Origin of the sequence: Arthrobacter sp. UYEF21 (assembly GCF_040546085.1) — a bacterium.
Classification (GTDB): Bacteria; Actinomycetota; Actinomycetes; order Actinomycetales; family Micrococcaceae; genus Arthrobacter.
Window position 1 is genome coordinate 57672 of sequence record NZ_JBEPNF010000009.1, and the last position, 85211, is coordinate 142882.

Consider the following 85211-nt stretch of genomic DNA (forward strand, 5'->3'; position numbering starts at 1 on the left):
CTCACCGCGGAGGGGACCAAGCAGTCAGCCATCCTGACGGCCGAAGGCCAGCGGCAGGCGTCGATCCTCGCGGCAGAGGGTGACGCCAAGGCAGCCATCCTCCGTGCGGACGGTGAGGCGCAGGCCATCCAAAAGGTCTTCGACGCGATCCACAAGGGAAATCCTGATCAGAAGTTGCTGGCGTACCAGTACCTGCAGACGCTTCCCAAGCTGGCCGAAGGATCTTCCAACAAGCTGTGGATCATTCCCAGCGAAGTCGGGGAAGCACTCAAGGGCATCGGCAACGCACTCGGCGGCACCAATCCTGATCCGCGGGCCGGCGGCAGGCTCTTTGATGAGGAACCCGCCAAGCAGCCCTGAGCCTGACTCAGCCAGTTTCAAGGAGGCCGTGCCCGCCATGCCAGGCGGCACGGCCTCCTGCCGTAAGGTACGTCACTGGTCCACCGCCGGCGTTTGGCGGCAGGGATCCGTATCGGTATAATTGAGTGTTTGTCCGGTCGGACCAGATCCGCTGGAACAAGAATGCTTCGCAATGCGTTGAATTTAATGATGCAGCACAGTGCACACAGTAGTTCGGTGCGGTTATGTCGCGCCGGCTGGCGTGGGGCCTTGCTCCGCGAACCGACCAGAGGGAGAAAACATGAGCGATCGCAGCCTGCGGGGTATGCGCCTTGGCGCGCAGAGCATGGAGACCGAGTCCGGCGTCGAGCCGGCTCCGCGTCAGCGTGTCGAATACCGGTGCGCGGACGGCGAACAGGTCTTCGTCACGTTCTCTTCAGAGGCTGAAATTCCTCCTGTGTGGGTCTCCAAGACCGGCAAGGAAGCGCTCCTGGTTGATGGCGAACGTCCAGACACAAGCAACGAAAAAGCTGTCCGTACCCACTGGGACATGCTCCTGGAGCGCCGTTCCCTCCCCGAGCTGGAACAGATTCTTGAGGACCGGCTGACCATCCTGCGCGAACGCCGCGGTGAACGGCGCAGCGCCTGACCCTTGGGGCCCCAGCCTCACTGCCAGCGGCGTACTGAACTGACCGCGGCGCAGTGAACGAATTGCAAAGGACCGGCCCGGTAACGTCATCCACGTTGCCGGGCCGGTCCTTTGTTAATTCCGCTAAGTTACGTGTGTAAGTCCCGTAGCTATGCTGATCCGCTGTGAGCGGCCAGCTGCTAGCCCTGTGCCGCTGCTTTTTTGCCCATGAGCTTGTTCCAGCGCGCCTGCAGGCCCCACCTGGTGACGTTGATCATGGCCTCAACCACAATGTTGCCGCTCATCTTGGAGGCGCCCAGCTCACGCTCAACGAACGTGATGGGGCGCTCCTCGATCCTGAGGCCCATCTTGGCAACACGCCACGCCAGGTCCACCTGGAAGCCATAGCCCACTGAATCGACTTGATCGAGATTGAGCTTTTCCAGGGTTGACCTCCGGAAGGCGCGGTAGCCGCCGGTGACATCCTTGATCTTCAGCCCCAGCATCAGCCGCGCGTACGTGCTGCCAACGCGTGAAATCGCCTGCCGGTACAGCGGCCAGTTGACCACGCTGCCACCCGGAACCCAGCGGGAACCCATGGCCAGGTCGGCACCCTGTTCAACTGCTTCCAACAGTTGGGGCAGCTGTTCGGGCTGGTGGGAGCCGTCGGCGTCCATTTCCACCAAGACGTCGTAACCGGCCTCCAGGCCCCACTTGAACCCAGCAATGTAAGCAGCTCCGAGGCCCTCCTTGCCCTTGCGGTGAAGGACATGGACCTGTGCATCAGCGGAAGCAATCTTGTCCGCCAGGTGTCCGGTGCCGTCGGGGCTGTTGTCGTCCACCACCAGAACGTCCGAGGCCGGTACGGCTGCCCGCAGGCGCTGGAGGGTCTTGGGCAGCGATTCCAGCTCGTTATAGGTCGGAATAATGGTGAGGACGCGCACAAGGGGCCTTTCCTGGACGGGAGCAGTCGGAGCGGCTGATAATCAGCAGAGTTGCTGGCTGGCAGGCGCAACTACCCATTATAGGGCGCTGGCCTGCGCTTCGGATCAGGAACGCAGGGCCGGACTGGAAAATAGCTCGTGGCCGTCCCGGACGGTCTGCAGGCAAACCGGGTCTGTGCCGGTGTCCAGCGCCGGGAGCAGGGGCGTGCGGGCACGCGGATCCGTACTCCAGGACTGCACCCTTCCGTCCGCCACCTGGACCATCAGTTCCTCAACGTCCCAGACGGCGAAACTGGCCGGTGCGCCGGGAACCAGTTGTCCGGCCATCGGGTTGTGATACTTGGCCGCACGCCAGCCAGCCCTGGTGTGGCCCAGGAACGCCGCACGCGCCGAGATCCGCTCGTCGTGGTTGTGGTGTTCCAGGCAGGCCCGCACACTCGACCAGGGCCGCAGCGGCGTCACCGGGCTGTCGCTGCCGAAGCAGATGGGAACGCCGGCTGAATAGAATGAGGCAAATGCGTTCATGGACCGGCTTCGGCCGCCCAGGCGCTGCTGGTACATCCCGCCGTCGTTCCCCCAGACGGCGTCGAAGCGGGGCTGGGCGCTGACTGTGACGGAGTACCGGGCCAGTCGCTGGACGGCGCTGGCATCTGTCACTTCCACATGCTCAAAACGGTGACCGGCAGCTCGGATCCGCTGCTCCCCTACCTCCGCAGCAGCGATTTCCAGCGCCGCCAGCGCGGCGTCCAGCCCGGCGTCGCCAATAACGTGGAAGCCACCCTGGACGCCCAGCAGTGAACAGGCGGCAAGGTGGGCACCTGCCTCCGCTGCCGTGAGATACAGGCTGCCCCGCTCTCCGGCCGCGTCGCTGTAGCCGGACCTCAGCGCCGCGGTGCGGGAGCCGAGGGAACCGTCAATGTTCAGGTCGCCGGCGAGGCCGCGCACTGGAACGCCGAGGCCGTCCAGCAGGTGCCGGGCATGCTCCTCCGAGGTGGCCAGTTCGCCCCAGTACGGCATCACTTCCGGCACGGCAGCCTCTCCGGGTGCGGTGTTCCAGGCAGCGGCAAGCCGAAGATCATGCACTCCCCCAATATGTGGGGCGGCCATCTCTGCCAGCGCCACGTAGCCGTTCTCGGCTGCTTCGGTGAGGGCCCGCTGCTGGAACCCGCGGAGGCTGGCGTCCGGGAGGCGCCGCGCCTCATGGTGGGCTGCCGTGTGCGCGGCACGCGATACCTGCGCCCCGGCGGCATAGCCGTCGAGGCCGGCAAGCCCGGCGTCGGTGGCAAGCGAGGAGGATACCAGGGCCGAATGCGCATCCACCCTGGAGAGAAACACGTGCCGGCCGCCGGCGGCACGCTCGAGTTCATCAGTTGCCGGCAGCGTGGGGTCGTCCCACGTGGACTCATCCCAGCCGTGACCGAGCACCGGGCCGCTACCTTGGGAAGCCGACACGGCATCAAGTAGTTGCCGGGCGGAACGGACCCCGCCAAGCTGCAGGGAATCCAGGGCAATGCCGGTTTCTGTCAGGTGGACATGGGAGTCGACAAAGCCCGGCGCCACGAGCGCGCCCCGGAGGTCGATGATCTCCATGGACGAGTCCGCAATGGATGACGCTGCCTGTTCGGAGCCCACCCAGGCAACGGTGTCGCCGTCCACCACCATGGCGGTGGCCAACGGATCCGCGGCCGAGTACACCGAGCCGTTACGGTACAGGACCACCTTGCGCTCGGGCGGGGCAGGCACGGTGTAACGATCAATGGTCATCGGGGTAAAGCTCCTGGGTAGGGGTGGACAGCACCGGCTGCCGGTACATCAAAGGACTGTTGTATCTATGGTCGTACATCAAGGACGGCTTCATCACAGCACAGACGAGTACGCCACTACACCGCGGCGGATCAGCGAGATGGCCTCCGAACATAGCCGTGCGAGACGTGGATCAAGGCCGGGAATCTTGGCCAGTTGGTCCAGGAGGTCAATAACCTGCTTGACCCAGCGGACAAAGTCGCCCGCCGCCAGGTCAGTGCCGTTCAGCACGTCCTGGAGGTGCCGTCCCTTTGCCCACTTGTACATGGGCCAGACGAGTCCCAGTTCGGGTTCCCCGGTCAGCGGCAGCTTGTTCTGCTCTTCGACGTCCTCCAGCGCGGACCACTCACGGACCACCAGATCCACGGACGTTTCCAGTGCGATGCTCGGCATTCGGGGGCGGAGCCCCCTGTCTTCGCGCTTGGCCTGATAGACGAGGACACTCGCCAGGGCTGCAACCTCGACGGCGTCAAGATCGCCGAACGCACCCAACCGGAGGGACTGTGAAATCAGCAGGTCCTTCTCGCCATAGATCCGGCGGAGGCGCTGGCCGTCGGGACTGATGGACAGGCGGCCATCGGCGCCGGCCTCCAGGTAGCCGTAGGCCGACAGGACGTCGCAGACACGGTCGAACGTCTTCGCAATCGTATTGGTCCGGCCTTGGATCTGGCGGACCAGTGCGTCCGTATCGCGGCGCAGCTTCCACCAGCGTTCTGACCAGCGTGCGTGGTCTTCACGCTCGCTGCACCCGTGGCAGGGGTGTGCCCGGAGTGCCCGGCGAAGCTCCGTGATCCGCTTCTCCTGGTTGGGCAGCACACTTCCCAGGCCGAAGTCAGTGGTGCGGCCTGGCGCGGGTGGACGGTTTTCCCGCAGGGCGTTCCGGGCCGACGAGGCGAGGTCGCGCCGTGACTTGGGGATTTTGGCGTTGAACGTCTTCGGAATCCGGATCCGCGTCACGGGTGCGATGGGACCTTCGAGGTCCTCGGCGCCGATCCGTCTAAGCTGGTTGTCAAGGGTGAGGACCGCAGGCCGTGGCTCCCGGCCGCTGTGGTCCGAACTGAGCACAACGGCCAGCCCGGGAGCCCGCCCTCCCGGAACGTCCACCACGTCACCGGGCATGAGCCGTGCAAGGGAGTCCTCGTTGAGGGACTTCCGGGCCCGCGATTTGGTCCGCGAGGTGACATTTTCGGCGTCGGACAGTTCACGGCGTAACCGCGCATACTCGGTGAAGTCGCCGAGATGGCAGGTCATGGATTTCGCGTAGCCTGCAAGGGACTCTTCCCGGCTGCGCACCTGCTTGGCGAGACCCACCACGGACCGGTCCGCCTGGAACTGTGCAAACGAGGATTCGAGGATTTCCCGCGCGCGGGCGCGGCCAAACTGTGCCAGCAGGTTGATGCTCATGTTGTATGTGGGCTGGAAGCTTGAATTCAGCGGATAAGTCCGGCGCGAGGCGAGGCCAGCCACCGCCGCAGGATCCGTCCCCGGCTGCCAGAGGACCACCGCATGGCCTTCGACGTCGATGCCCCGGCGGCCGGCGCGTCCGGTCAGTTGGGTGTACTCCCCTGCTGTGATGTCCACATGGGCTTCGCCATTGAACTTGTCCAGTTTTTCCAAAACCACGGACCGGGCGGGCATGTTGACGCCAAGGGCAAGGGTCTCGGTGGCGAAGACAGCCTTAACCAGTCCCTCGACGAAGAGTTTCTCCACCACTTCCTTGAACGTGGGCAGCATGCCGGCGTGGTGGGCGGCGAAACCCCGCAGCAGGCCCTCCCGCCACGTCCAGAAGCCCAGGATGTCCAGATCCTCAGGCGGGATGTCCTGCCCCGCTTCGTCGACGCGCTGGACAATGATGCGCTGCTCCTTCTCCGTGGTCAGCCAGAGCCCCGACGAGACGCACTGGGCCACGGCGGCGTCGCAGCCAGCACGGGAAAAGATAAAGGTGATGGCCGGCAGCAGGTCCTGGCGGTCCAGGCTGGCAACCACCTGGGGACGGCTGGCCTTCCGGACGGCACCGGGCAGTGGTCCCTGTGACGTGCGGACCTCTGCACGTTGCCGGTGCTGGCGGCGCTGGCTCCGACCGCCATGGCCGAACCGTCCACGGAAGCTCTCCTGGCCTTCGCTGCGGGCCATGGCAAGCAGGTCCGGGTTGACCTCGAACCGCCGCCCTGCGGAGTCATCGCGGGCGGCGGCATCCCGTTCTGGATCCGGCTCTTCCCGGACCGGCAGGGGTGCTCCGGTCTGGGCGTCCGCGGGCGGCGCAATTTCGTCAAAAGTAGTTTCGCCGGCGAACAGGTCCACAATTTCCCGGCCCACCATAACGTGCTGCCACAAGGGAACAGGCCGGTGCTCGGAAACGATGATGTCGGTGTCACCGCGAACGGTGTCCAGCCACGCACCGAACTCTTCTGCGTTCGAAACCGTGGCACTGAGCGAAACAACCTGGACTTCGCTTGGAAGGTGGATGATCACTTCCTCCCACACGGCGCCGCGGAAGCGGTCTGCGAGGTAGTGGACTTCGTCCATGACCACAAACCCGAGGTCGTCCAGTGTGGCGGATTCGGCGTAGAGCATGTTGCGGAGGACTTCGGTGGTCATGACCACGACCGGGGCGTCCCCATTGATGCTGGTGTCGCCCGTCAGGAGCCCAACGTTTTCCGCCCCGTATTTTTCGGCGAGTTCGGTGAACTTCTGGTTGCTTAGCGCCTTGATGGGCGTGGTGTAGAAAGCCTTAAGATGCCGCTCCAACGCAAGGTAAATGGCAAACTCCCCCACAATGGTCTTCCCAGCGCCGGTAGGGGCGGCCACCAGCACTCCCCTGCCTTCCTGAAGGGAACGGCAGGCGAGGCGCTGGAATTCGTCGAGTTCAAAATCGAGGGTGCGGACAAACCCGCCCAGGTAGGTGCGCCCCTCGGCTGTGCGTTCCGCGCTGGCCCGGTAACTTTCAGAGGGCGAGAGCGGCCCGGAGATAGAGGACATGCTTCAAGCCTAGTGCGCTGCGCGCTACAGGTTCTTCAGTTCACTGCCGGGAGTAGCGATGTCGGCTGTTGCGTCCGTCTCGGCAACTTGTTTCGCCACCCGTTTGTCCTTGCGCTTGTCGTTGAAGATACACAGTCCAATGGCGGCGAAAAACAGGATCAGCAGGGGTGCAGCCAGCAGGAACATGGACAGCGCGTCGGTCCCTGGTGCGGCCAGGGCGGCGAGGACGAATACCAGGAAGACGATGATCCGCCAGGCTTTGAAGATGGTCCGGCCCCGCACAATCCCGGCCAGGTTGATACCCACCAGGATCACGGGCACCAGGAAGGAAATACCCAGGGTCAGCAGCATCTGCGTTGCGAACGTGAGGTAGTCGGTAGCCGAGATGTTGTTGGCGCCGGTCTGGGGCGTGAACTGGAGCAGTGCCCTGACTACCGTAGGGAAAACCAGCCAGGCCACAAAAACGCCGGCCAGGAACAGGGGTACGGCGGCAGTCATAAAGCCGAGCGTGTAGCCCCGTTCCTTCCGGGTCAGCCCGGGGGTAATAAAAGCCCAAACCTGGTAGATCCACACCGGGCTGGAAATCACCAGCCCGATCTGGATGGCAATCTGGATCTTGAAAGCAAACGGATCCGCGATGGTCGCAAAGTTCAGGACAGCCGTCCGGCCGGTTTCATGGGCAATGGATATCAGCGGGGCCGAGAGGCTTCCGACGACGGGGTCGTAAAGGAACCAGCCTGCCACGGCGGCAAGCAGCACAGCAATTGCCGATTTGATCAGCCGGTTCTTGAGCTCCTTGAGATGGTCCCAAAGAGCCATCCGCCCCTCCGGGTTGGATTTACGGCCCCGCGTCAGTGCCACTGTAGGTTATGCGCGGTTAGACGGCGGAACGTCAGTGCCGTCCGTCGGCTCGCCGGGCTTGGGGTGCGGGTGATTGACGATCTTGCCTTCCACCGGCCCCGAGGCGTCGTCGGTGGATTCAGTCTTGCCGTCGTTCTTCATCTCCTTGACCTCGGATTTGATGATCCGCATGGACTGGCCCAGGCTGCGGGCCATGGCAGGGAGCTTGGGCGCAGCAAAAAGAAGCAGCGCAACGACGATGATTATGACAATTGGCCAGGGGCCATCAAAGAGTCTTCCCACGGGAATTCCTTTCCTCTTACAACATCCTACGTCTAACTGAGATCCAGATCGCGAAGCGACTGGGGCTGGCCCCGATGGTGCTTGCGCTGTACCCGCCTCTGGCGGCGGTCCTCCCGGCGGGATGACTTGGATGCGTCGTAATCATGTCGCATCTGTGCAGGCGAGGCAAAAATGGCGCCGCCCGGTTGGACCGGCGCGGCACTTTGTGGCTCGCCGGCCACGACCGGTGCCAGGTGACCGAATTTCGAACCGGCGTCGCCAAGATCCTTCAGTACCGCCCTGATCTGGCGGTACAAACGGATGCCCAGGAGGACATAAAGGAGCAGGGACAACGCAACGAGCGCTATCCAGATCAGGATCCATGACCACCAAGGCATGCTGACGAGTCTAGACGATATGAGGGAGTGGGGGGGGCTGGCCGTGGGCGGCCCTTGGTCCTCTTGGAGTCCATTCTCGCCCCGGCGGATCCGGACCGCGACTGGGCGCAGGTGGGCACAAGGCAGCGCGTGGAGTGAACTCGCGTCGCGACTATGAGTAACCGGAAACGGCCACGCTCGACCCGAGAGAAGCAATCCGCACCAGCCGAACCCCTCGTCCTGCGGTAACCAAACCCGTGCATATTAGTCTGACAAAACCACGTCGCCAACGACACGCTGACCACCCCCACCAGACGCCCCGGACCAAACAAGATGCGAACCACGGACCAACCTGCCCACGGCACTTATCAGAAAAGCGGCCCCCGGCTTTCAAGCCCGCGACCGCTTCCCACTCTCCTCTTGACAGAATCCACTACATGTTAGTCGCCGTAGCGGACCAGGGCCGCCTCGATCCAGGCCCGCGACGCGGCCGCAAGGTCCACGGGGTGCAGGATCCGTGCCGACCCGCCATGCTGTGCCACGAACATGGGCAGCCAGGTTGTGCTGCCAAACCGGATCTCGGCCACGAGTCCGCCGTCCGGCAGGGTTGCCACCCGTTCGGCATAGTAGTCGTCGGCCAGTCCCGCGCCCTTCCTGGTGAGCTGCACCAGGACGGTGGTGTCGTCGTCGTTGGGCGTGAACAGTTTGGCCGGGAACCCTTCTTCCGGCCGGACCTGCGTGGACGCCGGGTTTCCGTTCGGCGCAATCCCCTGGACCCTGTCCAGCCTGAAATTCCGCAGTCCCCGGGCGGAGTGGCAGTAGGCCTCGAAGTACCAGGTGTTGTCCAGCGAGTACAGACGGAGCGGGTCCACGTTCCGTTCGGAGACCTGGTCCCGCTGAGCGGATAAATACACCAGCCGCAGCTGTGAGCGGTCCCGGATGGCATCCCGGACCACGTGAAGGACGGCCGAATCCGCGGGTCCGACTTCCGGGCCGGCCAGCGAACCTGCCCGGAGACCCTCTTCACCGGCCGCCGCCATTAGTTTAAGGGTCACCGATTCCAGGGCGCCGCCCTCGGCGAGTTCCGGAAGCCCGTTCAGCGTCTCCAGACCGGTCAAGAGTGCGCAGGCCTCATCCACGGTGAACCGGACCGGCCTGGTGAGGTCCAAATCCTGGGTGATGTAGACATGGCCTTCCTCCCAGTGGATATCCAGCAGGTCGTCAGGATAGCCCCCGGGCAGGCCGGAACAGATGAGGATCCGGAGGTCACTCTCCAGCTCGGCGGGTGTGATCCCGAACCGTGCTGCGACGTCGTGGATGTGCAGGCCCTGGTTGTGGACCAGGAAAGGCACCAGCTGCAACATGCGCTTGAGCTGGTCCTCCGAAGTACGCTTGCGGACGGACGGGCCGCGCGGGGAGTCCGCAAACCGGTAGCCAGGAACCGGAACCGCGCAGAACGTGGCGGCGCTCTGCAGCCGGTGACGCACTGCCGCCACCAGTTCCTGGGGCTCACGGGCCACGGCGTCCGGTCCGTAGGAGGCGAGCTCCTCGGCCAGCACCTCGGTGTCCCGGAACTCCACGTGCAGCCGTTCGTCGGCGCCGTCGGGCATTTCCGCACTGAGGTTGGGCACCAGCGCGGCGCGCCGGCGCAGACCAAGGAGGCGCCCCCTCCGGACGTCCACGACGGCGGTCCGGAGCGGAAGTTCGGGGAGCCCGTCCAACTCTTCGCGGATGTTGAAATCCGCCGGCGGCGAGTACGATTCCTTGCCCAGCACGGTGACGCCGCCGGTGAACCGGGAAAGCCGGAAATGGCGTGGCGCCAGTCGTGAACGGTCGTAGCCGGTCAGGTACCACTGGCCAAACCGGCTTCCGAGGCCCCACGGTTCTACCGTCCGCTGCTCTTCCTTTCCCGTGGTGCCGGCGAGGTACCGGAAACTGACCGGGTGCCGGGCATGCATGGCCGCAACAACGTCGTCGAACGCCTGGCCGGCCGGTCTAATCCGCGGCTGCACGCCGAGCGGAAGTTCGACGTCGGACAGCGTTCCGGAGGCCTGGAGCTTTCGCAGGGCGTTGGCGGCGGCAGCCCCCAACGCGGCGCGCTCCCATAGCTGGGAAGCCAGGAGAAGGACTGTCCACTCCCCCGGGCTGAGCCGGACATCGGGCAGGCGGTTCGATTCCTTGCCGATGCGGTAGCGCGTGGTCGCCGGGTCATCTTCGCTCCAGCCGTGGTCCGTCACCGTTTCCACGTCGAAGCCGAACTGTCGGAGGTCGTTCTTGTCCCGCTCAAACATCCGGCCGAACGCGACGTCGTTGCCGGAGGTGTCGTGGTAGACCTTCGCCCGCAGCTCTGAGCGGCGCAGGCCATATTTGGTGTTCAGAAGGGCGATCAGGAGGTTCAAGAGGCGCTCAGTACGGGTGACGGACACTCTGGCTACGTTACTAAATTCCTTCGCGGAAAGCCGAAAGCGCGGCAGCAACCGGGAAACAGCTCCTGATTGTTACCGCGCTTTCCGGTCCCAGTGTTTTCCGGTCAGCGGACGCCGACGAGGTCCACCACAAAGATCAGTGCTTCGTTGGGGCCGATTGCCCCACCGGCACCGCGGGAGCCGTACGCCAGCTCAGAGGGAATCTCCAGGCGGCGGCGGCCGCCCACCTTCATGCCCAGCAGGCCCTGGTCCCAGCCCTGGATGACCTGGCCCACGCCGACACGGAAGTCCAGCGGCGCGCCGCGGCCCCAGGAAGCATCGAATTCTTCGCCGGTGGACCAGGCCACGCCGACGTAGTGTGTCGACACAGTGTCGCCCTTCTTTGCCTCGGTGCCGTCGCCCTCAATGAGGTCAGTGATGACCAGCTCGGTGGGGACATCGCCTTGCGGGAAGTCAATCTCCGGCTTCTGGCGGTCGAAATCGCGTTGACCAAATGACATGTTTCTCCTTCGTATGGTGGGTGGGTGATGTGTTGAAAGCTATTTGACGCCCAGGATGTCCACAACGAAGACAAGGTCACCCTTGGCTTCGCCCTGGCCGGCATCACCGTATGCGAGGTCCTTGGGAACGACAAGGAGGACGCGGGAGCCCACCGTTTTGCCTGCGAGTCCCTGGGTCCAGCCCTTAATGACGCCGGTCAATGGGAAGCTGGCGGGCTTGCCGCGGTCAAAGCTTGAATCGAACTTGGTGCCGCCCACGAGGTTGACGCCCACATAGTTGACGGTGAGCGTGTCAGTGGCCTTCACTTCCGCGCCCTTTCCCTTGATGAGGTCCTGCGCCACCAAGGCGGTTGGTGCCGCGGCACCCTCGACGTAGATCTCGGGGATGCCCTGGTCATTTTCCTTGACCGTCGGTAGTCCGGCGGGCGGGGTGACAGTTTCGCCCTCAGGCTTTTCGAGCGCCTGCGCCACGTCTTTCGCAGAAATCAGCTTGATCACCAGAAGCTGGGTTGGCTGGGCTGTGGCGCCCGCAGCGGCAGCCTTCCCGGGTACGGCAAGGGCCAGGGTTGAACCGAGTTTCGCCCCCACAAAAGCGTTGTAGATGACCGGGCTTCCGGTCTTGAGGTCCTCGCTGAGCTCGAGCGGCTCAGGTTCTCCCGGGAAGGTATCTTCCAGCGTGGAACCGTCGGTTCCGTTGACTGCGAGAATCGAAATGTTGGCGATCTGGTTTGCTTTTACCGGGGCGCCGTCACCTTCAGCGAGCACCTTGATGGTGGGTGCTGTGACCTCCAGCGGCTTGGTGAACTCAACACCCGGAGCTTTTTTGTCCCCATTTTCCGTCAGTTTCAGGGAGTCGAACTTGGCAGTGTCACCGGCCGACTGGCTGGTGGGTTCCGGTGCCGCGGGCGAACCGCCACAAGCGGTAAGCAGCAGCAGACCGGGGATAAGGATTGCTAGGAGTCGGCGCACGTAAGAGAACTTTCGTCGGGGCAAGGTGGACGCGATACCGGAACAGGTGCCCGGCACCGCTGCAGGGCCAAAGAATGGCCCTGCCAAGGATAGCCCCTGAACCTGAACGTCACCCCATAGAGTTCAAGAGGGCATCCACCCGGTCATCGATGCTGCGGAACGGATCCTTGCACAGGATGGTCTGGTGGGCGCGGTCGTTGAGCTTCAGGTGTACCCAGTCCACGGTGTAGTCCCTGCCCAGTTCCTGTGCCCGCCGGACAAAGTCGCCCCTGAGCTTCGCGCGGGTGGTCTGCGGCGGTGCATCCACGGCGTCCTTGATCACGGTGTCGTCAACCACGCGACGCACCGCGCCCCTGGCCTGCAGCAGGTAATAGAGGCCGCGGGTCCGTGAAATATCGTGGTAGGTCAGGTCAAGCTGGGCGATCCGGGGTGCATCCAGGCCAAGGCCGTGCCGCTCCCGGTAGTTGTCCATCAGCTTCTTCTTGATGGCCCAGTCAATTTCTGTGTCGATGGTGCTGGTATTACCGCTTCCGATTGCATCCAGCGTCCGCTCCCAGAGGTCCAGGATCAGCGGAACGTGGGGGTTGTGGGCGCCGTGCTCCTGCACAAAAGCTTTGACCTTGGTCAGGTATTCCTGCTGGATCTCCAACGCAGTGAGCTGGCGGCCGTTGGCGAGCCGGACCAGCGCACGGCCGCTGAGGTCGTGGGAGATCTCCCGGATGCTGCGGATGGGATTCTCCATCCGCATGTCCCGCATGATCACCCCGGCCTCAATCATGCGGAGAATGAGGTCCACTGAGCCCACCTTGAGCAGGGCCGTGGTTTCGGACATATTGGAGTCGCCCACAATGACGTGGAGCCGACGGAAGAATTCGGCGTCGGCGTGCGGTTCATCCCGGGTGTTGATAATGGGACGCGACCGGGTGGTGGCCGATGATACGCCTTCCCAGATGTGGTCTGCCCGCTGCGAAAATGCATATGTTGCCCCGTGCGGAGTCTTCAGGATCTTGCCCGCGCCGGCGATCAGCTGGCGCGTGACCAGGAACGGGATCAGAATCTCTGCGAGCCGGGAGAATTCGCCCCGGCGCGGGATGAGGTAGTTCTCGTGGCTGCCATAGGAGTTCCCGGCGGAATCGGTGTTGTTCTTGAACAGGTAGACGGTTCCGTTGAACCCCTCGGCGGCAAGCCGTGCCTGCGCCTCATCCACGAGGTCGTCGAGGATCAACTCGCCGGCGCGGTCGTGGGCGACCAGCTGGGCGAGGTCATCACATTCCGCGGTGGCGTACTCGGGGTGCGAGCCGACGTCGAGATACAGCCGTGAACCGTTAGTCAGGAACACGTTGGAGGACCGGCCCCAGCTGACCACTTTGCGGAACAGGTACCTCGCCACCTCCTCAGGCGCCAGCGGCCGCGAATCGGGGCTCGAATACGAGATTCCGAATTCGGTCTCAATACCGAAGATCCTCTTGTCCATCTCAGTCCTCCTCCGCAAGCAGCGCCGTGATGTCGGCGTCGTTCAATCGCCGGAAGGCCCGGCGGAAGCCCCTGGCGGTCTCCGACTGCCTGTCCAGGACGGCAACCTCAACGGCTTTGGCCGGAAGGGTCGCGCCCTCTTCGCCCTGCTCCGTTCCGCCCGCCAGGCTGCTGATGGCCAGCCGGACGGCTGCGGGAAACCGCAGCGAAGAACGCCAGCCCTCGGCGATGACGGATGAGACGCGCTCCGCCTGGCCACCCATCACGATGAAGCCGTGCTCGTCGGCGATCGACCCATCAAAAGTCAGCCGGTACAGGTGGTCCTGCTCCGGCGTCGGGCCTACCTCGGCGACCGCAAGTTCCACTTCAAATGGCTTCTGCTCGGCAGTGAAGACCGCGCCGAGGCTTTGCGCGTAGACGCTTGCCAGGCCCCGCGCGGTGACGTCCTCACGGTCGTAGGAGTAGCCCCGCACGTCCGCGTATCGGACCCCGGCCTGGCGCAGGCTCTCAAATTCGTTGTACTTGCCGACGGCGGCGAAGGCGATCTTGTCGTAGATCTCACCGACCTTATGCAGCGAAGGTGACGGATTTTCAGCGACGAGGGTGATTCCGTCCTGGCAGCTGATGACAACCACGGACCTGCCGCGGGCGATGCCCTTCCGTGCGAAGTCCGCACGGTCCTTCATCAGTTGTTCAGGCGAGACATAGAACTGCTGCGTCATGTCAGGCCTCCCGCCGCTCAGCAGACCGGGCCGCAATGATGCTTCCCGCCACAGCCGCCAGTTCCGGTTCCGGGATGCGCCTGGCGCCGTCCCGGTTCACCGTGTACACGACGGGCCAGAGCTGGCGGACCGGATCCGGACCGCCTGTTGCGGAGTCGTCGTCGGCGGCGTCATAGAGCGATTCGACGGCAACGGAGACCGCTTCGGCTTCCGTCAGGTTGGGCCGCCAGAGTTTTTTGAGCGCGCCACGGGCGAAAACAGAGCCAGAGCCGACGGTGTGGTGCTCGCGTTCCTCGTACCGGCCTCCTGTGACGTCGTAGGAGAAGAGGCGGCCCACTCCGGCAGTAGTGTCGAAACCGGCAAAGAGGGGCACTACTGCCAGGCCCTGCAGGGCCATGGGAAGATTGCCGCGGATCATGGCGCCCAGTCGGTTGGCCTTGCCGTCCAAGCTCAGGAGTGTGCCTTCGATCTTTTCGTAGTGCTCCAGTTCCACCTGAAAGAGCCGCGTCAGGTCGATGGCAATCCCGGCAGTGCCAGCGATTCCCAGCACCGAGTACCTGTCTGCCGGGAAGACCTTTTCGATATGCCTGCTCGCAATCATGTTGCCCATGGTGGCTCGCCGGTCACCGGCCATCAGCACACCTCCGCCGTAGCTCATCGCCACGATGGTGGTGGCATGCGGCACCTGCAGCGGAGTGGCTCCGGCTGTGGCCCCAGGCAGCGCGCGGTTGTACGGAAGCAGGTCCGGACGGTCCCGCTGCAGATGCTCGGTAAATGACGACGTCGCGTTGCCGGCTACCTGGTTGGCGGTTGATTCCTGCACTGGTGCACTCCTTGAACGTGGTCCTTCTACGGAACAGCTTCCGGCCGGCGCGGCGTCCGCCACTATCCGGCTGCGGCTACTGGCCGCCCTTTTGGACGAAGGCGCGGACGAACTCCTCAGCGTTGGACTCCAGGACGCCGTCAATTTCGTCCAGGAGGTCATCGACGCCCTGGGTGGCGGCCGATGCCTGGGCTTCGGGGGCGGCCGGGGGCGCCTCCGGGATGTCCTCTTCGACCTGGCTGTCGCGCGATTGTGGCTGCTGCTGTTCCTGGCCTGCCATGGTGATCTCTCCTTCGGGAAGCATCGGATCCGGGCGGATCTGCTGATACGCCCATATTGCCACGCTGAACGCCTGCTGGCGCGGTTTACGCCGGAGGCGGAGGGGTGTTGTGCCCAAGGAGTTCGGCGAGGAACGGTCCGGCCGTGCGGTGGCGGGCGAATAGCCCTCCCGTGAGGGCCCTGGTGCCGCGAAGGGGCTCCCTGGTGGGCACGCGCTGCAGCCGGCCGTATCCCGGGACATCGAAGATGACCGAGTCCCAGCTGGCCCCGACCACGTCTTTGCCGAAGCTGCTGATGCAGTGTCCGCGGAAGAACGCACGCGTGTCCGGCGGCGGTTCGGTCACCGCTGCGGCGATCGCCGAGTCCTCGACAATCCGATCCATGCGGTTCCTGGCAAGGAACCGGTAGTACAGCCCCTTTTCCGGCCTGATGTCGGCCCACTGCAGGTCCACAAGGCCCAGCCTTGCGTCATTCCAGGCGAGGTTGTCCCGGCTGCGATAGCCCTCCAAAAGGGAGAGTTTCGCCAGCCACTCCACGGAGGTGGCCGCGCTACTCCTGTCCGAATGGAGCTGGGTCAGGGTAGCGGCCCAGCGTTCCAGTACTTCGTGCGTATGGCCGTCCCCGTCCACAGCATCGGCAACCCCGGTGTCCTGCGCCAGCTTGGCCGCCGCCTCGTGGTACATCCACTGCAGATCCAGGGCCGTAACGCGGCGGCCGTCCAAAAGCCTGAGCCTGGCCGTCAGCGACGTGTCGTGGCTGACCGCCTGCAAGGCCGAAACGGGCTCGTGGACCTCCACTTTGGGCGCCAGGCCGGCCTCGATAAGGCTCAGGACCAGCGCAGTGGTGCCGAACTTAAGGTAGTTCGAGGACTGGCTGAGGTTGGCGTCCCCGATGATGACATGCAGGCGCCGGTATTTGTCGGCCGTGGCATGGGGCTCGTCCCGGGTATTGATGATCGGCCGGCGGATGGTGGTTTCCAAGCCCACTTCGGCTTCGAAGAAGTCGGCCCGCTGGCTGATCTGGTACCCCGGGGTGGAACTGTCCTGCCCTCTGCTCACCCGCCCTGCGCCGCACATAATCTGGCGTGTGACGAAGAAGGGCGTCAGTCCCCGCACAATGTCCCCGAAAGGCACTGAGCGCGGCATCAGGTAGTTCTCGTGGGAGCCATACGAGACGGACTTGTTGTCCGTATTGTTTTTATAGAGGTTGACCGGCGGCAGCTCTGGATCCGCAGCCAGGCGCCGCACCGCTGCCAGCGCAACGAGATCTCCAGCAGCATCCCAGATCACGGCATCACGGGGATTGGTCACCTCGGCGCTGGAGTATTCCGGGTGGGCGTGGTCCACGTAGAGGCGGGCACCGTTTCCCAGCACCATGTTCATCAGCAGGCTGCCGGCCCCGTCCTCGCCGTCCAGTTCCAGCTCCTCGCGGCCGTAGGCCAGCGCCACCGCTTCGGCGTCGAGTACCGGCGGTTGGTCGGTGAGCTGGCTGGGGTGGGCCGAAGCGCGTTCCAGGGTCCAGCCACGGGCGTCGTGTAGGGGCTCCTCATCCGTGTAGTCCCACCGGGTCTCTGCCCCGCCGGCCGCCCGTTGCCGTGTCACGTGGGCGTACGCCTGGACAACGCGGGCGGACATCATGGTGGCATTTGCCCCCGGTGCGGACGGCGCATGGATGCCGTACTCCGTTTCCGCCCCCATCACGCGCATGGCCCCGCCAGCAGGGAGCGAGTCCCCGGCGGCGCGTTCCGGGGCTGCCGTCATAGGTACTGTCCCGTGTTGGGCATCGTTTCGATGGACTTGCCGGGCTCCTGGCCGGCTTTGCCCTGCACAATGGTGCGGATGTAGGTGATCCGCTCGCCCTTCTTGCCGGAGATGCGTGCCCAGTCGTCCGGATTCGTGGTGTTCGGCATGTCCTCGTGCTCGCGGAATTCGTCCACCACAGCACGAAGCAGGTGCTCAATCCGGAGGCCCTTCTGGTGCAGGGTCAGGAGGTCTTTGATGGCGTACTTCTTGGCCCGGTCCACAACGTTCTGAACCACTGCGCCGGAGTTGAAGTCCTTGAAGTAGAGCATCTCGGTATCACCGTTGGCGTAGGTGACCTCCAGGTATTCGTTGGACTTCTCCGTGGAGTACATGGCTTCGACCGTGCGCTGGACCATGGCGTCCACGGTCGCCTGGACGTCGCCGCTGTGTTCCGCGAGATCGGACTCGTGGAACGGCAGGTCCGTGGTGATGTACTTGTTGAAAATGTCGGCCGCGGCCTCGGCATCCGGACGCTGGATCTTCACCTTTACGTCAAGCCGGCCAGGGCGGAGGATGGCGGGGTCAATCATGTCCTCACGGTTGGAGGCACCAATGACAATGACGTTGTCCAGCCGCTCCACGCCGTCGATCTCGCTCAGGAGCTGGGGCACAATGGTGGTCTCGACGTCGGAGGAGATCCCGGTGCCGCGGGTGCGGAACAGCGAATCCATCTCGTCAAAGAAAACCACTACCGGACTGCCGTCCGAAGCCTTCTCCCGGGCCCGCGAAAAGATCAGGCGGATGTGGCGCTCCGTCTCCCCCACGTACTTGTCCAGGAGTTCCGGGCCCTTGATGTTGAGGAAGTAACTTTTCAGGTCCGTATTGCCGGACCGCTCAGCCGCCCGCGCGGCCAGCGAGTTGGCAACAGCCTTGGCGATCAGGGTTTTGCCGCAGCCCGGCGGGCCGTAAAGCAGAATGCCCTTCGGGGCCTTCAACCCGTGTTCGCGGTACAGGTCCGGGTGGAGGAACGGCAGTTCAACGGCATCCCGGATCTGCTCGATCTGCGGGCCGAGGCCGCCGATGTCCTCGTATGTGATGTCAGGGACTTCTTCGAGGACGAGGTTCTCCACTTCGGAGCGGGGAACCTTCTCGAGGGCGTACCCGGTGCGCGAATCGATGGACAGGGCGTCCCCTACCCGGAGCTTTTCGGTAAGCAGGGCGCCGGAGAGCCGGATGACCCGCTCCTCATCCGCCCGGCCCACTACCAGCGCGCGGTCCGTTCCCAGCATTTCCTTGAGCGTTGCGAGCTCGCCGGCGCGCTCGTAACCGAGACCGGCAACGATCAGCAGTGCCTCGTTGAGCAGGACCTCCTGGCCGGCAGCCAGCTGGTTGATGTTGACCAGGGGGCTGATCCCCACCCGCATCTTCCGGCCGGCATTGAAAATATCGGCTGATTCCTCGGTGGCGGCCTGCCCGCTGCCAGCTGATGGCATACGCCGGGGATTGAGCTGCAGGATGGTACCGAAGCTGTACGGGGGCTGGCCTTCCTGGTCCAGGGCGTTTTTCAGGCGCAGGATTTCGACTTTCGCCGCTTCCAGCGTGCTGACCAGCTTCGCGTTATTCTGCGTAGCGGCGGCAAGCTGGCGGTCGATGTGCCTGAGTTTGTCCCGGAGGACGTTGACCTGCCGGTCTGCGACAGACAGTTCGTTGGCGGCAGCCTGCTCCGCCGGTGTACGTCCGGAGTCCTGATTCGGCGTCTCCATGATGCATCAGCCCTTCCTGCTCTTCTGCTTAAGACCTTAGCCCCAAGTTGGCAGGTACTGCTGGCGACTCCCGAAATGTGGACTAGTTCGTGATCTCCGGTGCGTCCTTGACGTTGGTCCCGGCGATGGCATCGCGGGCGGCCCTGCGGAGCTTCTTGTCGGAGACCAGCCGCTCGCCAACTGCGCCCGGCGTCCAGGCGTTGACATCTTCTTCATTGAAATCTGTCTTTGAGGGACGCCGCTTGACCGAAATTCCTGTGACGCCGTCGGCCAGCCGGCGGCTCACCAGGAGGAAGCCGGTGTGGGCCACCATGCGGTGGTCCGGGCGGACTGCCAGGCCCTCCAGGTGCCAGCCGCGGACCATGGACTCCCAGGCGTCGGGTTCGGTGAAGCGGCCGTCTGCCCGGATGGCCTCCGCGGTCCGGGAAAGCTGCGTAACGGTGGCGACGTAATTGATCCAGACACCACCGGGGGCAAGCACGGTGGCTACGGCGTCCAGGCACTCCCAGGGAGCCAGCATGTCCAGGACCACGCGGTCAACGGAGCCGGGAGCCTCGCTGCGGACCACTTCCTCCTGGAAGTCGCCCAACGAAATTTTCCAGGCGGGGTGGGGGCCACCAAAGATGGTCTCCACATTCCCACGGGCGATGTCCGCAAATTCTTCACGGCGTTCGAAGGAGTGCAGGTAGCCGTTGTCTCCCACTGCCCGGAGCAATGAGATGGACAAGGCACCGGAACCCACACCGGCTTCAACCACCCTGGCGCCCGGGAAGATGTCGGCCATGGTGACGATCTGGCCGGCGTCCTTGGGGTAGACCACTGCGGCGCCGCGGGGCATGGAAAGGACAAAGTCCGAGAGGAGCGGGCGCAGCGTCTGATACTGCTGGCCGACGTTGTTCACCACAACAGAGCCGTCCGCTTTGCCGATGATCCCATCATGGTTCAGGAAGCCGCGGTGGGTGTGGAAGGCGCCGCCGATTTCAAGCGTGACGGTGTTCATGCGGCCGCGTTCATCAGTCAGCTGGACCCGCTCCCCTTCGCGGAAAGGTCCGCGGCGGCGGGCAGCCCCCACCGGCTGGACACCGTTGGCGGCAACACCGGCTGTGGACGGTGCTGCGGTTGCGGCGGCAGATTCGCTGCTCATGAAAAGTTCCTCGTTCCTGTAAGACATGGGGCCACGCATCAATAGTCCGCCGGGTGCGTACAGGCACGGGCAACCATGCGGCGGCAGTGCACGGCCGGCACGTAACTCTACCGGCTTTGACCCTGCGGGTGCTTATTCGGCCGGACTGCCTTACCGGTGATGGCGGTCACTACCGCGTTTTGCGACAGGAGGCCGGTGACGGTGCCGTTGTGGTCCACCACGGCATACTCATGGCCTTCCAGCTGCGAAAGATACTGGATCAGTTCCTGTCCCTGCGACCATTCAGGTACGTAGGCGCCAGCCGCCAAAGCGTAGGACACCGCCGTCGCGGAGGTGGAATCCGCTGCAGACTCGGGAACTGCGGCGAGTGCGCGCCTGTCCACGACACCCTGCGGGCGTCCCTCCGGCCCGCACACCACGACTGCTGGCGATCCCTCCGATGCCAGGCGGCGGATGTCGGCAACGGTGGCGGTCGCGGGAAGTCCGACGGCGGGGGCCGCGAGGGCCGTTGCGCTCACCAGGTGCAGCCGGCCGCGCATGGTTCCCTGCTGGATGGCGGCGCTTGCCCCCATCCAGAGGAACCCGCCGACGAGGACGGTGATCATCAGGAGGCTGAAATCCGGAGTCACGCCGGCCAGCAGCGGCATCGCTATGAACCAGAGGCCGAGGGCCACCACGATGACGCGGCCGGCCCAGCCGGCCGCTACCGTGCCCTTGGCCTGGCTGCCGGTGGCCTTCCAGACGGCCGATTCAACAATGCGTCCGCCGTCCAGCGGAAGTCCGGGCAGGACGTTGAAGATGCCAATGACGAAGTTTGCCCACATAAAGATGTTGCTCAGGGTGTCCGCCACAACACCCATGCTGGCGCCGGACAGGACCAGCCAGGCGCCGCCGGCAAGGACCAGGTTCGCGGCCGGACCTGCCAGCGCCACGACCACGGACCGTGCCGGGGTGGCGGTGAAATTCTCAAACTGGGTGTGGCCGCCCCAGAGATTCAGCACGATCTTCTGGGTGGGCCAGCCGTAGACCTTGGCAGTGAGGGCGTGAGCCAACTCGTGGACCAGGACCGAAATGAGCAGCAGCAACGCGTAGGCGAACGCCACGTAGTAGGCGGTAATGCCGAATCCGGGATTGCGTTCCAACAGCACCGGTCCGTAGACGATGACGGTAAAGGTGGCAATCACAAACCAGGAGTACGCCAGGATGATGGGGATTCCGGCGATCCGGCCGAGCCGGATTCCTTCCCGGCGAGCCGGAGCGGGCGTTTCACTCAAGACGGGCTCCCGGACGTAGGCGCCAGCAACCCCGCCGAAATTGCCAGGCTTTCGGCCGCGATTGCTTCCAGCTCAGAAACCGTGCGGCCTGCAAGAGAGTCCCAAGTGGTGTGCCTGGGGTCTGCCGGCAGCGGGACGATGTGGGGAATTGCCACTGTGGCCACCCCGGATGCCAGCGCCGCAGCCACGCCCGGCGCCGAATCTTCCAGGGCGACACAGTGGTCGATGGTCAGTCCGGGATCTGCGTCCTGAAGCAGTTCCACCGCTTTGAGGTAGGCCTCCGGGTGGGGCTTGCCCCGGGCCACGGTATCACCGGTGACCATGAATTCGAAGTAGGGCTTGGGCAGGCTCGCCACGATTTCGCGGGCCAGCGGCCCCTCTGACATGGTGACCAGCGCACACCGCACGCCGGCGCTGTGCAGGTCATCGAGCAGTTCCCTGGCTCCGGGACGCCACGGGACGGAGCGCTGGACGCTCTGGATTACTTCCGCGGTCAGGGTGTCGATAATTTGCCTGGTCTCCAGCCGGACGCCGGCGTCCTGCAGGATTGCGGCTGAAAACGTCAGGGCCTGCCCTACGAGTTGGGTGGCCTGTTCGTGTGACCAGGTACCGCCATGGGCTTCCACCAGGGCGCGCTCTGCGGCAATCCAATACGGTTCCGTATCCACGATGGTGCCGTCCATATCCCAAAGAACAGCACGGAGCGGGGAAACAGGGGGTGAGGATCGCATGCGTTCAGTCTACGGTGCCAGCCTTAACGCCAGCCGTGGGGTACGCCCTTGGCGAATATCGCGGTGGGTGCGGCGTGCCGGGGGGCGACGCAGGCACACTTTTTGGCCGTGCATGGAATGCATCGTCCCGGTTCTTGGACGTAGGGTGAAGAAATGAATAGCTTCGACGGAGACACCACGGAACCTGGTGCCGCGCCTGAACAGGAGCAGTTCCTGCTGCCAGTGGCCGATGGGGAGCGCATCACTGTGATGCTGGCGGCATTTGAAGGCTGGAACGATGCCGGCGAAGCAGCCAGTGACTCGCTGCGCTATCTCAATAGGGTGTGGGGCGGCAAAAAAGTCGGGTCCATCGACGCCGACGAATACTACGATTTCCAGTTCACCCGCCCCACCGTCCGCCGGACCGCGTCCGGGGAACGCAAGATCAAGTGGCCCGCCACCCGGATCTACAAGGCAAGTGCGCCGGATTCGAATGTGGATGTCATCTTCGTCCAAGGTACGGAGCCGTCTTACAAATGGCGGGCCTACACCGCGGAACTGCTGGTCCATGCGGAAGCGCTGAAGGTGGATTATGTGGTTCTTGTGGGGGCGCTGCTGGCCGATGTGCCGCACAGCAGGCCGATTCCGGTGAGCACGTCCTCGGATGACGCCCCGCTTCGGGAACGACTCAATCTGGAACCGTCCCAGTACGAAGGTCCCGTGGGCATTGTTGGTGTGCTGTCCGAAGTAGCCCTGCTGGCCGGAATTCCCACGGTCTCGCTGTGGGCGGCGGTCCCCCACTACGTTGCCCAGTCCCCGTCACCCAAGGCCCAACTGGCCCTTCTGCACCGGGTGGAAGAGCTGCTCCAGCTACCGTTGGATACCCACGAGCTGGCGGAGGAGTCAGCTGCGTGGGAGCGCGGCGTGGACGAGTTGGCCACCGAAGATCCGGAAATCGCAGCGTATGTCCGCCAGCTTGAGGAAGCGAAGGACACCGCCGACCTCCCGGAAGCCAGCGGAGAGTCCATCGCGCGTGAGTTTGAGCGCTACCTGAAGCGGCGGGGCCGCGACAAACCCTGAGCCCTGTGCCGGCGTCCGCCCGCAGTTACATGGCGGGCGGACGGTCACTTCGCTAAAGTACGACGCCGAGCAGCGCCTCGACGGCTTCCCTCACCAGGGCTTCATCCCGTGGGCTGCCCGCTTCCGCGGCTGCGATCGACGTAGCGGCCCAGCGGTCGACAGCTTCCAGCGCTCCCGGCGCATTCAGGTCGGCGGCAAGCGCCGACCGCATTTCCCCGATCACGGCTGCCGCGGATCCGGCCGGCGCGACGGAGAGGGCGCGGCGCCAGGCCGCGAGCCTGTCCTTCGCGTCCGCGAAGCCCGCCGGCGTCCATGACCAGTCTGAACGGTAGTGGTGGGCCAGGATTGCCAGCCGGATGGCGGCTGGCTCCTCGCCGGCTGCCCGCAGCTTTGACACCAGGACCAGGTTGCCCTTGGATTTGCTCATTTTTTCACCGTCCAGGCCCACCATTCCGGCGTGGGCGTAGTGGTGTGCCAGCGGAACACCGGCCAGCGAATAGGCGTGGCCTGCCCCCATTTCGTGGTGGGGGAAGATGAGGTCTGAGCCGCCGCCCTGGACGGTGAAGGGTGCGGGAAGATACTGCTGGGCGATGACCGTGCACTCGATGTGCCACCCCGGCCTGCCCTGGCCCAGCTCGCCGCCGGGCCAGCTGGGTTCGCCGTCCCGGGCCACCCGCCAGAGGAGGGGATCCAGCGCCTGCCGTTTGCCGGCCCTGCCTGGGTCGCCGCCGCGTTCGGCAAAAAGTTCAAGCATCTCGGCTTCACCGAGGTGTGAGATCGAGCCCAGGGTCCAGGCATCAGGTGCGACGGTTTGCTTGCCGGCGGCTTCGACGTCGTAGTAGACATCGCCGTCGGGTTCTCCCGCCGCACCCGGCACACGGTAGGCCAGGCCCATTCGCACCAGGCGCTCAATGGCGGGAACAATCAGGTCCACCGATTCAACAGCGCCGATGTAGCGGTCCGGGGCCACGACGTTCAGGGCTTCCATGTCCGTCTGGAATAGTTCGATCTGGCTCGCTGCCAGGTCCTGCCAGTCCACACCGGTGGCTGTGGCGCGCTCCAGCAGGGGATCATCCACATCGGTCACGTTCTGGACGTAGGAGACCTTGTCGCCGGCGTCCCGCCAGGCCCTGTTCAAGAGGTCAAACGCCACGTAGCTGGCGGCGTGGCCCATGTGGGTGGCGTCATATGGAGTGATGCCGCAGACATACAGTGACTGCTCACCACCGGAAGGCAGGCCTACTTCGCGCCCCTGGGCGGTGTCGAAGAGACGGATGGCGGGCATGGCGCCGGGCACAACAGGTACAGGGCGGGAGGTCCAGGATTTCACAGCCCTAGCCTACTTCTAGGCGCTGATGACATTGAAACCGAGCAGGAGGTATAAGGCCAAGCCCAGGAGGATCCGGTACCAGACAAAGACCCGGTAGCTCCGCGTGGAGACGAATTTAAGGAACCACCCAATGATCATGTAGCCAACCGCAAAGGCGATGACTGTGGCCAGCGCAGTCTCCGGGAGTCCGTACGGGCCCGTGATGCCGTCCTTGCTGACCACTTTGTACAGCTGGTACAGCCCGCTGCCGAACACCGCCGGGATGGCCAGGAGGAACGAGTAGCGGGCGGCGGCTTCGCGTGTGTAGCCCATCAGGAGGCCTGCGGTGATGGTGCCGCCGGATCGGGAGACGCCGGGGATGAGAGCCAGGGCCTGGGCGAATCCGTACAGGATGCCGTGTTTGTACGTGAGCTGGGAAAGATCCCTTTCCTGCTTTCCGATAGCGTCCGCCACAGCCAGGATCAAGCCGAAAACGATCAGCATGGTAGCGACGATCCACAGGCTGCGGAGTACCGACTCAATCTGGTCCTGGAAGAGCAGGCCCAGCACGATGATCGGCAGGCTGCCGAGAATCACCAGCCAGCCCATGCGCGCATCGGGATCGTTCCGGGCAACCTTGCCCCCCAGCGAGCCCGCCCACGCTTTGATGATCCGGACAATGTCGCGCCAGAAGTACACCACCACTGCAGTTTCGGTACCGAGCTGGGTGATCGCCGTAAACGCCGCCCCTGGATCAGACGCGTTGGGTAGGAACTGTCCCACAATCCGCAGATGCGCGCTTGATGAAATCGGTAGAAATTCGGTCAGACCCTGTATCAGGCCCAGCAGGGCCGCTTCAAACCAGTTCACGCTAAGACACTACGTCATGCACCCTGTTGATTCCCCGTAAGCTTGCAGCTATGCAGCAGCGTTACGTCGGCAACAGTGGATTGCGAGTCTCCGCCCTCTCCCTCGGCACCATGTCCTGGGCCGGCGAAACCGATGAACAGGACGCCTCGGAGATGTTGCGCACATTCGTCGACGGCGGCGGAAAACTCATCGACACGGCTGCCTCCTACTCGGAAGGGCGTGCGGAGGCGATGATCGGGTCCCTGTTGGGTGACGTGGTCTCCCGCACCGAAGTCTGCATTTCCACTAAAGCGGGGACGTCGGCGTCGGACGGCCGGCGGACGGTGGACACGTCGCGAAACGCGATGCTGAGCAGCCTGGACGCCAGCCTGGCGAGGCTTGGAACTGATTATGTGGACGTCTGGTTTGCCCAGGCATGGGACGGCAACGTCCCCCTGGATGAAACGCTGTCTGCCCTCGAATTCGCGCTCCGCAGCGGCCGCGCCCGTTATGCGGGCATTGCTAATTTCAATGGCTGGCAGAGCGCAAAGGCCGCAGCAGTGGCCGGCTTTCAGCTCGTCGCTGCCCAGGCCGAGTACTCATTGCTCCAGCGGACACCTGAGGCGGAACTGATCCCGGCCGTTGAAGACGCCGGCCTGGGGCTGATGGCATGGGCACCCCTGGGCCGGGGCGTGCTGACAGGCAAATACCGCAGCAGTATCCCCGCTGATTCCCGCGCGGCGCGTCCTGGTTCCGCACCTTATGTGGAGCCGTATTTGGAGCAGCAGCCCTCGAGTGTTGTGGAAGCTGTGGCGATGGCAGCCAAGGGCCTGGGCCGGACGCCACTTGATGTGTCGCTGAGCTGGCTGCTGGCGCAGCATGGGGTGGCCACCGCCGTCGTCGGACCCCGCACGCCGCTCCAGGCAAAAGAGATCCTCGCTGCCCAGTTGACCCGCCTTCCCCCGGAGATTGCGCGGGCGCTCGAGGATGTGTCCCAGCCCGCCTAAGGCTGTGGAACGTGCTGGTGTCCGGTCGCGTCAGTCCTCGAGGATTTCGATGTCCTCGTCTTCGGTGATAGTGGCGTCATCGTCCTCGTCCTCTTCGTCGTCAAAGACCTGAAGGGGCGTGACCTCGCTGTAAGCCTCGTAGAGCGCGTCTTCATAAACCTCGAACGCATCTGAAACGGCAAAAAAAGCGGCTTCGACGGCGGGATCCCCATCGTCGCGCCGGTTGGATGCTGCTATAAGGTGTTCTTCCAAGGCGGTTGTCAAGGACTGAAGCGCGACACGCGGATCGATGCTCATGACTTCACGTTAGCCGGAAAAGGACGAAAATGGAGAGCAATGAAGGAACATTTTCTCACCAGCTCGGTCCAGCGCGAACGGGACTTTCTTAAGCAGTACGAGTACCTCGTACTGACGGTCAGCCCCGACGATTCACTGCCTGATGCCAGGCGCCGGCTCGTGGAGCATTCCGAGTACGGCAAGTGGGAGCTGGAGCGCAGCGTGCTGTATCTGGGCGGCGCCAGGCGCTTCTGGCTCCGCCGCCGGGTCATGCAGGTCCAGCGGACCGTATAAGGGTGCGTAGACCAGCGGACCGGCTAGGCCTCCAGCGGCCCCAGCCAGGCGTTCGCCACCGTGTTGTGCGCCGATTCATCATCTGACGGGTGGAACATGCCGGCCAGGACGTCCCGGTACAGGCGCTCGAGTTCAGAGCCTCGGAAGTAGCTTGAACCACCGCTGACCCTGATGGCCAGGTCCACTACGCGGCGTGAGGTCTCCGTGGCATTCACCTTCAGTCCGACCAGCTTGGGGAACCACTGGGACCCGTGGTCGGTGAGGGCATCGACGTCGTGGGTAACGGCCAGCAGCTGGGGGTAGAGGCTGTCCATGGCCATCGCGGCCTCGGCGACTTTCCAGCGGATGTCCGGATCCTGTGCGTAGCTTCTGCCGCCGTTCTTGAAGGAGGTCCGCCGTTTCACCGCCTCCACTCCAAGGGTGAGGGCACGCTCGCCGATTCCGGTGTATACGGCAGCGAGCAAGGACTCAAAGCAGGCGAAGATAGCGAAGATCAGCGGATCGGCGTTGGGCCCCACCGGCAGCTTTCGGAAAATCCGGTCCGGCCCTGCCTCGACGCCGTCAAGGACCGTGGTGTTGGACTGGCTGGCCCGCATGCCCAGGGTGTCCCAGTCGTCCAGGATGGTGTAACCCGCAGCGTCCCGCTGGATAAATCCGTGCACCAACTCGCCGTCGCCTGCCCGGGCGTGGGCGTCCTTGCCGAATATCCCCAGCCTGGTCCATGCCGGCGAAAGGCTGGTGAAGATCTTGGTACCGGTGAAGCTGTAACCGCCGCTTGGCAGCGGGACGGCCGCCGTCTTCGAATCAAAAAGGACCGAATCGTTTCCGGCTTCGGAATTGCCGAACGAGAAGATCTCGCCGCGGGCTGCTTCCTGCAGGACGAAGTCCAGTGATTCATCGCCCCGGGCGGCCAGGACCTGTGCGACGCCGGTCCAGACCAGGTGCATATTGACGGCCAGGGCGGTGGCGGGAGCAGCCGTTGCCAGCCTCCGCTGGCACTGAGCTGCCGCCTCGAGCCCAAGCCCCAGGCCGCCGTCGGACGTTGGAACAAAAAGCCTGAGGTAGCCCGCGGCGGTCAACTCTTCAAGGTCCTCAGCGAAAAACGAATTGTCCCGGTCGTAACGGGCAGCGCGGCTGCGGATGCCCTCGAGCAGCGGGTCAGGAAGGAGTTCTTCGGGTGTCATGTCCTGCACGGCTCAGTAGTTGGTGAGGAGAGTGTTGAGGACCCGGGCGCCGAACTTCAGGGAGTCCACGGGGACTCTTTCATCCACGCCGTGGAACATTCCGGTGAAATCAAGGTCCGCAGGCAACTGGAGGGGTGCGAAGCCGTAGCCGGTGATGCCCAGCCTGCTCAGGGATTTGTTGTCCGTGCCCCCGGAAAGAGTGTACGGCAGGACCTTCGCACCGGGATCCTCGGAATGCAGAGCATCGATCATGGAGTCCACCAGGTTCCCAGCGAACGGCACTTCCAGCGAAACGTCGTTGTGGACATAGCTCACATCAACGCCTGCACCCGCGAGTTCCCGCACGATTTCCAGGACGTGATCCTGCTGGCCGGGAAGAGTGCGGCAGTCCACCAGCGCCTCAGCCGATTCGGGGATGACGTTGTGCTTGTAGCCGCCTTTCAGCAGCGTGGGGTTAGTGGTGTTCTGCAGGGTAGCCCCAACAAAGCGGGCTACCGTGCCGAGCTGGTCAAGGAGGCGGTCCGGGTTGTCCGGATCGAATTCGACGCCGGTGAGTTCGGTCACGCCGTCCAGGAACTGCCGCGTTGTAGGAGTGAGCTCAATGGGCCACTTGTATTCACCGATCCGGGTCACCGCCGCCGCCAGGCGCGTCACCGCGTTGTCCGTGTTGATCTGGGAGCCGTGTCCTGCCCGGCCGTGGGCCACCAGACGAAGCCAGGAGATGCCCTTTTCCGCGGTCTGCAGGAGGTACGTGCGCTGGCCGCCGATGGTTGCCGAGAACCCGCCCACTTCTGAGATGGCTTCGGTGGCGCCCTCGAAAAGCTCCGGCCGCTTGTCAACGGCGTAACGGGCGCCGTACTCACCGCCGGCCTCCTCGTCGGCAAAAAAGGCGAACACGATATCGCGCTTGGGTTTCCGTCCCGACCTCGCCAAATCCCGCATGACGGAAAGGATCATGGCATCCATGTCCTTCATGTCCACTGCCCCGCGGCCCCAGATGAGTCCATCCTTCACTTCGGCACCGAAGGGATCCACGGACCATTGGTCACGCAGCGCCGGAACGACGTCCAGATGACCATGCACCACCAACGCGCTGGCAGAAGGGTCCTGGCCTGTCATGCGGGTAACGACGCTGGCCCGGCCGGGAGCAGATTCGAAGATCTCCGCAGCGAGGCCAACCTCCTCGATCAGCCCCGCCGTGTACTCAGCTGCTGCCCGCTCGCCCGGCCCGGAACCGTCACCGTAGTTCGAGGTGTCTATCCGGATAAGGTTCTGGCAGATCCGGACAACTTCGTCCTCGGCACGGATGTCAGACATGGAAACTCCTTGGGCAGGGGGCTGGCGGGAAAACCAGGGCGGTTTCGTGTGCCTTCAGCCTACCCATCCGCCCCGATTCGATGTTTACGGAAACTTCGTGTTAGAGTCTTTCTCGCTGCTTCGGACAAACGCGAAACGCTGAAAGGCGGAACCGTTGACCGAATTACCACCTGCGCGGGTGGCGGAATGGCAGACGCGCTAGCTTGAGGTGCTAGTCCTCGAAAGGGGGTGGGGGTTCAAGTCCCCCTCCGCGCACACATGGGAAAACCCCCGGAATCCTTGGATTTCGGGGGTTTTTTCTATATCTGCCCGCGGCGCCACAGACAAATTTTTGCCAGCCTATTGGGGAATAGCAGCCGGATGCTGTACGTTGCATACGCGACAGACGAACCAAAGAAAAGAGATACACCTAAGTGGCAACCGATTACGATGAACTTCGCTCCGACGTCAAGGAGTCGCAGGACAACTCACTCGAGGCACTGCAGTCCGCCAATGCACCGGACGCCCGCAGCGTCGTCCTCGAGCTCGATGAAGCCGATGGACTGGATGGCGCCGGCGTCCCCGGCGGCGAGTTCGTTGCCGAGGAACTGGTCGTTCAGGTTATCCCCCAGGCCGAGGACGAGTTTACGTGCTACTCCTGTTTCCTGGTCCGGCACCGCTCGCAGATTGCACGCCAGAAAGACGGCCACAGCTACTGCACGGACTGCGAAGGCTGATTCCAAGCACCGCAGAATTATCTGTTCCGGTTTCTTTACCCGCCGGCAGGAGATCAAGGCACGCCCACACACAGTAGGCGTGCCTTTCCTGTTTCGCGATGTTGAGCCAGTGAATGTTGAGTTAGGCAGGGTTGAGTCCTGCGGGGTTGGGCTTCGGATTCACGCCAGCCGGCTGCGCACGATCTCGCTGACCGCCTTGCCGTCGAAGCGCCCGGCAATCCGCGCCGTGACAGGTTTCATGACGGCACCCAACTGACGAAGGCCTGGTTCCACGCCTTCGGACCGCAGCCCGGCAATAGTTTCGTCAACGATCGCCTCGACTTCCGCAGCCGTGAGCGCACGGGGCAGGTACGCCTCAATGACTTCCGCCTCGGCGATCTCGGCGGCAGCCCGCTGAGCTTCGCCGGCGTCCGTGTAGATCTTTGCCGTCTCGCGCCGCTTGGCTGCCTCCTTCTGCAACAGCGAGGTCACCTGGGCATCATCGAGCTCAATAGGCGTTTTCCCCGACTTTTCCCGGGTTTCGATTTCGCCCAGGACATTGCGCACCGTTATCAGGGCGGTCTTATTCCGCTCCTTCATATGTGCCACAACGTCAGCGTGCAGACGTTCCTTCAAACTGCTCACAGTGTTCCTCGATTCGTTCAGCGCCGGCGGGAGGCAGGACAATGATGAACCGTCCCTCTAGTACCGTAGAGGCCTATGGCTGACAATAACTACTCCCTGTCCGGCGGGGAATGAATTTGCTTTCCGAGCAACTGTGGCAGCGGGCCATGGACGCCTTCAGCATGGCAGCCGTCCCCCACGTGACGCTTGTCGAACTGGCGGTGGTCTTCTTGATGGCAACCGCACTGTCCATCCCCCGGGCCACGTGGCAGTACTTTGGGCTCCTCGCCACCGCAACCCATGAACTCGGCCACGCCTTTGCCGCACTCATGAGCGGCCAACGCCTCAGCGGAATCACGCTCCGGCTGGACCATTCCGGCACCACCACCAGTTACAGCCGGGGACGGCTCGCTGCCGTGTGGTCGGGATTCTGGGGTTATCCGGTTCCAGCCCTGACGGGAGCCGCCCTGGTCACCGCCGGGTTTGGTGGCTGGGGTCCGGCAGCCCTTGCTACCGGCACGCTCATCCTCATAGCTTCGCTGCTCTTTATGCGGAACTTCGCCGGTGTCCTTATCACCGGCGGTGCGATCACCGGCGGCGTATTGCTCGTCCTTTTTGTCCCCAGCGGCCTCACCGGCCACGTGGCGATCAGCCTGGGTGTGGCCCTGTTGGTCGCAGCAGTCAGGGACCTTGCCAAACTCACCAACGTCCACCTGCGGCGCCGGGACCGGCTGGCCAGTTCCGATGCCTACATTCTGTACCGCTCAACGTCAGTTCCGTCGGGCATCTGGATTGCGCTGTTTCTCGCCATTGTTGCCGGCTGCTGGCTGGTCGCGTGGCAACCCATCTCTTCAATCCTCGACGCAGTCGCCTAGGCTTGTCCGCATGAGCCAGGAATCAGCGGGCCGTCGGCCTGCCATCAACACACCGAGCATCAACAGCCCGGATCGCTCCGACCACAGCAACGCCCACAGCACCAAGGGCGCCTATGTGACAGGCGGCGCTGAGTTCATCCGGGACACCAACTACATCGAGGACCGGATCACCCGGGACGGCCGCCCGGGCGACAACGGCGAGCCGGGGTGGCCCGTGGAGGCCGGCCGCTACCGGCTAATCGCGGCGCGGGCCTGCCCTTGGGCAAACCGGACCGTGATTGTTCGCAGGCTCCTGGGGCTCGAGGACGCGATCTCCCTCGGCCAGCCGGGGCCCACTCACGATGTCCGGTCGTGGACTTTTGACCTGGATGAGGGCGGCGTTGATCCGGTCCTGGGCATTGAGCGGCTCCAGAGCGCCTACTTCCGGCGGTTCCCGGATTATCCCCGCGGCATCACAGTACCGGCCATCGTGGAGGTGGCCAGCGGCGCGGTAGTGACCAACAACTTCCCCCAGATCACGCTGGACTTTGGCACGGAATGGGCTCAGTTCCACCGGCCGGGGGCCCCGGATCTGTATCCGGAACACCTCCGAACGGAAATTGACGCCGTCAACAAGCGCGTCTTCACCGAGGTCAACAACGGCGTCTACCGCTGCGGGTTTGCAGGCTCCCAGGCCGCGTACAACACCGCTTACACGCGGCTGTGGACGGCCTTGGACTGGCTCGAGGAACGCCTCACCGGCCAGCGGTACCTCGTAGGTGAGACCATTACCGAGGCCGATGTCCGGCTGTTCACCACCCTCGCCCGCTTCGACGCCGTCTATCACGCCCATTTCAAATGCAACCGGCAGAAACTCAGCGAGATGCCCGCTCTCTGGGGCTACGCACGGGACCTTTTCCAAACTCCAGGATTTGGCGACACTATCGATTTTGTCCAAATCAAGCAGCACTATTACATCGTCCATGAGGACATCAACCCCACCCGGATTGTACCGCAGGGTCCGGACCTGTCCGGGTGGCTGGAGCCCCACGGGAGGGAATCGCTTGGTGGCAGGCCGTTTGGTGATGGCACACCCCCGGGACCTGTGCGGGCCGGCGAAGAAGTCACTCCGGGCCACGGCGCAATGGCCGCATCGGAAAGCGCTTTTTGACAGGCTATGAGTCAGTCCTGGATCTGTTCGAAGACTTCCTGGCAGACGATCCGGCGTACAGCGCGCAGGTGGCAGCCTACCGGCACGGTGTGAAAGTAGTGGACCTGCACGGCGGCTCCCACATGACGGCCGAATCCATCACGGGCGCGTACTCGGTATCCAAGGGGGCCCGCGGCCCTGGTCATCGCCCTGCTCGTCCAGGAGGGCCTGCTGGACCTTGACCGGACGGGGGCGCACTATTGGCCCAAATTCGCTGTCCACGGCTAGGACCGGCTCCTCGTCCGCGAAGCGTTGTCCCACCAGGGCGGCCCGATAGGTATTGAGGGCAGATTCGCCTACGACGAATTCACCACACCCGAAGCAGACACACGGTTGGCCAAGGCCCGGCCGTTGTGGCGTTCCGGCAGCTGCTTCGGGTACCACCCCTCACCATCAGAATTGTCATGGCGGAACTCTGCCGGCGGGTCACGGGAACCACCCTGCAGAGCCTCTTTGACCATCGTGTGCGCACGGCTTACGGTGACGACTTCTTCCTGGGCCTGCCGGCGGAGCAGTAGTCCCATTACCGGGACGTTCTGTCCAACGTCGACTCCGGGCAACCGTGGCTGGATCCGCTGAGGAGAGGGGCTCAACGCGAACGCCGCGGTGGGTTCCGTCATGGAACTGCCCAACCACCGGTCCGTGCGGGCTGCGGGCATGAGCGCCGGCGGTGGCCTCGGCCGCCTTGTCGTAGCGGACGGCGGCACCTAACGTAAGCGGATGGGTGATACTCACACGCAGCCGGAGCCCCCTCGCGCGAAGGCGGCCCGAATGCTGAGAAGTGCCGTGGCCGATGTCTCCGCGGCCTTCACGCTCCAGCGCCTGCTGCTGGCGGCGAAAGCGGCCCTTGCTGCGGGACTGGCGTTCGCCGTCGCGCCCCTTATGCCAGGTTCTGCTGCAGACTATCCGTACTACGCGCCACTGGGCGCCTTGGTGGCGATGTACCGCAACGTTGCGGGATCGGTCCGGCAGGGACTCCAGACGCTGGTGGGCCTCGCCTTGGGCATTGGCCTCGCCTTTGTGCTCGTCAGTATCAGTGATCCCTCGCCGATCGCCGTCGCGATATTCATGGGGATAGGGGTCCTGCTTGGCGGACTCCCCCGGATCGGTTCCGGCAGTGACTGGATTCCGACGGCGGCGCTGCTGGTCCTGCTGGTGGGCGGAAGTAACCCGGACGACTTTTCTTTTGGCTACCTGCTCCAGATGGGAGCCGGCGTCGCAGTCGGTATCGCCGTCAACTTCCTGGTCTTCCCGCCCCTTCACTTCGAGGCGGCAGCAACAAGCCTGAGCGAACTCCGCCTGGCACTGGGCAGGCAGTTGACCGATATGGGAGCAGCCCTGACGGAAACGTGGCCTCCCGAGCATGAGGACTGGTCCAGCCGCTCGAATGAGCTGTCAGAAGCCGCTCGGACCGTCCGCCACCTCGTCCAGGAAGCCGACGCAAGCCGGCGGGCCAATCCGCGCAGGCGGTTCCATCCGCGGGATGTGGATCTTGACTACCGCAACCTGCGCGAGCTTGAGCGGGTGACCTTCCACATCCAGGATATGACCGAAGTGCTCTCCGACGTCATCTGGGCCGATGACGCACCGTACACGGTTCCGTTCCAGGACAGCGCGCCGCTGGCCGCCGCCCTGAACGCTGCCGGGGAGCTGCTGGCCTCGTTCCATGGGGAGAACGAGGCCGAGCAGCGGCGGCTGTTCGCGGCGGCGAAGTCAGCCGTGGACGCCTGTATGGCCGGGGAACATCGGGACCGTGCCGATGCTGCCGTGACGGCGTCCGAGTCCATCGTCCTGAGCCTCCACCGCATCCTCCGGGCCGTCCGCCCGGCGTCCTAGAGTGGTGCCACAGAGCCACTGAAGTGCTTGCGGCCGGAGCTGGGATTCCATGCGACGTACTCCGACCGCTGCCAGCCTCCCCCCGGCGCCTGGTCAGTAGTGATCTCCAATGCAACCCGGCCCGGCAGGAACACCGGTGCCTCGAACGTCACGGCCCAGGTGAAGGTTTCGCCCTTCACGGGCCCCACGTCCGCGAGTGCCCTGGACGCGAGGTACATCCCGTGGGAGATGGAGCGACGCATCCCCAGTGCTTTGGCCGACAGGACACTCAGGTGGATTGGGTTGAAGTCACCGGACACGGCGGCGTACGCGCGTCCCGTGTCGACCCCCAGGTTCCAGACCGCCGTCGGGTCCGGCGGCGTGAAGTGGGGCTGTCCGGTGTTGGGTGATGGTTTGTCTATGCCCGGAAGGAACACGCCCTTGGCGAGATACGTGGACCGGCCTATCCAGCGGATGTCCGGTGTCCCCGCGCCACGGATCTCGGCGACGACGTCCAGTTGGGTCCCCGCCCGGTGCCCGCGGAGGTTCTCCACCCGGGCCTCAATGTCGAGGAACTCCGTGAACAATACCGGGAAACGTTGCTCAACATAGTTGTTCAGGTGGATCATGCCCAACAGCGGCAACGGAAAATCGTCACGGTTCATGACGCTCATGGCAAGGGGGAAGGCGAGCGCGTGGAGATATCCGGCGGGGAGGGTGTCCCTGGCCGTCAGGCCGATCAGGTGCTGGTAGGCGGTGAGATTGCCAACGTCGGCCCCGACGCTGCGCACTTCGTGCCCGGTGGCCGGCAGGGTTGAGCCATGGTGGGTCCCCAACACCCGGCGTCGCGCCGCCTGTGCGGCGGCATTGACGTAAAGCTTTGAGAGCGAGGGCATTTCGCCCAGGATGACCGGTTGCGCGGCACTCATGCTCCCACCAGGTTCTGTCCGCAGACGCGCAGGATGTCCCCGTTGATACCGCCCGCGGCATCGCTGGCGAGGAAAGCGATGGCCTCGGCCACGTCGGACGGCAGGCCGCCTTGCTGCAGCGCGTTCAGCCGCCGGCCCACTTCCCGGACGGCAAAGGGGATCCGCGCCGTCATGTCAGTTTCAATGAAGCCGGGCGCCACCGCGTTGACTGTCCCGCCCCGGACGGCCATCAGGGGAGCCGTGGCACGGACCATCCCCATAACCCCGCCCTTGGAGGCGGCGTAATTCGTTTGGCCCCGGTTGCCCGCAATTCCGCTGGTGGAAGCGACCGAGACGATCTTGGGTGAATCGCGGAAGTGGTCCGAGGCGAGCAGGGCGTCGTTGATCCTGAGCTGTGCGGCAATGTTGATGTTGAGCACCGAGTTCCAGCGCGCGTGGTCCATGTTGGCCAGGAGCTTGTCCCTGGTGATGCCGGCGTTGTGAATCACGATATCCAGGTGCCCATGCCGCCGTACCGCGTGCTCAAGGATGCGCTGGCCTGCATCCTCGCGGCTGATGTCCAGTTGCAGGGCCGTCCCGTGAACGTCGTTGGCCACTGCGGCCAGGAGGTCCCCTGCCGCCGGGATGTCAACAAGCACCAGCGTGGCCCCGTCCCGGTGGAGGGTCCGGGCAATGGCCGCGCCGATGCCTCGGGCGGCGCCGGTGACCACGGCAACCTTGCCCGCCAGCGGCTTCTCGGCATTATCAGGCAGTGCGCCCTCCGCTGTGCTGACCGTCAGGAACTGGCCGTCAACGAATGCCGACCGGCCAGAGAGGAAGAAGCGCAGCGCCGCCAGGGCACTCGGACCTGTGGTCCCGACAGCTTCGGCCAGGAGGATGCCGTTTGCCGTCGCGCCCGCCCGGAGCTCCTTGGCCAGGGACCGCACGAAGCCGTCCACACCTTGCCGTGCCGCCGCCACGGCTGGACTGCCCGCTTCTGCCGCTGGCCGGGAGATGGTGACGAACCGGGCGCTCGGGCCGAGATCCCGCAGCGAGGACGCCGCGGAGAGCACAGGCTTTTCAAGGTCATCCGGGGTTGTCAGGCCGTCCAGCACCACAATGATGGCTCCGAGCTTTTCGCGGGGTACAGCGTGCCGGCGCACATCAAGGTTCCACGAAAGCAGTGTGGCGGCCAGTTCGTCCGCGCCGGCCGTACTTCCCTGCACCAGGACGGGGCCGCTGACCAGGGCCTGGCCCGGCGTGTAGCGACGCAACACCGCCGGCTGTGGAAGGCCCAGCCGCTTGGCGAGGTCCTTGCCCGGGCCCTGGCTGACCAGGCGGGTGTATGTGTCTGTCATCCGGTGCTCCTACGCTGCTTCGAGAATGGCGACGACGCCCTGGCCGCCGGCAGCGCAAATGGAAATGAGGCCGCGTGCTGGCCTGCCGTCCACTGCGCCCTTGGCCTGTAGCATCTTGGCGAGCGAGGCGACGATGCGCCCGCCGGTGGCAGCGAACGGATGGCCCGCTGCCAGGGACGAGCCGTTGACGTTCAGCCTGGTGCGGTCGACGCTGCCGAAGGCGCCGTCGAGTCCCAGTCGGGTGCGGCCGAATTCCTCGTCTTCCCATGCAGCCAACGTGCTGAGGACAGTCCCGGCGAAAGCTTCATGGATCTCAAAGAAGTCGAAGTCGTCAAGCGTCAGACCGTTGCGGGCCAGGAGCCGTGGCACTGCGAACGCGGGAGCCATCAGCAATCCGTCCTTGCCGTGGACGAAGTCCACAGCAGCGGCTTCACCATCCACCACAGTTGCCAGCATGGGCAGGTCATGTGCTTCGGCCCAGTCCGCCGATGCCAGCAAGACCGTGGCCGCCCCATCGGTCAGCGGGGTGGAGTTTCCCGCGGTCATGGTGGCTTCGGCGCCGAGGTTTTTGCCAAAGACGGGTTTGAGGGTTGCAAGCTTCTCCAGTGTGGTGTCCGGCCTCAGGTTCGAGTCCTTGGCGAGCCCCCGGTACGGGGTCAGGAGGTCGTCGAAGAAGCCTGCATCGTAAGCTGCGGCCAGGTTGCGGTGGCTGTTGAACGCCAACTCATCCTGAGCCTCACGCGAAACGTTCCATTGCGCAGTTGTGAGCGCCTGGTGCTCCCCCATGGACAGGCCGGTCCGTGGTTCACCGGTACTAGGCGCGTCAGGGGCAAGATCCTTGGGCCGCAGCCGGCTGAGAACCTGGAGCCTTTGCGGAAGGGTCTTGGCGCGATTGAGGTCCAGGAGCACCTCGCGCAGGCCTTCACTGACAGCTATGGGGGCATCCGATGCAGAGTCCACACCGCCGGCGATCGCGGAATCGATCTGGCCCAGCTTGATCTTGTTGGCCAGGCCAAGGACCGCTTCCAGGCCGGTGGCGCACGCCTGCTGGAGGTCGTAGGCGGGAGTCTCCGCCGATAACGCTGAACCCAGCACTGCCTCGCGGGTCAGGTTGAAGTCCCGTGAGTGCTTCAGCACGGCTCCCGCGGCCACCTCTCCGATCCGCTCATCCTGGAGGCCGAACCTGGCAATCAGTCCGTCCAGCGCAGCAGTCAGCATGTCCTGGTTGGACGACTTGGTGTAGGCCCCACCGGAACGGGCAAATGGGATCCTGTTGCCGCCGACGATCACGGCCTGGCGCACCGGGCGCAGTGCGTTAGTCACGGCGGATCCGGCGAATTCCTGGGGTCCGGTTGCGGACTGTCCGTTGACGGACATGGGTGTCTCCTCTGATCTGCGACAGTTACCGATACCCAGCGTACCTGATACGCTGGGTATCGTGAACAACATCCCCCCAGAACGCCCGAGGCCGGCCACCGGCGGAAATGCCGACGGCCGCTCCGCCCGCTGGCAGACCCACCGGGAGGAACGCCGCTGGGAGCTCATCAAGTCCGCGCGGCGTGCGGTCCACGCCTTGGGGAGTGACGCGTCCATGGAGGAGATTGCAGCGGCCGCGGGCACGTCCAAGTCAGTTTTTTACCGCTACTTCGGTGATAAGGCCGGCCTGCAGCACGCTGTCGGGGAAGTTGTCCTCAGCCAGATGCAACGTAAGATCCGCGAAGCGGCCCAGAGTGCGCAGACCCCGAGGGAGGGCCTGTTCGCCATGATCTCTGCCTACCTCCAGATGGCGGAGACCAGCCCCAACGTCTACAGCTTCGTCACCCGCTACACTCCGGTGGACGTGGAGACCAGCCAAGGGCCAGCGGCGATTTCAGGGGCATTGGGCCACTTTTTTGATTCCATCGCCGAGATGATCGCGGCTCCGATGCGGACACACCTGGGCAACGGACGGTTAGCAGTGCTCGGCTACTGGCCCACAGCTGCCATCGGACTGGTCCGGAATGCCGGTGAGCAGTGGCTCAGCACTCCCGATTCCGCGGCCAAGCCGGACCAGGAAGCAATGGCCCAACAAATTACAGCCTGGCTCTGCGTGGGAATCGCCCCAGAGCTCTCCGAAACACTTGTCAGAACCAACGAAGGACATTGACATGACCGAAGTAGTGGACCGACCGGGCGGCCAGAACGCCGCTGTCACCAAATCAGGCGCAACCAAACAAAGCGCAACCACTGCAGGCGCAATGTACCCGGCCACCTCGCGGCGGGACACGCTGCCCGCCGTCGACGTGGCTGCCCTCGGCGAGCAGCTCCTCGGCAAGTGGGCTGACTCCCGCAGGCACGCGCGCGCCCTGTCGGCCGATCCGGCCCTGCATAAGACCGAGGGCCTGACGCATACGGAGCACCGCACCCGGACGTTCGGCCAGCTGAAGTACCTCGTGGATCACAACGCCGTACACCGGGCCTTCCCGGCGGCACTCGGTGGCGCCGACGACCATGGCGGCAACGTGGCCGGGTTCGAGGAACTGGTCACCGCAGACCCGTCCCTGCAAATCAAGGCCGGCGTCCAGTGGGGCCTCTTCGGCTCAGCGGTGATGCACCTCGGCACGGAGGAGCACCATGCCAAGTGGTTGCCGAGCATCATGAGCCTGGAGATCCCCGGCTGCTTCGCCATGACCGAGACCGGCCATGGCTCTGACGTTGCAAGCATTTCCACCACCGCGACGTTCGACGTCAAGACCCAGGAGTTTGTCATCCACACGCCGTTCCGGGCAGCGTGGAAGGACTACATCGGCAACGCAGCCACGGACGGCCTGGGCGCCGTGGTTTTCGCGCAGCTCGTGACCAAGGGCGTCAGCCACGGCGTGCATGCGTTCTACGTTGACCTCCGGGATCCCCGGACCAAGGAGTTGCTGCCCGGCATCGGCGGCGAGGACGACGGCGTTAAGGGTGGCCTTAACGGGATCGACAACGGCCGGCTGCACTTCGATCACGTACGCATTCCCCGGACCAATCTCCTCAACCGCTATGGCGATGTTGCCCCCGATGCCACCTACACCTCCTCGATCGCCAGCCCCGGCCGCCGCTTCTTCACCATGCTGGGGACCCTCGTCCAGGGCCGCGTGTCACTGGATGGAGCGGCCGTTGCAGCGTCAAAGATCGCCCTGGCCGCCGCCATCCGCTACGCCACCGAACGACGCCAGTTCAATGCGTCCTCCCACACGGACGAAGAAGTCCTCCTCGACTACCAGCGGCACCAGCTCCGCCTCTTCACGCGGCTGGCCACCACGTACGCTGCGGGCTTCGCCCACGAGCAGCTGCTCCAGAAGTTCGACGACGTCTTCTCGGGCGCCCACGACACCGACGAAGACCGGCAGGACCTTGAGACACTCGCGGCAGCACTGAAGCCGCTCAGCACCTGGCATGCCCTGGATACCCTGCAGGAATGCCGCGAGGCCTGCGGTGGCGCCGGCTTCCTGATCGAAAACCGCTTCGCCTCCCTGCGTGCAGACCTGGATGTCTACGTCACGTTCGAAGGCGATAACACCGTACTGCTCCAGCTCGTGGCCAAGCGGCTCCTGGCCGACTACGCCAAAGAGTTCAGGAACGTCGATTTCGGGGTGCTGGCCCGTTACGTGGTGACCCAGGCAACAGGCGTGGCGATCCACCGCACCGGCCTGCGGCAGGTGGCCCAGTTTGTGGCCGACACAGGCTCCGTCCAAAAGGCAGCTATTGCGCTCCGCGACGAGGAGGGCCAGCGCGCCCTCCTTACCGACCGCGTCCAGACCATGGTGGCGGACGTCGGGGCAGCTTTGAAGGGCGCCAACAGGCTTCCCTTCGAAAAAGGCGCCGCCCTGTTCAACCAGCACCAGAACGAGCTGATCGACGCTGCCCAGGCGCACGCGGAACTCCTGCAGTGGGAGGCGTTCACGGAGGCTCTGGGTGAGGTCACCGACCGCGGTACGAAAGTGGTGTTGACCTGGCTCCGCGACCTCTTCGGCCTGTCGCTGATTGAAAAGAACCTCGCCTGGTACCTCATGAATGGCCGGCTCTCCATGCAGAGGGCGCGTACCGTGGGTGACTACATCGACCGGCTCCTGGTCAAGATCCGGCCCCACGCCCTGGACCTCGTTGACGCCTTCGGGTACGGCGATGAGCATGTGCGGGCCGCGATCGCCACCGGCGCCGAAAAGACGCGGCAGGACGAAGCCCGTGCCTACGTCAGGGCACAGCGGGCCAGAGGCAACGCTCCGGTCGACGAAAAGGTGCTGCTGGCGCACGCGGCTGCCGCCGCACAAACCCGTCACGCCTAGCCGCCGGCCCCGCGGACACCGCAGTTTGTGTCCAGATATCACGGCTTTTCGGGTGCGGAAGTCGCGGTATCTGGACAAAAACTCGGGGAAATAACGACGACGGCGCCGCTCCCCTGATGTGGGGAGCGGCGCCGTCGTGCGTTGCTGAATGTTTAGTCACTGACCGACGTGGCGTCAGGAAAGCACCGAGCGGTAGACCTCAAGGGTGGTCTCCGTAATGGACTCCCAGGAGAAATGCTCCTCCGCACGGCGGCGGCCCGCCTGCCCCATGGCACGCGCCCGCTCAGGATCGGACACAACCTCAGTCAGGGCCGCGGCAAACTCGGTCACGAACTTCTCCGGGTCCAGCGGAGTTCCCGTCCCGTCGGTGACCTGCTCGAGATCAACCAACAGGCCAGTCTCACCGTGCCTGACCACCTCCGGAATACCACCGGTGGCACTGGCCACAACGGCCGCGCCGCAGGCCATGGCTTCGAGGTTCACGATGCCGAGCGGCTCATAGATCGACGGGCACGCGAAAGCGGTTGCGTGGCTCAGGACCTGGACAAGTTCATGGCGCGGAAGCATTCGCTCGATGAGGATGACGCCGGTACGCTGGCGCTGCAGCTCCTCGATGAGGCGGGCCGTTTCGGCGGCGAGTTCAGGAGTGTCCGCGGCGCCCAGGCACAGGACAACCTGGACATCGGCTGGCAGCTTGGCGGCCGCGCGAAGCAGGTACGGAACGCCCTTCTGGCGCGTGTTCCGGCCCACGAAGACCACGCTTGGTTTCTGGGGGTCGATGCCGAGCGCCCGCACTGCATCTTCGCCTTCATCGCGCTGCCACAGTTGAACATCGATGCCGTTGTGGACCACCCTGACCTTGGCAGGGTCAACATCGGGGTAGCTGCGCAAAATGTCCTGGCGCATACCTTCCGAGACTGCGATGATGGCCGCGGCTGCTTCATAGGAAGTCTTTTCCACCCAGGAGGAGAGCGCGTAGCCGCCGCCGAGCTGCTCGGCTTTCCAGGGCCGCAGGGGTTCCAGGCTGTGCGCGCTGAGAACGTGCGGGATGCCGTGCAGCAGTGACGCCAGATGCCCCGCCATGTTCGCGTACCAGGTATGGGAGTGAACAAGATCGGCCCCCTCGATGTCAGGCACGATCCGCAGATCAACCCCCAGGGTCTGGACGGCCGCGTTGGCCGAACCCAGGTCCTCGGGCACGGCATAGGAAGTCACCCCGGCACCGTGGTAGCCAGCGTCGCGGGGCGCCCCAAAAGCACGGACCTGCAGGTCAACATGCTTACTCAGCACCCTGCTCAACTCGGCTACGTGGACTCCGGCGCCACCATAAATCTCCGGCGGGAATTCTTTAGTCACAATATCTATTCGCACGTTACCCAAGGTAGTCGTTCCGCAGCATCTGTTCTAGTGTGAAGGAGTCCGGGCAAGCCGGACTGTTTGGGGAGTTACGAAGGCGTACAGGAGCGACCAATATGCCGTTAAACAAAAAAGTCCTGGCCATTGTCCTTGCAGGCGGCGAGGGGAACCGGCTCATGCCATTGACGGCAGACCGGGCCAAACCAGCCGTGCCTTTCGCGGGCGGCTACCGCCTGATCGATTTTGCGTTGTCCAACCTGGTGAATTCACGGTATTTGCAGATCGTGGTGCTCACGCAATACAAATCCCACAGCCTCGACCGCCACATATCCGAAACGTGGCGGATGTCCAACCATCTGGGTAACTATGTAGCGTCCGTCCCCGCCCAGCAGCGTGTCGGCAAGAGCTGGTTCCTGGGCAGCGCAAACGCCATTTACCAGTCCCTGAACCTGATCCACGACGCCAACCCCGACATTGTCGTCGTTGTTGGCGCGGACCATGTCTACCGCATGGACTTCGCCCAGATGGTGGAGCAGCACGTGCTCAGTGGAGCGAAAGCCACCGTAGCTGCAGTGCGCCAGCCCCTGAACATGGCCGACCAGTTCGGTGTGATCGAAGTGGACAAGGCGGATCCGCAGAAGATTTCCGCGTTTGTGGAGAAGCCCGCCTCCACCCCCGGCCTTGCTGCAGACCCCACCCAGTTCCTGGCCTCCATGGGCAACTACGTCTTCAACGCCGACGCCCTGGTGGAGGCACTGCACGTTGACGCGGAACGGCTGGACACCAAACACGACATGGGCGGGGACATCATCCCGTACTTCGTCAGCCAGGGCGAGGCCGGCGTCTACGACTTCACCCTTAACGACATCCCCGGCTCCACCGACCGCGACCGCACGTACTGGCGTGACGTCGGCACCATCGATTCGTTCTACGACGCACACATGGACCTCATCTCGCCCGTGCCGATCTTCAATCTGTACAACTCTGAGTGGCCCATCTACACGCGGCAGAGTGTCTCGCCGCCCGCCAAGTTCGTCCGCGGCGAGGGCGGCACCGTCGGCTCGGCGCTGGATTCGATCGTTGCGAGCGGAACTGTGATCTCAGGGGGCATCGTTGAAGGCTCCGTGCTGTCCAACGACGTCTTTGTCGACAGGTCCAGCCGCGTGCTCGACTCCGTGCTGATGGACAAGGTGAACATAGGTGCGGGAGCCGTTGTCAAGCGGGCCATCATTGACAAGAACGTGAAGGTCCCGGCCGGCGCGGCGATCGGGCTCGATCACGACCTTGACCGGGCCCGCGGCTTCAAGGTTACGGACTCAGGCATCACGGTCCTGTCCAAGGGGCAGGTCGTTCCCGAACCGGACGAGGCTGAGCGGGCCCTGTCGGCTAACAACCTGGTCATGGTGCCGGAAGCCGTGCGGGCCGCCACGGAATCGTGGCCCGAGTTGAGGGAGTCGATGGACAGGGTCGTTGAAGTCCACGCCGCCGCCGTCGGCGTCACAGTACCGGACTCACAGTCCAGCAAAGCGTAGTGTCCGGCGGGAGCCCGGTGCCGTCGGCCCGGGCCCCCCGCAGGCTGTAAAATTGGGTCAATGAGCTCTCCAGATCCATTAGCCGGACTGACCCCTGAGGAAATCCAGGCCTGCCTCAAGGTCCTGAACACCATCCACGTCTACGACGAGGAACACCCGGACTATGTTTCGGTGCGCCGGGCCACGGGAAAAATGTTCAAAGCCGTGAAGCGCCACCGCCGCGTCACGAAGCGTGATTTAATCTCAGAAGCTGACCGGGCCGTCATTGCCCAGACTGCCACCGCGGCGCCGGACCGCATTGACGACGAAACGCGCGGCAACAAGCTGGCGACGTCTGCCACCGGCGAGATTGCCGGACACCTCATCCGGTCGCGGCCCTGCTACATCTGCAAGCGCCACTACACACAGGTGGATTCCTTTTACCACCAGCTCTGCCCCGAGTGCGCCACGTTCAGCCACAGCAAGCGGGACGCGCGAACGGACCTCACGGGCCGGCGGGCGCTGCTTACCGGCGGCAGGGCAAAGATCGGCATGTACATCGCCCTCCGCTTGCTCCGGGACGGCGCCCACACCACCATCACCACGCGGTTTCCCAAGGACGCTGCGCGCCGTTTTGCGGCCATGGAAGACAGCGGCGAGTGGCTGCACCGGCTCCGGATTGTGGGCATCGACCTGCGTGACCCCTCGCAGGTGATGGCCCTGACGGATTCCCTCAATGCGGCGGGCCCGCTGGACATCATCATCAACAACGCCGCCCAGACCGTGCGCCGGTCCGGGAACGCCTACAAGCCGTTGGTGGATGCGGAGGACGAAGCGCTGCCGGCCGAACTTGAACCCGCCAACGGTGGGCCCGAGCTGCTGACCTTCGGCCATGCCCACGACAAACATCCCCTCGCCCTGACCAGCACCGTGACAGAACACCCCGTGCTGGCAGGAGACGCGATTACCTCCCTGGCGCTCTCCACAGGTTCCGCCTCGTTGGAGCGCATCGCCTCTGGCACTGCGATCGACGCCGGCGGGCTTGTTCCGGATCTTGCCACCATCAACAGCTGGACCCAGGTAGTGGATGAGGTGGAGCCCCTGGAGATGCTGGAGGTCCAGCTTTGCAACGTGACGGCTCCCTTCCTCCTGGTCAGCCGGCTCCGGGATGCCATGAAGCGTTCCACGGCCCGCAGGAAGTACATCGTCAACGTCTCCGCCATGGAAGGCCAGTTCTCCCGGGCCTACAAGGGACCCGGGCACCCTCACACCAACATGGCCAAGGCCGCCCTAAACATGATGACCCGGACCAGCGCGCAGGAAATGCTGGACGCCGACGGCATTTTGATGACGGCCGTGGACACCGGCTGGATCACCGATGAGCGCCCGCACTTCACCAAGGTCCGCCTGATGGAAGAGGGCTTCCACGCTCCGCTGGACCTGGTGGACGGTGCCGCGAGGGTCTACGACCCGATCGTGACGGGCGAGAACGGCGAAGACCAGTTTGGGGTATTCCTGAAGGATTACAAGCCCAGCCCCTGGTAGGCAGAAGGGCACTGTCCTGACAGGGCACCCACAGCGTAGGCTCGGCGTCATGAGCAGCGAATCAGTTACCGAAGTACACAATCTGGAGCACCACGTGTGCTGGGACCTTCTCCGGACAGTCTCCGTAGGCAGGCTGGCTATCCTCGTGGACGGGCATCCGGACATCTTCCCCATCAACTACACCGTGGACGGCGGAACAATCGTCTTCCGCACCGGCCAAGGGACCAAGCTGGCCGGCGCCTCGGGAGGTTCCCCTGTGGCAGTGGAAGCCGACGGCGTAGATGCCGTCAGCGGCCTTGCCTGGAGCGTGGTGCTCAAGGGGCCCGCGACAGCTATCAAGGGCACCGAGGCCGTCCTGGACACCGCCGCCCTGTACCTGTTCCCATGGCAGGCCGGAAAGAAGGACACCTTCATCCGCGTCAGCCCTGACACCCTGACTGGACGCCGGTTCAAGGTCACCGCTCCGATGACGTGGTGGACCCAGCTCAGTGGGGCCGCCAAGGCCTCCCCCGAGTAACCCTGGCGGCCGCTCAGCCTAGGCCAGGCGGCTGATTTCCACGCTCACGCTTAAGGCCGAACCTCCGCCGCCGGACAGGATGCCCTTCAGCGGCGGCACGTCGCGGTAGTCACGGCCCCTGGCCACTGTGACGTGGAAGTCGCCGGCGGGTTTGTGGTTAGTGGGATCCCAGCTTCGCCAGTCCCCATCCCAGAACTCCAGCCACGCGTGTGACTGGCCTGCGACGGTCTCGCCGATGTCCGCCGTCGACCGCGGGTGCAGGTACCCCGAAACGTACCGGGCGGGGATCCCGCAACTGCGCAGCGCACCGATGGCCAGGTGGGCAAGGTCCTGGCAGACGCCTTGCCGCTGGCCCCAGGCTTCTTCGGCGTTGGTGGTAACCGCTGTGGAGCCGGACATGTACGTCATTTCGCCGCGCATCCACTCAAAGATGGCCATGGCAGCCGCATGCGGGTTCTTGCCCGCGACCACGCCGGGAATGATTCCCAGCACTTCCGCGCCCGGGCCGCTGAGCTGCGACTGCGGCAGCCAGTCGCTGAAAGTATTCAGCGTCTCCTCCGAGGACAGCACGTCCCAGCCCACGATGTCGGCATCGGAGGGGATTTTTTCGGCCCGGTGCACTTCAACCGTGATGTTCGAGACAACTTCGAGGTGCTCATGCGGCATCTGCATATCGAAAGCAGTCACGCGGGTGCCCCAGTAATCCCGGTAGTTGCTCACGGCCGCCTGCGACGGCGAGACCTTCAGGATCGATTCGAGGACCACCTGCTGGGGATCCGTCAGAGGCGTCATACGGGCCTCGTTGTAAGAGAGCGTGACGCGGCCGTTGTATTTGTAGGTGGTCGTGTGCACGATGCTTAGCCGGGTCATGAAACTTCTCCCACCCAGGCCAGTTCGTCTGCCTGATTGAAGTATTTACGGGAAATGGCGTCGGAAGCCTGGGCGACGGCCTTCTGCACGCGTTCCATATGTTCGGGCAGCTCTGACATGAGATCGTCCGTCCGATGGAACTCCAGGAAGGTGCGGGCCTGGCCCACGATGCGGCGGGCATCGTTGATGAATCCGACGCGCTGCGCGGACGGGTCCAGCTTGGCGAGGCACTCGTCGGCGTCCCTCAGGGCGTAGACGATGGACCGTGGAAACAGCCGGTCCAGCAAGAGGAACTCGGCGGCGTGCTGGTCCCCGAAGGCCGCTCGGCGGGTCCGTAGGAACGACTCATAGGCGCCGGCACAGCGCAGCATGTTGACCCAGGACATGCCTGCGGACAGGACATCCCGGGTGGAAAGCATCCGCGCCGTCATGTCCGCGCGCTCCAGGGAACGGCCCAGCACCAGGAACAGCCAGCTCTCGTCGTGGCTTACGGTGGTGTCGGCCAGGCCGCTGACCATGGCCGTCCGCTCCAGGGTCCAGTTGCAGAACCGGTAAGTCCCCACTACGTCCTTCCGGTGCTGGCTCAGCCCGTAGTACGTGGTGTTGAGGCTTTCCCACAAGCCCGAGGACACGGTCTCGCGGGCACGGCGGGCGTTTTCGCGTGCAGCGCCCAGCGATCCGGCGATGGACGTGGCGCTGGTCTTGTCGTAGGCCAGGGCGTGCAGGAGTTCGGGCAAGCCAAAATCCTCGCTCTGCGGCCGGGCGCCCATCACGGCGAGCAGTTCCTGGGCAACGCGGCGGCGTTCGTCCATGGGGAGGTGGTTGAGGCGCTCCAGGTGCACGTCCAGGATGCGTGCCGTACCGTCGGCCCGCTCAACATAGCGTCCGATCCAAAAAAGGGACTCAGCAATACGGCTAAGCATTCGCGGTGACCTCCTGCACGTCTGAAATCAGTGGGGATGAACCCATGGGTGATTGCGCCGGTTCCAAAGCCCGGCTCACTGCTGCTGCTCCGGCTGGCGGTCGCGCCAGTTGCTTTCCACTGGCCAGACCGATACCCGCTCGCGGAGGGAAATCGTCGGCCGCGGAACCGTCTCCACGGGCACCTGGGGCGAACCAGCCAGCACCCAGGTGTCCTTTGAGCCGCCGCCCTGGCTGGAATTCACAATCAGGGAGCCTTCCTTGAGTGCAACCCTGGTGAGCCCGCCGGGCAGCACCCAGACGTCGTCGCCGTCGTTCACTGCGAAGGGGCGAAGGTCCACGTGCCGGGGGCCGAACTTGTCCCCGCCCAGGGTGGGGACGGTGGAAAGCTGCAGGACCGGCTGGGCAATCCAGCCGCGTGGATCGGCGATGACCCGCTGGCGCAGGGCTTCCAGTTCGTCCTTGGAGGCATCCGGCCCGATCACCAGGCCTTTGCCGCCGGAACCGTCCACGGGCTTCACCACCAGTTCAGCGATGTTGTCCAGGACGTACTCCCTGGCTTCCTTTTCCTCGAGGCGGAAAGTGTCCACGTTCGCGATGACGGGCTCCTCGCTGAGGTAGTAGCGGATGAGGTCCGGAACGTAGCTGTAGACAAGCTTGTCATCGGCCACGCCGTTGCCCACGGCGTTGGCGATGGTCACCCCGCCGGCGCGTGCAGCATTGACCAGGCCGGGGCAGCCGAGCATGGAGTCTGAGCGGAACTGCAGCGGGTCCAGGAATTCGTCGTCGATGCGTTTGTAGATCACGTCCACGCGCTGCTCCCCGGCCGTGGTGCGCATGTAGACGCGGTTGCCGCGGCAGATGAGGTCACGGCCCTCCACGAGTTCTACGCCCATCAGCCCCGCCAGGAGGGTGTGTTCAAAGTAGGCGCTGTTGAAGACGCCGGGCGTCAGGACAACTACCGTGGGATCGTCGACGCCGGCGGGCGCTGTTTTGCGCAGCGCCGACAGCAGCCGTCGCGGGTACTCTTCCACCGGCCGGATAAGCTGCTGGCCGAACGCTTCAGGCAGGCCTTTGGCCATGGCACGACGGTTCTCCAGCACGTAGCTGACCCCGGACGGCACCCGAACATTGTCCTCCAGGACGCGGAACGTCCCCGCCGCGTCGCGGACCACGTCGATCCCGGAAATGTGGACCCGGACCCCACCGGCGGGGTCAAAGCCCTGCACCTGGCGGTGGAAGTGTGCGCTGGTGGTGACGAGCTGGCGCGGGATCACGCCATCGGCCACCACGTTCATTTTGTCGTAGACGTCGTTGAGGAAGGCTTCAAGGGCGCGGACGCGCTGCGCCACACCCTTTTCCAGCACGGTCCACTCATCCGCGGGAATAACCCGCGGCACGATATCGAGGGGGAAGGGCCGCTCCTCCCCCGCAAAGTCAAAGGTCACTCCGCGGTCCAGGAACGTCCGCGCCATCGAGTCCGCCCGTGCACTGACATCGGCGAGGGACAGCTTGCGGAGCGCGTCCGCCACCTCCGCATACGAGTCGCGGGCTTCCTGGCCTGGGGCGAACATCTCGTCGTAAGCGCCGGTTCGCCCGGCGGCCACGGAGTAATCCTGGAATAGGTCTGACATGTCCTTTAGCCAACCATCTTTTTGTTTCGAAATCATTACCGCCATCCATTGTGGCGTGTTGCGGCACATGCGCCGGTTCGTGGAATTCGCGCGCCATCCGGCAAGGTAGGTGAGTGGCAGAGAAGACTAATCCCGGGAACTCCGGAACCGGATGGAATGGTGGCCGCGGCCTTAGACCCCGCCGCCGCTGGCTGCCGGGTGATGTGGACAGGCTCCTTCCCGGCCTCCTGACGGCTGCGATCGCCCTGGGCGGTGCCTTCGCCGTGCATGCCGCAGTGCCAGCCCTTCCGGCGATGACAGTTGCCGTGGCCCTGGGTTTGCTCGCCGCGAACCTGCCCGGGACGGCAGTCTGGATCGCGGGGCGGGCAAGGCCGGGCCTGGACTTCGCGGGCAAGCACCTGATGCGGGGCGGAATCATCCTGCTGGGCCTCAAAGTGAGCATCATGGACATCCTGGGCCTGGGCTGGCTGGCCATGGTCCTGATCACCGCTGTGGTCCTGCTGAGCTTCGGCGGCACCTACCTGCTGGTCCGGCTGTTCCGGTTGCCTCGCGAGACCGCATTGCTGGTGGCCACCGGCTTTTCCATCTGCGGCGCGTCAGCGATCGGCGCCATGGCTGCAGTACGCCGCATCCGGCATGCAGACACCGTCCTTCCAGTCGCGCTGGTGACACTCTGCGGCACGCTGGCGATCGGACTGCTGCCGCTACTGATGCATCCCCTGCAGCTGAGCCCGGTGACATTCGGAGCCTGGACCGGGGCCTCAGTCCACGATGTCGGCCAGGTGGTGGCCACAGCGCAGACCGCAGGCACGGCGGCACTGGGGATCGCCGTCATCGTCAAACTCACGCGCGTGCTGCTGCTGGCACCGGTGGTGGCAGTGGCAGGCGTGCACCACCGCGCCAGCGTGTCCCCGCAGAAGCAGCAGCAGTCGCTGCCTCCCGTGATCCCCTTGTTCGTGATCGGGTTCGTGGCCATGGTGGCGCTCCGGTCCACGGGCTGGCTGGCCACGGGTTGGCTCGAGGCAGGCGCCGGGCTCCAGGACGTGTTGCTGGGCGCGGCGCTGTTCGGGCTCGGTTCGGCCGTGCGGATCCGTACCCTCCTGCACACCGGAGCCCGGGCGCTGCTGGCCGCGCTCGCGGCGTGGCTCCTGATCGCCCTGCTGGGCTTGGGAGCGGCTTTGGTAATCACTGCCTGACCGCCAGCCCTCGCCCCGGGGCGTCAGCCGCTATCCGCAAGAGGCTCCCGTGATTAGATAGCTGAGTGTCACATGAGAATCTGCAGCGCAGCGAGGCCGCCCAACGTTCAGCGCTGATCACCACGCACAGCTACGACGTTTCCCTGGACGTGAGGCAGGCCGCGGATCCGGCCGTCGCGGGGTACCCCAGCCGCAGCGTCATCAATTTCTCCGCAGCGGAGCCCGGCCAGGGCCTGACAGCGTCCACCTTCCTGGATTTCATCTCCGGCGAGGTCCACAGCGTGCTCCTCAACGGCGAGGAGTTGCCGGTGGTGGACGTTCTGGACGGGTCCCGCATCCGGCTCGACAACCTGCAGGCCGAGAACCAGGTCACCGTTACCGGCACCGCCCTGTACAGCCGGTCGGGCGAAGGCATGCACCGCTTCGTCGATCCCGCCGACGGGCAGTGCTACCTCTATACGCAGTACGAGCCGGCCGATGCGCGGCGCGTGTTCGCCAATTTCGAGCAGCCGGACCTTAAAGCCGTATTCACGTTCCATGTGATGGCACCGGCGGGCTGGGAAGTCGCCTCCAACGGGGCCGAGGCCGCCCGCACCCAACTGGCCGGCGATCCGGACACCAGCCGCTGGGACTTCGCCCCTACCAAACCGATGTCCACCTACATCACCACCGTCCTCGCCGGCCCCTACGTCAAAGCCCAGGACCACTGGAGCGCAACGCTCGACGACGGTACGCAGCTGGAGCTGCCGCTGGCACTGTATTGCCGGGCTTCCATGGCGGATTCCTTCGATCCCGCGGTCCTTTTTGGCCTCACCAAGAGCGGCCTGGATTTCTTCAACAGGCTCTTTGGCTTCCCTTACCCCTGGGGCAAGTACGACCAGGCCTTTGTGCCGGAATACAACCTGGGCGCAATGGAAAACCCGGGACTTGTCACCTTCACCGAAAGCTACGTCTTCACGTCGCGGGCCACCGACGCCCAATACCAGGCGCGCGCGAACACCCTGATGCATGAGATGGCGCACATGTGGTTCGGGGACCTGGTCACCATGCAGTGGTGGGACGACCTGTGGCTCAAGGAATCCTTTGCCGACTACATGGGTACCCTGGGCGTTGACCGGGCCACGGCATGGGAGACAGCCTGGGTGAGCTTCGCGAACAAACGCAAGGCCTGGGCCTATGTCCAGGACCAGCTGCCCACCACCCACCCGATCGTTGCGGACATTCCCGACCTCGAGGCCGCCAAGCAGAACTTCGACGGCATCACCTATGCCAAGGGCGCCTCCGCGCTCAAGCAGCTGGTGACCTACGTGGGGTTTGACGCGTTCATCGACGGTGCCAGGCAGTATTTCCGCGACCACGCGTACGGAAACACCACTCTGGCAGATCTGCTGGCCGCCCTGGGCGCGTCTTCCGGCCGGGACCTGACCGGCTGGGCAACGCAGTGGCTGCAGACCTCCGGCATCTCCACGCTGTCCTGGGAAATAACGGCCGACGACGGCGTCCTGGGCTCGGTGACAATCGTCCAGGATGCGCTGGACCCGGTTACCAGACGGGAGGAGCTGCGGCCGCACCGGCTCCGGGTGGGCCTGTACAACACGGACGACGCCGGCGCCCTGGTCCGGACCGGCAGCATCGAAACTGACGTAGTGGGCCGCAGAACCGAGGTGCCTGGGCTCGCCGGCCAGCCCCGGCCTGAGCTGCTGCTGCTCAACGACGAGGATCTGACCTATGCGAAGGTCCGGCTCGACCCGGCATCGGAAGCCACGGTGCGGGCATCTTTGGACCGGCTTACCGACCCCATGGCACGTGCCCTGTGCTGGACGGCGTTGTGGAACTCTGCCCGTGACGGGGAAAGCCCGGCCACCCGCTACGTTGACGCGGTGACCGCTTTCGGTCCGTCCGAGACCGGGATCGGCGTGCTGCTGAACATCCTCCAGAACGCGTCCACCGCCGTCGAACGCTACACCGCGCCAACCAGACGCGGGGCGGCACGCAGCGCCTTCCTGGCCGCGGCCGACGCCCAGCTTGGCAAAGCCGATCCAGGCTCCGACCACCAGCTGGCATGGGCGCGGACGGTGGCGGCCGTCAGCCAGCATGACGCCGCCCTCATGACGCGGCTCAGGCGACTCCTGGACGGCCCTGTGGCGGTCAACGGCCTGGAGGTGGACGCGGAGCTGCGCTGGAACATCTGGCACGCTCTGGCGGCCAATGGACAGGCCACCGTGGCCGAGCTGGGCGCCGAGTTGGCGCGGGACACCACCGCCTCTGGCCAGGCTGGCCACGCAACGGCGCTCGCAGCCCGTCCGGATCCCGACGTCAAAGCGGCCACCTGGCAGGATGCCGTTCACGGAACGAAGCTGTCCAACCAACTCCTCAGCGCCACCATCGCCGGGTTCACCACCGCTCCCGCCGCACTGCTGGACCCTTATGTGGAACCGTATTTCGAGTGCCTGCGCGACGTGTGGGCCAACCGCAGCATCGAGATCGCCAGCCGGATCGTGCGGGGTCTTTACCCGCCGGCGCCGGACCTGCCGGAAGATGGCACCCTGCCGGCGGAACAAGCGGTGGTACGCCGCACCGACGCCTGGCTGGATGCAAACGCCGATGCTCCCGGCGGCCTGCGCAGGATCATCGTGGAGCAGCGCAGCCATCTGCTGCGGGCGCTCACCGCACAACTGAAGTAGTTCGCCGGAAGCCGCCCCGTCAGGGGACGCGGTGCAGCCATTCCTCAGTGCCGAACTTGGCAGCCACCCGGTCGCGGGCGGCGGCCAGTTCGGCGCCGGTCAGTTCCGACGGAGTGGCCGCGTAGCGTTCCGTGAATACTTCCGTCATGGCAGCAATAATCTCCGTGCGGGCGAGCCCCGTCTGGCGCCGGAGCGGATCCACGCGCTTCTTGGCACTGCGTGTGCCCTTGTCCGAGAGCTTTTCCTTGCCGATGCGCAGGACTTCGACCATCTTGTCAGCGTCCATGTCGTAGCTCATGGTGACGTGGTGCAGCATGCCGCCGTTGGCCAGGCGCTTCTGCGCGGCCCCGCCGATCTTGCCCTGGTCCGTGGCGATGTCGTTCAAGGGCACATAAAAGGCTGTGATGCCGAGCTTCTCCAGCGCGGCCATCACCCAGGCATCCAGGAAGGCATAGGAGTCCGCGAAGCTGATTCCGTCCACAAGAGTCTGCGGCACATAAAGCGAGTAGGTGATGCAGTTGCCGGCCTCCATAAACATCGCTCCCCCGCCGCTGATCCGGCGGACCACGCTGATGCCGTGCCGGGCCACGCCGTCAGGGTGCAGTTCGTTGCGGACCGACTGGAAGCTGCCGATGACCACCGACGGTTCCTCCCAGTCCCAGAACCGCAGCGTGGGGTTGCGGCGGCCAGCGCCCACCTCTTCGGTGAGGACCTCATCCAGGGCAACATTGAGGTGGGTGGGCAGCACCCTGGGCGCGATGATGCTCCAGTGATGGTCCGACCAGGACGTCGCCTGCGCCAGGGCACGGCGGACGGTGACCGCAACTGCGTCGGCGGTAAAGCCGAACAGGACGGCCCCGGGCGGCAGGGAGTCGCTGACCGCCGCGGACAGCTCGGCCGCCGTCGTCGTCTCCGCCAGTCCGTTGAGGGCCCGGTTGATCTCAGGAAGCGCCTCGTCCGGCTCCAGGAAGAAGTCGCCGCTCACGGACACCTCCGCCAGGAAGCCGTCCACGACGGCGAGGTCCACCACCACCAGTTTGCCGCCGGGTACCTTGTACTCGCCGTGGCGGCGGCCGGAGCGGTCTTCAGCTGGTTCTGGTGTGAGCGTCATGCACACTATCCTGCCCCACACCGCACGTGGTTACGCAACGCCAGGAACGCGAAAAGCCCGCACCGTTGCCGGTGCGGGCTTTCCAAAGAAGCTTGGGCTGAAGTGAATTACTTCTTGCCGCCGAAGCCCTTGAAGCGAGCGTTGAAGCGCTCGACGCGGCCTGCAGAGTCCATGATGCGCTGCTTGCCCGTGTAGAACGGGTGGGACTCGGAGGAGATTTCGACGTCGATAACCGGGTAGGTGTTTCCGTCTTCCCACTCGATGGTCTTCTTGGAAGACACGGTGGACTTGGTCAGGAACTTGACGCCGGAAGCCAGGTCGTTGAAAACAACAGCTTCGTACTTCGGGTGTGTATCAGACTTCATAATGGGACCTTTGTTCGCACAACTGGATTTTGCCAGCTGCCAGGTATGAATGGGATGGCGGCCGCTGCAGAAACCGCAGGACAGCCAGCTGTTAATAATAGCGGATCAACGTGAACCCTGCGAACCGCGCGGCCGCAGCTCCCAGAAAGCCACAGCCGAGGCGGCAGCGACGTTGAGAGAGTCCACACCGGCGCGCATGGGGATCTTGACCGCTAGGTCGACGGCGGTGAGCGTTTCTGCGCTCATGCCGGCGCCTTCGGTGCCGAGCACCAAGGCTAGGCGGTCTGGATTGCGGGCGGCGACGAGGTCGACGTCGACCGCGTCCTGCGTCAGTTCCAACGCGGCCACGGTGAAGCCGTGCTCCTTGAGGATCGCAAGGTCCTGAGGCCAGGACTCCAGCCTCGCCCACGGAACCTGGAAGACGGTGCCCATGCTCACCCGGACGCTGCGCCGGTACAACGGATCACCGCAGCGGGGTGAAATCAGGACGGCATCGATGTCCAGGGCCGCGGCGGAGCGAAAAATAGCGCCAACGTTGGTGTGGTCCACGATGTCCTCGAGGACGGCGACCCGGCGTGCGTCCGCCAGGAGTTCGCGAAGGGGTACGGGCTCTGGCCGCTGCATTGCGGCCATTGCCCCGCGGTGCAGGTGGAAGCCGGTGATTTCTTCGAGAAGCGCGGCGCTGCCAATGAACGCAGGCACGTCCGGGTGGGCGCTCAGGACGTCCTGCAGGTCAGCCAGCCATTTCTTCGCCAGGAAAAAGGACCTCGGCCGGTGGCCCGCGGCCAGCGCACGGCGCAGGACCCGGGAGGATTCGGCGATGTACATGCCTTCAGCCGGTTCGCGGAGCTTGCGCAGATGCACGTCTGTCAGCTGCGTGTAGTCGGAAACGCGGGGATCCCCGGCCGATTCAAGATAGTGGATTGTCACCGGAAGATTATTTCAGCAGATTGGCGATCATAAAGCCCAGCGCCACCAGGCCAAGAGAGAAGATCACTCCGCGAAGGACCGGCGGGGACAGCCTGCGGCCAATCTTCGAACCGATGACGCCGCCAATGAGGGAGCTGAGAGCGATGATGGCCACCACCGCCCAGTTGATGCGGCCGAAGGCGAACAACAGATATGACGCAGCCGCCACGATGTTCACACCCAGGACCAGGATGTTCTTCATGGCATTGGCGTTCTGGATGGTCCCCGTCATGAAGACGCCCAGGATGCCCACCAGCAGGATGCCCTGGGCTGCCACGAAGTAGCCGCCGTACACGCCGGCCAGGTACACCAGCACGATCAACAACAGGCCGTGCCCCTTGTCCTTGAGGGCGTGCTCGGGGTTTTCCTCCCGGGCCCGCACCCACTGTTGGAGCCGGGGCTGGAAGACCACCATCAGCAGCGCCAGCACAATCAGGACCGGAGCGGCGTAGTAGAAGACTTTTTCCGGCAGGTTCAGCAGCAGCCAGGCGCCGCTGATGCCGCCGAGCAGCGAGGCAGGCAGAAGCCTGAGGAGCTGTTGGCCCCGGCCCTTGAGTTCCTTCCGGTATCCCCACGCACCGGCGGCGTTGCCTGCCACCAGCCCCATGGCATTACTGATGGAAGCTGTTACCGGGGCGATGCCGAGGGCGATGAGGACGGGAAACGTGACCAGGGTGCCGGAGCCTACGACGGCATTGATGGTGCCGGCCCACAGGCCGGCAAAAAACACAAGGATGCTGCTGAGAAGCTCCACCGCGACGGGACCGCGTTAGCGGCGTGCGGCGGCGGTGTACCTGCCCGCGCTGGAAGTCACATCGAGCGCAAGGCCGAACGTCTCGCTGAGGTTCCCCGCGGTCAGCACCTCGGCGAGGGGGCCGGCCGCAACCACATTGGCCTCCCGAAGCAGCATGGCATGGGTGAAGCCCGGCGGAACTTCTTCAAGGTGGTGGGTGACCAGGACAATGGCCGGCGCCGTCTCGTCGCGGGCAAGCTCGCTGAGGCGGTGCACCAGGTCTTCGCGTCCGCCCAGATCCAGGCCGGCGCCCGGCTCGTCCAGCAGGAGGAGTTCGGGATCCGTCATCAGGGCACGGGCAATCTGGACGCGTTTACGCTCCCCCTCGGACAGGGACGCGAACTTACGGTTTAGCAGTGGCCCCATGCCCCAGTCATTGAGCAGCCTGAAGGCGCGGCGCTCGTCGGCCCGCTCATAGCCCTCACGCCAACGGCCCGTCACACCATAAGCGGCCGTGACCACAACGTTCAGGACGGTCTCAGCCTCGGGGATGTGGTTGGCCAGGGCCGCGGAGGACAGCCCGATACGGGGACGGAGTTCAAACACATCCACCGCGCCGAGCAGTTCGTCCAGGATGCTGGCTCTGCCGCTGGAGGGGTGCAGCCGGGCAGCGGCGATCTGCAGGAGCGTGGTCTTGCCGGCGCCGTTGGGGCCAAGAATGACCCAACGCTCACCTTCCCTGACCTGCCAGTCCACCTTGTTCAGGAGCTTCTTTGCCCCACGGACAACGCTGACGGCGGCCAATTCAAGAACTTCACTCATAGGAGTAGACACTAGGACAAAACGGGGGCCGACTGATAACTGATACCCCCACCGCGGCGGACGCCCGGACCGCCGCACTGCCACTGATTCCATGTCACGCCACGAATTCGGGCGCCCGCTCCGCGCTGGCTATTATTGCAGCCATGACTCCGAACGTGACTGCGGTCAGCTACGGCCCGAAACTGACTGACTCCGAGCTCGGGCGCCTGCGCACCCTTTTGGCTGGCAACGGCGCCACAGTCGGGTCGGAAGCGCGGGGCGGAGACAGCAGGTTCGAGGTCCACACTATGGGGCTGGCCCTGGCCGACGGCACAACCGCCGGTATCGCCGCCCTCCGCCGGGCGGTAGCAGACGCGGCCCAGGACGGGCTGGACACCGCTATCGTTCCAGCGGGGCTGCGCGAGGCTCAGCGGAAGTTCCTGATCATGGACGTGGACTCAACGCTGATCCAGCAGGAAGTTATCGAGCTCCTGGCGGCATACGCCGGCAAACGAGAGGAAGTTGCTGCGGTCACCGAAGCCGCCATGCGGGGGGAACTGGATTTCGCGCAGAGCCTCCACGCGCGGGTGGCGGTACTCGCAGGCCTGCCGGCCGCCGTCGTCGAATCCGTCCGGGCCGAAGTGATGCTCAGCGAGGGTGCTGCCGAACTGGTGGCAGCGTTCAAGGCTGCAGGCCACGTGGTGGCGGTGGTCTCCGGCGGATTCAACCAGATCCTGCGTCCGATCGCCGAGGACCTGGGCCTGGACTACTGGATCGCCAACGAGCTTGAAATCGTCGACGGCGCCCTCACCGGCAAGGTGCTCGGTGCTGTGATCGACCGGGCCGCGAAGGAAAAGTACCTGCGCGCTTGGGCTGCCGCCGAGGGAATTGCGATGGAACACACCATCGCGGTGGGCGACGGCGCCAACGATCTCGATATGCTCGGTGCCGCCGGGATCGGGGTGGCGTTCAACGCCAAACCGGCGGTGCGGGCCGTGGCGGATTCCGCCATCAACATGCCCTACCTCGACGCAGTGAGGCACATCGCCGGCGTCTGATTCCTTTAAAGCGAGACGGGCCCAAGCCCGACGCCTTCCCTGACCGGGCTTGCGGGGTAAGGGTGCGGGCGCCCGGGCAGTTCGCGGCAGTGTTCGCCAAGGAACACTGCCGCGACATGCCATCTGGCGGGGGCCTGAGTTAGTTGGCGCCCTTGCCGAAGTAGTCGGCGCCGCCGGCGTACTCCGTGTGGCCGGATTCGACGTCCGCGGTGGCCATGCCTGCCACCACCGCAGCGAACTCCTCCACGGAGTAGAGCTTGCCGGCCTCGGCGCGGCGGGCTTCGATGGCTCCGGGGCTGGAGCGGTCCAGCAGGGTGGCGGTTACGGTGCCCTCGATCATGTCACCCGAAACGACCACCAGCGAGATGCCCTTTTCCGCCAGGTTGGGCAGGAGTTCACGCAGCGCGTCCTCGCCGGCACGCTTGCTGCGGGCGACGGGCTCGTAGTCCGGCATGGTGGGCACAGTGTTGATGAAGTGGGCCTGGTGGCTGGTCACGAAGACCACGCGCGAGCCTTCCTTCATCAGCGGCACGGCAGCGTTGAGCATGTTGACCTGGGCGTCGCGGTTGAGCTTCAGCGCGTAGTCGTCCTCCATGCCGGATTCCATGCCGCCGGACGCGTTAAGCACCAGCACGTCCAGTGAACCGAAGTTCTCCATTGCCGCACTGGCCAGCGCCTGCACGCCTTCCAGGGTGGTCAGGTCAGCCCCGACCGCCGTGGCGCGGCCGCCGGCAGCCTCAATTCCCGCGACCACTTTGTTGGCGCGCGGCGCCTTCTGGCGGTAGTTGACCACCACGGCGGCGCCCTCGCCGGCCAGGATCTTGGCCACTTCGGCACCGATCCCCCGCGAGGATCCGGTCACGATGGCAGTCTTGTTGTCCAGCAGTCCCACACGGGCTCCTTTGTTTGATATGTCTAAATCGCTTGGGGTCTGCAGTCCATCATGCCAGCGCGGGCCCCGCGTCCGCTTGTGCGACCCCCACAAATAAGAGGAGTCCGGCTAGTTTGGCGCAGGCCTGCTAGTGGCCCATGCCCAGGCCGCCGTCCACCGGGATGACAGCACCGGAAATGTAGGCTGCCTCGTCGCTGGCAATCCACCGGACCACGTTCGCTACTTCCGAGGCCTCGGCAAAACGGCCGGCCGGGATACCGGCAAGGTAGTCCTTCTGGGTTGCTTCGGGAAGCTCGGCTGTCATATCAGTGTTGATGAAGCCAGGCGCCACAACGTTGGCCGTGATTCCGCGGGAACCCAATTCCCGGGTCAGGGAGCGGGCCACACCCACCAAGCCGGCCTTTGACGCGGAGTAGTTGATCTGCCCCGGGGCGCCGTACAGCCCGGACACTGAGGAGATCAGGACTACGCGGCCCTTCCGCAGGCGGATCATGCCCCTGGACGCACGCTTGATGACGCGGAATGCGCCGGTCAGATTGGTATCGATCACGGAGGTGAAGTCGTCCTCGCTCATGCGCAGCAGGAGTGTGTCTTTGGTAATCCCGGCGTTCGCCACCAGGACTTCCACCGGACCGTGGGCTGCCTCGACCTCGGTAAAGGCCGCATCGACTGATGCTTCGTCTGTGACGTCAGCCTTCACGCCAAGGATCCCGGCCGGCAGCTGAGACTCGCTCCGGTACGTTACGGCCACCTTGTCGCCATTGGCCAGGAACGCCTCGGCGATGGCAAGGCCAATGCCACGGTTGCCTCCGGTGATCAGGACGCTGCGGGCGGTGGCGGCTGCTTCAGACATAAGACGCTCCGGAATTCTGCGGCAGGAGGCACCGCGGTAGAGACGGGTGGGGGATTTTTACTGCCTCCGATCTTAGCCTCCGTTTGGGTGCGTCTGCCGTTGGTGGGAGAATAGGGGCAAGCCTTTGGAGCGTGATCAATCAGCCGTGACCCGTAAAAACAATGCTGGACATTCCGTGCCCGGCGACCCCCAGCGGTTCTCCGGCGATACCGGTGTCCACAGCATTACTGACGCCGGAACAGCCCACTCCGAGGACATGCACCGGCGCATGATGAAATACGCGCTGGCCATGGGTATCCGCATGGTCTGCCTCATCCTCATCTTTGTGGTGGACGGCTGGTTCAAGCTGGTGATGGTTGCCGGCGCGGTATTCCTCCCCTGGATAGCCGTGGTCATAGCCAACGGCAGCGACAAAGCGGAGGTCCACAGCGACTCGCTCCTCGACTACGCGCCGCTTGCCGAGCTGGAAGGCACTGCCTGGCAGCCGGAGCAGAACGACGCCAACCCGTCCGCAGTGCTGCAGGGCGAACTGGTAGATGGCGAACTGACGGATGACGACGACGATCCCACGCACGGACAGGAACGGCGGGCTTCATGAACATTTTCGACCTGGCCGCAGGCACCCCCGGCCCCTCGCCGGCCACAGCTGCCCCCTGCTCCCGGAAGGCCTGCCGCTCCGAGGCGTCATGGCAGCTGTTGTGGAACAACCCCAAGATCCATACGCCGGAGCGCCGAAAAATCTGGCTGGCCTGCGCGGAGCACCGTGAGTGGCTGGAGGACTACCTGCAGACCCGCGGGCTCTGGAAGGAAACCGTTGTCCTGCCTTCGGGGCACGAATCAGGCCAGACGCCGGTGGGGCAGGACGGCTGAATGTACCGCTTCCTCTTTTCCAGCAAATGGCTGGGTTACCTGCTGCTGGCCGCCATTTTCGCCGCCGCCTGTGTGTTCCTGGGCCGGTGGCAGATGGACCGCCGCGCCGACACCCTTGCCGAGATCAACCGCGTCCTTACCAACTATTCCGCCACTCCCATCTCCTTCGACCAGGCCAGGGAAGAATTCTCGGGGCTGGACCCCGCCAAGGAATGGACGCAGGTGGAGCTCAAAGGCACCTACGACGTTGATGGCCAGCGGATTGTCCGGAACCGTCCGCTGAACGGGCAGCCGGGGTACGAGGTGGTTGTTCCGTTTAAGCTCGTGTCCGGCGAGGCGGTGGTGGTGGACCGGGGATGGCTGCCGATCGGCAACAAGAATCCGGGGAGTCCTGACTCCATCCCGGCGCCGCCGTCCGGTTCCGTGACAGCCATCGTCAGGCTTAGGCATGGCGAGCCCCAACTGGACCGCGGCGCGCCCGACGGCCAGCTCGCCTCCATCGACCTGCCCACGTATGCAGACCAGTTGGGGTACCCGGTCCTTACCGGGGCCTACGGCCAACTGGCCTCCGAATCCCCTGCCCCGGCCGACGCGCCGTTCCCATTCCCGAAGCCGGCCACGGAGGAGGGCACGCACCTCTCCTATTCGCTGCAGTGGTTCGCGTTCGGTGTCCTCATGTTTGTGGGCTTCGGCTATGCCGCCCGGCAGCAGGCCCGCAACGCCGCTATCGACGCCGAAGGCGAGAATAACAGTGAAGCCGGGCCGCGGGACTCAGGCAGCCCCGTGCACTCCGCCGCCGCGGCAGCCCGCCGGCGTGCCCCGGTTGCCCGCAAACGCAAGCGGGCCACCTCCGAAGAAGAGGAAGACGCCCTCCTGGATGCGCAAGGGTACTGAAGCTTGCCCTGCCCCGTCGGTTCCGTTAACTTTGCTGCGTGCTGGATGGTATTGGATGACTAAGAAGGGCGCCGCATGATCGAGATCCTGAACCCCGCCGAAGTGGCCCGGGCCAAAGCGGCCGGCGCACTGGTCGCTGACATCCTGCAGTCGCTGAAGAGCCGCAGCACGGTGGGCACGAACCTTCTGGACATTGACCTGTGGGCAAAGGCCATGATCGTCGAGGCGGGCGCGCTTTCCTGTTATGTCGATTACGCGCCGTCCTTTGGGCGCGGGCCATTCGGACACTACATCTGCACGGGCGTCAACGACGCCGTGCTCCATGGACTGCCACGCAACTACTCGCTTGCCGACGGCGACTTGCTGACCCTCGACCTCGCCGTCTCCAGGCAGGGAATCGCCGCAGACTCTGCCATCAGCTTCATCGTGGGTGATTCAAAGCCGCCGGAGAGCGTCGCGATGATCAGCGCGACCGAGCGCGCCTTGAGCGCAGGGATAGCTGCTGCCGGACCCGGGGCCCGCATCGGCGATATCTCCCATGCCATCGGCTTGGTCCTCACCGAGGCGGGCTACCCGATCAATACCCAGTTCGGCGGTCATGGCATCGGATCGACGATGCACCAGGACCCGCACGTTCCAAACACCGGACGGCCGGGCCGCGGCTACCAACTGCGTCCCGGGCTGCTGCTCGCACTGGAGCCGTGGGTCATGGCCGACACCGCCGAGCTCGTCACAGACGCGGACGGGTGGACGCTCCGAAGTGCAACAGGCTGCCGGACAGCACACAGTGAGCACACCATCGCCATCACCAACGACGGAGCCGAAATCCTCACTTTGCCCGGCGTTATGGCCTAAGCGAGGGTAATGAGGTCCAGGTAGTCTTCGTTCCAGTGGTCTTCGACGCCGTCAGGCAGCAGGACAACGCGCTCAGGATTGAGGGCTTCCACTGCACCTTCGTCGTGGCTGACCAGGACGACGGCGCCGCTGTAGTTGCGCAGGGCACCGAGGATTTCGGCGCGGCTGGCTGGGTCCAGGTTGTTGGTGGGCTCGTCGAGGAGGAGCACGTTGGCGCTGGACGCCACGATGGTGGCCAAGGCCAGGCGGGTCTTCTCGCCGCCGGAGAGGACGCCGGCGGGCTTGTCGACGTCGTCGCCGGAGAACAGGAACGAACCGAGGATGCCGCGGACCTCGGCGTCCTTCATGTCCGGGGCGGAGGAGCGCATGTTCTCCAGCACGGTCCGGCTCACGTCCAGGGTGTCGTGTTCCTGGGCGTAATAGCCAATCTTGAGACCGTGGCCGGGAACAACTTCTCCGGTGTCCGGTTTGTCCACGCCGGCCAGCATCCGTAGGAGGGTGGTCTTGCCGGCGCCGTTGAGGCCCAGGATGACCACCTTGGAGCCGCGGTCGATCGCGAGGTCAACGTCGGTGAAGATTTCAAGCGAACCATAGGACTTGCTGAGGCCCTCGGCCGTGAGCGGGGTCCTGCCGCAGGGCGACGGGTCCGGGAACCGCAGGGCGGCCACGCGGTCGTTCTCGCGGACCGCTTCCAGTCCGCTGAGCAGGCGCTCGGCCCGCTTGGCCATGTTCTGCGCGGCAACAGCCTTGGTGGCCTTGGCACGCATCTTGTTGGCCTGGTCGAAGAGGACCTGGGCCTTCTTTTCGGCGTTGGCGCGTTCACGCTTGCGGGCGCGCTCGTCCGTTTCGCGCTGCGTCAGGTAGCGCTTCCAGTCCATGTTGTAGAAGTCGATCTGGGCGCGGTTGGCGTCCAGCAGGAAGACTTTGTTAACGGTGGCCTCTAGCAGTTCCGTGTCGTGGCTGATCACGATCAGGCCGCCCTGGTGGTTCTTGAGGAATTCGCGCAGCCACGCGATGGAGTCGGCATCAAGGTGGTTGGTGGGCTCATCGAGCAGCATCGTCTCGGCGTCGGAGTAAAGGATCCGGGCCAGTTCTACGCGGCGGCGCTGGCCACCGGAGAGGGTCTTCAGCGGCTGGTTGAGGATACGGTCCGGCAGGGCCAAGTTGGAACAGATCGCCGCAGCCTCGGCCTCCGCCGCGTAGCCACCGGCGGCCAGGAACTCGGACTCCAGCCGGTCGTAGCGGTTCATGGCCTTGCGCTGGATGTCCGCGTCGTCGCTGGCCATCTCATCGTGCGCCTTCCGGAGCTTTCCGACAGCGACGTCAAGGCCCCTGGCTGCCAGGATGCGGTCGCGGGCGAGCTGTTCCATGTCCGGAGTGCGGGGATCCTGCGGGAGGTAGCCGATCTCGCCGGTGCGGGTGACCTTGCCCGCTGCCGGCAGGCCTTCGCCGGCGAGGACCCGCGTCAGGGTCGTCTTGCCTGCACCGTTGCGGCCCACGAGGCCGATCTTGTCGCCCTTGTCAATGCGGAAGCTCACCTGGTCCATGAGGAGCCGGGCGCCGGCGCGCAGTTCAAGATCCTGGACAGTAATCACAGCAGGTAAGGCCTTTCACAACAGGGAAGCGCCGCAGCTCAACGGATGGTGTCTGGTAGCAGCCGGGCAGAATGGCCGGACAGAACGGCCTTTCCAAGTCTACCGGCCACAACTACACACCGTAACCGCGGCCCTCACGGCCGCCCTTTGTGCCGAGCCGTCAGCCAGCAGCCGTCCGCTTAGTACATCCCCTACAAAATAGGGCCCGACGGCGGCCGGTAACGTCAGGATCATCCCCATGCTTTGTTTGGACAACACCCGATAGGACTCCCCATGAGCCAGACTGACACTGCCGCCACCGGCCCCGTTTCATCCCCCGCCCGCAGCCGCTGGAACGCTACCGACCTCGGCCTGATCGCCGTGTTTGCCGCCCTGGTTGCCGCCTCCGCGCTGGTCCCCGGCATCGCCGCGAACGTGTTTGGCGTGCCTATTACTTTCCAGACCCTCGCGGTGATGCTCACCGGACTGATGCTGGGTCCCACACGGGGATTCGCCGCTGTCGGCCTTTACACGCTGCTGGGACTGGCAGGACTGCCAATCTTCAGCCAGGGCCGCAGTGGCCTGGGTATCCTGGCCGGGCCGTCTGCCGGCTACATCATCGCTTTCCCCCTCGCCGCGGCACTGGTGGGCTGGCTGGCCACGGTGGTTATCCGGCGCACATCACGGGCCCGGGCGCTGTGGTTTTTCCTGGCAGCTACAGTCACCAGCATCTCCCTGGTGCATACGCTGGGCGTCCTGGGTATGGCGGTGAACACTAAGGCCACACTGGGCGAGGCTTTCCTGGCCGACCTGGTCTTCTACCCCGGCGACATCATTAAGAACACCCTCGCCGCCGTAATCGCCGTTGCCCTGCACCGGGCTTTCCCCGACCTCCTGGTGCGCCGGGTCGCGCGGATCAACGCCTAACACAGCCATGGCAACCATTTCCTTCCGGCACGCCTCAGTCGCTGTGACCGTCGACAGCCGCCCGGAACCCAAAACCCTGCTGGCCGACGTCACGCTGGAGCTTACTGAACGGCGCATCGGTGTGATCGGTGCCAACGGGTCCGGCAAATCAACCCTGTTGCGGCTGCTCAACGGCCTGGTCCTGCCAACGTCGGGCACGGTGACGGTGGACGGTGCCGACACCGTCCGGGCGGTCCGGGCTGTCCGCAGACAGGTGGGGTTCGTCTTCACGGATCCGCTGTCCCAGCTGGTCATGCCCACGGGGCGGGAGGATGTTGAACTGTCGCTCCGGCGGTCCGTCCGCAACGGGACGGAACGCCGGAGCCTCGCAGAGGCCGCCCTGGACCGGTTCGGGCTCCTGGGCCTCGCGGACCAGAGCATCTACGAGCTCTCCGGCGGCGAACGCCAGCTCATGGCGCTGGCTGCTGTATTGGCCGTGAATCCGACGGTTTTGGTACTGGATGAACCGTCCACCCTGCTGGACCTGCGGAACCGTGAGCTCCTGCGCCGCACTCTGTCCGGCCTCGAACAGCAGATCATCATGTCCACCCACGATCTCGAACTCTCCCTGGAAATGGACCGTGTACTGGTGGTTGAGGCCGGGCGTGTGGTGTTCGATGGTGGCCCGGCGGCTGCGGTGAGTACTTACCGGGCGTTGTGCGCTTCCGGGCTGGCCGCGACGTGAGGGGGCACGGCTTCCTGCTGGCCAACTACGTACCGGGCAATTCAGTCATCCACCGCGCGCCGCTATCCCTGAAATTCCTTCTGGTGGTGGGCTGCAGTCTGGCATCGTTCCTGATCGTGGACTGGCTCGTGTCCGCCGCCGTGCTCGCGGTGATGTGCGGGCTGTACCTGCTGACCGGGGCTGGCCCGCGCCGGCTCTTGGCTGCAATCCGCCCGCTGCTGGCTGTCCTGTTGGTGATCGGCCTGTTTCAGTGGTGGCAGCTTGGCGGACCAACGGCGGCCCGGATTGTCCTGAACATCCTGGTGTGCGTGGTGGCTGCCTCCCTGTTAACGGCCACCACCCCCATGCAGCGGTTGCTGGATGGTGTGGTGTCGCTTGCCATGCCGTTCCGCCGTTTCGGTGCCGATCCCGAGCGTTTCGCCCTGACCATCGGCGTGATGCTGCGGAGCATCCCGTACATCGCCGGGACATTCGCGGACGTCCGGGATTCTGCCCGGGCACGCGGGCTGGAACGGAATCCGCGGGCGCTGGTGCTGCCCGTTTTTATCACCACTGTGGCCTTTGCGCGCCAAACCGGCGAGGCGCTGGCGGCCCGCGGACTCGGTGACGCCGACGAGTGAAGGCCTGACCGGCAGCAGGTGCTGGCGGGCCTTAGCTGCTGATAACTTCGTAGCGCAGCAGCGCGGCGGTCCCCATGCCCCCGGCGATGCTGATCATGGCCAGAGCCAGGGCGCCGTGCTTCCTGGCGCGCCGTGCCTGGGCCAGCAGCCGGGTCACCAACACTGCTCCCGAGGCTCCGTACGCGTGGCCCAGCGCCAACGCCCCGCCGTCGAGGTTCACCCGCTCCGGATCGATGTGCAGCTGGTCCAGGCAGGCGAGGGTCTGTGACGCGAAGGCTTCGTTGAATTCCACCAGGTCCACGCCGCCGGCCGGGATTCCGCTGGCCGCCAGCATCCGCTCGGCGGCAACCGCCGCGCCGATGCCCAGCAACTCCGGGTCCACCCCTGCCGTCTCCGTGGCCAGCACCACCAGGCCGTCGGCCGCACCGAGCTCGCGGGCGCGTGCCAGGGAAGTGATCAGGACGGCGGAGGCGGCGTCCGCGTCGAAGCATGAGTTCCCGGCGGTGACAGTCCCGCCGTCCACAAAGGCAGCCGGGAAACGGGCCAGCACTGACGCGTTGAGTCCCCGCCGCGGTCCGTCATCCGCGCTGACCGTTCCGGTGGAGGTCTCCAGCGCGGTGATCTCGCCAGTAAAGTGGCCCGCCACGGCCGCGGCCAGGGCGCGCTGGTGGCTGCGCAGCGACAGGGCATCCTGCCGCTGCCGGTTGATTGCGAAGCGGGCGGCCACATTCTCGGCAGCCACCCCCATGTCCGGGTCGCCATAACTGTGTGGCACAAACTGGGCCCGGGCAAAAAAGTCGGCCTCGCCGTCGTCGTTCAGGTACGCCCGCAGCGGAGCGGTGCTGATGCTTTCCACCCCCCCGGCGAGATAGACCTGGTTCCCCCCGGCCGCCACCATCCTGGCGGCGATGACGATCGCGTCCAGGCCCGAGCCGCACTGCCGGTCCACGGTCAGGCCGGGAACGCTGACTGGAAGCCCCGCCTCCAGCAGGGCCAGCCTGGCCACGTTGCCGCCGCCGCCCACGGCATTTCCGATCACCACGTCGGACACTGCTTCCGGGGACACCTGGCTGTCGCTGAGCAGTTGCTGCAGGACGGGCGCCAGGAGTTGGTGCGCCCGCAGGCCTTTGAGTGGCCCGTTGGCGCGGCAGACCGCGGTGCGCCGCGCCGCGACGATCACCGGTTGCCGGTCGGCAGGCAGGAGCATCGGGCCCACGGTTGCAGAGTTCACGGTTTCAGCGGCCAACGTTTAGAGTCCAAGGCGACGAACGCGCTGGTCATCCCCGTTGATCCAGTCAAGGAGCATGTTCCGGCTGACCTTGCCGCGGTCCGTGGTGGGCAGTTCGGTCAGGGAAAAGTACTGCACGGGGCGTTTGTCGCGCGCCAAGATGTTTTCGAGGCCGGCCCTCAGCTGCGTTGCGCTGATTCCGCCTTGGGCCGGAACCACGCCCGCCACCACGCGCTGGCCCCGGATATCGTCCGGCATCCCGGCTGCCACAGCCGCCGCAACACCGGGAACGGACGCCAGCGCCAGCTCCACCTCGTGCGGATAGACGTTCTTCCCCGAGGTGAGGATCATGTCCGCACGACGGCCCAGGATGTGCAGCTCGCCGCCGTCAAGATACCCCTGGTCCCCCACGGTGAACCAGCCGTCGAATGACCGCAGGGCCTGGCCGTCATCGCCCCAAAGGTAGCCGTTACTCACTATGCCGCTGCGCACGCAGATGTTCCCCGGGGCCCCGTCCGGCAGCGTGGAACCGACGTCGTCGAGGATCCTGACTTCAACCCCCGGGAATGCACGGCCGATTCCGGTGCCGCCGGCGTCAAGCTCCCCGGCGGGCAGCCCGGCACCGGAGACAAAACTCAGTTCGGACGCGCCGTAGTACTCATAGATCGTTGCGTTTGGCGCCCACCTGCGGGCGGCTTTGAGCGTCCTGGCATCAAGTTTTGAACCCGCGCAGATGATGGAACCCACGCCGGAAGCGTCCACACCACCGGTGAGCCCGCGCTCGCTCAGCAGCCGCAGCATGGTGGGCACCAGAACCAGCCGGGTGACGCCGTCGTGCGTAATTGCGGCGTGGGCGCCACCGACGTCGAAGCTCTCCAGCGTCTGGAACTGCGAGCCGGCGTAAAGGCACTCCGCCAGAGCGTAGAGGTTAAGGCTGGCTGCCAGGGGGCCGGGCGCCAGCGTCACGTCGTCCTGCCGGAGGCCAAAGAATGCAATGGACGCCTCGAAGGACTTCCGCCACGACTGCCTCGAACGGGTGAACGCCTTGGGCACGGAGGTGGTGCCGGAGGTGAGGCCGATCAGGAAGGTCGATTCCGGCGGGCCGTCAGCCAAAGCATCCGATGCCGCTATCCCGCCCGGCTGTACTGCGCCGTCCAGCCGCTCCCTGAGTTCCTGCAGCAGTTTCTCCGGCCATGCAGGGTCCAGGACGGCGCATTGCCGCTCCCCGGCCACGGCCGCGGCGAACCGGACAGCAAACTCGACGGAGTTGGGCTCGGCCAGGACCGTAACCGCTGCCGCAGCGGGAACAGCGGCCGTGGCGGCGTCGCGAAGCTCGGCCCAGCCCACCCGCCGCCCCGCAACCACGACGGCAGTGTCATGGGGGCGTTCGTCAGCCCAGCGCTGGATTTTGTCGAGAAAAGGCATCTTCCCAACTTTACCGGCCGGGCGCCGTTCGGCAGCGCCGGCAAGAGCTATTGTGACTGCATGAGCTTCAATGACAACGTCCAACTGGATCCCTCCCAGGTGCAGGACCGTCGCGGCATGGGCCGCGGCGCCAAAGTGGGCGGCGGTATCGGGGGCGGGCTTATCCTGCTCATTGCGGCCCTGTTCGGCATTAACCCTGCCCTTTTGGACGGTCTCACCGGCGGGGCCGGCACGCCCGACCAAAACCATGGCACGGCACCGGCCTGCCAAACGGGTGCAGACGCCGACGCCCGCCTGGACTGCAGGATCACCGGCACGGTCAACAGCCTTAACGCGTTCTGGCCGGCCTACCTGCAGGACTACGGCGTGCAGTACCCGCAACCTAAGACCGTCATCTTCGATTCCGGCGTCAATACCGCTTGCGGCACCGCCTCCAGCGCCGTAGGCCCGTTCTATTGCCCCAATGACACCACGGCCTACTTCGATCCCGGTTTCTTCCAGGACCTGGTGGTCAGGTTCGGCTCGTCCGGCGGTCCCCTGGCCCAGGAATATGTGGTGGCCCACGAATTCGGGCACCACATCCAGAGAGTGCTGGGATACCTGGACCGCGGCCAGCAAGACCCGCAGGGACCGGAATCAGGCGCAGTCCGCGTGGAGCTCCAGGCCGACTGCTACGCCGGTCTTTGGGTCCGGCATGCAGCAACCCAGGCAGGTCCGGATGGGCAACCGTTCCTGGAACCGCTCACCCAGCAGGACCTGAACGACGCTCTCTCTGCCGCTTCCGCGGTAGGCGATGACCGGATCCAGGAAGCGGCCACCGGCCGCGTCTCACCCGAGGCCTGGACGCACGGTTCCAGCGAGCAAAGGCAGAAGTGGTTCTATACGGGCTACCAGAGCGGCGACATCAACCAGTGCGACACCTTCTCGGCTGCCAACCTCTGACTTAGGGTGGGTGGGGAGTACGACGACGGCCGGTCACCTTCGCGAAAAAGGTGACCGGCCGTCGTCGTACTCCTCAGCAGGGGCCTCCGCCGCCGCAGGCCGCATGGCCGAGCGGAGCGAGGTTAGGGAGGTGGTGGGGACGGACTCAGATGTTGAAGCCGAGGGCCCGCATCTGGTCCTTGCCGTCGTCGGTGATGCGTTCCGGACCCCACGGCGGCATCCAGACCCAGTTCAGGCGCCAGTCATCCACAACGCCGTCCAGGGCTTTCCCTACCTGCTCCTCGATCACGTCGGTGAGCGGGCAGGCGGCGGTGGTGAGGGTCATGTCGATCAGCAGCGCGCCGTCGTCGTCGGAGTACTTCAGGCCGTACAGCAGCCCGAGGTCCACGATGTTCACACCGAGTTCCGGGTCGATGACGTCCTTGAGAGCCTCTTCGACATCTTCGAGACCCGTCTGGGCCGCATTGATTTCGGTCATGGCAAGTCCTAACTAGGCCTTTGCTGCAGCGATGGTGGCTGCGCCGACGCCCGTGGCGTAGCGGTCGTAGCCTTCTTCTTCGAGGCGGTCGGCCAGTTCCGGGCCGCCCTCTTCGACAACCTGGCCGTCAACGAATACGTGGACGAAGTCAGGCTTAATGTAACGCAGGATGCGGGTGTAGTGCGTGATGAGCAGCGTGCCCATGTTGCCCGCTTCGTGTGCACGGTTGACGCCTTCGGAGACAACCTTGAGGGCGTCAACGTCGAGGCCGGAGTCGGTCTCGTCAAGGATCGCGAACTTCGGCTTGAAGAGCTCCAGCTGGAGGATCTCCACGCGCTTCTTCTCGCCGCCGGAGAAGCCTTCGTTGACGTTGCGCTGGGCGAAGTCGGCGTCGATGCGCAACTGGGCCATGGCGTCCTTGACTTCCTTGGTCCAGGTGCGCAGCTTGGGTGCTTCGCCGTCAATGGCGGTTTTTGCGGTGCGCAGGAAGTTGGTCATGCTGACACCGGGGACCTCCACGGGGTACTGCATGGCCAGGAAAACGCCGGCGCGGGCGCGCTGGTCGACGCTCATCGCGAGGACGTCTTCGCCGTCGAGGGTGATGGTGCCGCTCGTGACGTTGTAGCGCGGGTGGCCGGCGATGGTGGACGCCAAGGTGGACTTGCCGGAACCGTTGGGGCCCATGATGGCGTGGGTCTGGCCGGTCTTGATGGTCAGGCTGACGCCCTTTAGGATCTCCTTGGTGCCCTGCTCCGTGTCAATGCTGACGTGCAGGTCCTTGATCTCAAGAGTAGACATAAATCTTGTTCTCCTCTGCACCGGGCCCTTCGGCGGCGGTGCGGTTTTTGTCTGGAAGTTTGGTTCTGTTGCGTGGTATTGCCGCTGGCGGCTGATCTGTCCGGCTGATGCTGCTAGCTGAAGTTCGGGGCTGCCGCTCCGTTGAGGACGTTGGTGAAGTCCACGTAGACCTCATCTCCGTGGATCTCGACGGCGAACACCGGGACGGGATCGTAGGCGGGCAGCTGGAGCGGCTCACCGCTGCGCAGGTCGAACTGGGAGCCGTGGCCCCAGCATTCGATCATGCACCCCTCCACTTCGCCCTCGGACAAGGAAATGTCTGCGTGCGAGCAGGTGTCCCCGATGGCGTGGATTTCTCCCATGGAATCCTTGACGATGGCGACAGGGAAGTCGTCGATCAGGATCCGCAGCGCCTGCTTGAGCTGGATTTCATCCGTCTTACAGACAAGTTCGCCCTTTGGCTGGTCAGTCATCAGTCTGTCCGCGCCCTCTAGTTGTTCGTCACAGCGAGTTCGCGCTCAACAGCCTCGGTCAGCCGCTCTTCGAGGGCCGGCACCTTGATCTGCTGGATGATCTCGTGCAGGAAGCCACGGACCACCAGGCGGCGGGCAACATCCTCGGGGATGCCGCGGGCCATCAGGTAGAACAGGTGCTGGTCGTCCAGCCGGCCGGTGGCACTGGCGTGGCCGGCACCCTTGATCAGGCCGGTTTCGATTTCCAGGTTCGGAACCGAGTCGGCGCGGGCGCCGTCCGTGAGCAACAGGTTGCGGTTGGCTTCGTAGCTGTCGGTGCCCTCGGCTTCCTTGCGGATCAGCACGTCACCCACCCACACAGCGTGGGCATTGCGCCCCTGCAACGCGCCCTTGTACAGCACGTTGGAGGTGCAGTTGGCCACTGCGTGGTCAACGAACAGACGTTGCTCAAGGTGCTGGCCGGCGTCGGCAAAGTACAGGCCGAACATTTCCGCTTCGCCGCCGGGAGCCGTGAACCGTGCCGAGGGCGTGACGCGGACCAGGTCGCCGCCAAGGCTGACAACCACATGCTTGAGCTTGGCGTCGCGGCCGATCTTTGCCTGCTGCGAGGAGGCGTGCACGGCGTCGTCGTTCCATTCTTGGAGCGACACCACGGTCAGGTCGGCGCCGTCTTCTACAACGATTTCGATGTTCTCGGACACCACGGCCGAGCCCTTGTGGGCCAGGACCACAATGGACTTGGAGAACTTCTGGGCCACGATCACCAGGTGCTGGGCCGCTGCTGCCGTGCTGGTGCCTTCGACCAGGACGGTGATCTCGGTGTCGGCTTCAAATTCGGCCGGGATGGTGAGGACCGTGGCTTCCGCGAAGTTCTCCCAGGCGTTGGCGGACACGCGGTCCTCCGGGATGCCTGCTGAGCCGATACGCTTGTCGTCCCGGCCTACGGTCTCCACCGTGACCCGGTCAGGGCCGGTGACCGTGACAGTTGGAGCGGCACCTGCCAGAACCTCGCTGTGCAGCCCGCGAAGGCGCTTGAGCGGGGTGAACCGCCAGTCCTCTTCGAGCCCGGTCAACGGTTTGAAGTCCGCCAGGTTGTAGGACGTCAGCCGGCCGGCGCGTGAGCTGTCCGGGATACCGACGCCGCCGCCGTGGGAGTGGCGTTTGACCGCTTCGCCGGCCAGTGGGGCCTTGGACGTGGCCGCATTGATCGGAGAAAGGCTTTCGCCTTCCTCCGTGAAACCGTTAATAAACGGCTGGGCCGAGGGCGCGCCGATGCGGGCCTTTTCAGTAGTGATTTCAGTCATCGTTATCCGACGGACCCTTCCATCTGCAGTTCAATCAGGCGGTTTAGCTCAAGTGCGTACTCCATCGGGAGTTCGCGGGCGATGGGCTCGATGAAGCCACGGACGATCATCGCCATGGCCTCGTCTTCGCGCATGCCGCGGGACATCAGGTAGAAGAGCTGCTCTTCGCTGACCCGGGAAACAGTTGCTTCATGGCCCATCACCACGTCATCCTCACGGATGTCGATGTACGGGTAGGTGTCCGAACGGCTGATGGTGTCAACCAGCAGCGCGTCGCAACGGACCGTGTTGGCCGAGTGCTTGGCACCTTCACGGACCTGGACCAGGCCGCGGTAGGCAGCACGCCCGCCGCCGCGGGCCACGGACTTGGAAATGATGGAGCTCTTGGTGTTCGGCGCGATGTGCACCATCTTCGAGCCGGTGTCCTGGTGCTGGCCGGCGCCGGCGAAGGCGATGGACAGGGTCTCGCCCTTGGCGTGCTCGCCCACGAGGTAGACAGCCGGGTACTTCATGGTGACCTTGGAGCCGATGTTGCCGTCAACCCATTCCATGGTGGCGCCCTCTTCGCAGATGGCACGCTTGGTCACCAGGTTGTACACGTTGGTGGACCAGTTCTGGATGGTGGTGTAGCGGACGCGGGCGCCCTTCTTGACGATGATTTCCACCACGGCGGAGTGCAGCGAGTCCGAGGTGTAGATCGGCGCCGTGCATCCTTCGATGTAGTGGACGTAGGAGTCCTCGTCGGCGATGATCAGGGTCCGCTCGAACTGGCCCATGTTCTCCGTGTTGATCCGGAAGTAGGCCTGCAGCGGGATGTCCACGTGGACGCCCTTGGGGACGTACACAAAGGAACCACCGGACCAGACGGCCGTGTTCAGCGAGGCGAACTTGTTGTCGCCCACGGGAATGATGGTGCCGAAGTACTCCTGGAAGATCTCCGGGTGTTCGCGCAGCGCGGTGTCGGTGTCCAGGAAGATGACGCCCTGGGCTTCGAGGTCCTCGCGGATCTGGTGGTACACCACCTCGGACTCGTACTGGGCGGCAACACCGGAGACAAGGCGGCTGCGCTCAGCTTCCGGGATGCCCAGCTTCTCGTAGGTGTTCCGGATGTCCTCGGGGAGGTCTTCCCAGGTGGCGGCCTGCTTCTCGGTGGACCGCACGAAGTACTTGATGTTGTCGAAGTCGATGCCGGAGAGGTCTGCACCCCACGTGGGCATGGGCTTGCGGTCGAAGTACTTCAGGCCCTTGAGCCGAAGGTCGAGCATCCACTCCGGCTCGTTCTTCTTGGCCGAAATGTCACGGACGACCTCGTCATTGATGCCACGGCGGGCGTTGGCGCCGACGTCGTTCTTGTCGGACCAGCCGTACTCGTACGTGCCGATGCCGTGGAGCTCGGGATTCTTTTCCAGAATCTCCGAGATCACAGTGTCTTCGGCTACCGCTTTCTCTGATAGTTGGTCCGTCATCACGGCCTTTCTTGCTGCTGGTTGGTTACTTCATCCAGGCTGGCGGGGGCTGCATGCGGGACCTGAGGTCCCCCGGCAGCCAGCCGGCCTGTGGGAATGTGGGTTGTGCAGACGTGCCCACCGCGCGCCAGCGTGGACAGGCGGCGCACGTCCACGCCTACCAGCCGGGAGAAGACGTCGGTCTCCACGTCGCAGAAAACAGGAAAGTGGGCAGCGAGCTGCTGGATGGGGCAGTGTCCCTGGCAGAGCTGGACGCTGGACAGTGCCGCCGGCAGGGGGGCCTTTGCCTCGATCGAAGCGGCCGAAGAGACAAACCCGTCCCGGCTCAGGGCCTCGGACAGCGCACGCGCCCGGGCAGTGATGTCCGTGCCGGCCTGTTCGATCTCAGGTGCGTAGCGGCGTTCCATATCGGCGAAACGCTCGACGGCGAACGCGCGGACCGCCTCGTCGCCCGCCAGCTCCTGGAGCTGCTTGAGCGCCAGGGTGGCGATGTCGAGGTAATCGTTGCCAAGCGTGGACTGGCCCTGCGAGCTCAGGACGTACCGGCGGGCCGGGCGTCCCGCGCCAGCACCGGCCCTGGCGATGCGCTTGACCTCAATGACACCGCTGCGGTCAAGGTGGTCCAGGTGCCTCCGGACGGCGGCAGGCGTAAACCCCAGCAGGTCGCCGAGTTCCGCCGCGCTGATGGGGCCATGCTCCAGAACGGCACCCAGAACACGGTCCCGGGTACGCTCGTCAGGATCCGCCGCCGGCACAGCGGCAACGTGGCCGCGGTCTGGGGTGGTACGCGGCGCTCCGTGCCCGGCAAAGGGCACAGCAGTAGCGTTCGTCATGGAATACACAACACAATCATGTCGTAATTTAGTCCCCCGTGCCAGTAAGGTGAGGCTGACCTGCGGCGGCCTCCGAAGCACGGGACGAAGTACTACATCCCGTAGAATGCTGGGGTGCGATCCCCCGAATCCCCGGTTCTGTCCATCAGCGGGTTAATTAAGGATGTTGGTCCGCTGGCCAGCCTGGATGGAAAGATGCTCCGGGTGGTGAGCGGTGTCTCCCTCATCGCCGAACGCGGCCAGGTGACCGCCCTCCTCGGGGCCAATGGCGCCGGGAAAACCACCACCATCGAGTGTGCCCAGGGCCTGCAAACACGCAGTGGGGGAACCATCTCGCTGCTGGGGCAGGATCCCGGCCGATCGGGGGCTGACCTGCGCTCCCGCGTTGGCGTGATGCTTCAGGATGGCGGGCTCCCGCCGTCGGCCAGGCCTATTCCGCTCCTGCGCCACATCGCAGGGATGTACGCACGGCCCCGGTCCGTGGACGATCTCGTCCAGCGGCTCGGCATCGGTGCCTTCGCCAGGACGTCGGTGCGGCGGCTTTCCGGGGGCCAGAAGCAGCGGCTGGCCCTGGCCGCGGCCCTCATTGGCAATCCGGAGGTCCTCTTCCTGGACGAACCCAGCGCAGGACTTGACCCGCAGTCGCGGCAGCTGGTGTTTGAGCTCATCGCTGAGCTGCGGGACGGTGGCATGGGAATCATCCTGACCACGCACCTCATGGATGACGCGCAGCGGCTGGCCGACTACGTCTACATTATCGATGCCGGGCGCAACGTCGCCGAGGGTACCGTGGCACAGCTCCTGCAGCGCGACCCCGCCGTCGAATCGGGCGAACATATCCGGACTCTCTTCTTCGAAACTGAGGCGGGGCTCAACCTCGACGGCGTGTTTCCCGCCGCCATCTCGGTCCGCGAGACACGGGCCGGCAGCTACGTGGCCACCGGTCCGCTTACGCCGCGGGACCTGGCTGCACTCGCCTCGTGGTGGGCCGCCCACGGTGTCATGCCCACCTCACTCAGCCTCGAAGCGCGCAGCCTCGAAGACGTCTTCCTGGATATTTCGGGAAAGGAGATCCGATGACAGCCCCGTCAAACGCCGCCCTACGCCAGGCTCCGGCCACCCTCCTCCGCCGCATCCTGCTGCAGGGCAAGTACGAAGCGGTCGCCATGCTCAGGAACGGCGAGCAACTGATCCTTGCTGTGGTGCTGCCGCTGCTCGCCCTGGTAGGCCTGACTGTCACACCGCTGCTGGACGGACTCGGCGGGAGCCGAATAAATATCGCGGTTCCCGGCATCCTTGCGCTGTGCGCCCTGTCCACGGCGTTCACCGGCCAGGGCATAGCCACCGGGTTCGACCGCCGTTACGGAGTCCTTCGCTTCCTGTCCACCACGCCGCTTGGCCGCCCGGGGCTTATTGCCGGCAAGGTCCTGGCCGTGCTGACTGTGCTCGCGCTGCAGGTGGTGGTGGTGACAGTGGTGGCACTGTTTCTTGGCTGGGGTCCGCCGGCCGCCGGCTGGCTGCCCGGCCTCGCCTTGCTGGTTCTGGGCGCTGCGGCGTTCACGGCGCTCGGGCTGCTGGTCGCCGGCACCGTCCGGCCTGAGGCCACCCTGGCCATCACCAACCTGTTGTGGATTCTGCTTGGTGCTTTGGGCGGCATCGTTATTCCCCCTGACCGGCTGCCTGCCGTCGTGCAGTCGGTTGTGCACTACCTGCCCTCCGGCGCGCTGGGCGAGGCCTTGCGCCAGGCCTTCTTGGTCGGCACTGTTAATTTCGGTGCCGCCCTTATCCTGCTGATCTGGACAATCCTTGCCGGAGCAGCAGCCATCCGTTGGTTCAAGTGGAATTGAGATACCCGTGAGCACGGCTTCACGCCTCCCCCAGTTTGCAGGCCGCCTGGCGTCGCGGCTGCCCCGTACCGTTGATGCCCGCGTGCGGCGCCTTGCTGTTGCGTCGCTCGTTGGCCAGATCCTGCTGGTGGTCACCGGCGGCGCAGTCAGGCTGACCGCGTCCGGCCTGGGCTGCCCCACATGGCCGCGGTGCACGGACACGTCCCTGGTCAACACCGCGGAGATGGGGATCCACGGGTTCATTGAGTTCGGCAACCGGCTCCTGACTTTCGCCCTCGCCGCGGTTGCAGTCCTCATGCTGGTGTACTTGTGGAACCTACGCAAGGAACGCCGGGACCTGTTCCTGCTGGCGCTGGGCCTGTTGGCCAGCATCCCGGCACAGGCAGTGATCGGCGGCATCACCGTGCTGACCAACCTTAATCCGTGGGTGGTGGGACTGCACTTCCTGGTGTCCATGGCTTTGGTGGTCATTGCAACGCTGCTCGTTAACCGGGCCTACGGCCGGACCGGACGTTTTGCCACCAACGCGCTCCCCGCCTTGCCGGGCGTACTGCGTCCGGTGACCTCCGCCGTCGCGATTTTCTCCGCAGTGGCCGTCATCCTCGGCGTAGTGGTGACCGGCGCGGGTCCCCATGCCGGTGATGCCGATGCACCGCGCAACGGCCTGGACTGGGACCTCTTCTCCCATATCCATGCTGTGCCGGCATACCTGGTCACGGCAGGAACCCTGTTCGCGCTGGTACTGGTGTTTGCTCGACCCATACCGGGCCCTTACCGGACAGCAACGCTCCTGGTAATGGCCGTCACGCTCCTGCAGGCTGTCATCGGATTCACGCAGTACTACAATGGGATCCCTTCCCTGCTGGTCGGCGCCCACATGCTTGGCGCGGCACTGTTGATGAGCACCGCAACGAACGCCGCCGACGTCGCCCATTCCAGCCCGACCAAGTAGCCCGCAGCGCGCCCCAAGCGCGCCAAGCGCGCCAAGTCAGAGTGCCACGGTTCCGAGGGACCGTGGCACTTCCCCCTTAAAACGCTCTCACACTCAATGCAGGACATCGACGGCCCCTCTCTCACTCCCTGCAGGTTTTGGCCAAACGCCCTCTCACTCCCGCAGACAAAAGGACAGACCCTCCCTCACCTGAGGTGAGGGAGGGTCTGTCAATTTCCTGCACTAAGTGCGGGAGGGTTGGAAGATGCATGCATTAAGTGAGAGAGCGTCCCGGTGGGAGGGGGGGCGTCCGGTCGGTTAGCCGATGATGGCGGAGCCGATGAACGGATCCACGGCCAAGGCGATGAACAGCAGTGTCAGGTAGCTGATGGAGCCGTGGAAGACTTTCATGGCCCTCTTGTCCGAGATGTCTTCGCGCTGCGCCCGGCTGTACAGGGCATGCGACACGTAGAGGAACCACGCCCCGGCAAGGACAGCCGTCACCGTGTAGACCCAACCTGCACCGCCGGCCGGAATCATCAGCAGCGAGCAGGCCACCATGGCCCACGCATAGAGGACCACCTGGACGGAAACCACCTTGGCGCCGGCAATCGCGCCGAGCATTGGCACGTTGGCGTTGCGGTAATCCTCGCCGTAGCGCATGGACAGCGGCCAGTAGTGCGGCGGCGTCCAGAGGAAAATCACCATGAACAGGATGATGGCCGGCCACTCGACGGTGTTGGTCACGGCGGCCCAGCCGATCACCACGGGGAAGCAGCCCGCAGCCCCGCCCCACACAATGTTTTGGGCAGTGCGGCGCTTGAGGATGATCGTGTAGATGATCACGTAGAAGAAGATTGCGGCGAACCCGAGCCACGCGGCCAGCGGATTGGCGCCGAACCAGAGAATCACGATGGCCGCCACGCCAAGGAGCCAGGAGAAAATCAGCGCCTCACGCGGGGTCACCTCACCGGTGACCAGCGGCCGGTTCTCAGTGCGGTGCATCAGTTTGTCGATGTCGCGGTCAAAGTAGCAGTTGAATGCCCCTGCGCTGCCGGCGGCAAAGGCGCCCCCCACCAGGGTGGCGAGGATCAGCCCGATCGACGGAAAACCCCGTTCGGCGTAAATCATGGTGGGCAACGTGCTGACGAGCAACAGCTCAATGACGCGCGGTTTGGTGAGGGCCAAATACGCCTTGGCCTTACGGGCCAGCATGGCTCCCCCCCGTGCGCGGGAAGCATTAAGCGGCGTATCGGTTGTGCTCACGGTGGCAGTCACCCGTTCTGGTTGGCAGTTCTGTCTGACGGTGCAGCTGGATCATGTGGCCGTTTGCCCGGGCGGCCCGCCAATAGTGATCAGAAGAAGGTCCCGGCAATGTCTGGAGTCCGCCGCAACCCCCGAGGGTCACGGCTACCCGGCGTCGGCCTCCAAATATCATACCGTGCGCTTTTGTAACAGATGCCCCGGCATTAGGCCCAGATGATTGCTCGCAGGACGATTCGAGCAGATTAACTCAACCGCACGGAACACTCATTCACATAACGCGAAATTGCGTCCAAAAGGTGAGATTTTCGCCGATCCGACGTTGGAACCGAGCTAAGCTGTCACCAGATCAGCACGTAGAGGGCACGCAGTGGAAAACGCCTTCCAGGCGGCCTGCGTCTGAGCGATAGATCAAACGTTTCGATGGTGAACGGCTGGTACGCACCGCAGCGGGCACCTCAGCGTGTCCCGCACCGGATCCGGTGTACCACCCACCATCAGCACAGAGAGGGGCCCGGTTTTCGTGCCACATTTGGAAGAGCAAGAACTGTCATGGACCGATTTGGACCAGCGCGCGGTGAATACAGCCCGTGTCCTGGCTGCGGATGCTGTGGAGAAGGTCGGCAACGGCCACCCTGGCACGGCCATGAGCCTTGCCCCGGCCGCGTACCTTCTTTTCCAGAAGCTGATGCGCCATGACCCCCGCGATCCGGACTGGCTGGGACGTGACCGTTTCATCCTGTCACCCGGCCACTCCTCGCTGACCCTGTACATCCAGCTGTTCCTGTCCGGCTACGGGCTGGAACTGAAGGACCTTGAGGCGCTCCGCACCTGGGATTCCCTCACGCCGGGACACCCGGAGTACAAGCACACCGCCGGCGTTGAGATCACCACCGGCCCGCTGGGCCAGGGGCTCGCTTCCTCGGTCGGGTTCGCTTACTCCCAGCGCCGGATGCGCGGCCTCTTCGACGCCGACGCTGCCGAGGGCTCCAGCCCCTTTGACCACACGATCTGGGTCATTGCTTCCGACGGCGACATGCAGGAGGGCGTCACGTCCGAGGCTTCCTCGCTGGCCGGGCACCAGGAACTGGGCAACCTCGTAGTGATCTACGACGAGAACCACATCTCCATCGAGGACGACACAGACATCTCCTTCACCGAGGATGTCCTCAAGCGCTACGAGGCGTACGGCTGGCACACCCAGCGCGTTGACTGGACTAAGACCGGCGAATACGTCGAAGACGTCCAGGAGCTCTACTCCGCCCTGCTCGCCGCGAAGGCCGAGACCTCCAAGCCGTCCATCATCTCGCTGCGCACTATCATCGGGTACCCGGCGCCGAAGAAGCAGAACACCGGCAAGATCCACGGATCCGCCCTCGGCGCTGACGAAGTCGCAGGCCTCAAGGAGGTCCTGGGCTTCGACCCGGCCAAGTCCTTCGAGGTGGACCAGGAGGTCCTGGCCCACGCCCGCTCCGTGGTTGACCGCGGCGCTGCCGCCCGCAAGGAGTGGGAAGAGTCCTTCAACTCCTGGCAGGCAGCCAACCCCGAAGGCGCAGCACTCCTGCAGCGCATCGAGGCCCGCGAACTGCCCGCCGGCCTCGACGCCGCCCTCCCGGTCTTCGAAGCGGGCAAGGACGTCTCCACCCGCGCGGCTTCCGGTAAAGTGCTCAACGCACTCGGACCGGTTATGCCGGAACTCTGGGGCGGCTCGGCTGACCTTGCCGAGTCCAACAACACCACGATCGAAGGCTCGCCGTCGTTCGTGCCCGCGTCCAAGCAGACCAATGCCTGGTCCGGCAACCCGTACGGCCGCGTCCTGCACTTCGGCATCCGCGAGCACGCCGCGGCCGCGATCGTGAACGGCATTTCGCTGCACGGCAATACGCGCGCATTCTCCGGAACCTTCCTGATCTTCAGCGACTACCAGCGCCCGGCCATCCGCCTCTCAGCCCTGATGGGTGTCCCGTCCATCTACGTCTGGTCGCATGACTCCATCGGCCTGGGCGAGGACGGCCCCACCCACCAGCCGGTGGAACAGCTCTCCACCCTGCGCGCCATCGTGGGCCTCGACGTAGTCCGCCCCGGCGACGCAAACGAGGTAGGCATCGCGTGGAAGACCATGCTGGAGAACCACGAAAACCCGGCCGGTATCGTCCTGACCCGCCAGAACATCCCCACCTATGCCCGTGGTGAAGGCGCGGCCGACGGCGACACGTTCGGTTCCGTTGCCGGCGTCGCCAACGGCGGCTACGTCCTCGCCGAAGCTTCCAAGGACGGCGCGACCGTTCCGGCGGACGTGATCCTGATCGGCACAGGGTCCGAGGTCCAGTTGGCCGTCCAGGCCCGCGAAGCCCTCCAGGCCGAGGGCATTGCCGCCCGCGTGGTCTCCATGCCGTGCGTTGAGTGGTTCAACAAGCAGGACGCGGCCTACCGCGATTCCGTGCTTCCCGCCGCCGTCAAGGCCCGCGTCTCGGTCGAAGCCGGCCTGGCACTGGGCTGGAAGGAATTCGTCGGCGACGCCGGCCGCTCCATCAGCCTCGAACACTACGGCGCTTCCGCCGACTACAAGCGCCTTTTCAAGGAGTTCGGCATCACCGCGGAGGCTGTTGCCGCCGCTGCCAAGGACTCCCTCGCCGGCCTGCAGGCCTAACCCAAATTTTAGGAGATAACACCATGACTACCCCCACACAGCAGCTCTCCGACGCCGGAGTATCCATCTGGCTCGATGACCTCTCCCGCAGCCGCCTCGAGACCGGCACGCTCCGCAAGCTGATCGAGGAGAAGAACGTTGTTGGTGTCACCACCAACCCGTCCATCTTCCATGCCGCCATCACCGCCGGCACGGACTACGACGCCACCATCGCGGCACAGGCAGCCGCCGGCGCCAGCGTCGAGGAGACAATCTTCGAAATCACCACCACCGACGTCGCTGACGCCTGCGACCTGTTCGTCCCCGTGGCAGCAGTGTCCAAGGGCGTTGACGGCCGCGTGTCCATTGAAGTTGACCCGCGCCTCGCCTGGGACACGGCCGGCACCATCGCCGAAGCCAAGCACCTGTACAAGAAGGTCAACAAGGACAACGTCCACATCAAGATCCCGGCAACCCTCGAGGGCCTCGAAGCGATCACCGCTACCCTCGCCGAAGGCATCAGCGTCAACGTGACCCTGATCTTCTCGCTGGAGCGCTACCGCGCCGTTATCAACGCTTTCCAGTCGGGCCTCGAGCAGGCCAAGGAAAACGGGCACGACCTCGCCAAGATCCACTCGGTCGCCTCGTTCTTCGTCTCCCGCGTGGACTCCGAAATCGACAAGCGCCTCGACGCCCTCGGCACCGATGAAGCCAAGGCCCTCAAGGGCAGGGCCGGCGTGGCCAACGCCCGCCTGGCCTACCAGGTCTACGAAGAGCTCTTCGCCACCGAGCGCTGGGCGGTCCTGGCCGAAGCGGGCGCACTCCCCCAGCGTCCGCTCTGGGCCTCCACCGGCGTCAAGGACCCGGCCTACCCGGACACCCTCTACGTCACCGAGCTCGTCGCCCCGGGGGTAGTCAACACCATGCCGGAGAAGACCCTCGACGCCACGTTTGACCACGGCGTCGTTACCGGTGACACGATCTCGGGCACCTACGCCGAGGCCAACGCGGTGCTTGACGCACTGGACGACCTGGGCATCTCCTACAACGAGGTTGTAGCCCTCCTCGAATCCGAAGGCCTCGACAAGTTCGTGGCCAGCTGGAAGGAACTGCTGGCCGACGTCGAAGGCGCCCTCGCCTCTGCACGGAAGGCTTCCTAACCCACTATGAGCACTCTCAGCTACGACGCCACCGGTGCCGCGCAGCAGGCACTCGAGCAGCACCTGCCCACCCTCGTTGCGGATCGCATCGCCACCCGGATCTTCGCCAAGGACCACACCCTGTGGGGTCCCGACGCCGAGGCCGAGTCTGCTGTCCGCCTCGGCTGGGTCGAGGCGGCCACCGTCTCGCAGGCCCTCGTGGGCGGCATCCTGGAGCTCCGTGATGCCCTGAAGGCGGACGGCGTGACCCGCATCGTGCTTTGCGGCATGGGCGGATCCTCGCTGGCTCCCGAGGTCATCACCGGCACCGCTGGCGTCGAGCTGACCGTACTGGACAGCACGGACCCCGACCAGGTCCGTGCTGCCCTCGCCGACCGGCTGGCCGAGACCGCGATTGTGGTTTCTTCCAAGTCCGGATCCACCTTGGAGACCGACTCCCAGCGCCGGATCTTCGAGCACGCCTTCACCGAAGCCGGCATCGATGCGAAGAGCCGCATCATCATCGTCACCGATCCCGGCTCCCCGCTGGACAAGGCATCCCGCGAGGCCGGCTACCGCGCCGTCTTCAATGCGGACCCGAATGTCGGCGGCCGGTACTCGGCCCTCACCGCCTTCGGCCTGGTTCCTTCTGGCCTGGCCGGCGTCGACATCCAGGCCTTCCTGGATGAGGCCGAGGAAGCCGCCGAGATCCTTAATGACGACGCCCCGGAAAACATCGGCCTGGCCCTCGGGACGGCCCTGGGCGGAACCAATCCGCTGCGGAACAAGATTGTCATTGCCGAGGACGGCTCCGGCATTGTGGGCTTCGCCGACTGGGCCGAACAGCTCATCGCCGAATCCACCGGAAAGCTCGGCACCGGCGTCCTGCCGGTAGTAGCCGGACCCGCCTCGCCCGAGGTCACCTCCGGTGCCGGCGACGTCCTGGTGGTGCGGCTGGTAGCCGCCGACGCCGACGTCGAGCTCGGTGAAAATGAGGTGGCCATCGCTGGCGGCCTCGCCACCCAGATGATGGTGTGGGAGTTCGCCACGGCCGTAGCGGGGCGCCTGCTGGGGATCAACCCGTTCGACCAGCCTGACGTGGAAGCGGCGAAGGTGGCCGCCCGCGGCCTGCTGGATGCACAGCCCGAACCCACGCGGGCTGCCTTTGCAGATGGTGCCATCGAGGTCCGCGGTGGTGACTGGCTCCGTGGTGCCGCCACTGCGGAGGAGGCCGTTGGCGCCCTGCTGGGAACGCTCGACGACGACAGCTACCTCAGTGTCCAGGCCTACTTTGACCGGCTGGCCTTCGCAGACCTGGAAGGCATCCGCGACCAGCTCGCCGGTGCCAGCGGCCGCCCGGTCACGTTCGGCTGGGGCCCGCGCTTCCTGCACTCGACCGGGCAGTTCCACAAGGGTGGCCCCGCCATCGGCGTTTTCCTGCAGGTTACCGCCGCTCCCGCCGAAGACCTGGCCATCCCGGACCGTCCCTTCACGTTCGGGGAACTGATTTCCGCCCAGGCAGCAGGCGACGCCCAGGTCCTGGCCGGTCATGGCCGCCCGGTCCTGCGCCTGCACCTCACAGACCGCGCCGCCGGCGTCGAACAGCTGCAGGGCATCATTGCAGCGCTTGGCGCCCGGTCAGCATCCCTCTCCGACAGCTAAGGCTCAACCGCAACCATGCCAGAAACTGAAAACGGCAGGAATTCCACGACGCGTTCCGGTAGGTCGGGGCGTAACCCGCTCAGGGATCCGCGGGACCGTCGGTTGTCCCGGATCGCCGGTCCGTCGTCGTTGGTGCTTTTCGGGGTGACTGGGGATCTTGCCCGTAAGAAGCTCATGCCGGCCGTGTATGACCTCGCGAACCGGGGTCT

Annotated in this window: 80 protein-coding genes, 1 tRNA gene and 1 pseudogene (1 of these 82 only partly in view); 34 read left to right on the plus strand and 48 right to left on the minus strand. The window is 64.9% G+C overall.

Annotated elements, in window-relative coordinates; genetic code table 11:
- A protein-coding gene (locus tag ABIB27_RS11015; protein WP_354216297.1) for an SPFH domain-containing protein crosses the window boundary here: on the plus strand, positions 1-360 show its 3' end. Its footprint begins 582 nt before the window's first position; only the last 360 of its 942 coding nucleotides appear in the window; its start codon lies off the left edge, out of view; it ends in the stop codon at positions 358-360.
- A gap of 280 nt (positions 361-640) precedes the next feature.
- Entirely contained in the window at positions 641-988 is a 348-nt protein-coding gene (locus ABIB27_RS11020) for an RNA polymerase-binding protein RbpA (protein WP_354216298.1), read from the plus strand.
- Between the two features lie 179 nt (positions 989-1167).
- Here the strand turns inward: ABIB27_RS11020 and ABIB27_RS11025 are convergent, their stop codons facing one another.
- From ABIB27_RS11025 to ABIB27_RS11110, 18 genes are all read right to left on the minus strand, one after another.
- Positions 1168-1911: a polyprenol monophosphomannose synthase gene (locus ABIB27_RS11025; protein ID WP_354216299.1), complete on the minus strand. Its 744-nt coding sequence runs from the start codon at positions 1909-1911 to the stop codon at positions 1168-1170.
- A 105-nt stretch (positions 1912-2016) separates the two neighbouring features.
- Positions 2017-3675: an amidohydrolase gene (locus ABIB27_RS11030; RefSeq protein WP_354216300.1), complete on the minus strand. Its 1659-nt coding sequence runs from the start codon at positions 3673-3675 to the stop codon at positions 2017-2019.
- Between the two features lie 93 nt (positions 3676-3768).
- Positions 3769-6693 (minus strand): DEAD/DEAH box helicase, encoded by a 2925-nt coding sequence (locus ABIB27_RS11035; RefSeq protein ID WP_354216301.1) that lies wholly within the window; start codon positions 6691-6693, stop codon positions 3769-3771.
- A gap of 24 nt (positions 6694-6717) precedes the next feature.
- Positions 6718-7512, minus strand: coding sequence for a twin-arginine translocase subunit TatC (gene tatC, locus ABIB27_RS11040; RefSeq protein ID WP_354216302.1), 795 nt, complete (start codon positions 7510-7512; stop codon positions 6718-6720).
- 48 nt (positions 7513-7560) lie between these two features.
- Positions 7561-7836: a Sec-independent protein translocase subunit TatA gene (gene tatA, locus ABIB27_RS11045; protein ID WP_354216303.1), complete on the minus strand. Its 276-nt coding sequence runs from the start codon at positions 7834-7836 to the stop codon at positions 7561-7563.
- A gap of 32 nt (positions 7837-7868) precedes the next feature.
- Positions 7869-8213 carry a hypothetical protein gene (locus ABIB27_RS11050; protein WP_354216304.1) on the minus strand — a complete coding sequence of 115 codons (345 nt, stop codon included), beginning with the start codon at positions 8211-8213 and terminating at the stop codon, positions 7869-7871.
- A 419-nt stretch (positions 8214-8632) separates the two neighbouring features.
- The gene (locus ABIB27_RS11055) at positions 8633-10618 is read right to left on the minus strand and encodes a helix-turn-helix transcriptional regulator (RefSeq protein ID WP_354253885.1); all 1986 of its coding nucleotides are present in this window, start codon (positions 10616-10618) and stop codon (positions 8633-8635) included.
- A gap of 104 nt (positions 10619-10722) precedes the next feature.
- The gene (locus tag ABIB27_RS11060; protein ID WP_354216306.1) at positions 10723-11118 is read right to left on the minus strand and encodes an FKBP-type peptidyl-prolyl cis-trans isomerase; all 396 of its coding nucleotides are present in this window, start codon (positions 11116-11118) and stop codon (positions 10723-10725) included.
- Positions 11119-11157: 39 nt separating this feature from the next.
- The gene (locus ABIB27_RS11065; RefSeq protein ID WP_354216307.1) at positions 11158-12087 is read right to left on the minus strand and encodes an FKBP-type peptidyl-prolyl cis-trans isomerase; all 930 of its coding nucleotides are present in this window, start codon (positions 12085-12087) and stop codon (positions 11158-11160) included.
- 109 nt (positions 12088-12196) lie between these two features.
- Positions 12197-13561, minus strand: coding sequence for a Pup--protein ligase (pafA, locus tag ABIB27_RS11070; protein ID WP_354216308.1), 1365 nt, complete (start codon positions 13559-13561; stop codon positions 12197-12199).
- Between the two features lies 1 nt (position 13562).
- The gene (gene prcA, locus ABIB27_RS11075) at positions 13563-14282 is read right to left on the minus strand and encodes a proteasome subunit alpha (protein ID WP_354216309.1); all 720 of its coding nucleotides are present in this window, start codon (positions 14280-14282) and stop codon (positions 13563-13565) included.
- A gap of 1 nt (position 14283) precedes the next feature.
- The gene (gene prcB, locus ABIB27_RS11080) at positions 14284-15105 is read right to left on the minus strand and encodes a proteasome subunit beta (protein WP_354216310.1); all 822 of its coding nucleotides are present in this window, start codon (positions 15103-15105) and stop codon (positions 14284-14286) included.
- Positions 15106-15181: 76 nt separating this feature from the next.
- On the minus strand, positions 15182-15385 hold the full coding sequence (locus tag ABIB27_RS11085) for a ubiquitin-like protein Pup (RefSeq protein WP_354216371.1): 204 nt from the start codon (positions 15383-15385) through the stop codon (positions 15182-15184).
- 85 nt (positions 15386-15470) lie between these two features.
- Positions 15471-17144 carry a depupylase/deamidase Dop gene (gene dop, locus ABIB27_RS11090; RefSeq protein ID WP_354216311.1) on the minus strand — a complete coding sequence of 558 codons (1674 nt, stop codon included), beginning with the start codon at positions 17142-17144 and terminating at the stop codon, positions 15471-15473.
- Complete coding sequence (gene arc, locus ABIB27_RS11095; RefSeq protein WP_354216312.1) at positions 17141-18889, minus strand: proteasome ATPase; 1749 nt, start codon at positions 18887-18889, stop codon at positions 17141-17143. Before arc ends, dop begins: the two co-directional genes overlap by 4 nt.
- A gap of 82 nt (positions 18890-18971) precedes the next feature.
- Positions 18972-20033 (minus strand): tRNA (adenine-N1)-methyltransferase, encoded by a 1062-nt coding sequence (locus tag ABIB27_RS11100; protein ID WP_354216313.1) that lies wholly within the window; start codon positions 20031-20033, stop codon positions 18972-18974.
- 107 nt (positions 20034-20140) lie between these two features.
- Positions 20141-21307, minus strand: a complete 1167-nt coding sequence (locus tag ABIB27_RS11105; RefSeq protein WP_354216314.1) for a site-2 protease family protein — start codon at positions 21305-21307, stop codon at positions 20141-20143.
- The gene (locus ABIB27_RS11110) at positions 21304-21990 is read right to left on the minus strand and encodes an HAD family hydrolase (RefSeq protein ID WP_354216372.1); all 687 of its coding nucleotides are present in this window, start codon (positions 21988-21990) and stop codon (positions 21304-21306) included. Before ABIB27_RS11110 ends, ABIB27_RS11105 begins: the two co-directional genes overlap by 4 nt.
- A gap of 201 nt (positions 21991-22191) precedes the next feature.
- Between ABIB27_RS11110 and ABIB27_RS11115 the strand changes: the two genes are divergently transcribed.
- Positions 22192-23097 (plus strand): PAC2 family protein, encoded by a 906-nt coding sequence (locus ABIB27_RS11115; RefSeq protein WP_354216315.1) that lies wholly within the window; start codon positions 22192-22194, stop codon positions 23095-23097.
- A 52-nt stretch (positions 23098-23149) separates the two neighbouring features.
- Here the strand turns inward: ABIB27_RS11115 and mshC are convergent, their stop codons facing one another.
- Together mshC and ABIB27_RS11125 are read right to left on the minus strand one after the other, a co-directional pair.
- Positions 23150-24427 carry a cysteine--1-D-myo-inosityl 2-amino-2-deoxy-alpha-D-glucopyranoside ligase gene (gene mshC, locus ABIB27_RS11120; RefSeq protein ID WP_354216316.1) on the minus strand — a complete coding sequence of 426 codons (1278 nt, stop codon included), beginning with the start codon at positions 24425-24427 and terminating at the stop codon, positions 23150-23152.
- A 15-nt stretch (positions 24428-24442) separates the two neighbouring features.
- Positions 24443-25276 carry an undecaprenyl-diphosphate phosphatase gene (locus tag ABIB27_RS11125; protein ID WP_354216317.1) on the minus strand — a complete coding sequence of 278 codons (834 nt, stop codon included), beginning with the start codon at positions 25274-25276 and terminating at the stop codon, positions 24443-24445.
- 50 nt (positions 25277-25326) lie between these two features.
- Between ABIB27_RS11125 and ABIB27_RS11130 the strand changes: the two genes are divergently transcribed.
- Positions 25327-26262, plus strand: coding sequence for an aldo/keto reductase (locus ABIB27_RS11130; RefSeq protein WP_354216318.1), 936 nt, complete (start codon positions 25327-25329; stop codon positions 26260-26262).
- Between the two features lie 30 nt (positions 26263-26292).
- Here the strand turns inward: ABIB27_RS11130 and ABIB27_RS11135 are convergent, their stop codons facing one another.
- Positions 26293-26559 (minus strand): hypothetical protein, encoded by a 267-nt coding sequence (locus ABIB27_RS11135; RefSeq protein WP_354216319.1) that lies wholly within the window; start codon positions 26557-26559, stop codon positions 26293-26295.
- Between the two features lie 39 nt (positions 26560-26598).
- On the opposite strand from ABIB27_RS11135, the gene ABIB27_RS11140 reads away from it, so the two are divergent.
- Positions 26599-26832 (plus strand): DUF5703 family protein, encoded by a 234-nt coding sequence (locus ABIB27_RS11140; protein ID WP_354216320.1) that lies wholly within the window; start codon positions 26599-26601, stop codon positions 26830-26832.
- A gap of 23 nt (positions 26833-26855) precedes the next feature.
- Here ABIB27_RS11140 and ABIB27_RS11145 read toward each other — a convergent pair whose 3' ends face one another.
- Together ABIB27_RS11145 and ABIB27_RS11150 are read right to left on the minus strand one after the other, a co-directional pair.
- Positions 26856-28016: an acyl-CoA dehydrogenase family protein gene (locus ABIB27_RS11145; RefSeq protein WP_354253887.1), complete on the minus strand. Its 1161-nt coding sequence runs from the start codon at positions 28014-28016 to the stop codon at positions 26856-26858.
- A 12-nt stretch (positions 28017-28028) separates the two neighbouring features.
- Complete coding sequence (locus ABIB27_RS11150) at positions 28029-29333, minus strand: M20/M25/M40 family metallo-hydrolase (protein ID WP_354216322.1); 1305 nt, start codon at positions 29331-29333, stop codon at positions 28029-28031.
- Between the two features lie 172 nt (positions 29334-29505).
- Here ABIB27_RS11150 and ABIB27_RS11155 point away from each other — a divergent pair.
- Positions 29506-29588, plus strand: a tRNA-Leu gene (locus ABIB27_RS11155).
- Positions 29589-29746: 158 nt separating this feature from the next.
- Positions 29747-30049, plus strand: a complete 303-nt coding sequence (locus ABIB27_RS11160) for a DUF4193 domain-containing protein (RefSeq protein ID WP_056339942.1) — start codon at positions 29747-29749, stop codon at positions 30047-30049.
- Positions 30050-30208: 159 nt separating this feature from the next.
- Here ABIB27_RS11160 and ABIB27_RS11165 read toward each other — a convergent pair whose 3' ends face one another.
- The gene (locus ABIB27_RS11165; RefSeq protein ID WP_354216323.1) at positions 30209-30673 is read right to left on the minus strand and encodes a GatB/YqeY domain-containing protein; all 465 of its coding nucleotides are present in this window, start codon (positions 30671-30673) and stop codon (positions 30209-30211) included.
- Positions 30674-30783: 110 nt separating this feature from the next.
- Between ABIB27_RS11165 and ABIB27_RS11170 the strand changes: the two genes are divergently transcribed.
- The 4 genes from ABIB27_RS11170 to ABIB27_RS11185 all read left to right on the plus strand — a co-directional run bounded on the left by ABIB27_RS11170 (position 30784) and on the right by ABIB27_RS11185 (position 34552).
- Positions 30784-31527 carry a M50 family metallopeptidase gene (locus tag ABIB27_RS11170; RefSeq protein ID WP_354216324.1) on the plus strand — a complete coding sequence of 248 codons (744 nt, stop codon included), beginning with the start codon at positions 30784-30786 and terminating at the stop codon, positions 31525-31527.
- Between the two features lie 10 nt (positions 31528-31537).
- Positions 31538-32677: a glutathione S-transferase family protein gene (locus ABIB27_RS11175; protein WP_354216325.1), complete on the plus strand. Its 1140-nt coding sequence runs from the start codon at positions 31538-31540 to the stop codon at positions 32675-32677.
- 392 nt (positions 32678-33069) lie between these two features.
- Positions 33070-33234, plus strand: a complete 165-nt coding sequence (locus ABIB27_RS11180) for a hypothetical protein (RefSeq protein ID WP_354253886.1) — start codon at positions 33070-33072, stop codon at positions 33232-33234.
- Positions 33235-33487: 253 nt separating this feature from the next.
- A complete protein-coding gene (locus tag ABIB27_RS11185; protein WP_354216327.1) occupies positions 33488-34552 on the plus strand; it encodes an FUSC family protein in 1065 nt (354 codons plus the stop codon).
- On the opposite strand, the gene ABIB27_RS11190 is transcribed toward ABIB27_RS11185, so the two are convergent.
- The 3 genes from ABIB27_RS11190 to ABIB27_RS11200 are packed head-to-tail and all read right to left on the minus strand — an operon-like array spanning position 34549 to position 38174.
- On the minus strand, positions 34549-35460 hold the full coding sequence (locus ABIB27_RS11190; protein WP_354216328.1) for a MaoC family dehydratase: 912 nt from the start codon (positions 35458-35460) through the stop codon (positions 34549-34551). The genes ABIB27_RS11185 and ABIB27_RS11190 overlap by 4 nt on opposite strands.
- The gene (locus tag ABIB27_RS11195) at positions 35457-36797 is read right to left on the minus strand and encodes a 3-oxoacyl-ACP reductase (RefSeq protein ID WP_354216329.1); all 1341 of its coding nucleotides are present in this window, start codon (positions 36795-36797) and stop codon (positions 35457-35459) included. The genes ABIB27_RS11190 and ABIB27_RS11195 overlap by 4 nt, the downstream gene beginning before the upstream one ends.
- A 9-nt stretch (positions 36798-36806) precedes the next feature.
- Positions 36807-38174 carry an acetyl-CoA C-acetyltransferase gene (locus ABIB27_RS11200; protein WP_354216330.1) on the minus strand — a complete coding sequence of 456 codons (1368 nt, stop codon included), beginning with the start codon at positions 38172-38174 and terminating at the stop codon, positions 36807-36809.
- Between the two features lie 61 nt (positions 38175-38235).
- Between ABIB27_RS11200 and ABIB27_RS11205 the strand changes: the two genes are divergently transcribed.
- Entirely contained in the window at positions 38236-38943 is a 708-nt protein-coding gene (locus ABIB27_RS11205) for a TetR/AcrR family transcriptional regulator (RefSeq protein ID WP_502909180.1), read from the plus strand.
- Between the two features lies 1 nt (position 38944).
- Positions 38945-41104: an acyl-CoA dehydrogenase family protein gene (locus ABIB27_RS11210; RefSeq protein WP_502909181.1), complete on the plus strand. Its 2160-nt coding sequence runs from the start codon at positions 38945-38947 to the stop codon at positions 41102-41104.
- Between the two features lie 174 nt (positions 41105-41278).
- On the opposite strand, the gene glgA is transcribed toward ABIB27_RS11210, so the two are convergent.
- A complete protein-coding gene (gene glgA / locus ABIB27_RS11215) occupies positions 41279-42475 on the minus strand; it encodes a glycogen synthase (RefSeq protein WP_354216332.1) in 1197 nt (398 codons plus the stop codon).
- A 101-nt stretch (positions 42476-42576) separates the two neighbouring features.
- Here glgA and glgC point away from each other — a divergent pair, with 101 nt between their 5' ends.
- Genes glgC through ABIB27_RS11230 form a run of 3 tightly spaced genes read left to right on the plus strand, consistent with a single transcriptional unit; the run spans position 42577 to position 46033 of the window.
- Positions 42577-43992, plus strand: a complete 1416-nt coding sequence (glgC, locus tag ABIB27_RS11220; RefSeq protein ID WP_354216333.1) for a glucose-1-phosphate adenylyltransferase — start codon at positions 42577-42579, stop codon at positions 43990-43992.
- A gap of 60 nt (positions 43993-44052) precedes the next feature.
- Positions 44053-45516 (plus strand): SDR family NAD(P)-dependent oxidoreductase, encoded by a 1464-nt coding sequence (locus ABIB27_RS11225; protein ID WP_354216334.1) that lies wholly within the window; start codon positions 44053-44055, stop codon positions 45514-45516.
- 49 nt (positions 45517-45565) lie between these two features.
- Positions 45566-46033 carry a pyridoxamine 5'-phosphate oxidase family protein gene (locus ABIB27_RS11230; protein WP_354216335.1) on the plus strand — a complete coding sequence of 156 codons (468 nt, stop codon included), beginning with the start codon at positions 45566-45568 and terminating at the stop codon, positions 46031-46033.
- Between the two features lie 18 nt (positions 46034-46051).
- Here ABIB27_RS11230 and ABIB27_RS11235 read toward each other — a convergent pair whose 3' ends face one another.
- The 3 genes from ABIB27_RS11235 to ABIB27_RS11245 all read right to left on the minus strand — a co-directional run bounded on the left by ABIB27_RS11235 (position 46052) and on the right by ABIB27_RS11245 (position 49458).
- Entirely contained in the window at positions 46052-46903 is an 852-nt protein-coding gene (locus ABIB27_RS11235) for a transglutaminase family protein (RefSeq protein WP_354216336.1), read from the minus strand.
- Positions 46900-47826, minus strand: a complete 927-nt coding sequence (locus tag ABIB27_RS11240; protein ID WP_111909491.1) for an alpha-E domain-containing protein — start codon at positions 47824-47826, stop codon at positions 46900-46902. The genes ABIB27_RS11235 and ABIB27_RS11240 overlap by 4 nt, the downstream gene beginning before the upstream one ends.
- Before the next feature lie 75 nt (positions 47827-47901).
- A complete protein-coding gene (locus ABIB27_RS11245) occupies positions 47902-49458 on the minus strand; it encodes a circularly permuted type 2 ATP-grasp protein (RefSeq protein ID WP_354216337.1) in 1557 nt (518 codons plus the stop codon).
- Positions 49459-49649: 191 nt separating this feature from the next.
- Between ABIB27_RS11245 and ABIB27_RS11250 the strand changes: the two genes are divergently transcribed.
- Positions 49650-50654, plus strand: a complete 1005-nt coding sequence (locus tag ABIB27_RS11250) for a YeiH family protein (RefSeq protein ID WP_502909183.1) — start codon at positions 49650-49652, stop codon at positions 50652-50654.
- A 65-nt stretch (positions 50655-50719) separates the two neighbouring features.
- Complete coding sequence (gene pepN / locus ABIB27_RS11255) at positions 50720-53338, plus strand: aminopeptidase N (protein ID WP_354216339.1); 2619 nt, start codon at positions 50720-50722, stop codon at positions 53336-53338.
- Positions 53339-53357: 19 nt separating this feature from the next.
- Here the strand turns inward: pepN and lplAB are convergent, their stop codons facing one another.
- From lplAB to ABIB27_RS11280, 5 genes are all read right to left on the minus strand, one after another.
- Complete coding sequence (gene lplAB / locus ABIB27_RS11260; protein WP_354216340.1) at positions 53358-54449, minus strand: lipoate-protein ligase LplAB; 1092 nt, start codon at positions 54447-54449, stop codon at positions 53358-53360.
- Positions 54450-54556: 107 nt separating this feature from the next.
- The gene (locus tag ABIB27_RS11265; RefSeq protein WP_024365679.1) at positions 54557-54814 is read right to left on the minus strand and encodes a type B 50S ribosomal protein L31; all 258 of its coding nucleotides are present in this window, start codon (positions 54812-54814) and stop codon (positions 54557-54559) included.
- A gap of 105 nt (positions 54815-54919) precedes the next feature.
- Positions 54920-55744: a TrmH family RNA methyltransferase gene (locus tag ABIB27_RS11270; RefSeq protein ID WP_354216341.1), complete on the minus strand. Its 825-nt coding sequence runs from the start codon at positions 55742-55744 to the stop codon at positions 54920-54922.
- A gap of 7 nt (positions 55745-55751) precedes the next feature.
- Positions 55752-56537 (minus strand): sulfite exporter TauE/SafE family protein, encoded by a 786-nt coding sequence (locus tag ABIB27_RS11275; protein WP_354216342.1) that lies wholly within the window; start codon positions 56535-56537, stop codon positions 55752-55754.
- A gap of 15 nt (positions 56538-56552) precedes the next feature.
- Positions 56553-57338, minus strand: coding sequence for an ABC transporter ATP-binding protein (locus ABIB27_RS11280; protein WP_354216343.1), 786 nt, complete (start codon positions 57336-57338; stop codon positions 56553-56555).
- Between the two features lie 143 nt (positions 57339-57481).
- Here ABIB27_RS11280 and serB point away from each other — a divergent pair, with 143 nt between their 5' ends.
- The gene (gene serB, locus ABIB27_RS11285) at positions 57482-58375 is read left to right on the plus strand and encodes a phosphoserine phosphatase SerB (RefSeq protein WP_354216344.1); all 894 of its coding nucleotides are present in this window, start codon (positions 57482-57484) and stop codon (positions 58373-58375) included.
- A gap of 139 nt (positions 58376-58514) precedes the next feature.
- Here the strand turns inward: serB and ABIB27_RS11290 are convergent, their stop codons facing one another.
- Together ABIB27_RS11290 and fabG are read right to left on the minus strand one after the other, a co-directional pair.
- Positions 58515-59267: an SDR family oxidoreductase gene (locus tag ABIB27_RS11290; RefSeq protein ID WP_354216345.1), complete on the minus strand. Its 753-nt coding sequence runs from the start codon at positions 59265-59267 to the stop codon at positions 58515-58517.
- Positions 59268-59394: 127 nt separating this feature from the next.
- Entirely contained in the window at positions 59395-60120 is a 726-nt protein-coding gene (gene fabG, locus ABIB27_RS11295; protein WP_354216346.1) for a 3-oxoacyl-ACP reductase FabG, read from the minus strand.
- A gap of 145 nt (positions 60121-60265) precedes the next feature.
- Here fabG and ABIB27_RS11300 point away from each other — a divergent pair, with 145 nt between their 5' ends.
- The 4 genes from ABIB27_RS11300 to map all read left to right on the plus strand — a co-directional run bounded on the left by ABIB27_RS11300 (position 60266) and on the right by map (position 62739).
- Positions 60266-60718, plus strand: coding sequence for a DUF3099 domain-containing protein (locus ABIB27_RS11300; RefSeq protein ID WP_354216347.1), 453 nt, complete (start codon positions 60266-60268; stop codon positions 60716-60718).
- A complete protein-coding gene (locus ABIB27_RS11305) occupies positions 60715-60990 on the plus strand; it encodes a hypothetical protein (RefSeq protein ID WP_354216348.1) in 276 nt (91 codons plus the stop codon). Before ABIB27_RS11300 ends, ABIB27_RS11305 begins: the two co-directional genes overlap by 4 nt.
- Complete coding sequence (locus ABIB27_RS11310; RefSeq protein WP_354216349.1) at positions 60991-61884, plus strand: SURF1 family cytochrome oxidase biogenesis protein; 894 nt, start codon at positions 60991-60993, stop codon at positions 61882-61884.
- A 75-nt stretch (positions 61885-61959) separates the two neighbouring features.
- A complete protein-coding gene (map, locus tag ABIB27_RS11315; protein ID WP_354216350.1) occupies positions 61960-62739 on the plus strand; it encodes a type I methionyl aminopeptidase in 780 nt (259 codons plus the stop codon).
- Here the strand turns inward: map and ABIB27_RS11320 are convergent.
- Entirely contained in the window at positions 62736-64334 is a 1599-nt protein-coding gene (locus ABIB27_RS11320; RefSeq protein ID WP_354216351.1) for an ABC-F family ATP-binding cassette domain-containing protein, read from the minus strand. The genes map and ABIB27_RS11320 overlap by 4 nt on opposite strands.
- Positions 64335-64607: 273 nt before the next feature.
- Here ABIB27_RS11320 and ABIB27_RS11325 point away from each other — a divergent pair, with 273 nt between their 5' ends.
- From ABIB27_RS11325 to ABIB27_RS11335, 3 genes are read left to right on the plus strand one after another with little or no spacing between them, the layout of a single operon-like run.
- A complete protein-coding gene (locus ABIB27_RS11325; RefSeq protein WP_354216352.1) occupies positions 64608-65240 on the plus strand; it encodes a biotin transporter BioY in 633 nt (210 codons plus the stop codon).
- Between the two features lie 7 nt (positions 65241-65247).
- Complete coding sequence (locus tag ABIB27_RS11330) at positions 65248-65964, plus strand: energy-coupling factor ABC transporter ATP-binding protein (protein ID WP_354216353.1); 717 nt, start codon at positions 65248-65250, stop codon at positions 65962-65964.
- Positions 65961-66584 carry an energy-coupling factor transporter transmembrane component T family protein gene (locus ABIB27_RS11335; RefSeq protein ID WP_354216354.1) on the plus strand — a complete coding sequence of 208 codons (624 nt, stop codon included), beginning with the start codon at positions 65961-65963 and terminating at the stop codon, positions 66582-66584. The genes ABIB27_RS11330 and ABIB27_RS11335 overlap by 4 nt, the downstream gene beginning before the upstream one ends.
- A gap of 31 nt (positions 66585-66615) precedes the next feature.
- Here ABIB27_RS11335 and ABIB27_RS11340 read toward each other — a convergent pair whose 3' ends face one another.
- Together ABIB27_RS11340 and ABIB27_RS11345 are read right to left on the minus strand one after the other, a co-directional pair.
- Positions 66616-67791, minus strand: coding sequence for a thiolase family protein (locus tag ABIB27_RS11340; RefSeq protein ID WP_354216375.1), 1176 nt, complete (start codon positions 67789-67791; stop codon positions 66616-66618).
- 42 nt (positions 67792-67833) lie between these two features.
- Positions 67834-69237, minus strand: coding sequence for a class I adenylate-forming enzyme family protein (locus ABIB27_RS11345; RefSeq protein WP_354216355.1), 1404 nt, complete (start codon positions 69235-69237; stop codon positions 67834-67836).
- A gap of 60 nt (positions 69238-69297) precedes the next feature.
- On the opposite strand from ABIB27_RS11345, the gene ypfJ reads away from it, so the two are divergent.
- Complete coding sequence (gene ypfJ / locus ABIB27_RS11350; protein WP_354216356.1) at positions 69298-70179, plus strand: KPN_02809 family neutral zinc metallopeptidase; 882 nt, start codon at positions 69298-69300, stop codon at positions 70177-70179.
- Positions 70180-70324: 145 nt separating this feature from the next.
- Here the strand turns inward: ypfJ and ABIB27_RS11355 are convergent, their stop codons facing one another.
- The 6 genes from ABIB27_RS11355 to ABIB27_RS11380 form a co-directional block, all read right to left on the minus strand.
- Complete coding sequence (locus ABIB27_RS11355; RefSeq protein ID WP_354216357.1) at positions 70325-70657, minus strand: metal-sulfur cluster assembly factor; 333 nt, start codon at positions 70655-70657, stop codon at positions 70325-70327.
- Positions 70658-70669: 12 nt separating this feature from the next.
- Positions 70670-71455 (minus strand): Fe-S cluster assembly ATPase SufC, encoded by a 786-nt coding sequence (sufC, locus tag ABIB27_RS11360; RefSeq protein WP_354216358.1) that lies wholly within the window; start codon positions 71453-71455, stop codon positions 70670-70672.
- Between the two features lie 113 nt (positions 71456-71568).
- Positions 71569-71928 carry a non-heme iron oxygenase ferredoxin subunit gene (locus tag ABIB27_RS11365; protein ID WP_354216359.1) on the minus strand — a complete coding sequence of 120 codons (360 nt, stop codon included), beginning with the start codon at positions 71926-71928 and terminating at the stop codon, positions 71569-71571.
- Between the two features lie 17 nt (positions 71929-71945).
- A complete protein-coding gene (gene sufD, locus ABIB27_RS11370) occupies positions 71946-73232 on the minus strand; it encodes a Fe-S cluster assembly protein SufD (protein ID WP_354216360.1) in 1287 nt (428 codons plus the stop codon).
- A 2-nt stretch (positions 73233-73234) separates the two neighbouring features.
- Positions 73235-74698: a Fe-S cluster assembly protein SufB gene (gene sufB, locus ABIB27_RS11375; protein WP_354216361.1), complete on the minus strand. Its 1464-nt coding sequence runs from the start codon at positions 74696-74698 to the stop codon at positions 73235-73237.
- On the minus strand, positions 74698-75540 hold the full coding sequence (locus ABIB27_RS11380; RefSeq protein WP_354216362.1) for a helix-turn-helix transcriptional regulator: 843 nt from the start codon (positions 75538-75540) through the stop codon (positions 74698-74700). Before ABIB27_RS11380 ends, sufB begins: the two co-directional genes overlap by 1 nt.
- A gap of 105 nt (positions 75541-75645) precedes the next feature.
- On the opposite strand from ABIB27_RS11380, the gene ABIB27_RS11385 reads away from it, so the two are divergent.
- The 3 genes from ABIB27_RS11385 to ABIB27_RS11395 are packed head-to-tail and all read left to right on the plus strand — an operon-like array spanning position 75646 to position 78330.
- Positions 75646-76611, plus strand: coding sequence for an ABC transporter ATP-binding protein (locus ABIB27_RS11385; protein WP_354216363.1), 966 nt, complete (start codon positions 75646-75648; stop codon positions 76609-76611).
- Positions 76608-77378, plus strand: a complete 771-nt coding sequence (locus tag ABIB27_RS11390) for an ABC transporter permease (protein ID WP_354216364.1) — start codon at positions 76608-76610, stop codon at positions 77376-77378. The genes ABIB27_RS11385 and ABIB27_RS11390 overlap by 4 nt, the downstream gene beginning before the upstream one ends.
- Before the next feature lie 7 nt (positions 77379-77385).
- The gene (locus ABIB27_RS11395; protein WP_354216365.1) at positions 77386-78330 is read left to right on the plus strand and encodes a COX15/CtaA family protein; all 945 of its coding nucleotides are present in this window, start codon (positions 77386-77388) and stop codon (positions 78328-78330) included.
- A 297-nt stretch (positions 78331-78627) separates the two neighbouring features.
- Here ABIB27_RS11395 and ABIB27_RS11400 read toward each other — a convergent pair whose 3' ends face one another.
- Complete coding sequence (locus tag ABIB27_RS11400) at positions 78628-79587, minus strand: heme o synthase (protein ID WP_354216366.1); 960 nt, start codon at positions 79585-79587, stop codon at positions 78628-78630.
- Positions 79588-80104: 517 nt separating this feature from the next.
- Between ABIB27_RS11400 and tkt the strand changes: the two genes are divergently transcribed.
- The 4 genes and pseudogenes from tkt to ABIB27_RS11420 all read left to right on the plus strand — a co-directional run.
- Positions 80105-82222, plus strand: coding sequence for a transketolase (gene tkt / locus ABIB27_RS11405; RefSeq protein WP_354253888.1), 2118 nt, complete (start codon positions 80105-80107; stop codon positions 82220-82222).
- A 23-nt stretch (positions 82223-82245) separates the two neighbouring features.
- A complete protein-coding gene (gene tal / locus ABIB27_RS11410; protein ID WP_354216367.1) occupies positions 82246-83361 on the plus strand; it encodes a transaldolase in 1116 nt (371 codons plus the stop codon).
- A 6-nt stretch (positions 83362-83367) separates the two neighbouring features.
- Positions 83368-85002 (plus strand): phosphoglucose isomerase-related protein, encoded by a 1635-nt coding sequence (locus tag ABIB27_RS11415; RefSeq protein ID WP_354216368.1) that lies wholly within the window; start codon positions 83368-83370, stop codon positions 85000-85002.
- Positions 85003-85017: 15 nt separating this feature from the next.
- Positions 85018-85211 (plus strand): annotated as a pseudogene (locus ABIB27_RS11420) (glucose-6-phosphate dehydrogenase); the annotation flags it as partial.

Coding starts and splice junctions, on each gene's coding strand:
- ABIB27_RS11020 (WP_354216298.1), top strand. CDS start 641: ATGAGCGATCGCAGCCTGCGGGGTATGCGCCTTGGCGCGCAGAGCATG.
- ABIB27_RS11030 (WP_354216300.1), bottom strand. CDS start 3,675: ATGACCATTGATCGTTACACCGTGCCTGCCCCGCCCGAGCGCAAGGTG.
- ABIB27_RS11035 (WP_354216301.1), bottom strand. CDS start 6,693: ATGTCCTCTATCTCCGGGCCGCTCTCGCCCTCTGAAAGTTACCGGGCC.
- tatC (WP_354216302.1), bottom strand. CDS start 7,512: ATGGCTCTTTGGGACCATCTCAAGGAGCTCAAGAACCGGCTGATCAAA.
- ABIB27_RS11050 (WP_354216304.1), bottom strand. CDS start 8,213: ATGCCTTGGTGGTCATGGATCCTGATCTGGATAGCGCTCGTTGCGTTG.
- ABIB27_RS11060 (WP_354216306.1), bottom strand. CDS start 11,118: ATGTCATTTGGTCAACGCGATTTCGACCGCCAGAAGCCGGAGATTGAC.
- pafA (WP_354216308.1), bottom strand. CDS start 13,561: ATGGACAAGAGGATCTTCGGTATTGAGACCGAATTCGGAATCTCGTAT.
- prcA (WP_354216309.1), bottom strand. CDS start 14,282: ATGACGCAGCAGTTCTATGTCTCGCCTGAACAACTGATGAAGGACCGT.
- ABIB27_RS11085 (WP_354216371.1), bottom strand. CDS start 15,385: ATGGCAGGCCAGGAACAGCAGCAGCCACAATCGCGCGACAGCCAGGTC.
- dop (WP_354216311.1), bottom strand. CDS start 17,144: ATGACGGCAGCCCCGGAACGCGCCGCCGGGGACTCGCTCCCTGCTGGC.
- arc (WP_354216312.1), bottom strand. CDS start 18,889: ATGGAGACGCCGAATCAGGACTCCGGACGTACACCGGCGGAGCAGGCT.
- ABIB27_RS11100 (WP_354216313.1), bottom strand. CDS start 20,033: ATGAGCAGCGAATCTGCCGCCGCAACCGCAGCACCGTCCACAGCCGGT.
- ABIB27_RS11110 (WP_354216372.1), bottom strand. CDS start 21,990: ATGGACGGCACCATCGTGGATACGGAACCGTATTGGATTGCCGCAGAG.
- ABIB27_RS11115 (WP_354216315.1), top strand. CDS start 22,192: ATGAATAGCTTCGACGGAGACACCACGGAACCTGGTGCCGCGCCTGAA.
- ABIB27_RS11130 (WP_354216318.1), top strand. CDS start 25,327: ATGCAGCAGCGTTACGTCGGCAACAGTGGATTGCGAGTCTCCGCCCTC.
- ABIB27_RS11135 (WP_354216319.1), bottom strand. CDS start 26,559: ATGAGCATCGATCCGCGTGTCGCGCTTCAGTCCTTGACAACCGCCTTG.
- ABIB27_RS11140 (WP_354216320.1), top strand. CDS start 26,599: ATGAAGGAACATTTTCTCACCAGCTCGGTCCAGCGCGAACGGGACTTT.
- ABIB27_RS11145 (WP_354253887.1), bottom strand. CDS start 28,016: ATGACACCCGAAGAACTCCTTCCTGACCCGCTGCTCGAGGGCATCCGC.
- ABIB27_RS11150 (WP_354216322.1), bottom strand. CDS start 29,333: ATGTCTGACATCCGTGCCGAGGACGAAGTTGTCCGGATCTGCCAGAAC.
- ABIB27_RS11170 (WP_354216324.1), top strand. CDS start 30,784: ATGAATTTGCTTTCCGAGCAACTGTGGCAGCGGGCCATGGACGCCTTC.
- ABIB27_RS11175 (WP_354216325.1), top strand. CDS start 31,538: ATGAGCCAGGAATCAGCGGGCCGTCGGCCTGCCATCAACACACCGAGC.
- ABIB27_RS11185 (WP_354216327.1), top strand. CDS start 33,488: ATGCTGAGAAGTGCCGTGGCCGATGTCTCCGCGGCCTTCACGCTCCAG.
- ABIB27_RS11190 (WP_354216328.1), bottom strand. CDS start 35,460: ATGAGTGCCGCGCAACCGGTCATCCTGGGCGAAATGCCCTCGCTCTCA.
- ABIB27_RS11195 (WP_354216329.1), bottom strand. CDS start 36,797: ATGACAGACACATACACCCGCCTGGTCAGCCAGGGCCCGGGCAAGGAC.
- ABIB27_RS11200 (WP_354216330.1), bottom strand. CDS start 38,174: ATGTCCGTCAACGGACAGTCCGCAACCGGACCCCAGGAATTCGCCGGA.
- ABIB27_RS11210 (WP_502909181.1), top strand. CDS start 38,945: ATGACCGAAGTAGTGGACCGACCGGGCGGCCAGAACGCCGCTGTCACC.
- glgC (WP_354216333.1), top strand. CDS start 42,577: ATGCCGTTAAACAAAAAAGTCCTGGCCATTGTCCTTGCAGGCGGCGAG.
- ABIB27_RS11225 (WP_354216334.1), top strand. CDS start 44,053: ATGAGCTCTCCAGATCCATTAGCCGGACTGACCCCTGAGGAAATCCAG.
- ABIB27_RS11230 (WP_354216335.1), top strand. CDS start 45,566: ATGAGCAGCGAATCAGTTACCGAAGTACACAATCTGGAGCACCACGTG.
- ABIB27_RS11235 (WP_354216336.1), bottom strand. CDS start 46,903: ATGACCCGGCTAAGCATCGTGCACACGACCACCTACAAATACAACGGC.
- ABIB27_RS11240 (WP_111909491.1), bottom strand. CDS start 47,826: ATGCTTAGCCGTATTGCTGAGTCCCTTTTTTGGATCGGACGCTATGTT.
- ABIB27_RS11245 (WP_354216337.1), bottom strand. CDS start 49,458: ATGTCAGACCTATTCCAGGATTACTCCGTGGCCGCCGGGCGAACCGGC.
- lplAB (WP_354216340.1), bottom strand. CDS start 54,449: ATGACGCTCACACCAGAACCAGCTGAAGACCGCTCCGGCCGCCGCCAC.
- ABIB27_RS11265 (WP_024365679.1), bottom strand. CDS start 54,814: ATGAAGTCTGATACACACCCGAAGTACGAAGCTGTTGTTTTCAACGAC.
- ABIB27_RS11280 (WP_354216343.1), bottom strand. CDS start 57,338: ATGAGTGAAGTTCTTGAATTGGCCGCCGTCAGCGTTGTCCGTGGGGCA.
- serB (WP_354216344.1), top strand. CDS start 57,482: ATGACTCCGAACGTGACTGCGGTCAGCTACGGCCCGAAACTGACTGAC.
- fabG (WP_354216346.1), bottom strand. CDS start 60,120: ATGTCTGAAGCAGCCGCCACCGCCCGCAGCGTCCTGATCACCGGAGGC.
- ABIB27_RS11305 (WP_354216348.1), top strand. CDS start 60,715: ATGAACATTTTCGACCTGGCCGCAGGCACCCCCGGCCCCTCGCCGGCC.
- ABIB27_RS11310 (WP_354216349.1), top strand. CDS start 60,991: ATGTACCGCTTCCTCTTTTCCAGCAAATGGCTGGGTTACCTGCTGCTG.
- map (WP_354216350.1), top strand. CDS start 61,960: ATGATCGAGATCCTGAACCCCGCCGAAGTGGCCCGGGCCAAAGCGGCC.
- ABIB27_RS11325 (WP_354216352.1), top strand. CDS start 64,608: ATGAGCCAGACTGACACTGCCGCCACCGGCCCCGTTTCATCCCCCGCC.
- ABIB27_RS11330 (WP_354216353.1), top strand. CDS start 65,248: ATGGCAACCATTTCCTTCCGGCACGCCTCAGTCGCTGTGACCGTCGAC.
- ABIB27_RS11340 (WP_354216375.1), bottom strand. CDS start 67,791: ATGCTCCTGCCTGCCGACCGGCAACCGGTGATCGTCGCGGCGCGGCGC.
- ABIB27_RS11345 (WP_354216355.1), bottom strand. CDS start 69,237: ATGCCTTTTCTCGACAAAATCCAGCGCTGGGCTGACGAACGCCCCCAT.
- ypfJ (WP_354216356.1), top strand. CDS start 69,298: ATGAGCTTCAATGACAACGTCCAACTGGATCCCTCCCAGGTGCAGGAC.
- ABIB27_RS11355 (WP_354216357.1), bottom strand. CDS start 70,657: ATGACCGAAATCAATGCGGCCCAGACGGGTCTCGAAGATGTCGAAGAG.
- sufC (WP_354216358.1), bottom strand. CDS start 71,455: ATGTCTACTCTTGAGATCAAGGACCTGCACGTCAGCATTGACACGGAG.
- ABIB27_RS11365 (WP_354216359.1), bottom strand. CDS start 71,928: ATGACTGACCAGCCAAAGGGCGAACTTGTCTGTAAGACGGATGAAATC.
- sufD (WP_354216360.1), bottom strand. CDS start 73,232: ATGACTGAAATCACTACTGAAAAGGCCCGCATCGGCGCGCCCTCGGCC.
- sufB (WP_354216361.1), bottom strand. CDS start 74,698: ATGACGGACCAACTATCAGAGAAAGCGGTAGCCGAAGACACTGTGATC.
- ABIB27_RS11390 (WP_354216364.1), top strand. CDS start 76,608: ATGACAGCCCCGTCAAACGCCGCCCTACGCCAGGCTCCGGCCACCCTC.
- tal (WP_354216367.1), top strand. CDS start 82,246: ATGACTACCCCCACACAGCAGCTCTCCGACGCCGGAGTATCCATCTGG.
- ABIB27_RS11415 (WP_354216368.1), top strand. CDS start 83,368: ATGAGCACTCTCAGCTACGACGCCACCGGTGCCGCGCAGCAGGCACTC.